100 protein-coding genes and 3 tRNA genes (1 of these 103 running past the window's edge) are annotated in these 115,343 nt (G+C 55.2%); 42 read left to right on the top strand and 61 right to left on the bottom strand.

The genetic code is table 11. From position 1 onward, the window contains the following. On the bottom strand, positions 1–217 hold the 5' portion of the coding sequence (locus tag DMG62_16780) for an acyl-CoA desaturase (GenBank protein ID PYY21809.1). It extends 707 nt beyond the left edge of the window; only the first 217 of its 924 coding nucleotides appear in the window; it begins with the start codon at positions 215–217; its stop codon lies beyond the left edge, outside the window. 159 nt (positions 218–376) lie between these two features. Between DMG62_16780 and DMG62_16775 the strand changes: the two genes are divergently transcribed. After that, complete coding sequence (locus DMG62_16775; protein PYY21808.1) at positions 377–1,030, top strand: oxidoreductase; 654 nt, start codon at positions 377–379, stop codon at positions 1,028–1,030. Between the two features lie 6 nt (positions 1,031–1,036). Here DMG62_16775 and DMG62_16770 read toward each other — a convergent pair. The 5 genes from DMG62_16770 to DMG62_16750 all read right to left on the bottom strand — a co-directional run bounded on the left by DMG62_16770 (position 1,037) and on the right by DMG62_16750 (position 4,701). Next, positions 1,037–1,113, bottom strand: a tRNA-Val gene (locus DMG62_16770). 83 nt (positions 1,114–1,196) lie between these two features. Continuing rightward, a complete protein-coding gene (gene lepB / locus DMG62_16765) occupies positions 1,197–1,757 on the bottom strand; it encodes a signal peptidase I (GenBank protein PYY21807.1) in 561 nt (186 codons plus the stop codon). A 69-nt stretch (positions 1,758–1,826) separates the two neighbouring features. Continuing rightward, positions 1,827–2,810: a D-2-hydroxyacid dehydrogenase gene (locus tag DMG62_16760; protein PYY21806.1), complete on the bottom strand. Its 984-nt coding sequence runs from the start codon at positions 2,808–2,810 to the stop codon at positions 1,827–1,829. Between the two features lie 44 nt (positions 2,811–2,854). Continuing rightward, a complete protein-coding gene (locus DMG62_16755) occupies positions 2,855–4,534 on the bottom strand; it encodes a pyridine nucleotide-disulfide oxidoreductase (GenBank protein PYY21805.1) in 1,680 nt (559 codons plus the stop codon). A 77-nt stretch (positions 4,535–4,611) separates the two neighbouring features. Next, positions 4,612–4,701 (bottom strand) — tRNA-Ser (locus DMG62_16750). 71 nt (positions 4,702–4,772) lie between these two features. On the opposite strand from DMG62_16750, the gene DMG62_16745 reads away from it, so the two are divergent. Further along, positions 4,773–6,773 (top strand): M13 family peptidase, encoded by a 2,001-nt coding sequence (locus DMG62_16745; GenBank protein ID PYY21804.1) that lies wholly within the window; start codon positions 4,773–4,775, stop codon positions 6,771–6,773. Positions 6,774–6,797: 24 nt separating this feature from the next. Here the strand turns inward: DMG62_16745 and DMG62_16740 are convergent, their stop codons facing one another. Beyond that, entirely contained in the window at positions 6,798–7,145 is a 348-nt protein-coding gene (locus DMG62_16740; GenBank protein PYY21803.1) for a cytochrome C, read from the bottom strand. A gap of 233 nt (positions 7,146–7,378) precedes the next feature. Here DMG62_16740 and DMG62_16735 point away from each other — a divergent pair, with 233 nt between their 5' ends. Then, a complete protein-coding gene (locus DMG62_16735; protein PYY21802.1) occupies positions 7,379–8,479 on the top strand; it encodes a hypothetical protein in 1,101 nt (366 codons plus the stop codon). 80 nt (positions 8,480–8,559) lie between these two features. Here DMG62_16735 and DMG62_16730 read toward each other — a convergent pair whose 3' ends face one another. The 8 genes from DMG62_16730 to gcvT form a co-directional block, all read right to left on the bottom strand. Beyond that, complete coding sequence (locus DMG62_16730; protein PYY21801.1) at positions 8,560–8,805, bottom strand: hypothetical protein; 246 nt, start codon at positions 8,803–8,805, stop codon at positions 8,560–8,562. A 66-nt stretch (positions 8,806–8,871) separates the two neighbouring features. Beyond that, positions 8,872–8,948 (bottom strand) — tRNA-Arg (locus tag DMG62_16725). Positions 8,949–9,021: 73 nt separating this feature from the next. Further along, positions 9,022–9,351, bottom strand: coding sequence for a hypothetical protein (locus DMG62_16720; GenBank protein ID PYY21800.1), 330 nt, complete (start codon positions 9,349–9,351; stop codon positions 9,022–9,024). A gap of 112 nt (positions 9,352–9,463) precedes the next feature. Then, on the bottom strand, positions 9,464–9,736 hold the full coding sequence (locus DMG62_16715) for a hypothetical protein (GenBank protein PYY21799.1): 273 nt from the start codon (positions 9,734–9,736) through the stop codon (positions 9,464–9,466). Positions 9,737–9,793: 57 nt separating this feature from the next. Then, on the bottom strand, positions 9,794–11,323 hold the full coding sequence (locus DMG62_16710) for an aminomethyl-transferring glycine dehydrogenase subunit GcvPB (GenBank protein ID PYY21798.1): 1,530 nt from the start codon (positions 11,321–11,323) through the stop codon (positions 9,794–9,796). Beyond that, complete coding sequence (locus DMG62_16705) at positions 11,320–12,648, bottom strand: aminomethyl-transferring glycine dehydrogenase subunit GcvPA (GenBank protein ID PYY21797.1); 1,329 nt, start codon at positions 12,646–12,648, stop codon at positions 11,320–11,322. The genes DMG62_16710 and DMG62_16705 overlap by 4 nt, the downstream gene beginning before the upstream one ends. Next, positions 12,649–13,038, bottom strand: coding sequence for a glycine cleavage system protein GcvH (gene gcvH / locus DMG62_16700; GenBank protein ID PYY21796.1), 390 nt, complete (start codon positions 13,036–13,038; stop codon positions 12,649–12,651). Between the two features lie 14 nt (positions 13,039–13,052). Continuing rightward, positions 13,053–14,114: a glycine cleavage system aminomethyltransferase GcvT gene (gene gcvT / locus DMG62_16695; protein PYY21795.1), complete on the bottom strand. Its 1,062-nt coding sequence runs from the start codon at positions 14,112–14,114 to the stop codon at positions 13,053–13,055. Between the two features lie 427 nt (positions 14,115–14,541). Here gcvT and DMG62_16690 point away from each other — a divergent pair, with 427 nt between their 5' ends. The 3 genes from DMG62_16690 to DMG62_16680 all read left to right on the top strand — a co-directional run bounded on the left by DMG62_16690 (position 14,542) and on the right by DMG62_16680 (position 18,857). Continuing rightward, on the top strand, positions 14,542–15,723 hold the full coding sequence (locus tag DMG62_16690) for an acyl-CoA dehydrogenase (protein PYY21794.1): 1,182 nt from the start codon (positions 14,542–14,544) through the stop codon (positions 15,721–15,723). 14 nt (positions 15,724–15,737) lie between these two features. Continuing rightward, a complete protein-coding gene (locus DMG62_16685) occupies positions 15,738–15,998 on the top strand; it encodes a hypothetical protein (protein PYY21793.1) in 261 nt (86 codons plus the stop codon). A 270-nt stretch (positions 15,999–16,268) separates the two neighbouring features. Beyond that, on the top strand, positions 16,269–18,857 hold the full coding sequence (locus DMG62_16680) for a peptidase (protein PYY21792.1): 2,589 nt from the start codon (positions 16,269–16,271) through the stop codon (positions 18,855–18,857). Positions 18,858–18,962: 105 nt separating this feature from the next. Here the strand turns inward: DMG62_16680 and DMG62_16675 are convergent, their stop codons facing one another. Together DMG62_16675 and DMG62_16670 are read right to left on the bottom strand one after the other, a co-directional pair. Continuing rightward, a complete protein-coding gene (locus DMG62_16675; GenBank protein ID PYY21791.1) occupies positions 18,963–19,577 on the bottom strand; it encodes a hypothetical protein in 615 nt (204 codons plus the stop codon). A gap of 108 nt (positions 19,578–19,685) precedes the next feature. Continuing rightward, entirely contained in the window at positions 19,686–19,979 is a 294-nt protein-coding gene (locus DMG62_16670) for a hypothetical protein (GenBank protein ID PYY21790.1), read from the bottom strand. A 268-nt stretch (positions 19,980–20,247) separates the two neighbouring features. Here DMG62_16670 and DMG62_16665 point away from each other — a divergent pair, with 268 nt between their 5' ends. From DMG62_16665 to DMG62_16650, 4 genes are read left to right on the top strand one after another with little or no spacing between them, the layout of a single operon-like run. Then, complete coding sequence (locus tag DMG62_16665) at positions 20,248–20,973, top strand: DNA-binding response regulator (protein ID PYY21879.1); 726 nt, start codon at positions 20,248–20,250, stop codon at positions 20,971–20,973. Then, positions 20,882–22,324 carry a two-component sensor histidine kinase gene (locus DMG62_16660; GenBank protein ID PYY21789.1) on the top strand — a complete coding sequence of 481 codons (1,443 nt, stop codon included), beginning with the start codon at positions 20,882–20,884 and terminating at the stop codon, positions 22,322–22,324. The genes DMG62_16665 and DMG62_16660 overlap by 92 nt, the downstream gene beginning before the upstream one ends. 29 nt (positions 22,325–22,353) lie before the next feature. Then, a complete protein-coding gene (locus DMG62_16655) occupies positions 22,354–23,133 on the top strand; it encodes a capsular biosynthesis protein (protein ID PYY21788.1) in 780 nt (259 codons plus the stop codon). Positions 23,134–23,136: 3 nt separating this feature from the next. Continuing rightward, a complete protein-coding gene (locus tag DMG62_16650; protein ID PYY21787.1) occupies positions 23,137–24,372 on the top strand; it encodes an MFS transporter in 1,236 nt (411 codons plus the stop codon). A gap of 13 nt (positions 24,373–24,385) precedes the next feature. Here DMG62_16650 and DMG62_16645 read toward each other — a convergent pair whose 3' ends face one another. The 6 genes from DMG62_16645 to DMG62_16620 all read right to left on the bottom strand — a co-directional run bounded on the left by DMG62_16645 (position 24,386) and on the right by DMG62_16620 (position 29,745). Next, complete coding sequence (locus DMG62_16645; GenBank protein PYY21786.1) at positions 24,386–24,910, bottom strand: hypothetical protein; 525 nt, start codon at positions 24,908–24,910, stop codon at positions 24,386–24,388. Next, complete coding sequence (locus DMG62_16640) at positions 24,877–25,740, bottom strand: hypothetical protein (protein ID PYY21785.1); 864 nt, start codon at positions 25,738–25,740, stop codon at positions 24,877–24,879. Before DMG62_16640 ends, DMG62_16645 begins: the two co-directional genes overlap by 34 nt. A gap of 14 nt (positions 25,741–25,754) precedes the next feature. Next, complete coding sequence (locus DMG62_16635; protein PYY21784.1) at positions 25,755–26,531, bottom strand: ABC transporter permease; 777 nt, start codon at positions 26,529–26,531, stop codon at positions 25,755–25,757. Continuing rightward, complete coding sequence (locus DMG62_16630; protein ID PYY21783.1) at positions 26,528–27,460, bottom strand: ABC transporter; 933 nt, start codon at positions 27,458–27,460, stop codon at positions 26,528–26,530. The genes DMG62_16635 and DMG62_16630 overlap by 4 nt, the downstream gene beginning before the upstream one ends. Before the next feature lie 159 nt (positions 27,461–27,619). Beyond that, positions 27,620–29,173 carry a hypothetical protein gene (locus tag DMG62_16625; protein PYY21782.1) on the bottom strand — a complete coding sequence of 518 codons (1,554 nt, stop codon included), beginning with the start codon at positions 29,171–29,173 and terminating at the stop codon, positions 27,620–27,622. Positions 29,174–29,223: 50 nt separating this feature from the next. Then, positions 29,224–29,745, bottom strand: coding sequence for a pili assembly chaperone (locus tag DMG62_16620; protein ID PYY21781.1), 522 nt, complete (start codon positions 29,743–29,745; stop codon positions 29,224–29,226). Between the two features lie 423 nt (positions 29,746–30,168). Here DMG62_16620 and DMG62_16615 point away from each other — a divergent pair, with 423 nt between their 5' ends. Continuing rightward, positions 30,169–31,929, top strand: a complete 1,761-nt coding sequence (locus DMG62_16615; protein PYY21780.1) for a hypothetical protein — start codon at positions 30,169–30,171, stop codon at positions 31,927–31,929. A 40-nt stretch (positions 31,930–31,969) separates the two neighbouring features. Here DMG62_16615 and DMG62_16610 read toward each other — a convergent pair whose 3' ends face one another. Genes DMG62_16610 through DMG62_16600 form a run of 3 tightly spaced genes read right to left on the bottom strand, consistent with a single transcriptional unit; the run spans position 31,970 to position 35,287 of the window. After that, complete coding sequence (locus tag DMG62_16610; protein PYY21779.1) at positions 31,970–33,316, bottom strand: hypothetical protein; 1,347 nt, start codon at positions 33,314–33,316, stop codon at positions 31,970–31,972. Then, positions 33,313–34,308: a hypothetical protein gene (locus DMG62_16605; GenBank protein ID PYY21778.1), complete on the bottom strand. Its 996-nt coding sequence runs from the start codon at positions 34,306–34,308 to the stop codon at positions 33,313–33,315. Before DMG62_16605 ends, DMG62_16610 begins: the two co-directional genes overlap by 4 nt. After that, the gene (locus tag DMG62_16600; GenBank protein PYY21777.1) at positions 34,301–35,287 is read right to left on the bottom strand and encodes a glycosyltransferase; all 987 of its coding nucleotides are present in this window, start codon (positions 35,285–35,287) and stop codon (positions 34,301–34,303) included. Before DMG62_16600 ends, DMG62_16605 begins: the two co-directional genes overlap by 8 nt. A 149-nt stretch (positions 35,288–35,436) precedes the next feature. On the opposite strand from DMG62_16600, the gene DMG62_16595 reads away from it, so the two are divergent. Both DMG62_16595 and DMG62_16590 read left to right on the top strand, forming a co-directional pair. After that, positions 35,437–37,128 carry a hypothetical protein gene (locus DMG62_16595; protein ID PYY21776.1) on the top strand — a complete coding sequence of 564 codons (1,692 nt, stop codon included), beginning with the start codon at positions 35,437–35,439 and terminating at the stop codon, positions 37,126–37,128. 174 nt (positions 37,129–37,302) lie between these two features. After that, complete coding sequence (locus tag DMG62_16590) at positions 37,303–38,385, top strand: hypothetical protein (GenBank protein PYY21775.1); 1,083 nt, start codon at positions 37,303–37,305, stop codon at positions 38,383–38,385. A gap of 44 nt (positions 38,386–38,429) precedes the next feature. Here DMG62_16590 and DMG62_16585 read toward each other — a convergent pair whose 3' ends face one another. From DMG62_16585 to DMG62_16565, 5 genes are all read right to left on the bottom strand, one after another. Next, positions 38,430–39,164, bottom strand: coding sequence for a short-chain dehydrogenase (locus DMG62_16585; GenBank protein PYY21774.1), 735 nt, complete (start codon positions 39,162–39,164; stop codon positions 38,430–38,432). Between the two features lie 6 nt (positions 39,165–39,170). Next, positions 39,171–40,532: an FAD-binding oxidoreductase gene (locus DMG62_16580; GenBank protein ID PYY21773.1), complete on the bottom strand. Its 1,362-nt coding sequence runs from the start codon at positions 40,530–40,532 to the stop codon at positions 39,171–39,173. After that, entirely contained in the window at positions 40,529–42,019 is a 1,491-nt protein-coding gene (locus DMG62_16575) for a UbiA family prenyltransferase (GenBank protein ID PYY21772.1), read from the bottom strand. The genes DMG62_16580 and DMG62_16575 overlap by 4 nt, the downstream gene beginning before the upstream one ends. 439 nt (positions 42,020–42,458) lie before the next feature. Beyond that, positions 42,459–42,980, bottom strand: coding sequence for a pili assembly chaperone (locus tag DMG62_16570; GenBank protein ID PYY21771.1), 522 nt, complete (start codon positions 42,978–42,980; stop codon positions 42,459–42,461). A gap of 539 nt (positions 42,981–43,519) precedes the next feature. Then, a complete protein-coding gene (locus DMG62_16565; protein PYY21770.1) occupies positions 43,520–44,797 on the bottom strand; it encodes a peptidase M16 in 1,278 nt (425 codons plus the stop codon). Between the two features lie 134 nt (positions 44,798–44,931). Here DMG62_16565 and rlmN point away from each other — a divergent pair, with 134 nt between their 5' ends. Beyond that, positions 44,932–46,131, top strand: coding sequence for a 23S rRNA (adenine(2503)-C(2))-methyltransferase RlmN (rlmN, locus tag DMG62_16560; GenBank protein ID PYY21878.1), 1,200 nt, complete (start codon positions 44,932–44,934; stop codon positions 46,129–46,131). Positions 46,132–46,161: 30 nt separating this feature from the next. Here rlmN and DMG62_16555 read toward each other — a convergent pair whose 3' ends face one another. The 4 genes from DMG62_16555 to DMG62_16540 all read right to left on the bottom strand — a co-directional run bounded on the left by DMG62_16555 (position 46,162) and on the right by DMG62_16540 (position 51,382). After that, positions 46,162–47,820, bottom strand: a complete 1,659-nt coding sequence (locus DMG62_16555) for a hypothetical protein (protein PYY21769.1) — start codon at positions 47,818–47,820, stop codon at positions 46,162–46,164. Then, complete coding sequence (locus DMG62_16550; protein PYY21768.1) at positions 47,798–48,730, bottom strand: sugar kinase; 933 nt, start codon at positions 48,728–48,730, stop codon at positions 47,798–47,800. The genes DMG62_16555 and DMG62_16550 overlap by 23 nt, the downstream gene beginning before the upstream one ends. Beyond that, positions 48,730–49,611, bottom strand: a complete 882-nt coding sequence (locus DMG62_16545; GenBank protein ID PYY21877.1) for an S-methyl-5'-thioadenosine phosphorylase — start codon at positions 49,609–49,611, stop codon at positions 48,730–48,732. The genes DMG62_16550 and DMG62_16545 overlap by 1 nt, the downstream gene beginning before the upstream one ends. Positions 49,612–49,717: 106 nt before the next feature. Beyond that, positions 49,718–51,382: a hypothetical protein gene (locus DMG62_16540; GenBank protein ID PYY21767.1), complete on the bottom strand. Its 1,665-nt coding sequence runs from the start codon at positions 51,380–51,382 to the stop codon at positions 49,718–49,720. 66 nt (positions 51,383–51,448) lie between these two features. Between DMG62_16540 and DMG62_16535 the strand changes: the two genes are divergently transcribed. Next, positions 51,449–51,937 (top strand): hypothetical protein, encoded by a 489-nt coding sequence (locus tag DMG62_16535; GenBank protein PYY21766.1) that lies wholly within the window; start codon positions 51,449–51,451, stop codon positions 51,935–51,937. On the opposite strand, the gene DMG62_16530 is transcribed toward DMG62_16535, so the two are convergent. Further along, entirely contained in the window at positions 51,934–53,001 is a 1,068-nt protein-coding gene (locus tag DMG62_16530; protein ID PYY21765.1) for a 3-isopropylmalate dehydrogenase, read from the bottom strand. The two genes, DMG62_16535 and DMG62_16530, sit on opposite strands and share 4 nt — an antisense overlap. A 29-nt stretch (positions 53,002–53,030) precedes the next feature. Between DMG62_16530 and DMG62_16525 the strand changes: the two genes are divergently transcribed. The 4 genes from DMG62_16525 to DMG62_16510 are packed head-to-tail and all read left to right on the top strand — an operon-like array spanning position 53,031 to position 56,361. Beyond that, positions 53,031–54,092 (top strand): folate-binding protein YgfZ, encoded by a 1,062-nt coding sequence (locus tag DMG62_16525; protein PYY21764.1) that lies wholly within the window; start codon positions 53,031–53,033, stop codon positions 54,090–54,092. A gap of 6 nt (positions 54,093–54,098) precedes the next feature. After that, positions 54,099–54,641, top strand: a complete 543-nt coding sequence (locus tag DMG62_16520) for a DUF1844 domain-containing protein (GenBank protein PYY21763.1) — start codon at positions 54,099–54,101, stop codon at positions 54,639–54,641. Continuing rightward, positions 54,638–55,408: an MBL fold metallo-hydrolase gene (locus tag DMG62_16515; protein PYY21762.1), complete on the top strand. Its 771-nt coding sequence runs from the start codon at positions 54,638–54,640 to the stop codon at positions 55,406–55,408. Before DMG62_16520 ends, DMG62_16515 begins: the two co-directional genes overlap by 4 nt. Next, positions 55,408–56,361, top strand: coding sequence for a bifunctional riboflavin kinase/FMN adenylyltransferase (locus DMG62_16510; GenBank protein PYY21761.1), 954 nt, complete (start codon positions 55,408–55,410; stop codon positions 56,359–56,361). Before DMG62_16515 ends, DMG62_16510 begins: the two co-directional genes overlap by 1 nt. Here DMG62_16510 and DMG62_16505 read toward each other — a convergent pair. The 3 genes from DMG62_16505 to DMG62_16495 form a co-directional block, all read right to left on the bottom strand. Next, positions 56,332–56,715, bottom strand: a complete 384-nt coding sequence (locus tag DMG62_16505; GenBank protein ID PYY21760.1) for a hypothetical protein — start codon at positions 56,713–56,715, stop codon at positions 56,332–56,334. The two genes, DMG62_16510 and DMG62_16505, sit on opposite strands and share 30 nt — an antisense overlap. Continuing rightward, positions 56,715–57,512, bottom strand: coding sequence for a hypothetical protein (locus DMG62_16500; protein ID PYY21759.1), 798 nt, complete (start codon positions 57,510–57,512; stop codon positions 56,715–56,717). Before DMG62_16500 ends, DMG62_16505 begins: the two co-directional genes overlap by 1 nt. Before the next feature lie 257 nt (positions 57,513–57,769). Further along, a complete protein-coding gene (locus DMG62_16495) occupies positions 57,770–58,357 on the bottom strand; it encodes a hypothetical protein (protein PYY21758.1) in 588 nt (195 codons plus the stop codon). A gap of 459 nt (positions 58,358–58,816) precedes the next feature. On the opposite strand from DMG62_16495, the gene DMG62_16490 reads away from it, so the two are divergent. From DMG62_16490 to DMG62_16455, 8 genes are all read left to right on the top strand, one after another. Then, positions 58,817–61,216, top strand: a complete 2,400-nt coding sequence (locus DMG62_16490; protein ID PYY21876.1) for a sodium-translocating pyrophosphatase — start codon at positions 58,817–58,819, stop codon at positions 61,214–61,216. Positions 61,217–61,328: 112 nt separating this feature from the next. Next, positions 61,329–62,978 (top strand): peptidase M28, encoded by a 1,650-nt coding sequence (locus DMG62_16485; protein ID PYY21875.1) that lies wholly within the window; start codon positions 61,329–61,331, stop codon positions 62,976–62,978. A 180-nt stretch (positions 62,979–63,158) separates the two neighbouring features. Then, a complete protein-coding gene (locus tag DMG62_16480; protein PYY21757.1) occupies positions 63,159–63,470 on the top strand; it encodes a hypothetical protein in 312 nt (103 codons plus the stop codon). Positions 63,471–63,606: 136 nt separating this feature from the next. Next, complete coding sequence (glgC, locus tag DMG62_16475; protein ID PYY21756.1) at positions 63,607–64,860, top strand: glucose-1-phosphate adenylyltransferase; 1,254 nt, start codon at positions 63,607–63,609, stop codon at positions 64,858–64,860. Between the two features lie 7 nt (positions 64,861–64,867). Next, positions 64,868–65,116 carry a hypothetical protein gene (locus DMG62_16470; protein ID PYY21755.1) on the top strand — a complete coding sequence of 83 codons (249 nt, stop codon included), beginning with the start codon at positions 64,868–64,870 and terminating at the stop codon, positions 65,114–65,116. 3 nt (positions 65,117–65,119) lie between these two features. Continuing rightward, positions 65,120–65,341 carry a hypothetical protein gene (locus DMG62_16465; protein ID PYY21754.1) on the top strand — a complete coding sequence of 74 codons (222 nt, stop codon included), beginning with the start codon at positions 65,120–65,122 and terminating at the stop codon, positions 65,339–65,341. Next, a complete protein-coding gene (locus DMG62_16460) occupies positions 65,342–65,725 on the top strand; it encodes a hypothetical protein (protein ID PYY21753.1) in 384 nt (127 codons plus the stop codon). Continuing rightward, positions 65,659–66,978, top strand: a complete 1,320-nt coding sequence (locus DMG62_16455) for an RNA polymerase subunit sigma-24 (protein ID PYY21752.1) — start codon at positions 65,659–65,661, stop codon at positions 66,976–66,978. Before DMG62_16460 ends, DMG62_16455 begins: the two co-directional genes overlap by 67 nt. A gap of 68 nt (positions 66,979–67,046) precedes the next feature. On the opposite strand, the gene DMG62_16450 is transcribed toward DMG62_16455, so the two are convergent. Both DMG62_16450 and DMG62_16445 read right to left on the bottom strand, forming a co-directional pair. Beyond that, positions 67,047–67,262 carry a hypothetical protein gene (locus DMG62_16450; GenBank protein PYY21751.1) on the bottom strand — a complete coding sequence of 72 codons (216 nt, stop codon included), beginning with the start codon at positions 67,260–67,262 and terminating at the stop codon, positions 67,047–67,049. A gap of 75 nt (positions 67,263–67,337) precedes the next feature. Continuing rightward, positions 67,338–69,023, bottom strand: coding sequence for a hypothetical protein (locus DMG62_16445; protein PYY21750.1), 1,686 nt, complete (start codon positions 69,021–69,023; stop codon positions 67,338–67,340). A 131-nt stretch (positions 69,024–69,154) separates the two neighbouring features. Between DMG62_16445 and DMG62_16440 the strand changes: the two genes are divergently transcribed. Next, positions 69,155–70,543, top strand: coding sequence for a hypothetical protein (locus tag DMG62_16440; protein ID PYY21749.1), 1,389 nt, complete (start codon positions 69,155–69,157; stop codon positions 70,541–70,543). Further along, positions 70,483–71,115 (top strand): methyltransferase, encoded by a 633-nt coding sequence (locus DMG62_16435; GenBank protein ID PYY21748.1) that lies wholly within the window; start codon positions 70,483–70,485, stop codon positions 71,113–71,115. Before DMG62_16440 ends, DMG62_16435 begins: the two co-directional genes overlap by 61 nt. 85 nt (positions 71,116–71,200) lie before the next feature. Here DMG62_16435 and DMG62_16430 read toward each other — a convergent pair whose 3' ends face one another. Both DMG62_16430 and DMG62_16425 read right to left on the bottom strand, forming a co-directional pair. Further along, a complete protein-coding gene (locus DMG62_16430; protein ID PYY21747.1) occupies positions 71,201–73,666 on the bottom strand; it encodes a hypothetical protein in 2,466 nt (821 codons plus the stop codon). A gap of 317 nt (positions 73,667–73,983) precedes the next feature. Beyond that, the gene (locus DMG62_16425) at positions 73,984–74,313 is read right to left on the bottom strand and encodes a hypothetical protein (GenBank protein ID PYY21746.1); all 330 of its coding nucleotides are present in this window, start codon (positions 74,311–74,313) and stop codon (positions 73,984–73,986) included. A 48-nt stretch (positions 74,314–74,361) separates the two neighbouring features. On the opposite strand from DMG62_16425, the gene DMG62_16420 reads away from it, so the two are divergent. From DMG62_16420 to DMG62_16400, 5 genes are read left to right on the top strand one after another with little or no spacing between them, the layout of a single operon-like run. After that, positions 74,362–75,147 (top strand): RNA polymerase subunit sigma-24, encoded by a 786-nt coding sequence (locus tag DMG62_16420; GenBank protein PYY21745.1) that lies wholly within the window; start codon positions 74,362–74,364, stop codon positions 75,145–75,147. Between the two features lies 1 nt (position 75,148). Beyond that, positions 75,149–76,021: a hypothetical protein gene (locus DMG62_16415; GenBank protein ID PYY21744.1), complete on the top strand. Its 873-nt coding sequence runs from the start codon at positions 75,149–75,151 to the stop codon at positions 76,019–76,021. Beyond that, positions 76,018–76,839 (top strand): hypothetical protein, encoded by an 822-nt coding sequence (locus DMG62_16410; protein ID PYY21743.1) that lies wholly within the window; start codon positions 76,018–76,020, stop codon positions 76,837–76,839. Before DMG62_16415 ends, DMG62_16410 begins: the two co-directional genes overlap by 4 nt. A 2-nt stretch (positions 76,840–76,841) precedes the next feature. Continuing rightward, positions 76,842–77,162 carry a hypothetical protein gene (locus tag DMG62_16405; GenBank protein PYY21742.1) on the top strand — a complete coding sequence of 107 codons (321 nt, stop codon included), beginning with the start codon at positions 76,842–76,844 and terminating at the stop codon, positions 77,160–77,162. A gap of 10 nt (positions 77,163–77,172) precedes the next feature. After that, positions 77,173–78,573: a hypothetical protein gene (locus DMG62_16400; protein PYY21741.1), complete on the top strand. Its 1,401-nt coding sequence runs from the start codon at positions 77,173–77,175 to the stop codon at positions 78,571–78,573. Positions 78,574–78,626: 53 nt separating this feature from the next. Here DMG62_16400 and cmk read toward each other — a convergent pair whose 3' ends face one another. From cmk to DMG62_16350, 10 genes are all read right to left on the bottom strand, one after another. Further along, positions 78,627–79,328, bottom strand: a complete 702-nt coding sequence (cmk, locus tag DMG62_16395) for a (d)CMP kinase (GenBank protein ID PYY21740.1) — start codon at positions 79,326–79,328, stop codon at positions 78,627–78,629. Beyond that, entirely contained in the window at positions 79,321–80,220 is a 900-nt protein-coding gene (locus DMG62_16390; protein PYY21739.1) for a hypothetical protein, read from the bottom strand. The genes cmk and DMG62_16390 overlap by 8 nt, the downstream gene beginning before the upstream one ends. A gap of 88 nt (positions 80,221–80,308) precedes the next feature. Then, entirely contained in the window at positions 80,309–82,261 is a 1,953-nt protein-coding gene (mutL, locus tag DMG62_16385; GenBank protein PYY21738.1) for a DNA mismatch repair endonuclease MutL, read from the bottom strand. Positions 82,262–82,407: 146 nt separating this feature from the next. Next, on the bottom strand, positions 82,408–84,177 hold the full coding sequence (locus DMG62_16380) for an aspartate--tRNA ligase (GenBank protein ID PYY21737.1): 1,770 nt from the start codon (positions 84,175–84,177) through the stop codon (positions 82,408–82,410). A gap of 202 nt (positions 84,178–84,379) precedes the next feature. Next, positions 84,380–85,324 (bottom strand): branched chain amino acid aminotransferase, encoded by a 945-nt coding sequence (locus tag DMG62_16375; GenBank protein PYY21736.1) that lies wholly within the window; start codon positions 85,322–85,324, stop codon positions 84,380–84,382. Between the two features lie 201 nt (positions 85,325–85,525). Next, positions 85,526–86,275 carry a uracil-DNA glycosylase gene (locus DMG62_16370; GenBank protein ID PYY21874.1) on the bottom strand — a complete coding sequence of 250 codons (750 nt, stop codon included), beginning with the start codon at positions 86,273–86,275 and terminating at the stop codon, positions 85,526–85,528. Positions 86,276–86,291: 16 nt separating this feature from the next. Beyond that, the gene (locus DMG62_16365) at positions 86,292–86,594 is read right to left on the bottom strand and encodes a hypothetical protein (GenBank protein ID PYY21735.1); all 303 of its coding nucleotides are present in this window, start codon (positions 86,592–86,594) and stop codon (positions 86,292–86,294) included. Positions 86,595–86,604: 10 nt separating this feature from the next. Beyond that, a complete protein-coding gene (locus tag DMG62_16360) occupies positions 86,605–86,811 on the bottom strand; it encodes a hypothetical protein (GenBank protein PYY21734.1) in 207 nt (68 codons plus the stop codon). Between the two features lie 102 nt (positions 86,812–86,913). Further along, positions 86,914–87,753, bottom strand: coding sequence for a hypothetical protein (locus DMG62_16355; protein PYY21733.1), 840 nt, complete (start codon positions 87,751–87,753; stop codon positions 86,914–86,916). A 108-nt stretch (positions 87,754–87,861) separates the two neighbouring features. Next, the gene (locus DMG62_16350; protein ID PYY21732.1) at positions 87,862–88,524 is read right to left on the bottom strand and encodes a hypothetical protein; all 663 of its coding nucleotides are present in this window, start codon (positions 88,522–88,524) and stop codon (positions 87,862–87,864) included. 41 nt (positions 88,525–88,565) lie between these two features. Here DMG62_16350 and tig point away from each other — a divergent pair, with 41 nt between their 5' ends. From tig to DMG62_16325, 5 genes are all read left to right on the top strand, one after another. Continuing rightward, on the top strand, positions 88,566–89,969 hold the full coding sequence (gene tig / locus DMG62_16345; GenBank protein PYY21731.1) for a trigger factor: 1,404 nt from the start codon (positions 88,566–88,568) through the stop codon (positions 89,967–89,969). Between the two features lie 102 nt (positions 89,970–90,071). After that, complete coding sequence (locus tag DMG62_16340) at positions 90,072–90,665, top strand: ATP-dependent Clp protease proteolytic subunit (GenBank protein ID PYY21873.1); 594 nt, start codon at positions 90,072–90,074, stop codon at positions 90,663–90,665. A gap of 272 nt (positions 90,666–90,937) precedes the next feature. Then, the gene (locus DMG62_16335; GenBank protein PYY21730.1) at positions 90,938–92,212 is read left to right on the top strand and encodes an ATP-dependent Clp protease ATP-binding subunit ClpX; all 1,275 of its coding nucleotides are present in this window, start codon (positions 90,938–90,940) and stop codon (positions 92,210–92,212) included. A 120-nt stretch (positions 92,213–92,332) separates the two neighbouring features. Next, complete coding sequence (locus DMG62_16330) at positions 92,333–94,747, top strand: endopeptidase La (GenBank protein PYY21729.1); 2,415 nt, start codon at positions 92,333–92,335, stop codon at positions 94,745–94,747. Positions 94,748–94,853: 106 nt separating this feature from the next. Continuing rightward, the gene (locus DMG62_16325) at positions 94,854–95,468 is read left to right on the top strand and encodes a ribosome biogenesis GTP-binding protein YsxC (GenBank protein ID PYY21728.1); all 615 of its coding nucleotides are present in this window, start codon (positions 94,854–94,856) and stop codon (positions 95,466–95,468) included. Positions 95,469–95,545: 77 nt separating this feature from the next. Here the strand turns inward: DMG62_16325 and DMG62_16320 are convergent, their stop codons facing one another. From DMG62_16320 to DMG62_16310, 3 genes are read right to left on the bottom strand one after another with little or no spacing between them, the layout of a single operon-like run. After that, positions 95,546–98,140, bottom strand: coding sequence for a peptidase (locus DMG62_16320; GenBank protein ID PYY21727.1), 2,595 nt, complete (start codon positions 98,138–98,140; stop codon positions 95,546–95,548). Positions 98,141–98,151: 11 nt separating this feature from the next. After that, a complete protein-coding gene (locus DMG62_16315) occupies positions 98,152–99,465 on the bottom strand; it encodes an imidazolonepropionase (protein PYY21726.1) in 1,314 nt (437 codons plus the stop codon). After that, positions 99,435–101,186 (bottom strand): urocanate hydratase, encoded by a 1,752-nt coding sequence (locus tag DMG62_16310; GenBank protein ID PYY21725.1) that lies wholly within the window; start codon positions 101,184–101,186, stop codon positions 99,435–99,437. The genes DMG62_16315 and DMG62_16310 overlap by 31 nt, the downstream gene beginning before the upstream one ends. Before the next feature lie 247 nt (positions 101,187–101,433). Between DMG62_16310 and DMG62_16305 the strand changes: the two genes are divergently transcribed. Together DMG62_16305 and DMG62_16300 are read left to right on the top strand one after the other, a co-directional pair. After that, positions 101,434–102,621, top strand: coding sequence for a glucose dehydrogenase (locus DMG62_16305; protein PYY21724.1), 1,188 nt, complete (start codon positions 101,434–101,436; stop codon positions 102,619–102,621). A 214-nt stretch (positions 102,622–102,835) separates the two neighbouring features. After that, positions 102,836–105,364, top strand: a complete 2,529-nt coding sequence (locus DMG62_16300; protein ID PYY21723.1) for an ABC transporter substrate-binding protein — start codon at positions 102,836–102,838, stop codon at positions 105,362–105,364. A gap of 70 nt (positions 105,365–105,434) precedes the next feature. Here the strand turns inward: DMG62_16300 and DMG62_16295 are convergent, their stop codons facing one another. Beyond that, entirely contained in the window at positions 105,435–105,941 is a 507-nt protein-coding gene (locus DMG62_16295; GenBank protein ID PYY21722.1) for a ferritin-like domain-containing protein, read from the bottom strand. A gap of 203 nt (positions 105,942–106,144) precedes the next feature. Further along, positions 106,145–108,391 carry a TIGR03118 family protein gene (locus tag DMG62_16290; protein ID PYY21721.1) on the bottom strand — a complete coding sequence of 749 codons (2,247 nt, stop codon included), beginning with the start codon at positions 108,389–108,391 and terminating at the stop codon, positions 106,145–106,147. A 305-nt stretch (positions 108,392–108,696) separates the two neighbouring features. On the opposite strand from DMG62_16290, the gene DMG62_16285 reads away from it, so the two are divergent. Beyond that, positions 108,697–110,922, top strand: a complete 2,226-nt coding sequence (locus tag DMG62_16285; GenBank protein PYY21720.1) for a hypothetical protein — start codon at positions 108,697–108,699, stop codon at positions 110,920–110,922. Here the strand turns inward: DMG62_16285 and DMG62_16280 are convergent. From DMG62_16280 to DMG62_16270, 3 genes are all read right to left on the bottom strand, one after another. Continuing rightward, a complete protein-coding gene (locus DMG62_16280; protein PYY21719.1) occupies positions 110,919–111,662 on the bottom strand; it encodes a hypothetical protein in 744 nt (247 codons plus the stop codon). The two genes, DMG62_16285 and DMG62_16280, sit on opposite strands and share 4 nt — an antisense overlap. A gap of 92 nt (positions 111,663–111,754) precedes the next feature. Beyond that, a complete protein-coding gene (locus DMG62_16275) occupies positions 111,755–112,888 on the bottom strand; it encodes a hypothetical protein (protein ID PYY21718.1) in 1,134 nt (377 codons plus the stop codon). A 35-nt stretch (positions 112,889–112,923) separates the two neighbouring features. Continuing rightward, on the bottom strand, positions 112,924–115,008 hold the full coding sequence (locus DMG62_16270) for a hypothetical protein (protein ID PYY21717.1): 2,085 nt from the start codon (positions 115,006–115,008) through the stop codon (positions 112,924–112,926). Between the last annotated feature and the right edge of the window lie 335 nt (positions 115,009–115,343).

Raw genomic sequence — 115,343 nt, 5'->3', positions numbered from 1 at the left:
GATACCCCATACCGATCCCGAAGCTCAGAGAGAAATACCAAAGAATGGCCGTAACCAGCAGCGCCTTCCAGCTGAACATGAACAGCGCTGCAACTGCACCAATATGAAAAACCGCCATCACGAAGGCGGTGTACCAGTTGATCTTGCCTCGCTTCGCGGTGTAAACCTGCGAAACGGCCGGCTGCGTAAGAGTGTCAGGTGTAATGATTGCGCTCATAGTCTCCGTTTGCCCAATGGACAGCACCTTTCAACATAACAACCGGGCGATAAGAGCTGTGTAATAGTTATGTAATACCGCTCGTCCCTAGTTACTGAGGTAACATCAAACGGCCATTGCGCGCCTCCGGTGCCTGGGAGCAGCGCAAAATACCCCAAAATGCCCAAATCTGCGCTGATCGCCGGTAGTACCGGACTAGTTGGCTCGGATTGTCTCCAGTTCCTGCTCGCCTCGCCAGAGTACGCAAGCGTCACGGCTTTGGTGCGAAAAGGCAGCGGAATTAGCCATCCGAAGCTGCTGGAACAGCTCGTGGACTTCGAAAGTCTCGGAAATTTTCCAGGTTCCGATGACGTGTTTTGCGCGCTGGGAACAACGATCAAGAAAGCCGGATCGCAACCGGCATTCCGCCGCGTCGATCTCGAGTACCCGCTTCTCCTGGCAGAGCGCAGCCTAACTGCCGGCGCAAAGCAATTCCTGCTGGTTTCGTCGGTCGGCGCGAATGCCAAATCAGGAAATTTCTATCTGCACACCAAGGGAGAGCTTGAAGACGCATTGCAAAGGTTACCGTTTGTTTCACTGCACATCTTTCGTCCTAGCTTCCTCGTTGGGGAGCGCAAAGAAAAACGTACAGGTGAGCACCTCGGCATGGTCCTGGCAGAAGCTCTGAAATTCACGATGGTTGGAGCACTACGTAAATATCGCTCGATTCGAGCCGCGACGGTGGCGCAAGCAATGGTGAAAGCCGCCGCGCTCGGAAACACCGGAGTTCACATTTACGAGCACGACGACATCCTGAGATTGGCAGAGGTATAACGGGAATGGTGGGCAGTGCAGGACTCGAACCTGCGACCTCCTGCTTGTAAGGCAGGCGCTCTAACCAGCTGAGCTAACCGCCCGTCGCGCAGCAGAATGTTGGGCTTTTCTGACGGTAGCACACCAATTCCGGAGGAGCAAACTCGCTTACGTGGGTCCTTTATCGTTAGCGAAGTAATCCCAACTTCTCCATCGGCCAGTACACAAAAACGGCTTTGCCGTAGATGTAATTCTCGGCGACTGGGCCGAAGTCTCGGCTATCGTTTGAGAGCGAACGATGATCGCCGAGGACGAAGTACGAGTTCGGAGGAACGCTCATTTCCGGCAGTGAGCGATAGTCGAAGTATTCGCCGGGCACGTACGCTTCTTTCAACGGACGGCTATTCACGTACACTTGGCCTTCCACGATTCGAACTCGGTCGCCTGAAAGGCCAATCACACGTTTGATGTAGCTCTTGGACGGATCGAAGGGATAGTGAAATACAACGATGTCGCCACGTTCGATCGGCTCGAGCTTGTACACGAACTTATTGATGAAGATCCGCTCCTGATCCTGCAGACCTGGAAGCATGCTCGTGCCCTCTACGCGGACTGGCTGGTACAGAAAAACGATGAATAGGGCGGAGAAGGCTAATGCCAGGAGCAGATCGCGGCTCCAGCTCCAGAGAACTCGCTGGCGTTTCGACGAAATGGTAGTCGGTTTCTCTGGAATCGCTTCTATCGTCATCGTTGCGGATTCTACAATCGGGCGAGTGCGCCCGGATCGGCGTTGTCTTCTCTGATTATAAGAGATGATTCAATATACTTTTTGTTTAGGTACTTCTCCCAGCAGGGGCTTACCGGTCAGGTACCGCCGGAGATTCTCGGTCACGCGGATATAATGACGATCCCAAAGCCTTTCCGTCAGGGCTGCGCTATGCGGCGTAATGAGCAGGTTCTCTAACCCCCATAAGGGCGACCCTGCCGGCAGCGGCTCGGTTTGGAAGACATCCAGAGCTGCTGCTCGTATCGTCTTTGATAGAAGAGCACGTTCCAACGCGAGTTCATCCACCAGATCGCCGCGGCTGACATTGATGAAGTATGCGTCCCTTCGCATCTTGGAAAAGGCCTCGTCATTGAACACAGCCCGGGTTCTCGAGGTGAGAGGAGCAGCAAGCAGGACATACTCGGCTTCGGCCAACAACTGCTCGAGCTGAGCTGGACCGAATACGCGCTCTGCGCCTTCACTTCCCTTGTCTGGATGCTCCCGTGAAGCTAGTACGCGCATACCCAACGCCTTTGCCAGACCAACGCATTCTCGTCCAATCGCGCCCAATCCGATCACACCCAAAGTTGCACCCTGAACTTCACGCGGACGCAAGTCGCTGCGCCACAAATCCTGTTGACCCCAATGACTCTGTGCCTGATACATGCACGCGAAGGGCAGTCCTTTGGCCAATGCGAAAACTAAGGCAATGGCATGCTCAGCTACGACTGGTCCGTGAATCGCGCTGGAGTTCGTCACTTGCACATTACTTGCAACCAATTCGGGAAACATAAGCTGATGTACAGCCGCTGTGGTCGCATGGATCCAACACAACCTACGGGCAGCCTTGAATTGCTCTGGCCGAAGCTGCCAGCCGATCAATACTTCCGCATCGACGATTTCATCAATGAGGCCGTGAAGATCTTTTAACTGAACAAACTCGTGCTCAGGAAAATCGCGCTTGAGTCTCGGTCCAAGCCAGTCAGGTGCATTCCAGAGTTCGAACCGATGATGGATAGCGAGAAGAACTTTCATGGAAAGCCACGCACGCGCAGTACAGCATCAGCGCTCTACCAGCATCACTCCGCGAGAACGCGATGCACAAGGTGAATTGAGATTGAGCCCTCGCCCACCGCTGACGCCACACGCTTAACGTTGTTCGCGCGTGCATCGCCAACCGCAAATACTCCCGGCAAACTGGTCTCAAGCAGGTAAGGAGAACGCGATAACGGCCATTCGGCGCTGCGCAGTTCTTCGGGAAGCAGCTCCGGGCCTGTCTTGATAAAGCCTTTGTCATCCAGCGCAACGCATCCGTCGAGCCATTCCGTATTGGGACTGGCTCCAGTCATCAAAAATATATGATGGATGCGATGAACCTCGCCGGCGCCGGTCTGATTATTCCTCCAGCGGACGCAATCGATCCTCCCATTGCCTTCCAGAGCATCGATCTCTGTAAATGAGTGCAATGTGATCTTAGGACTATCTTCGATCCGGCGAATGAGATAACGCGACATCGTATCGGCCAATCCGGCTGAGCGAATCAGCACGTGCACGTGTCGTGCGCTGTCGGACAGGAAGACCGCCGCCTGTCCCGCCGAATTCCCGCCGCCGACTACGATTACCTCTTCGTCTCCGCACAATTGTGCCTCGATATAAGTCGCTCCGTAGTACACGCCGATACCTTCGTAGCGGGAAAGGTTCTCGAGTGGGAGCCGGCGATATTGAGCGCCAGTAGCAATCACGATCGCGCGTGCTGGAATTTTTGTTCCACCCTCGATTTCAATTGCATACGGACGCTTAGTACAAGCCAGCTTCACGGCACTGCGCGCGATGATCATGTCAGCGCCGAACTTCTGCGCCTGGCTATAGGCTCGGCCGGCGAGTTCCTGGCCGGAGATTCCGGTCGGAAATCCCAGATAATTTTCGATTTTGGAACTTGATCCCGCTTGTCCGCCTGGGGCATTGGTTTCGAGCACGAGAACATCCAGTCCTTCCGAAGCAGCGTAGACAGCTGCAGCCAGCCCCGAGGGGCCAGCTCCGATCACGACCACATCTCGAATATGGCCCTCGTCGATCTCCGGGTTGAGTCCCAGACAATCGGCTACTTGCCGGTTGCTCGGATTCCGCAATACAAGCTTTCCCCGGCAAATCAACACCGGAACTTCGTCGATCTTGACTTGAAACTTGTCGAGCAAGTCCTGAACACCCTCGTCGCGATCGAGATCGATGTACGAATATGGATGTCCATTGCGGGAGAGAAACTCCTTGATGCGCAGCGTTCCCGGTGAGTGCGCGGAGCCAACCAGCACAGAGTCACCGATACCGTGGGCGATTAGTTCAAGACGGCGCAGAATGAATGCGCGCATAATGATCTCACTCAGCTCCACATCCGTCTGCACAAGCTGCTGGAGAGCGTGACGATTAAGTTCAATCACCTCGCCTGCTTTGCTCATCCGGCCGCAGACCAGAGCACGGCGCCCCGAGAGCATGTTCAGCTCTCCAGTGAAGCTTCCTGAAGTGTGCGTTGTGATCAGCACATCGCCCTTCGGAGTCGGCTGGACGATCTCAATCTCTCCTGAAACAACCACGAACAGGCCGGGCCCTACTTCACCCTGCTTGATCAACAACTCGCCTGTCTGCACCGGATGTGTCTTGCCCACGGCTGCGATGCGCGCAATCTGCGAAGGTGTAAGCGTCGGAAAAAGCTGTTCCCGGCGTTCAGGAGAAAGAACGGGTGGAGTATTGATTGGCGTTGCCATGGCGTCCCATTCGATGCGCCCGAGTATATCCAGGACTCAAGGGTGGCCCATGCGAAATGAGAACGGCGATAAAGATCTGGCGGAGAGAGTGGGATTCGAACCCACGATACCCGTTAAGGTATACACGCTTTCCAAGCGTGCGCCTTCAGCCACTCGGCCATCTCTCCGGGCTGCCGTTTCTATTCTACTGGATGCGCCCGTGGTAATCTCGCCTGTTTCCGAATTCTGGAGGAAGAACATGCGACATCTTGCCGGAGTGTTTGCATTGATGTTTGCCATCTCGATCGTGGCCGATGGCCAGAGTCCCGCTCCTTCGAGCAACAAGGTCGGATTCACGCCCGCGAACCTGGACCGCAGCGTCGATCCATGTCTGGATTTTTACCAGTTCGCCTGCGGCACGTGGAGGAAAAACAATCCAATTCCCTCTGACCAGCCGGCCTGGGACAGTTTCACCGAGGTCTATGTGCGCAATCAGAAAATACTGCGCGACATACTCGAAAAACAGTCGGCGGACGATCCGAAGCGCAGTGTCGTCGAGCGCGAGATTGGCGACTTGTATTACGCGTGCATGGATGAAAAGGCAATCAACAGCAAAGGAATCCAGGCGCTCAAGTCCGAGCTCGACCGCACTGCGGCGATCCAGAATCGAGATCAGATCATCGAGCGCATGGCTTACATCCAGCTGCTCACTGGTCCGAGTCCGGTATTCAACTTCAGTTCCAGCCCAGATCTGCACGATGCATCGATGGTGGTTGCTGACCTCGATCAGGGTGGAATCACGATGCCTGATCGCGATTACTACATCAAGGACGACGAGAAGACCAAAACGGTGCGTCAGACCTATCTCACCTACCTGAAGAAGTCCTTCACGCTGGCCGGACAAAATGAAGCGCAGGCGGCCCAAGCGGCTCAGACGATTCTCAACATCGAAACCGATCTGGCCAAGGCGTCGATGGATCGCACAGTACGGCGCGATCCCATGGTGCACGACCACAAAATGAGCCTCAACGAGGCGGCTGCGCTCGCTCCCAATCTGCAACTCGTAAAGTTTTTCAAGCAGGCGAACGGGATCTTTATGAAGTATCCAGTTGACGCCTGGAGAACATATTTGAATTGGCAGATGATCAACTTCGCCGCGCCTTGGTTGTCGGATCCATTCGTTCAGGCGCGCTTTGAATACCGTCAATCACTCACTGGGCAAAAGGAGTTGCAAGCGCGATGGAAGCGCTGCGTTGACCAGACCGACAATTCGTTAGGCGAAGCTCTGGGACAGTCCTATGTCGATCAGACATTTGGTGTTGAAGGCAAACAGCGCATGCTCAAGATGGTGAACGCCCTCGAGCAGTCACTCGATCGCGATATAGCCACGCTGCCATGGATGACCGATGCAACCAAGAAAGAAGCGAAGATCAAGCTGGATGCCATTCGCAACAAGATCGGCTATCCCGAAAAGTGGCGGGACTACAGCTCGATCAAAATCACCCGCGACGACTTTCTCGGCGATTACACTCGCGCCGCGCAGTTTGAGGCCCATCGCCAGGCGAACAAGATCGGCAAGCCGGTCGATAAAATCGAATGGGACATGACGCCCCCGACGGTAAACGCATATTACAGCGGCCAATTCAACGAGATCGTCTTCCCAGCCGGCATCCTCCAGCCTCCGTTTTTCACGAAGGAGCTGGATGACGCCGTGAACTTCGGCGGCATCGGCGCTGTGATTGGTCACGAGCTGACTCACGGCTTCGACGACGAGGGCCGCAAGTTCGACCCGCAAGGAAATCTGCGCGACTGGTGGACGCCCGTCGACGCGCGCGAATTCGAGAAGCGCGCCACTTGTATCTCCGACCAGTACAGCGGCTTCAATGCCGTCGACGATCTTAAGCTCAATGGAAAATTAACTCTCGGCGAAAACACAGCCGATAACGGCGGAGCTCGCATTGCGCTGGTGGCCCTACTCTCAAGCCTGCAACAACAGGCAAAGGCTTCTCCGTCCGATGATGCCCTGTCCCGCAAAATCGACGGCTTCACTCCCGAGCAGCGTTTCTTTTTGGGATTCGCGACTGTCTGGTGTGAGAACCGTAGCGATGAGTACAGCCGCTTTCTCGTTACTGTCGATCCCCATTCTCCTGGACGCTGGCGCACGAATGGTGTTCTTCAGAACATGCCAGAGTTCCAGAAAGCATTCAGCTGCAAACCTGCGCAAGCGATGGTGAGTGCGAATGCCTGTCGGGTTTGGTAATCCTCTCAGGAATGCGAATGACTACTATTTCAACTCTTTAACGTATTTTGCCAATGCATTGATTTGTCTGTCGGAGAGCTGCTTCCTGAAAGCAGGCATATTGTTCTTACCGTTCTTGATGATTTTCGCAAAATCAGAGACGGAGAGCTTTGCCATTTCAGGATCCTGAAATAATTTCGTCCCTAAGTCTCTGCCAACCCTCGCTCCTCGACCATTGTTTCCATGACACCAGACACACTTCGCATGATAGAGCTCGTCGATGGCTTTGTCGGCGGAGAAACCGGTAACTGCAGTTAAGAAAACGATCAGGCCGGTCAAGAATGGGAACGGTCGCATAAACGTTCTGCAACGCGAGGATTTTACATCGAACATGGATACATTCTTTGACGCCTGCCGATCATCAGCAGGCGCCGGTGGTGCAGAAGTGAAACTCTGCCGTCAAAAACCCCAGCTTGCAGTACAACGAATGTAAGGCGAATATTTAACTGCCGATTGCCCGCCTTTTGGGCGAATCTCCGTCTGATGTGCTCCGCGGATTAAGGTTCCGGTTACGCACGATTTCCTAATCAGCTAAGAGCCGTTGCCGATGCCAGCAGAGTAGATGGTTGTTTACGTTTGAGCCTCTTCCAGAGGATCAAATGCAAATCCAACGTTCTTTCTTCCCGAAGCTGATTAGCATTGCGGCTCTTTTTGCAGCTTTAGTGATATCCGGCTGTGGCACAGGCGGCCAGCAGTCCACTTCCAATGTGGCCAGTTCGGCGGTCACACCGGCTGCGAGCACAACACCTGCTCCGAGTGCGAATGCCAACGTGAACCCGCCTTCGCAAAACCCGGCAAGTCCGACGCCCTCTGCCCCGCCCACTCCTCCAACGCCGCAAGCGCCACCTCCAAGCGCCTCTGGAGTTCCGCATTCCTCTCACGTCTTTCTCGTGATCGAGGAAAACAAAATGTTCAGCGAGGTTTATCCAAACGGTATGCCCTGGCTGGCTGCGCAAGGAAACAAGTACGCCTACGCGACTAACTATCACGCAGATGTACCCGGCTCAACGATGGATTATCTATGGCTGTCTTCCGGCAGCGGCGAAGAGGTGTTCGGCTGCGTGGGAGATGGATGTAGCCACACCATCACATCAGACAACATATTTCGTGAGCTTGGAAAGGCTGGACTGACGTGGAAAGTCTACGCGCAATCGTTGCCCAGTCCGGGATACATGGGACCATCGACGGGAGCTTATGCAGCCCACCACAATCCGGCGAAGTGGTACTCGGACGTAATCGATAATTCGGCGCTTCAACAGAACATCGTACCTCTCACTCAGTTGACGGCAGACGTAGCGGCCAACCAGCTGCCAAATTATTCGATCATCATTCCCGACGGCAACAACGATGGATGGGACGGCTCAATGGCAAATGCTGATAGCTTTCTCGCGACGAATGTTGCTCCGCTGCTGAACAAGCCGTATTTTCAGCCAGGCGGGGATGCTCTGATGTTCATCACGTTCGATGAGTGCGATGAGGCTGTCGGTACTTGTCCGGACAACGAGCGTGTCTACACTGCGGTGATTGGTCCCAAAGTGAAACAAGGAACTGTCTCTTCTGTGCCCTACAAGCATGAAAATACGCTGCGGACGATACTCGATGCTCTGGGAGTCAATGTCTATCCCGGAGCCTCTAGCAGCGTCAGTGACATGAGGGATTTCTTCTGAGATTCGGATACGCGCTAAGACGGGGAAGTGCGCCGCGCCCTGACAGATCGTGTTAAAGCTCCGCTTTGGACGTGGGCGATTCAGCCGGCAATCAGGGGAAAAGCTACTTTCTCTTTGCTGGACGCTTCGATGGCACTCTTTTTACTGTCGCCACTCTCTACCAGCTGATGCAAGAGCTTCTGCGAACACACAAGTTCACGCAACGCCCGGCGAAATGTCTCATCCGCGAGCGCCTCACGTGCTATCTCCTCCGCCATCCGGTCGACGGCCACACTGACGGCACCCACAAGCGGTTGGCCAAGGCGTTGATCAACGATCTTCTCCAACGCACTCGCCAAGCGAGAGAGATTACCAGACGCGTATTGCCCCGGGGATAAGCGCAGAGTAAGAACTGGCGCGCCCGGAGAGATTCGAACTCCCGACCTAATGCTCCGGAGGCATTCGCTCTATCCAGCTGAGCTACGGGCGCGCTTCGCGATGGGACATCTCTAGCTTACACCAGCGAAGCTCAGGAACCTGTAGAAACGCAGCGTGCTGCGTCTCTACCAACGCTTGAAAACGAAGAAAACGGCAAACACCATGCAAACAAACCCCACAGCATAGTTCCACTTCAGTTGCTCTTTGAGGTAGAGGAGGGAGAAAACAGAAAAGACGATGAGGGTGATGACTTCCTGAATGATCTTCAGCTGAGCAGTGGTGAATTCGTACGAACCAATTCGATTCGCCGGCACTTGAAAGCAGTACTCGAAGAATGCGATGCCCCAGCTTACGAGCGTAACTTCCCATAATGGAGCCTGCCGATATTTTAGATGACCATACCAGGCAAAGGTCATGAAAATGTTCGATATGGTCAAGAGAAGAATTGTCGTCATGGAATGAGATTAGACAGAAGACGTTCTGACGAGTCGTGGCACAAACGTTTGAAGTTTGAGTTCGCTTAAGGAATCTCTCACAAGGTCGCGCAGAATAGATATTCAGGAGCCATCAGCCAGTCTTCTGGTTCTCTCGTTGCTTGCGCAGCTCCTCCATTACAGAAAAAACCAGTTCCTTGGCTCCGTTCAGCGACGAAAGTACACCTTGAAGGTCCATCGCCGGCTTACTGGGATTCCGATTGCTGGTGCAGTACACACCGTGCTGGCCAATCAGGATGAGGGCATCGGTGAGAAGGTCCATGGTCACGGCAAGGCGGCCGCGAACGGAGCCCATCATGAACTCATGCTTCTCGATTTCTTCTTTGTGATCGTCGAAGACGGACATAGATCCATTTCACCCCGAACGCGGAGAAAACCTACGCCGGGTACCTCCCGAAACAACCTATCGCGTTTCCACTAATTCCGCCTTCGGCGTCGGCGCGGCTTCCGCCTTCTGCTCTGGTTTCCAGCGCAGGATCGGTTTGCGCGCTGCTGTGGTTTCATCCATGCGCGCTACGCGGGTGTTATGTGGGGCGCTGACCACGAGTTGTGGATCGTCCTGCACTTCTTGGGCTATCGACTTCATCGCCTCAATAAACAAGTCGAGTTCTTCCTTCGACTCGCTTTCGGTTGGCTCGATCATGAGGGCGCCAGGAACAATTAGCGGAAATGAGGTTGTGTACGGGTGGAAGCCATAGTCAATGAGGCGCTTGGCGATGTCTCCAGTCCTGACGCCATTCTGTGTCTGCAGGCGATCGCTAAAGACAACCTCGTGCATGGATCCTGTCTTGTACGGCAGCTCGTAGATGCCTTCGAGCTTCTTGCGAATGTAATTGGCATTGAGCACGGCATCTTCTGTGGTTTGACGCAGACCGTCGGGACCATTCGCGAGGATGTAGGCCAGCGCGCGCACAAACATTCCGAAGTTGCCGTAAAAGGCGCGCACGCGTCCGATCGACTGCGGGCGGTTGTACTCGAAGCCGAGCTTGCCATCCGTGCGGGCGGTCAGCACGGGAGTCGGCAGGAATCGTTCGAGGATTTTCTTGCAGGCGACTGGACCGCAGCCGGGACCTCCCCCGCCATGTGGCGTCGAGAATGTCTTGTGTAGATTCAGGTGCATCACATCCACACCGAAATCACCTGGGCGTGTCTTCCCTACGAGCGCGTTCATATTGGCGCCGTCCATATAAAGAAGAGCACCCTTCTCGTGCAGGACATCGGCGATGCGGTGAATCTCCTGCTCAAAAACGCCGATCGTGCTGGGGTTCGTGAGCATCATTCCGGCGACACTGTCGTCGACGACTGATGCGAGCAGACTGGCATCGACCATGCCTTCCGAGTTCGACTTCAAGTTAATGATGTGATATCCGCAGATCGCTGCCGTGGCCGGATTCGTGCCATGTGCCGAGTCGGGAATGATGATCTTTTTGCGCGGGTTTCCTCGTGATTCGTGATAAGCGCGGATCAGGAGGATGCCGGTGAACTCACCATGCGCCCCGGCAGCAGGCTGGAGTGTGATCGAGTCCATGCCGGTGATATCGCACAGGCACTCCTGCAGCGTCTTGATGATCCGCAATGCGCCTTGCGAAATCTTCTCGGGCTGATAGGGATGTGCGTTGCCGATCCCTTCAAGTCGCGCGACGAACTCGTTCACGCGAGCGTTGTACTTCATCGTGCATGAGCCCAGCGGATACATCCCGAGATCGATGGCGTAGTTCCAGGTCGAGAGCCGGGTAAAGTGGCGGATAATCTCGATTTCGCTCACCTCGGGCATTAGCCCGACGTCTTCGCGTGCCTGTTCCCCGAGTAGCTTCTCGGCATCAACTTCCGGCACATCGAGCGGCGGCAGCTTATAGGCTTTCTTGCCCGGGGAGGACTTCTCGAAGATCAGCCCTTCGTTCTGGTTGACATGCTGTGAGACCTTTCGGATCATGCCTGCACCGCCTGGACTGCGGCATCGATCTGCTCACGTGTATTCATTTCAGTACAGCACCAGAGCGACGCATTGCCCAATTCGGGATAGAACTTCTTCAGCGACAATCCACCAACGATCTTCTTCTCCAGCAAACGGTCGTTGATCGCGTGCGGATCTTCTTTACTCTGGACCACGAATTCATTGAACCGCTTTCCGCGCGGGAACAGCACTTCGGCTTTCTTGCCGAACTCGCTGGCAGCGTAGTGCGCCTTCGCCAAGTTCTGCTTGGCGAGGTCCTTGAGGCCCTCGCGTCCATAGACATTCATGTAGATCGTGGACATCAGCGCAACCAGCGCCTGGTTCGTGCAGATGTTCGAAGTCGCCTTCTCCCGCCGAATATGCTGTTCGCGCGTGGAGAGCGTGAGCACATAGCCTCGGTTTCCATTTTTGTCTCTGGTTTCACCGACAAGACGACCAGGCATTTGACGAACGTACTTTTCCTTCGCTGCGAGCACGCCATCGTAGGGACCGCCAAATCCGAGCGGCACCCCGAAAGACTGCGCCTCCATGGAGACGATGTCCGCTTCGGCCGGAGGCTTCACGATCCCGAGTGATAGCGCTTCGGCGATCGAGACCACGAGCAGCGCGCCCTTGCGATGGGCAATCTCGGCAATCGCCGCGACATCTTCGATTGAGCCAAAGAAGTTCGGGCTCTGAATCAGGACGCATGCGCTCCGGTCGGTAACAGCCGTCTCGAGTTCATCGAACTTGAGTTCGCCGCTCTCTTCCCGATAGCCAACAAAGGTCATCGGCATATCGCGGTGGTGAAGATAGGTGTGGATCACCTCGCGATATTCCGGATGTACGGTGCGCGCGATTACCGATTCGTGGCGTCCTGTGACACGCATTGCCATCAAAATCGCCTCTGCAGCTCCGGTGCTGCCGTCGTACATCGAGGCGTTGGCGATCTCCATTCCCGTGAGCTCGCAAATCATGGTCTGGAACTCGAAGATCGCCTGCAGCGTGCCTTGGGAAATCTCCGCTTGGTAGGGCGTGTACGAAGTAAGGAATTCGCCGCGCTGGACTAAAGCATCGATGATCACCGGTCGGTAATGGTGATAAGCGCCTGCACCGAGGAAGACTGCGTAGCCGGCGGCATTCTCCTGGCTGCGCTCACGGAAGTAGTCGATGATCTCCGACTCCGCCATCTGCCGCGGAACCTTGAGATCGCGATTCAGCCGGTACTCGGCGGGGATAGCTTTGAAGAAATCGTCAACAGAATGGACGCCGATCTCGCGTAACATCACCTCGCGGTCTGCAGGAGACTTGGGAAGATAACGCAACTAGTGCCCACCCTCTTCTTTCACGTATTTGTCGTAATCGTCCGATGAAAGCAGCTTATTCACCTCGCCGGTATTGCTGAGCTGAATGCGCAGCATCCATGTGCCGTGCGCGTCGGAGTTAATCTTCTCCGGAGTCGTCGTGAGTGACTCGTTTACAGCAACAACTTTGCCCGAGGCGGGTGCATACAGGTCAGAGACTGCCTTCACCGACTCCACGCTGCCGAATGTCTTGCCGACAGTGAGTTCATCCCCTACTTTAGGTAGCTCCACAAAGACGATGTCGCCGAGAGAGTTTTGAGCATAATCGGTAATACCGATCGTGGCTTGATTGCCGTCCACCTTGATCCATTCGTGTTCGCGGGTGTAGCGGTAATCTGCGGGAAAAGCCATGCTGTCTTCCTTTGTTATTTCTCTTTCTTGGCACGTTTATAGAAGGGAGTCGGAACCACCTGTGCCTTTACTTTCTGGCTGCGGACTTCGACCAGGACTACGGTTCCAACTTGGGAATACTGCAGAGGAACGTAAGCCAGCGCGATGTTCTTCTTGAGGAACGGTGCGGGCGATCCGCTGGTGATTTCTCCGATCTGTTCGCCTGACTCGCTATAAATCTTGTAGCCGTCGCGACCGATTCCACGTTCGATCATTTCCAGGCCGGCGAGAATCCTCTTCAGCCCTTCATTCTTGGCTTTCTCCAGCGCATCGCGTCCGATGAAATTGCCTTTCTCCGTTTTGCAGTAGCGTCCCAGGTCAGCTTCCCAGACGTTAATCGTGTCGGAGATTTCGTGACCATAAAGCGCCATCTTTGCTTCGAGGCGGAGAGTGTTGCGCGCGCCAAGACCAGAGGGCAGGATTCCGAACTCTCTGCCCGCTCCCAGCACCTCGTACCAGACGCGCTCGCTCGTCGGCTCGTCGGAAGGAATGTAGATCTCGAATCCGTCTTCCCCGGTGTAGCCCGTGCGGGCAATCATCGTGTTGGGCAGTCCGCAGACCGTGCCGTAGGTGAACCAGTAATTCTTGACGGGCGTGAGGTCTACATTCGTGAGCTTACGCAGGACATCAACAGCTTTGGGACCCTGAATCGCGAGCTGCGTGTAGTAGTCGCTCAGGTTATCGGCGTGGCAGCGGAATTCGCGGACGTTCTGGCGCACCCAGTTCACGTCTTTTTCTCTCGTGCCCGCGTTGATGACCAGCAAGTAGTCGTTGTCGCCGAGTTTGTGAACGATTACATCGTCAACAAATGTTCCCTCGGGATATAGCAGCGGTCCGCGGATAAGCATGTCGCCCATATGGCTGACGTCGAAGACTCCCACTCCAGTGCGGACCGCCATGTGCTCGGCGATAAGTCCGGAGTACTCGACCGGCATGTCCCAGCCGCCAAAATCGACCATCTTGGCGCCCATCTTGCGATGGACAGCATTCAAGGCAGTCTTGCGCAGTCCGGTATTCACTTCGGCGGTAGGACTCAACGGTGTTCCTTATTTGCAGTGCGGAAGGTGACGCCCAGAACTTGCTGGGTAACCCTTGAAATTAACACGCTGATAGGGGAGGGTCAACGCGACGAGCGGCGTCGTTCTGAGTCGCGCCTATCCGCAGTCGAATCTGCTCATCCTGAGGCTTGTTAGTTAATGCTGGGGCTCGTTGGTTACGTGGTTCCGTGCCGCCCTCGGCCGGTACGCTGCTGACGCTATGCTTGCATTTTCGTGCGACCGGTAACCTCTACGCTTTTTACCGTGACGGTGTTCCTCTAACGCGCGGGTTCTTCAGCAGCATACCGGCCGAGGGCGGTCCGGAACCGCGTAACCGGCTTTAGACTCTGTTACCCTAATCTGTTTTCCCAAGACTCCGATTTGATCAGCATCACCGAGTCGACTTGCGGCGTAAAGAGAATCCTGAATGCCCCCCTTCAAGTTCAAAGGCGTTGACTTCATCGAGTTCGATTCGCTCCTTTCCGACGACGAGCGCCTGGTGCGCGATAACACGCGCAAATTCATCGAAGACAACCTGATCCCGATCATCGAGGCATGCAATCGCGAAGGACGCTTTCCGCGCGAATTAGTAAAGCCAATGGGCGAGATGGGACTCTTCGGCGCCAGCCTCAAGGGATATGGATGCGCCGGAATGTCGAACGTGGAGTACGGGCTCGTAATGCAGGAGCTGGAGTGTGGCGACAGCGGAGTGCGGTCTTTTGTGAGCGTGCAGTCTGCGCTGGTGATGTATCCCATCTATGCGTTCGGCAGCGAGGAGCAGAAGCAGCAATGGCTGCCGAAGCTCGCGACTGGAGAAAAGCTTGGCTGCTTCGGGCTTACCGAACCCGACTTCGGCTCGAACCCCGGCGGCATGCGCACGCGTGCAGTGCGCCAGGGGAATGAGTACGTTCTCAACGGCGAGAAGATGTGGATCACCTCCGGCTCGATTGCCGATGTTGCCGTCATCTGGGCGAAGAGCGAAGAGCATGGCGGCGAGGTCCGCGGATTCCTCGTCGAAACGAATCGGCCGGGCTTCTCAGCGCGGGATGTTCATGGCAAGTGGTCGCTGCGGGCATCCGTCACTTCTGGTTTGTCGCTGCAAGATGTTCGCGTCCCTACGTGCAATTTGCTGCCGCAGTCTGACGGCCTGAAGGCGCCGCTGATGTGTCTGAATCAAGCACGTTATGGGATTGCATGGGGAGCCGTGGGCGCGGCTATGTCGTGTTACGACACTGCGCTGCAATATTCACTTCTACGAAAGCAGTTCCGCGATCAGCCCATTGCCTCGCATCAGCTTGTACAGGAGAAGCTCGCGTGGATGATCTCCGAGATTACCAAGGCACAGCTTCTCGTTCTGCAAGTCGGCCGCCTGAAGGACTGTGACAAAGTTCAGCATCAGCACATCTCAATGGCCAAGCGAAACAACGTCTGGATGGCGCTCGAGAGCGCACGCATGGCCCGAGACATTCTCGGAGCGAACGGCATCGCTGACGACTATCCGATCATGCGCCATATGATGAACCTCGAATCAGTGAAGACTTACGAAGGTACTCACGACATCCACACGCTTATCATTGGAGCGAACGTTACCGGGATTGACGCGTTCTAATAGGCGGAGGACCGATGTCTGACTCATGCAAACATCTTCAAGATGCACACGATGCGAAACCGAAGTCCAAGGGCTGCGAAGAGTGTCTCAAAATGGGAGATGGATGGGTACACCTGCGGCTGTGTCTCTCGTGCGGACATGTGGGCTGCTGCGATTCATCTAAGAACAAGCATGCCACCAAGCATTATCATTCGACGAAGCATCCGGTGATTCGGTCGTTCGAGCCTGGGGAGGCGTGGCGATATTGCTATCTTGATGAGTTTTTCGTTGGGTGAGCCGCTGCGTTTAGTGAGTGGTTACAAGCATCAGGGAAGGGCATCGGCTTTAGCCGTCCCGGCAACAGAGCCGCTAAGCTATCCGGCTTTAGCCTCTGAAGGACTGCGGCGCGAGGTATATCGGCCTGCTAGACGAACCTCACCGGCTAAGCCGAAATGCTCATTGCCATTTAACGGCACGACTAAAGCCGATGCCCTTCCCTGAATCATGGCGCCAGCCCTAGTTGTTGGTTTGGAAAAATCCCTGGCTATGGAGTTCATTTCCCAAAAATGAAGCGCATCTGCTGGCTGTTCTTTTTTGTAATTACCCCCTCCTTGTTCGCTCAGCGCCTTCCTCAGACTGCTATTCCGAGTCATTACTCGCTCTTCCTTGATCCTCTCATCGCGCAAAAAACCTTCACTGGTGAAGAAACAATCGATGTGCGTGTAAGCACGGCGACGAAGGAGATCGTTCTCAACTCGCTCGATCTCGACATTACCGAGGCGGAGGTCAAGACAGACAGCTCAGCGCAGAAGGCCAAAGTGACGTACGACAAAGCGCAGGAGATCGTGCGGCTCTCGTTGCCAGCGCCGGCTCCGGTCGGACCGGCACAGATTCATCTGAACTTCTCGGGCAAGCTGACGGAAGGATTGCGCGGCTTGTATCTCAGCAAAGGTGCTCATCGACAATACGCCGTCACTCAGTTCGAAGGCACGTACGCACGAATGATGTTTCCCTGCTTCGACGAACCGTCCTTCAAGGCCGCCTTCGATCTCACCGTAATGGCCGATAAGGGCGACTCTGCCATTTCAAATGGCAGCATCGCGAAAGACGAGCCGGCAGGTGACAACCGCCACAGGATCACCTTCTCCACTTCGCCAAAAATGTCCACTTATTTAGTGGCGCTGGCGATTGGTGATTGGCAGTGCCTTTCTCGCAGGGTCGACGGTGTCTCCATTCGGGTGTGCGCTGAGCCTGACAAGACGCAATACGCAGCCTTCGGGCTCGATGTAGCCGCACATTCGATTGAGTTCTATAACCACTGGTACGGCATGAAGTACCCCTTTGGGAAACTTGATATGGTCGCCATTCCCGATTACGAGTGGGGTGGGATGGAGAATACGGCGTCGATCTTCTATCGCGATACGGCGCTCCTGTTGGGCGGGAACAACGCATCTGTATTCCGCAGGCGCGGGCAAGCGGTGACGATCGCTCACGAAATTGCTCATCAGTGGTTTGGCGATCTAGTTACGGCCGCGTGGTGGGACGACATCTGGCTCAACGAAGGCTTTGCCACGTGGATGTCGCGAAAACCGATTGAGGCTTGGCATCCAGAGTGGCATCTCGAGGACGATGCGGCGGAAGAGGCTCAGCAGATTATCGGCGTTGATTCCCTGACCACGGCCCGCGCGATTCATGGAAATCCCAGCACCTCCTCCGAGATCAAAGAGATGTTCGACGGCATCACTTATGAAAAAGGCGCCGCGGTACTGCGCATGCTCGAGTCCTATATCGGCCCTGAGACATTCCGAGAAGGGGTGAATGCGTATCTCGCGGCGCACGTTAACGGGAACGCTACTTCGGCAGATTTCTGGCAGGCTGAAGCTCAGGCTTCGGGAAAGCCGATCGACAAAATCATGGCGACGTTTGTCCTGCAACCCGGAGTTCCGTTGCTGAGTCTGTCGACTTCCTGCAACAACGGTTCCGACACACTCGAGCTGAAGCAGCAGCGATTTTTCGTTTCTCCTGAGCGACTAGAGGCGGCAAGCAACGAAACCTGGCAGATGCCGGTATGCACGAAGTCGAACAAGGACGCAGGTGGTACGTGCTCGCTGATGACTCAACCCCAACAAGCTGTTCCGTCCTCGAGCTGCGCAGATTGGGTATTCGGAAATCGCGACGCCAAGGGCTACTACCGCGTCGCGTATGCGCCCCGGGATCTGAAGAAAGTAGCTGACGCTGCCGAGCAACGACTTAATGTGCCGGAACGCATTGCGTTAGTGGAGGACACATGGGCTCTTGCTCGTGCGGGCAAGACGTCAGTCGCAGCTTTCCTGGACCTCGCAAAGCAATTGCGTAGTGATGAGAATCGGCACGTAGTCGCATCCTTGACGAGGCATCTGGAATATGTCGGCGATTCGCTTGTGCCAAGCAGTCAGGAAATTTCGTATAAAGCTGTCGTCCGCGCACAGTTTGCCCCACTAGCGAAGACGCTTGGATGGAGTGCTCGCCCGAGCGACACGGATGAACAGAAGGTGTTGCGGGCGAACTTGCTCGCTACGCTCGGTTCAGCGGCAGATCCGGATGCGGTCGCCGCCGCCCGCAAAATCGTGGACGAGTACATGCAGAACCCCGCTTCGGTGGATGGGACTATCAGTGGTAACGCCTTTGCTGTAGCAGCGGAAAATGGTGACTCAGCTTCCTATGATCAGCTATCAAGCGCGCTTGCAAAAGCGAAGACCAGCGACGAGTACAACCACTATCTCTATGCCTTGGCGGCTTTCAGAGATCCCAACCTGTCTCAGCGCACGGTTGCCCTCGTAGATCAAGGAAAAGTGCGACAACAGGAATATCCGCGCTTCTTTGGCGCTCTGCTTTCAAATCCAGCCGCTCGAGAGGCAGCATGGAAGTATCTGAAAGATCATTGGGACAGCATGGCACAGAAAGTGACCTCGTTCGGTGGAGCAGGCGCGGTTTCAGCTTTGGGAAATAGCTGCTCTGCGGAAATGAGCGAAGACGTGAAGCAATTTTTCGCGAATCATCCCGCGCCAGGCGCACAGCGGGCTGTCCAGCAAAGTGTGGAGCAAATCGACGGTTGCATTGATTTCCAGCGGCGACAGAGCGGGAACTTTCAGAATTGGCTAAGAAATAGGTCCTGACTGGCAGAGAACCAGCGCGTCTTTGCGGGAATGCAAGGGCCGACTTCGCAGGTTTAGGAACGCGCCAGCATGGTGGAGACGCAGCATGCTGCGTCTCTACCGAAGCTATCGTCCGAAGCTGTATCCGAGATTCAAGCCGTAGCGTGTAGCATGAGCGGACGTGAACTCGAGATTGTTATGCACGAAATAGAAGTGCGCTTCGGGAGCCAGATAGACGGTCTTTGTCAGGTAAAGCCGCAAGGCTGCGCCTACGTGTCCGAGAAAGTGATTGCTGCTCACGTAGTTGGTGCACTGGCCAAAGTTGTTGCAGTTCACAAAGTCACCGTAGAAGCGGATGCTTTCCGCGCCAATTCCGCCCATCGCGGCGTAGCCGATGCGACCAACCTTGCGTGCATACACAGCGTTGAAGTCATAGAAAATCGGCCGGTAGGGTGTGAGGTCCTGGTAGGTACCGCGAGTGGCCCTCCATGCAACTTCGCCATTGAATCCAAGATTGCGCCAGATAATGAAGTCGGCTGCGAAGCTCGGATACACTCCGCCGCTGAGAGATTGCGGAGAGTGGTTGAAATCATTTAAATCGAAATTGGTAGCGGATGGCGCGTTTATGCCGCTGATTCCGAATTGGGCATCCATTTGTTGTTGGGCATGAAGCGTATCTACAAGAAGAATCGACGAAATAAAGAAAAGCGCAGCAAACAGGCGTTTCACAACTCCTCCCAACCCGAAGAATAGACCCTCGATCGCTTGAATTGGCGACGGAGTTTTCCCTTAGTAACTCAGACACTCAAACTGAAGAAGATGTTGTGCTCGGCGGTTAAATAACGCCAGTTACCGAAGTCCAGCGTCCTTGTCGGATTGCCGTCGGTAAAGCTCGATCACGTTGGTGCGGGCATTGGGGAAATCAGGAGCAACTTCAAATCGATAGTTGCCGAGCGTGATTAATTTAGGCCGTTGAGCAGGGACGGCAGGATCAGAATGGGAACTCGCGATGTCTGCCTCGGCAGGAAAAATTTTTAATGCGAAGTACGCCATGAGGAGGAAGCCGGAGATGATCCAGGCCAGCTGGAACCAGAAGAGAGCGTCAACTACTTTTTCCCATACACCAGGATGCAATCGCCGCACCTCTCTTCAGATAGTAAAAAACGAGCGGAGATGATCAGGCCGTCATCTCCGCCCATGTCGCCGAGGGACGACCAGGAGAGACTTGCACGACGAAGATGTGATGTTCGTCCCTGGGCGTTATTGTCGTTCCTGCTAAATAAGACCACTTTCGGGAAGCAGTTGACCTTAAAACATGCAGTTCGGGTGTAAAGAAAGGTAAATAGCTGAGTTCCATGATATGAAACGTGCCACAATCCTAGTAGCTGGGTCATCTTAGCTCTTACACATGTTGGACAAAATCCTGATTATTGATGATGATGCGGAGCTCTGCGAAATGCTGTCGGAGTATCTGCGTAAAGAAGGGTTCGAAGTAGAAAGCGTTCAGCACGGCGCTCGCGGTTTGGAGAAAGCACGGGAAGGCAATCACCAGATGGTTGTCCTCGACGTCATGCTTCCCGGGATGAATGGCTTCGATTTACTGCGGGAGCTGCGGACAACATCCGATATTCCTGTGCTGCTTCTGACCGCGCGCGGCGATGAGCTTGATCGTATCGTCGGACTTGAAATCGGAGCTGACGACTATCTTTCGAAACCGTTCAACGCGCGCGAGTTACTGGCTCGCATTCGTGCAATCGGACGCCGAAACGCCCGAGAGCAACGCGGATCGAGCGCTACGAAGCAGCCCGTGCAAGTGGGGGACGTGGAACTCGATCCCGGATCCCGAACAATTACCCTAAACGGAAAAGTCCTGGAAACTACTACGGTAGAGTTCAATTTGCTCGAAGTTCTGCTACGATCCGCGGGCAATGTGGTAAGCCGGGATGAGATCGCTTCGGTCGTACTGGGACGGGAACTGAGTCCGTTTGATCGCAGTATCGACGTACACATCAGCAAACTGCGCAAGAAGCTCGGAAATCTCCCGAATGGTCGGGAGCGCATCAAGACCATTCGCAACACGGGCTATATGTACGTGTCGATGGTCCACTCTCCGGTACGAGAGAAACAGCTCAGATAAAATGCGCAGCCTCTTCTTCAAAATCTTTGCGTCTTTTTGGATCTGCACCGCACTTATTTTTGGAGTACTGATCGCCACGGCGGAACGGCCAACGGAAGATCAGATCCGATCTGCCGTACATCGGGGACTCACCCCTGCAATTTTGTCTAATGCGGAGATCCTCATCCATTCGTATGAGGACGGCGGCTGCAAGGCAGTGATCGAGAGTAAGAAGTCGGTCGAGCCCGGACGCATGCCGCTCGATTTGCTCGATACAGGCGGCAATTTTCTCTGCGACAACAAACATCGGAAGATCAATCTTGGAACTCTCCGGGCTCCAGGAGGAGTCGAGTTTCGTACGATCGAGAATCAGAGGTTTGGCATTACGGGCTTGCTCCCAGGACGGTCGGCGAACTATGTGGCAATTTTCGAATTAAGGCGTATCGAGCTTCCTCTAGTTCGGGGAAATCCTTTCAAACGGCTAGGACTGGCGCTAGTCATTTCAGGTTTAATTTGCGCTTTGCTCGCACGCTACTTGACTCGACCGATCACACGCCTGCGAGCAGCCGCGCAGAAAATTGCTGCCGGCGATCTGAAAGCACGAGCTGGTAAAGGCTCCGCTCAACTCGATGAAGTCGGACAATTGGTCCAGGACTTCGACCTGATGGCTGAGCGGCTGGAGGTTCTCATTGGAGCCCAGCAGCGGCTGATCAGTGATGTTTCGCATGAGCTGCGCTCTCCGCTCACGCGATTGAAGCTCGCTCTTGATCTTGCTCGCAGCGATTCGGGAATCGAGCACTCGCCACCGCTCGACCGCATTGAACGCGAGGCAGAGAGACTTAGCGGCTTGGTGGGCATGTTGCTGACACTATCGCGCCTGGAATCTGGTGACTCTGTGCCGGCGAGCACGATGGTTCACATTCCCGATCTCCTCGCCGAGATCGCTGCCGATGTTGAAATTGAAGCGCAATCTCGCAGCTGCACTGTCGCGCTAGACCGCATGCAGGAATGTTGGATCGAGGGAGATCAGGAGCTGCTGCGCAGCGCCTTTGAGAACGTGGTTCGCAACGCGATCCGCTACACCGAACCCGGAACCGCGGTTCAGATCAGCATCAAATGCGAACCCAATGACGTAAAGATCATTGTGCGAGATCACGGACCCGGTGTACCGGAATCGGAATTGGACAATGTCTTTAAACCGTTCTATCGAGTGGACACATCCCGTGAACGCCGGACGGGCGGCGTTGGACTTGGACTCGCAATCGCAGAGCGCGCCATAAAACTTCACAACGGAAAAATCGGGGCAGGTAATCTTAAAGAGGGCGGATTTCAGATCGAGATCTCGCTCCCCATGGCAGTAGTGACCGTCTAACTCGTACTGCTGGTTTATCATGCCAGCCCATGAAGATTCTCGGATGGTCGCTCCTTCTCTTCTCGCTTTCTGCCTGCATGGCGCAAGCTCCATCGCCAACTTCTCAGGCGCAACCGCAATCGCAATCTGCTGATCCGGACCTGGAAAGACTAATCCCACAACTTCAACGCGCGCATCAGGCGCTGAACGACTGGCCGAATCTTGGCCGCTACCGCGACGCGAACGCGTCAACTCCGCCGCCAGCGTCCGGGGAGAATCGAATTGTATTCATGGGAGATTCGATTACCGATGGATGGGGCAAAGGTAAGGCACAATTCTTTCCGGGAAAGCCTTACATCAATCGCGGCATCAGCGGACAGACTACGCCGCAAATGCTCGTACGCTTTCGTCCCGATGTAATCGATCTCAAGCCCAAATTGGTAGTGACGCTCGCCGGAACCAATGATATCGCTGGGAATACGGGCTCTGAGACCCTCCAGAATATTGAGGATAATCTTTCGTCGATGTCGGAGTTGGCCAGAGCGAATGGCATCCGCGTCGTCATAGCGTCTGTGATGCCGGTTTGCGATTACCTTAAGCCGCAGACTCAGCGGCGGCCTCCTCAGCAGATCGTCGCGCTCAACGAATGGATCAAGGCCTACACGGCGAAGAATGGATTTGGTTATCTCGATTACTACTCAGCGACGGTCGATAACTCCGGTATGTTCAGGAAGGAACTCACCTACGACTGTTTGCATCCGAACGACGCAGCTTATGAAGTGATGCAGCCATTGGCTGAGCAAGCAATCGCCGAGGCGCTCAAGAAATAGTCCATGCCCCTCGAATCACCCGGATTTATAACGCAGAGTGCGGCGGAGCGGGCCAACCAGCGCAATGCTCTCATGGCCGGATTTCTCGGCTGGACCCTCGATGCCTTCGACTTCTTCGTTCTCACTTATGTGTTGAATGATGTCGCCCGCGATTTCCATCGCACGCGTCCTGATATCGCATTAACGCTGACGGCTAGTCTCGCAATGAGGCCAGTGGGCGCGATCATCTTTGGATTGCTCGCGGATCGTTATGGAAGACGGCTGCCCTTGATGCTCGACATCATCTTTTATTCAGTCATCGAAGTCCTTTCCGGGTTTGCGACTAGCTACAACGTGTTTTTGTTTCTGCGATTGCTGTATGGGATCGGCATGGGAGGCGAATGGGGAGTCGGAGCGTCTCTCACCCTGGAGTCGGTTCCGGCGCGCTGGCGGGGACTCGTCTCAGGTCTTCTTCAAGAAGGATATGCGCTCGGGAACATCCTCGCAGCCGTAGCCTATTTCACGATCTACCCACGACACGGCTGGCGAGCGCTCTTCTTCGTCGGCGGCCTCCCTGCCCTGCTCTCTTTGTTTATTCGCGCCAAAGTCAAAGAGTCCGAAGCATGGCATTCGACCCGTACCGATTGGGGAACATATTGGCTCATCGTCCGGCGTAATGGCCGTCGCTTCCTCTATCTAGTCCTGCTGATGACGATGATGAATTTCATGTCGCACGGCACGCAGGATTTATATCCGACGTTTCTCAGTCATCAGCGCGGATATGGGGCACACGCAACTGCGCTCATCAGCATCATCACCATGATCGGCGCTATATGCGGAGGACTCGCATTTGGAGCCTACTCCGACTGGAAAGGCCGCAGGCGCGCCATGATCACGGCCGCGCTGCTTGGTTTAATTGCGATCCCACTTTGGATCCTTTCGCCCACGACAGCGCTGTTGGTCGCCGGCGGATTTGCCATGCAGTTCATGGTGCAAGGCGCTTGGGGTGTGATTCCGGCTCATATCAACGAACTCTCGCCGGGGGAACTCCGTGGATTCTTTCCCGGATTTGCTTATCAACTTGGAGTGCTCTGCGCGTCGAGCATCAGTTACACCGAACCCAAATTGGGTGAGCGCTTTTCCTATACAGCGTCCATGGGCATTCTTGCCGCAGCAGTGCTGAGCCTCGCCGCACTCGTGGTCTATCTGGGACCGGAGGCTAAAGGCGTGCCCTTCGGAGCCCCACAAAGAAGCGGCTAGTGTCCATGGAGCGTTACGTGCGATTGGATGCGTTCGATGCGCTGGAGTTTTGCGCGACAACCGGCTTCGCCATCAGCAATCCGTCCAATCCGCCGGGATAATACCGTCGCAAAGTTTTCAAAACGGAGTAGCCGTGCTTCTTATAGAAGGCGAGCGCAGAATGATTGTTCACTGCGACTTCGAGAAGTATTGATCTGCAGCCAAGGGCAACGAAGGCTTCTTCGAGCGCGCGCATCAATCTTGTTCCGAGACCCGCTCGTCGCGCGGATGCATCTACGTCCAGGGTGATGATGTGCCCGAACCCACGAACTTCAGGATGCCCGAGGATGAATCCTTCTAGCTGCTCGCCTTCCCAGGCAACGAGACAAATCGCTGACTTCCGGCGCAGGTGGTACTCAAGTTCTTGTCGGGAATAAGCAATGTCCCTTGGAAAACAACGCTGGTCCAAAGCCCACACTTGCTCGAAGTCTTCTTTACGGCAGACTCGCAGCTCGAGACTGTTGGCTATTCGGGCTTCCCTCTGGTTATGAAGGGTAATTTCTTCGGGTCGGCTACCACAACATGGCCGTCACTCCGAAGCACATAGGGTGCTCCGGTTGGATCGACGGGAATCGAGCGGAGCCACCCGGCTACGATGAGGTCTCTCCAGGACGACGGATTGTGTCCGGTATGCCTTGCGAATTCGGAAGCGACGGATTCCAATTTAGGAACCTCCTGATCGACAACGAGCGACGCAACATGCAGCTCGGCATTCTGCTTGAGATTCTTGTCTGTGGACTCGTTGTAGATGTTCTGCCACATGTAACGAGCGGTCTCGAAATTGCCGGCTTCGGTCAACATCTTCGCCGCCATGACCTTCATCCACGGATGCGACCCGGGAAGCTTGGATCCCTCGTCGAAGCTCTGCGCGGCCCCGAGATAATCGTGCTGCCCGAGGTATTGAATGAAAGCGAGCGTGAAATAGAGATGCCATTCGTTGGGATTGTTGCGAATACCTTTGCGAATCAGCGCCACTGCGGCTGCATCATCTCCGGCGCCGCTTGGAGGAGGTTGGTCGAGGAAGGTCGATCCCCATTCATACGCGACTACCAGATTCGGGTCTAGGGTAGTCGTAATGTCCAGTAATGGAGTCAGCGCCTTGTATTCCTTCGAGTCACGCTGGTGCTTCCTGCCAAAATATTGCACGACTCGCATCCAGTAGATGTCGGCGAGCAGTCCGGAGTAGCCAAGGCTGGCGCGCTTCACGAACTCCGGCGAGGAGATAAACAGCACGTCTTCCATCGGCGAAGACGGGTAGGCAGCCTCAATCTTACCGACAAGAGCGAAGCACGCCACCATCGAGACTACCAGCCCGCTCGCGACGATCATCGTGGAACGACGACTCACTTCAGGTCCCTGCGCCAAAAGATCAATACTGCGCCGCTCGCAGCCGCAGCAGCATACAAGAGGCTGTAAAATGTGTTATATCCCACGAGAGCAGCAGGAATGAACTGATCATGTGATACGCGTGTGATCACATTCAGCGAGGCCAAATTGGGAACGATATAGGAGGCGGCTCGAGCCAGAACTCCCTCCGGGCCGTGCGACATTGCGGCGAATGCGCGGAGGTCCCCGGCAAACGTGCCCGCTACAAACATGGACAGTGAAAACAGCGCCGAGAGCAGAGGCGATGAGAACGAGGAAAACAATAACGCGAGCGCAATGATGACAATGAATTGCAGAAATAGAAAATAAATCGCGATCAGCACGTTGGCGTCGGCACGAGTAAAAGTTCGCGTCATGATCAGAAGCGCCAGATAAAAACCGGCCGTCATCGCGATCGTGTTAAGCAGAAGAGTCCCTGCGAGTCCGCAGTACTTTCCGAAAATGAATTCCCCGCGCCCGACAGGGCGCGAAAGCACTGGATATAACGTGCGCTTTTCGATCTCTTTGGAGACCAGACTGATCCCGACGAAGATAGAGATCACGATTCCGAAAATGGAAATCGCGCTGAGACTCAAGTTGATGAGCAAAACGCGCTGAACGCCAATCGAGATCTCTCCCAGAAGAGGCGCTGCGGCAACAAGCAGCAATGCGAAAAATACGAGATTGTAGAGGACACGGTCGCGTACCGCTTCCCTGAACGTATTGAAGGCGATGACTCGGATGCGGATTGTCATTGCACGACGTTTTCCCGCTCGCCAAGCTTCTGAAGAAAATATTCCTCGAGAGATCCTCCCACCGGATTCACAGAAACCAGTTGCGCAGAGTTGCTCCTGAGCGTCTCCAGCGCGGTCTGGACTTGGCTTTCTTTCACGATCGTTCGTGCAACTTCCCCGGCGACATGGATTTCGTTGCCGAAGTTCCGCATGGCGGGTATCGCCGCCGTGCCCTGCCACACCACCTCGAACCGGCTGCGATTTTGAGCAACCAGCTCTGCAATCACGCTCACCCCGCGAAGCTCGCCTTTATTCAGAACGGCAACGCGATGGCACAGAGCCTCAGCATCGGAAAGGATATGAGTGGAGAAAAAGACGGTCTTGCCTTCGCGATTCAGAGACTGGATGAAGTCTCGAACTTGACGCCGACCAACCGGGTCCAGACCAGACATTGGCTCATCCAGAAATACAACTTCCGGTTCATGAAGTACGGCCTGCGCGATTCCCACGCGCTGCAGCATGCCCTTCGAGAATTTCCGCAATGGGGTTCGCCCTTGCGAGGCTAATCCCACTCGCTCGAGAAGCTTGGGAATCCGCAATCGGCGATCTGCGGCCGAAACACCCGAGAGTGTCCCGTAGTAGTCCAGCAATTCGATCGGGGTAAGGTGATCGTAGAAATACGGCTGCTCCGGAAGAAATCCGATGCGTGCGCGAACCGCAGGATCGCGCCACGGCTGGTTCAGAATTCGCGCCGTTCCCGCACTAGGAGAGATCAGTCCCATAAGGAGCTTCAGGGTTGTAGTTTTGCCCGCACCATTCGGCCCAAGAAACCCGAAGACCTCTCCCTTCAGTATCTCAAGATGAAGACTCTTGAGACCCACTCTTTTCGTCTTGCGCCAAAATCCGACTGTGTAGATTTTCTCTAAACCCAGGATCTCAACAGCAAACATGTGATTGTTCTGGAAAGCTGCGCGGCTTTGGCAAATCTCGACTTACCAACTTCGCCGTCGCAGCCAGAAGTCCAATCTTGCCACTGCATCGCCTATCTGACGATAACCACAAGAGTTCGCACTCCGTTCTTGAACGAAGCGTCGCCAGCAACCATCTCTTCAGCTCGGCGCTTGTACGCGCACTGCGGGAGACTCAGGCAAGCTCTGCCCCTGCTCTCTGAGCATCCGCTTCAGACGAACCAGGCTCAGTGCGAGCAAGAGTACCGGGAATGCAGCGATCAACAATTCCGTATACCAAGGCACTCCCAACTTATGCAAGAAGACGAACCAGCGATCGAATCCAAGTCCCACCGGCGCTGGTCTGCCATCGACATATTCAATCAGCCGCCTTGTCTGACTCACCAACGGGTCGTAGCTCATTCGGTATGTGAGCTTGGAATCGTAATAAGTTCCCGTGCCGATCACCTGATCTTCGAGAAAGCTCGTCGAATAAGTAATCACCTGTACTGCGAAGCCGACCACGGTCAGCACCACCAGCCACTTCCGAAGGAGTGAGCTGCCGGTCGTGAGAAGAATGCCGGCCGAAAGACAAGTAACGATCAGGAACGGAAGCAGATACCTCGGTCCAGGACAGATCCCACCTTCCCACTGCGTGTAGCGCATGTAGAACAGGAGGTATACGAATGGCAATCCCGCGCTAACGACGGCAACAGCCCGATCACGGGTCCAGAGTTGCCGCATGCCCAAAATCGCGAGCAGCAAAATTGGCATGAAAATGAAGATCGATTTGCCCGGCGAGAACAGAAATCCGGTAAGACCAACATAAAAAGGTGCGTGAAAAGAATTAAGCTGTTTCCCCAACACATCTTCCGTTTCGGGATATCCAAAATTCAGCGCTCGCCCAAAAACAATTTTGTTCGAGAGCAGATAGAACAGTGCGGAGATCGCAGGAATGGAGCAAATAACCATTGCACGTCTGAAGGCGGCTCGACCTTCACGGAGCAGAATCCCGATTGCGAAGACGCCGGTCGCAAAAACCATTGTGGGACGAATCCAAATTGCCAGGGCAAGCAGGAATCCGATAGCGACGGCGTTCTTGTCGTTCATTCGCCCTCCGTCAAGGGCAAGGAGATATACCGCTGCCATCATGACCAGAGCGCTAAAGGGTTCCGAAAAGAAATATCCCGAATATGGAAAAATCAGAGTGCCAAAGGCAACGCACAATGTGGCGATCAGCGCAGTTCGTACCGAAACACCAAGTGCAGAGAGCGTCAAGGAGAAGAATGCCATCGCCCCAGCCGCTGCAAGAGCGCTGCTGAACACCGCGCCGAATACCTGAATGTAAAAGATCACTTCCGGCGTGCGCGGAACTCCGGGCAGGTGTGCCAGCAAAAATTTCCCTGCCACCATAGGCGGTACAGAGGCGAACGCCTGACCCGCCGGATAGGGAGCTCGCGGCTGTCCGTGGCGGTCGAATGCTCCGTAGAAATCCCTGAACTGCACCGCCTGAGGAATCGCCGTCGAGCCGCGCTCGACCAGGCTTTGCGCCTGGAAAAATGGCATGTATTCATCCGGCGTTCGGATCCTGCCGGAGGAGGCAAGTGCATAGATGCAACTAAGGCAGACAAACAACCAGCCTGCCGCACGCAGCGGCAAGCCGTAGCCCTGGGTGATTTCGGTGTTGGGAGAGGATTGGCTCACGGAAATAAACAAGGGAGTCGCGTTGCCGCGACTCCCCTGAGTGTCAGGCTAAACCAAGCTTACTACTGAAGTGGGACGTCGCTGCTCGTGGCCGACTGGCTCGGGTTGAAGCGGATCACACCGCTCGCATCCGCATAGAAATAACGGTTACCAGTCTGCCCAGGCGCTGCCGGGTTGCCATTCAGTGCGAAACCAACGTTGGAACCGCCAGCGGCAGCCGCGATCGGTGCGTACGTGAAGAAGTATCCGCTCTTCGGAGTCGCTGAGGTGCCTGCACCGGACAGAACCGCGTCGACGTAACAGGTGTGCGTCGCATCTGGCGGATTGCACTGAGTTGTTGAGCCGTTCGGACCCAAGTCCGCAAGGGCGTTCGAGAAGCCAATCTGGTTACCACCGCTCAACCAACCGGCTGAGTTGTAGCTCACTTCGGCCGTCACGATGGTGCGCATGGAACCAACAGCCGAGGCCTCGTTAGCCGCGATCTTGGCGCGCAGCAGGTTTGGAATTGCGATAGCCGCGATGATCAGAATGATCGCCACGACAATCAAAAGTTCAATCAGCGAGAAACCCTTTTGCTTCTTCATTTTGCTCCTTTTAGGATGGCCAGGAACGGCCGTCTGCGTTCTTCCTAGCGGGCAAAACCCCGCTGGTTGACGACCCCTGTAATCGCAACCGGGGTACCACTTTCGTAGCAAGGACCAGAATTGGCACATTGTCTAGTAAAGTCAACGACTTACGCGAGGCTTTCAAACCAAATGGGGCTCGGGAATGAGGGGCGTTAGAGCCAATTTGACAGATTATGTCATTGGAGCCGGACGGAATTTGTCAGAAGGGAGTTAAACGTGCCGTACGCTCCGCTAACCCTGAATTTGCAAACATTAAGACGAGGAGCTCACTCCTTAAATGCTGGCCGCGCAAATCCTGCTTTAGCTCTCTACCTGTTCCTATTACCTCGGTTATCCCGCCCGGCATCTTCAGCTTGATATCGCGGCGAGAACGACTGGAGTATGAGAAAACCAGTATTTATTCTCCGACAAAGTGAGTCGACCTTGAGCGCCATAATTATCCCCACGCTCGATCGCCCCGCAACTTCTGATCGCAGCCGCCTCCAAGCCTGGTCTCAGTGGTTCATCCAGCCTGCAGTTCTAATCCGCGTCGTACTCTACGCGACGACTCTGATTTATCTACGGACGGCTCTCTTCGATTACGTTTATGACGACTCGCTCCTGATCACATTGCATCCGTGGATGGAATCCTGGAAACAGTTTCCCCAATTCCTTACCCATTCATTCTGGGGTTTCATGGAAGTCCCGCGGACGATGGATTATTACCGACCGCTCGTGTCGCTCGTCCTGGCGATGATTCGTCATCTCTTAGGGCCAGCTCCCGCATGGTTTCATCTCGCCGCCGCAGGACTCCACATTTTGGCAACATATTTGGTCTATCGACTCGCTTTCGAGACGATTGGCGACAAGAGAGTTGCTGCGATTGCGGCAGGATTTTTCGGGTTACATCCCACCAGGGTTGAGACCGCTGCCTGGATTTCCGGCATCAGCGATTCCCTTTCGGCAGTGCTTTTCCTGGCCTCCATGATTTTGTATTTCAAGGCTCGCAACGACACTACTGGGCGCAAACTTAAGTACCACGCGATTTCGACCTTATTGTTGCTGCTGGCATTATTTTCTAAAGAGGCAGCGATATTTGCTCCGATTCTGATCGCCATTTATGAATTCAGTTCCGCCAATGCCCGCTTTCGTGATCGCTGCCTGGCAAGCCTCAGGGCTGCATTGCCGTTCTTGGCTGTGACAGCGCTGGCCATTTCAGCAAGGAGCCTCCTGGTACACAACCAACTTGGCCAAGGCATGCGACAGGTCCCGCTAAAGACTACAATCTTCAGCGCTCCAACCACAATCGTTTGGTACCTTGGGAAACAGTTATGGCCGAGTGAATTGAGTGTTCAGTATCCGATCAAGCTCGTGTTCACACTTTCGCTGGTGAAGTTTGTGTTGCCGCTGATTTTGGTCCTGGTGAGTACGGTTGGAGTTGCCTGGGCGGTTAGACGAAAACCTATTGGGATCTTCTTTGCCAGCTGGTTCGTACTCATGCTCGCTCCGGTAATTCTTTACGTCGTAGTGTTGCAGGAACATGACCGGTATATCTATCTCTCTTCAGTTGCTTTGTGTATTGGTATTGCGTATTTAGTCGATCATCTTCGGATTCTAGGCGCTCACACTCAAGGTGCTGCCCTACTCTTACTCTTTGCTCTGATGGCAGGGCTTACTCTGAAGTATGAGTCATATTGGGACAACGACATGGCGCTTTCGACACGGGCTGTGCAGATTGCTCCCGCAAACCCGAAGGCGCTGGAATACCATGCGGACACATGCGTCTTCTTGGGACAATACGCAAAGGCGGAAGCATTTGCTCGCAGCGTGATCGGTCCAAATCAGGATCCGGAAGGCTGGTATATCCTCGGGAATGTGCTTAGCTCCGAGCAAAAGTACACAGAAGCTCGTGAAGCATATCAAACGGCTTCGAAGCTATGGGGTGGGCATAATCTCATGGCGACCCTCGGGCTGGCAGGTGTTGATTTGAACGTGGGAAAAGGCGATGAGGCCGTAGAGATCTACCGCGAGCAACTCAGACGAACTCCGAACCGGGCATTTCTTCACGGAAGATTGGCGTCAGCGCTCAAAGCCGTGGGCAAGAGTGAAGAAGCCGAAAAAGAACTCGCGATTCAGAAGAGCCTGCAGAAAACACCTTCCTAATTCGAGCCGAGAGCCTGACGTCCAGGGACTCGCGATGTGGCTAGACTGGCTGTGCTATCTCGGGTTCGCTAGAAGCTTGTTCTTGCAGACTAAGCTCCATCTCCCCTGCAGCTTCATTCCCACTTCGAACCGCGTAGTTGGTACCGCGATCCTCGGGATAAACTTGTGCCATCGTCGCGAGGAACAGATTAGCAACTTCAGTCTTCATTTTTGGCACAAGTCTGCTGTAGTGACGCTGAACGATCGGCTGCGAGAAATCGGCCCGCCACACATTCGATCTAATTACCCAGCTGGCGTCGAAATCCGGAAACATACGCCGCAGAGCGGAGATGGCAAAAGCCGCTGCTTCCTCGTCTTGCATTTGATAAAGAGCGTCTTGAGACGGAAGATACTTCGAAAGGTAAACAATGTGTCTTCCACCGTACGTGGAAGTCGGCTCGAAGTTAGTGTGCTCGATGACAGCGACAAATGGGAACGAAGGGTCATTGACATTAAGCCAATACGTGGACGACAAGGCTTTCTTGAGTTCCAGCACAATACATATGTTCGACAGATAACGAATCTGCTCGAGACTCTGAATATAAGAGCGGCGGCAGATAGGTGAAAGCAGCTCGGCAGCAACCGGCAATGGTGTTGTCAGCAGCACTGATTTTGCTTCGATAGTCCCACTCGATGTTCTTACGCCCGTCACCCTTCCGCGGCTTGCGGTGATTCCCGCAACGGAAGTATTGAGCCTTACTTGGCCTCCTTGCCTGCGGATCTCGGCGACGATGTCGTCTGCCAGCGCTGCAAATCCGCCCTTGTAATACGCAAGAACCTCTTCTCCACCCTGGCCTCGACTGCCGCCTCGCAGCTTCAATTTGTTCCAGAACCATACGGCGGAAACTTCGTCGGCATAGACTCCGAACTTGCCAATCAACAGTGGTTCCCAAACGACTCTAAAAACCTGCTCTCCGCAGTGTTTCAGCAGCCACTCTTTTGCCGTGTACTGCTCCAGAGACTTCCAGTCTTTGACCCGGCGCGCGGCCAGCGCTACATACCCAAGCCGCAGTCGATTGATGAATGAAAGCGGCGTGAAAGTGAGAACGTCCCTTGGACTGCTCAGCCGGTAAAACTGGTGCGCATAGTACATGCCGGTCCGCGTGGGACGCCTGAGAATCCGGTCTTCGCGTCCCAGGCTGGCGATCAGATCCATGATGTGGACGTCGCTTGTGAACCAGTGGTGATAGAACTTCTCCAGGCGTTCGTTGCCGACCCAGAATGAACCCGCCAGCCCACCCGGTTCTTTATCCTGCTCCAGCACGCATATTCTGTACCCTTTGCGCGCGAGTTGCAGTGCAGCGCTTAGTCCGGTAAATCCGGCACCTACAATTGCGGCGTCGATCAAACGACTTCTCCTGTGGAATCGGGCAAAGTTTGAACAGCCTTAATGCGAAGAGAGAAATAAGCTATAGCGCCGGCCAATGTCACCGTGCACCAGAGCACGCCATGAATCGCGACGGCGTACGCGGCTGCCAGGTTCCGCTCCACGCCGGCAAACAAAAGTATGGCCAGCACGGAAGCATGGAAAGTCCCGACGTAGCCCGGAGAACTCGGAAAGATCGCGGCAAAATTTCCTGCTACTAAAGCCATGCAAGCCCATGCAAAGGAGACCTGCAGATGGAGAGCCCTCGCCGCGCATATGTAAAGAAGGGCTTCCAGGAACCAAGCCGCAAGCGAGAGAGCCGTGAGATGAAGCGCTTCGATTGGTCTTAACGACTCGAAGAGGCTCGTGATGTTCGTGATCGCAAGCTCCAGCTTAGAGCCTCGTTCCGCTTTCGGGAAGCAAGTGTTCAGCAGCCAAAGCAAGCACCGCCTGATTTGCGCGCCGAAAGCGAGAGCAACGATGATGGCGGCCAGACAGGCCAAAGTAAGCACCTGTACGAGTCGGACGACATTGTGGGGCAGACTTGTAAGTCCACCGACCTTCATGAAGCAGAGCGCCAGGAGTAACAGCGAGAAAAGATCGAGAAGCCGTTCGAGCACGAGTGTGGCGACCGCAAAGCTGGACGAAATGCCGAGAGTCGCGCGAAATCCAAAAGCCCGGAGGGCGTCGCCGGCCCGCAGCGGAAGCACATTATTCGCCGCAAATCCGGCCATTAGCACGCGCGCAGTTGAATTCAGCGAGATCGAACCGTTCCCAAGGCGCAACATCCGCCACCAGCGAAAGGAGCGAATGGCATAACCTAGGGCAAGCGCAACAACACCGATGACAATGAAGCTCGGTTTCGCCCCTGCGGTCGCGTGAGCCACTTCAGAGATACTGACGTTGCGAATGATTGCGTAAACCGCGGCAGCGCTGATTAGAGCGCCGAAAAGTGGGCGCGCGTACTTACGCATGGATGGGCATGCCTGCTGTGGCAGGCCTTATAAGATCTCGGCGAATACTGTGGCTTAATACCTCACGCACTAAATACAACGGACGCTGCTTAACTTCCGTGTAAATGCGGCCAATGTACTCTCCCGCAACCCCGATGGCGAGCATCTGCATTCCGCCTAGAAACATCATTCCGATAAACAGCAGGGTCCATCCGGGAACCCACACTCGAGTAAACAATCGCAGAAATAAAGCGTAGAAAATCCCAACTGAAGAAATAATCGCAGTGGCTACTCCCATGAAGCTCACTATTCGCAGGGGGACAACCGAGAACGAAAGCGTGCCGTCCAGGGCTAACTTCAACATCTTTCGGAAGGGATACTTTGTCTCACCTGCAAAACGCGGTGCGCGATCATACTGCAACGCATATTGCCGAAATCCAATCCAACTCCACATTCCTCGCAGCAACCGATGTTGTTCACGCATTCGCAACAATGCATCGACAGCACGCCGATCGAGGAGCCGGAAGTCGCCGCAGTCGAGTGGAATCTCAGTGTCGGAGAGGCGGTTCAGAATTCGGTAAAACCATTTTGCTGTAAGAAGTTTGAAGCGGCTCTCACCCTTCCGCACACGGCGCACACCATAAACGACGTCGTATCCCGAATCGCGAATTTCCAGCATTTGCAGGATCAGTTCGGGTGGATCCTGCAAATCCGCATCGATGATCGCCACCGCTTCTCCATCCGCATAGGCTAGACCGGCTGATACTGCGATCTGATGCCCAAAGTTGCGCGACAAATCTACGACTTTGACACGGCGGTCGACGGCATGCAAGCCGCGCAAAATCTCGAGAGTGGCATCTTTGGAACCGTCGTTGACGAAGATTAATTCGAAACTCTGTGTCTTCTCGGAGAGAGCGTGGACAAGGGCTTCATAGCACGCAAGTATCACTTCCTGTTCGTTGTAGCAGGGCACAACGACCGATAATTGGGGAGAAGACATCGGAGAGCTCCGGCGTCATTAGATTCTAGGGAGTGAAATCAGCAGCGAATAGGACAAATTCAGCTGTATCTGTTACTAAAGTAAACTCCACTGCGTTGTGGCGGTTGCGACTTGCCGCATAATGCGCTCTGTTCAATCCATCCATTCCAATGACACCACGCCAGAGCGTAGCGGTCGCGCCTGCCCCAAGCCTCGATACAAATCGAGCGGCAACAGCCGAGATTCTTCACGAGCTCTCATTACCATTACACCCGTTAGCGCTTGAGCAGCGATCAACTCGGGCCGTCATTAAGGATATCGCAATTGCACTTGCCGTCGCATTGGTGCTGCGCCTACCTTATTTTCGCGGACGTCTCTTTCCCTTGAATGATGGAGGGATGTTTGCGCAGATCATCGATAATATTCGCGCTGCACATTTCGTCTTTCCCACTCATACTACTTACAATTTTCTCGATATTCCGCTTTCCTATCCTCCCCTTGGGTTTTACCTTGGCGCTCTCTGTACAGTAGTGACCGGACAGAGTGCAGTTTCGGTACTAACCTGGCTGCCCCTCGCTCTAAATCTGCTGGCCGTAGTTGTCATCTACTTCATCGCGAAAGAAGTATATCCGGCTGGTTTTTATGCCTGCTTAGCCGCATGTTGCTACGCATCAATTGGCCGCAGCGCAGAATGGCTCATCATGGGAGGTGGCTTAACCCGTGGCCTAGGCATGTTATTCGCCTCAGTCGCGATTCTCCTGTTCGTTCGCTCGCATAAATGCGATTCCATGATGCTGGCCGCGTGGAGCGGAGTCTGTGTGGGACTTGCCGTCCTTTCTCATCTCGAGGGTGGCATCTTTGCGGCACTCTCCGTGATTGTACTGAGCGTTCTATTACCGAAACGGTTCCAGAACCTGCAGTTCTCCCTTTTGGCGGGAATTGTGTCGATTGCAGTCGTCCTGCCTTGGGTCATTTGGTTATATCGCCATCTTGGCTTTGGACCACTTATGAACGCGGCAATAACTGGGGGCGCGTATTACGCTCCCTTGCGTTGGATTCCCTTGTCATTTCTGGCTGCTTCAATCATTTTTGCGGTCATCGCAAGATTCCCCTACGTCTGCTGGCTAACAGTCATACCGTGGTTTTTACGTCGCAGCGGAGCGACATACAGCGCGGCCGTTGCTGGGCTATGTATGGTTTGGTTCGTCAATGCCATTATGGTTCTTCTCGTGCGACGCGCGGCTTTCTTTCGTCGCTGGAGAGATGCTCTGCTTGTAGCTCTCGCGCTCACTTTTTCTCTGCAATTTAGTGGACTGCCTCAGGTCCGATCGGATCGCCTGGCGGATCTTCGCCTCAATACTCGCGCCCAGGTGTCCCCTGCCGAACTGCAAGGTATGCAGGCAGCCGTCCAGCTCGCTCCAGCCAACACTAAATTCTTTGTGTTCGACCAGAGAACCAGTGAATGGTACGAAGACATGATTGCAGAATGGTTCCCATACTTTACCCAGCGACAATGCGTCAATACAGCGCAGGGACGCGAGTGGTTGCCGAATCACGCGTTTTTTACTGCTGTCGATCTATCGGCGGCATTAGAATTCTCGCTATCGTCAGGTGTAGTCAAAATTCTTGACAAGCTGCAGCCTGACTTCATCTTCGTTGCTGGACCATTCGACGAAGATCATGAAACTATCGCGAATACCCTTCGCGCTTATGCCAAAACTGCGCCAATCTACAAGAATTCCGAAGTCCTGATCTACAAGGTTGAACGCCAGACCTTGGCAACTAGCGGAGCGGAAGGTGTAAGCACACAAGCGACGGCGATTCGCGCCACTAAGCCTGGAGCCTCATCTGCCCATCCCTGAGCATGGCTTCACGTGCGTTGTAAGTACAACGTTTTCAATCGTGGATAGACGCTCAAGGCCCAGCAACCAACGTCACTTGCTGCAGAAGATTCGCTATAGTCCCATCTACTCGTGGCCCCGATAGAAGATAGACGGATTCCACAGTTAGATGGCTTGCGCGGATTAGCCATCGCGATGGTGATCGTCTGGCATTATTTCGTGCTTCCTCTGCGGGAGCATGCAAATCAAAGCGTACATTCCGTGATTGCCGCAGGCCGACTTACGTGGAGTGGAGTCGATCTGTTTTTTGTTCTTTCTGGATTTCTCATAGGCGGAATTCTGCTGGACCAATCCGAATCGCCCAATCGTTTTCGTACTTTTTATCTCAGGCGCGCGTATCGAATCCTTCCAATTTACCTGCTGGTCTGCATTGCGGTTGAATCCTGCTTTGCGGCGGCGCACTTCCATGAGAGAAGCATGCCCTGGTATTCATACTTCACGTTCACCCAGAACCTCTGGATCGCACGGCACAATACCTTTGACCCGCTGCTTTCGTACACGTGGTCATTGGCGGTGGAAGAGCAGTTCTATCTCACGCTACCGTGGATGATCTTTTACCTCTCGCGGAGGGTGCTTACCAACACTCTACTGTTTGTCACGCTGAGCGCCCCACTGTTGCGGTACGCGTTGGTCATTTTCGGATTTCAGCAAGTGGCTGTTCATGTATTAAGTCCCGCTCGCGCAGACACACTGGCTCTAGGTGTATTGGCGGCTATGGCGGTACGCAGTGAATTTGCTATAAATCTGCTGGCGAGAGAGAAAAACAAATTGAGGATGGCATTTCTTCTGCCACTGGTTGTGATGACGATAGCCACGATAAAGGATTGGCGAATGGGGAGCCTGCGGATGGCGCAGTATGGCTATTCGGCACTGGCTCTGTGCTACTTCCTTCTGTTGCTCGAACTGATCGCCTTTCCAGATTCCAGATTGGCCTTGTGGTTTCGAAATGGAACGTTGCGCTGGCTGGGAAGCATCTCGTATGGCGCATATCTGCTACATCAGGTCGTGAACATGGTGTGCGATCGCTTGATCGTATCCAGCCATGCGGGACTGAGCTGGAGACTCACCTCCGCGTTCATTGCAATCGGAGCCACCTTAGGATTGGCGCATCTCTCATGGAAGCTCTTCGAATCGAAGCTGGTAAATTATGCCCGACGCTTTACGTATGATGAGCAATCCCTGCCGCCGTTCTCCATCGCTATTCCCAGCCCCTCTTAGACTGTTGTCCTCAACCCCGGTCGATAGTTTGGAGAAGAGGTAGATTAGATTTGAATCCTCTTGAAAACCGATTCTGGAATTGCTCGAACCGCAGACATGATCCATTTCCAGTATGAAGGCGTATAGCTGATCTGTGTACGCGAGTGTCTGAGAGCGCGATAGATGTCGACCGCAACTAATTCCGGGCTTGCTAACAATCTGAGTCCCGGCAAATTTTCAGTCATGCGCGTGGCCACTGGGCCGGGCTTGATAGTTAACACTCTGACTCCGTACTGGTGCATACGGCTCCGCAAGCCTTGAAGAAAGATACTCAGCCCGCCCTTTGCCGCCCCATACACGTAATTAGAACGCCGTCCACGGTCTCCGGCGACCGACGTGATCACGGCTATGGTCCCTGACCGACGGGATTCGAAGTGCTTCCCAAATATGGTTAACAGCGCTATGGAGCTTACGAAATTTGTGCGAACCTGCCCGAGAGCGTATTCCGCGTCGGTCTGGCAGCGATCTTGGTCCAGCATCGTTCCGTATGAGAGCAGCAGCGTGTCGAAGTCGCGAAAGCACTGTTCGGCGAACGAATAAACAATATCTGGGGACGAAGTGAGGTCGGTTTCGAACGTGAGCACGTTCGCTGCGCCGCGGGCCAGGAGGTCACTCCGGACCGAGTCGAGCCGCTCCTGCGATCTAGCCACCAGCAACAGCTCCATGCCATCATTTGCCATCCTCCGCAGCAGCGGCTGGATCATTGTGGACGTGGCGCCGAGTATGACTATCTTCTTCATTGAGTGCTACTCGCTCCTCACCCGTCGCCAGCACGAGGATGAAATCTTGGGATCGATATAAGGCACCAGCCGGGTCCAATTTGGGAAGCCGGCAGTGAACATTGCGGAGGACATACGTGCATCCTTGGCGGGGTACAGTCGCCCGCCGTTTGCGAGTACCAGTTCATCGAGTGAGGCTAGTAACGCAAGCGTGCGATTGCCGCGCATCGGCAGATCCGCGGTGAGAGTTAGGCCGGGACGAGGAAAGGAGAGGAGTCCCGGAGACTGGATTTCCCCAAGTGCTTTCAACACCGCCAGGAAGCATGCTTCTCCGGATTTGGATACGGCGGCAATGATCTTCTTCACAGCTGAGATATCTCCAGGCGGTAACACGCATTGGTATTGAACAAATCCTCGCCTTCCGTAGAGAAGATTCCAGTTCTGGACGGAATCAAGCGGATAGAAAAACGGATCGTAGTGGACGATTGCGAAGCCAGGGTTGCGGGCTTTGAGCGTAAAGTATGCCCGATTAAAAAGCTCGAGGGCTGGGCGACTCAATACGAATTCCGGAAAAGGAAATGGAATTTTAGTCTTGATCGACCGATAGGAAACATTCTTTTCTGCGTGGTTGCCGCGGAAGAATATTCCGCGCGTCTCAGTGCCAGACAAGCAGTCGACCCAGGCAACCGTGTACTCGTGATTCTGGTCGCTGGCAGCCGAGAGTTCGACAAAGTGATCCAAATTGCGGAAGGCAAGAGTTTCCACATCGATGGCATTGCCGCCAATGCGCTTGAGTTGGATCTCAGCGGAACCGATGACCCCCGTTAACCCCAAGCCTGCGATGGTGGCTTGAAAGAGATCGGAATTTACGGCGGGGGAGCAGACGACCGGATCGTTATCTGATCGGTAAAGCGTGATCTGCTTAACATGGCAACCAAACGTGCCGGCGCGATGATGATTTTTTCCGTGAACATCGTTCGCGATGGCTCCGCCTACGGTCACGAATTTTGTCCCGGGAGTCACTGGCAGAAACCAGCCTCGGGGGACAATCACTTTTAGCAGATCGCCGAGTGTAATGCCGCCTTCAACGCAGATTCGCCCAGTCTCCCAGTCATAATCAAGAATGCGGTTGAGAGCAGTGCAGTCCAGCAGGTCGCGACCGCTATTAAGGCAGCAATCGCCGTAGCTGCGCCCCATGCCGTACGGTAAGAGAGATGCTGGTTCTGCACGGCGCAGGGCGTCGACCAATTCGTCGCGCCAGTAAATTTTCGTTACGCTTCTGTGCGCCGCTTTTGGATACCTGCCCCATGATTGATATCGTTCCGTTCGCGCATTGCCGCGCCCCGCTACGGCGACTTCCCTCTCCGGAACTGTAGCTAGGGTCGTCATCGCGTGTGGAATCCACCAATCATCAGGATAGTGATCGCAAGCACGGCCAGTACCCAGCTGGTACGATCGCGAACTGCAAACAAGACAGGATCATCATCGAGCTCGCCACGGCCCGCGAGCAGCCACACGCGGGTAAGCCAATAGAGCACCAACGGACAGAGCCAAAGCAGCTCCGCCGAACTTCCATAAAGCGAATTCACGACGGGGCTGCGGGCATAAAGGCAAAGGATCACGACTGCGGCAAAGCTGCTGGCAATTCCAAACATCGCCAGCAGCTCCCGATCTTTCAGCACGTAGCCGCGACCTGAGTCCCCTTCTTCCACCAGCCTACTCGCTCGCTGCAGCTCGGAGTGGCGCTTGGCCATGGCCAGACTCAGGAAGAAGAATAGCGAGAATGCCATCAGCCAGTCCGAGACGGGAATGCCGGAGATCAGACCCCCAGCCCAAATGCGAATCGTGTAGAAGGTTGAGAGAACAAAGACGTCCAGCAGCGGCGCTCGTTTCAACTTCCAGGAGTACGCCACCGTAAGCACGGCGTACCCAAGCAGGGCAGCAGCAAAAGGAAAATCCAGAAAAGCCGAAATGATGAGCGAACAACCTACCAGCAGCGTTGACTCGAAGACTCCCACCCACAATGGGAATTCTCCGGCAGCAAACGGACGTTTGCTCTTGGCTGGGTGTTGTCGATCGGAATGCAGGTCAAGAAGATCATTGAGAATGTAAAGCCCAGAGGCGCAACAGCCGAACAAGGCAAAACCCAGCAGGCTGTCGCGCCATGCCAGCCAGGTGAAGTTATGCGCCAGCAAGACTGGCAATAGAACCAATAAATTTTTAGTCCAATGCAGCAGTCGTATAGAGCGCAACCAGGCAGTGAATGAAGGCTGAGAGACCTCGAACAATCGTGCGAGAGACGCTCTGCGCGCGACTTTTTTCGCCAGACGCCGACTGCCGACTACGTATGCCTGCCTTGCGACGCTCCAAACCGGCAGGTCGGCATAGGAATCCCCGATGTAATCGAAGTTGCCTTTTCCGAGCATGCCGGCCAAGAATCCGGCCTTAGCGCTGCCTTTCAAATTCACTACACCATCGCTTCCGTAAACTCCATCGAAGTGCCCCACGTGAGCCGCAATTGCCTCAGCAAGGCTTTGATGGGCAGCCGTAACCAGCAGTGTTTGCCGTCCGGATTCGTGCTCACCACGAATAAAGTCCAGGATCTCTTGCCGAAACGGAAGCTTTTCAATTGCCAGCGAAGCCGCGGAGGCCAGACGAAGCTTCAGGTACGACCGTCCGCGAAGGCTCCAGAATAGGACAAAAAACAGAGCCCAAGGCCTCTGTTTCAGGAACAAGAGAAGGGACTCTAGAAGCACATCGCTTTTTATAAGAGTTCCGTCCAGATCGACGCAAAGGACCGGATTGGCCGTGTTCGAACGCGAATCCTGATGAAATTGGTGTTGGATGAGCTCAGGGGAGCCTTGTAGGGTGCTCATGTGAACGTCCCGAAATAGCTAAGGAGCTTTCTTGGATTCCGCCAATATTCAAGTTCAGTCTAAGCGGCGCATGAAAGCAAGATAGCTTGTGGTCAGTGGCCTTGGAGGCAACGGTTCCAGATCAAAGGAGACAGCTTCCGCAGCCGCGGAAATCCCCGAGTCCCGTCTTGTTATTTTGCGAATCGTCAGGACAAAATTGGCTCAATCGTTCTGTCCTCTACTGCCTACAACCAAGACATTCTATCGCTTGTTTATTCCCTGCCTGTGGAGCGGATTTTGCAAATTCTGGACAGAAATTGATGTTTTTCAGAACCGAATTCGCATCTTCCCTATTGTCTTCCTTGATGCCACATAAATCCCCGACAAATGGAAAAGAGACCGGGCGTAAACCCGGTCTCTTTCTGGCTGGTACCCTCCCCCAGGTACTTCGCCAAACTGACTATTGAAGCGGAACGTCAGCGCTGGTAGCCGACTGACTCGGATTGAAGCGGATCACACCGCTCGCATCCGCAAAGAAATAACGGTTACCAGTCTGCCCAGGCGCCGCCGGATTTCCGTTCAGATTGAAACCAACGTTGGAACCGCCAGCGGCAGCCGCGATCGGTGCGTACGTGAAGAAGTATCCGCTCTTCGGAGTCGCTGAGGTGCCTGCACCGGACAGAACCGCGTCGACGTAACAGGTGTGCGTCGCATCTGGCGGATTGCACTGAGTTGTTGAGCCGTTCGGACCTAAGTCCGCAAGGGCGTTTGAGAAGCCTATCTGCTTACCACCGACGATCCAGCCGGCTGAGTTGTAGCTCACTTCGGCGGTCACGATCGTGCGCATGGAACCCACAGCTGAGGCCTCGTTGGCCGCGATCTTGGCGCGCAGCAGGTTTGGAATTGCGATAGCCGCGATGATCAGAATGATCGCCACGACGATCAGAAGTTCAATCAGCGAGAAACCCTTTTGCTTTTTCATGGTGCTCCTTACTGGGCTGCCTGTTGCCTTTTCTAAGGCTCACGATCAGCCTGACGCCTTCTACAATCTGCAGCTTTCCATCCAAGGAGTGCTCAGGCATCCACAGCCTGATTTTAAGTTGTGGAAAACGCTGTAAACCTCTGTAAAATTAGCACTTATTGTGCGCAATCTTTAGGGCACTATTGCGTGTATCGAAGGGATAGAAGTAACAGCGGGCGATGACCAAAGTGCCACAAAATGGCAATTTCGCCCCTTTCGATATGCCACTTTATGTCGCGAATGAAGGTTGGCTGTCCCATATGAACGGATGTTCACGTTAAGAAATTATCTCCGACAGTGGTTCCGGACCTGGCGCAGAACTGACCCTCCAAGATCGGATATGATTGTCCTCCTGGGGTGCTGTGGGTCTCGCGGAGGAAACTACCCTGGAGATCAGATTACCGGTCAACGGTTGAATGCACTGCTGCGAAGTAAGTCCGACCGGAGAGGACGGAGTAGGGGTAGAAGATACCGTGAGCAGCTTTGGAAAACCTAGACGTCTAGCAAGCCAGCTGCTCAGCTCCGATCTTTAAGCCATCCAGATTTCCAAGTACAGTTACAGCGATCTTATCCTGATGAAAGAGCCCTTCGGCCATCACTTTGAGTTGATCGGCCGTGACGCTCTCGATTCGCTCAATGATCTCGTCAAGTGAGAAGAAGCGATCGAAGTACATCTCCTGACGCGCAAGATTCGACATACGCGCCGTGGAAGACTCCAAGCTCAGCATCAGACTTCCCTTCAGCTGCGCTTTGGCTCTGCTGAGTTCCTCTTCCGGAACCGATTCCGCCTTCAAATTACGGAACTCCCCAACCACTGACTCCACAACTTTGGGAGCCCATTCCTGTGAGGTTCCTGCGAACACTGAAAGACAGCCCGTATCACGATACGAGTTTAGATCGCTATAAATTGCGTAGCACAAGCCCTGGTTCTCGCGAATATTCTGGAACAGCCGCGAGCTCATTCCTCCACCAAGGAGTGTATTCAGCACATAGGCAACGTAGCGCCTGTCGTCCGCGATCTGCAGCGCCGGCACTCCCATGCAGATTTGCACTTGTTCGAGCGACTTCTTGTTGCGCGCAATAATCTTCGAGAAGGTTTGGGGCGCAGCTTGCTTAAAACCATTCTGCTTGGCTTTCAGATGAGAGAACTTCTGCCTCACGAGATCAGCGAAACGCTGATGATTCAGGCTGCCTGCTGCCGCTACGAGAATGTTCCCGGGATAGAAGAATCCGCCATAGTAGTCGAACAGCATTGCCTGCTCGAACCTGCGGACCGTCTCCTTTGTGCCCAGAATCGGCTTCCCCAGCGGGTGATCCTTCCAGAAGTTCTGAGTAAATATCTCGTGAACAAGGTAGTCGGGACTGTCCTCGTCCATCTTGATCTCTTCGAGAATCACTCCGCGCTCACGGACAATGTCCTTAGCTGCGAAGACAGGATTGAGCACCAGGTCGCTTAGAATCTCCATCGCAATTGGGAGGTGTTCGTCGAGGATCTTGATGTTGAAACAGATGCACTCCTTGGCGGTGAACGCATCCATATTCCCGCCGATGGAGTCAACTTGGCGGGCAATATCCTGGGCAGAGCGGCTGGTCGTGCCCTTGAAAAGCATGTGTTCGACAAAATGAGAGATGCCGTTGCGCTCGAATTCTTCATGACGCGACCCGGTCTTGATCCATATGCCAATGGACGTCGATCGAATCTGTTGCATCTCTTCCGTCAGGATGGTGAGGCCATTCGGCAGCACTTCCCGACGCACGTTTCTGAGCTCTTGAACCATTAAGTTGTAAGGACCTTCTAAGCGCTGAAAAAGGTATTCTAAATGCGCGGAGTGGCGATTAGCAGTGCATCGGTAACCAGGCGCTCTCGATCATGTGTGCTAATTACCTCAGTTACTCTCATTAGATGCCCAACATGCCTGTATCGAATGAACTATTAAGCCTCTCGAATCAAGAGCTTACGGAGCTTGTAAAACGCCTGGGGCATCCTGGCTTTCGCGGGCGGCAGGTGGCAGATGCCATCTTCAGGCAACGTCGGGAGTCGCTTGTTGGCGTATCCAATCTGCCCTCTACGCTCAAGTCTCAGATCGCTGAAGAAGGGCTCTCAGTCGGATTTCCCCGAATCGACCAGAAATTCACTTCTCTGGACGGCACCGTCCGATACCTCATGGGTTTAGCCGATGGTGAGTCTGTCGAAACCGTCTGGATGCCTGAAGGCGACTTCGGCGAGGCCGGTGATGGAACGGAAGCTGGCCGGGAGGAACTTGCTCAACTGGAATCCGAGTATGCGGGCGACAAGGCCCCTCTCCGCATTCCGCATTTGAGGGGGAAGACTCACCAGAGCAAGGCGTCACAGGAGCCCACAGGCCGCAAGCCGAGATCAAGAGCAACGATTTGCGTTTCTTCCCAAGTAGGGTGCGCGGTGAATTGCCAATTTTGCCTTACGGCGTTGCTGGGAGTGAAGCGAAATCTCACCCCTGGTGAGATCGTCGGACAGGTGCTGACTTTGCTGCGCGACCACGATGTCAATGTGGAGAAGGAGCGGATGAACATAGTCTTCATGGGCATGGGCGAACCGTTCCTGAACTATGAAAACTTCATGAAGGCGGTTCGTCTGCTGGTTGAGGAGGTCGAATTCCCGGAGTCTCGGATGACGGTATCTACCTCCGGCATTGTGCCTCGGATCATCGACTTCGGCAAGGAACCGATTCGTCCGAAGCTTGCCATCTCGCTCAACGCACCTAATGACACGGTTCGCGAACGTATCATGCCCATTACGCGAAAATGGAATGTGCAGATGCTGCTCGATGCAGCTCGACAGTTCCCACTGCGTCCGCGAGAACTTCTAACGTTCGAGTATGTGCTGCTGGAGGGAGTAAATGACGCAGCCGAGCACGCGCGTGAAGTTGCAGGTCGCCTCGCAGGCATTCGCTGCAAGATAAATCTTATTGCCTTTAATCCCGGACCAGGAGTGAGCTACACCATGCCGGCTCATGATCGCGTTCTTGACTTTCAGAGCATCCTGGTCGGGGCTGGTCTGCCTGCGTTTATTCGACGTCCTCGGGGGCGCGATATCTATGCCGCTTGCGGACAGCTAAAGCGCACCATTTCCTGAGACAGGATTGTCCCGAGATCTCTCACGCATTCAATGTGAGTGTGAGGTCTCATAAACCGTCACCTCACTTTGTCCGGCGAGGTGAACAGATGCGATTTTGGTGAGACCGGCAGGATGATTCCTTAGTGACGAGCCTACAGGATCGTCCTCGGCTGCAATGACGAAATCAACGTCCATCGCTGGGTGTGCCAGCGAGGCATCCCAAATGTAGAGATTTCCCTCATTGATGGTCCTGCGCAGGGGAAAGCCAGCAAATTGAAACGCGCCACCATGCGCTCCTGTGTACGCGAGGACGGTGGAACCCTGCGGCAACGAGCTCAAAATTTTCGCAAGCCGATGATCGAGCTCCATGCGCCCACTCCCATTCGCATGCACTTCGCGCAGGCAGACTGGAGTTGCTTTCCATGATTGGGAATACGTAAATACGCCAATCAACAAAATCACTAGTGTGGAAAGACGTGGTACCAATTCTCTCTCCCAACTCTCCCTGATTACAGCAATCGCAAGCCCAACTCCAGCCGCAATCGCCGGAAGCAACTCCAGTCCGTACCGCACGTTGTAGTAGGAAAAAGGCCACCACACCGGCACAAAAATGGGAACTGATCCGTATGCGATTGAGAGCGAGTAAAAAACAAGGGGCGACCACAGCAGCGCGATCGGCAACCAGTCTCGGCGTAACGCGAACGCCGCACTGCCAAGAGCCGCGATAAACAGCAGGATCCTACCTGTTTCATGTTCTCCAACACTGAACTGGGCTGCCTTCACGAAGTAAACAGCAGCGGTAAAGAGATGATCCTGCCCGGGGTACGAAGGCGATCCTTGCTGCGTCGTCCGCCCTGCAATCGCCTTCGCTGAGTACGGACCATTGGCGAAATCCAATGGATTCATATACACGCCAAGGTTGTAGGCCATCCAGAGAGTTGGACCTAGTGCCGTGAGCAGCAAGGGCTTGAATACGGTTCTACGTAATTCAATCAGCGTTCGCGGGCTTACTCGCAATTCTGCTAGGAACTTAATCAGGAATGCGACCCAACAGACGCAGGCGAGAAACCAGCCGTCATATCGTGTAAAGTTTGCCGCCGTCAGCGCCATAGCGCCTTTTTCCAAGAAGCGTCCGGTGATTCGCTCGTTTCCTCTGAGACTCTGGGAAGCCTCTACGAAAAAGACAACAGCCCAGATGAAACATGCCAGATAGAGTGGCTCGTTCAGAGCTGTGCTCTGTACATAAAGAACGTTAGGATTCGCGGCAAACAAGGCAGTCGCAATCCAAGCAGCAACCCGCGAGCGACGGTAGAGCAGCCGGAAAAGTCCGATTCCGGCAAAAACGTATGACAATACTGAAACGATGGAACCACCAATTCCCGACTGCCACATCGATTTGCTCAGAATGAAGGGAATCGTCAAAAGGTGCGGAAGTGGGAGCCACACGGAGCCCAGCTGCAGCGGCCCGGGAGTTCGCGAATCGAAAACGCGGCGCGCTATGCTGATGTGTGCAACAGCGTCTCCGGAAAGAAGAATCTCATTTCGGGAATAGAAGAAAAAAAGGGCTACCGTCCCAAGCAGACTGAGCAAAATCGTAACGGCCCAATATTCCCTTGCCTCAGCACGCAAATGCGAGTTCAGTTGGACGTCTGGCGCTGCCGTCGCTGTCGCGAAACCGGCGGACTTACCCGATATGCGTGAGTTCACGGAAGACCTGGTAGCGGGCATCGATCTCCTCGCGTGTGAGTGACTGCAGACGCTCCGTGCCGAAACGTTCGACAGCAAAAGAGCCCATTACGCCACCGTAAAACATTGCACGCTTGAAGGTTTCCCGATCCAGCTTCTTCTGCGAGGCGACATATCCCATGAACCCCCCGGCGAAGGAGTCGCCTGCACCAGTAGGATCGCGAACCTCCTCCATTGGCAGCGCGGGAGCGCGAAAGGGATGCCGTCCACCGCCGAATTCACCTTCTTTGAAAAACACCGTGGCGCCATATTCTCCATGCTTGATGACCAGGGCGCGCGGCCCCATTCGCAGTACTTTCTGGACTGCTCGAGGAACGCTCGTTTCCTGTGCAAGGAGTTTGGCCTCCATATCGTTGATCAGCAGAACGTCCACGCGTTTCAAGGTCTCGAGCAGGTTCTTGCGATGGTTGGGATCGGTGATCCAATAATTCATCGTATCGCCGCCGACGAGCTTCACACGCCCATCCATCTGGCGACGGACATTGCCTTGCAGGACGGGATCAATGTTGGCGAGAAACAGGTACTGGGAGTCCAAATATTCAGCGGGAACTTGCGGGTCGAAGCTCTGAAAGACGTTTAGCTGAGTCTCGAGCGTTTTCGCCTCGTTGAGGTTCTCTCCATACTCGCCGCGCCAGAAGAAGCTTTTCCCTTTGGTGTGCTCAATTCCACGAGTATCGACTTTGCGTGCGCGCAACACGTCTTCATCTTGCTTGCTGAAGTCTTGGCCGACGACGGCCACGACGCGCACTTGTGTGAAGTAGCTTGCCGCGAGAGAGAAGTATGTAGCCGCGCCTCCGAGACAACGATCTACGGAGCCGGAAGGACTTTTGATGCCGTCATATGCTACCGAGCCTACGACTACGATCGACATCAGGCCCTCGCCTCCTGCGTCCTTAGATACCTGTCCAGCAGCAGGCTCAGCTTACGCCGGGTTTCGGGAGGAATCTTCGATCGGTCCGTGAGAATCGCATATTCAAGGGCCAACCCGCATTTGCACTTACGTGTTTTTGGCATGTCGGCGACCGTGTGCCTTACCACCTTGCAAGCGTTCTCGGCGTTTTTGTTCAGATAGGAGATTACGGTCTCGACTGTGACAGCGTCGTGATCAGGATGCCAGCAGTCATAGTCAGTGACCATTGCGAGGGTGGCATAACAAATCTCCGCTTCGCGCGCGAGCTTGGCTTCCTGGAGGTTGGTCATGCCGATTACATCCATTCCCCAACTGCGATAGACATTGGATTCGGCACGGGTCGAGAACTGCGGACCCTCAATGCAGATATACGTTCCGCCAGTCTTGCCGGTTACTCCGGCTTTTTTGCATGCATTCGCAGCGCTCTTCGCAACTTCTGCGCAGACTGGATCGGCAAGCGCAACATGCGCAACTAAGCCTTCGCCGAAGAATGTCGATACCCGCTGGCGTGTGCGGTCCACAAACTGATCTGGAATCAGGAAATCCATTGGCTTGTGTTCTTCTTTCAGTGAACCGACGGCCGAGACGGAGATAATGCGCTCCACTCCCAGTTGCTTCATGCCATAAATGTTTGCTCGAAAATTTAATTCGGTCGGCAGGAGGCGATGGCCTCGTCCATGACGGGCTAAAAAGGCTACCTTTCGGCCCTCGAGAGCGCCGAGTACATAAGCATCTGACGGTGATCCAAAAGGGGTTTCCAGCTTCTCTTCATGAACATCGGAGAGACCAGGCATCGCATACAGTCCACTCCCTCCGATGATTCCTATTTCAGCTTCTTGCAATTGCACGACTCCGGTGAGGATGGGTGAAGTAAGAAAAATTATACAGAAGCAGAGGGAGCGGCTGTTTCCCACTCCGAGCACCGAGGCGAGCGCCGTCTGTGCCTGCCTATTTCATGCTTCGCGGTGAGTCTTGAAGTGCTTCGCTGACTGTCTCAGTGAGCCATCGTCCCACTGCTTCCTGAATGGCCGCCGATGTGCGCAAAGGAGACATCAAGGAATGCATTTGCACCTGGACAACTCTCGCGGGATTTGCAGACAAAATCTGGGCGCGTAGCTTCGACGCGGTCGTAACGTCAAATCCTTCGCTGATCAAGACACCAGCGCCTTCGACTTGTTGAATCCAAACCTCGCCTTCGTCCGTGGTAAAGGCCCGGACGCTCTTAGCATCGCAACTCTCTGGTGGGCCACACTTAACGTCTTTCACAGCGATCGGGGTTGCCTTCGCATAACGCTTCGGCACATAGTCCGCGTAGATCTTCGCGAACTGATCGGCAGCATCCTCTGTATCCCAGCGCGACAAGTAGATCAATCCTATGCGAGTAGTTCCCTTGGCCTTCGAGTCTTTGTTCCCGGCGGCGTAATAAGCGCCGCCCCTCCACGCCTCAGCCATCTTGGCGGCGATTTCTTTGTCGGCATATTGCTGAACGAGGATGCGGGTGTCGAGTTGACCGATCGATCCTTCGTCATACTTCTCATACGCGGAGCCAAGTTCATTGCGGAGATCAGGTAAGACCAGCCATTTCGCAGGCGTAGCTCTTAGGTACGAGCCGACGTTGAGTATCTCGTGAGTATTCTGCGGCGGACGACGGAAGGCCCCAGAGAACGCCGTATCCTTTCCTTTTTCCAGCAGCGCTGCTTCGAAAGCGAGACCATCGCCATAAGGAAACACAAGTGATTCGCGAATCATGAGCGGGGCTTTTTCAAGCAATGGGAATCCACTGTTCCCGGTCATCGATGAGCGCATCATGCCGGCGACTTGGGGAGCATCGGCCAAGGTGTGTCCGGTGCCTCGCAGCATGAAATCGACGAGCGTCACCATTCCCTGACCTTCCGCAACGGCGCTCCGGGCAGTTGCCGCTTCGTCTTCATCGAAGGTGAATTCGTCCTTGTCGCTGCGCTTAGCGGCTTTCGGGGTCTCCCATGTTTTTAAGTCGAAGTTCTGATCCTGGAGTGCGTGCGTGAGTTCATGAGCTAAGACGGGCTTCTGCGAATCGGCCGAGAGCCAATCGAGCAAATACATGTTCTTCGTCTTCACGTCGTAGTAGCCGGCGACCTGCTCCTGCAGGAGTTGAATGAGAAATGCATGCAGATCGAAATCCCGAGGCAACAGTCCGAACTTCTTGAGCACAATCTCCGAACGCTCGAGGCGTTTGGCATCCTCATCATCATTCAGCCGATCATCAACGTACTTCGCCACCTGCTCTCGACTCGCAAGCTCACCTTTGACTTTTTGCTTGATGGCGTAACCGGTGTCTTTGCTCAGCCAGCTAAGCGTTTCATCGATAGAGGAGAAGAGCTCCCGGGCTTCCTCTGGAGTGATCTTGCGCTCTGCGGGCGGAGAGGCTGGCTGTACCTGGATTCCAATATCTCCTTTTCCGTGCTGGGATGGAGATGCTGTGCCGGGTCTCTCGGCGGGCACCCGCTGTCCCGCAGCCTCATTAACAGCAGCAAAAATCGAGCAGCAGAGCAGCAAAAGCAGTGCACAGCGCGCAGAACGGGATTGCATTCGCTTGGTCTGTTCAGGTCGATCAACTCCGGATACGGCAAACATGAGATTAGTTGGATAATAATGGCAAGCAGCACCGCGTCGCTAGTAATGCGATCCGATCTGTAACCTATGGCAGAGAGCAGCGAACTTCGGCAAAGGGCTGTTGAGTACCTCCGGCGCGCTTACGAGCACCAGCAAAAGGGAGAGTACGAGGAGGCCATCGAGCTTTACTCGCACTCTATTGATGCCTTCCCTACCGCCGAGGCATATACGTTTCGCGGATGGGCACACTCGTTCCAGTCGAATTATCTGCAGGCGATTGCGGATTGCAGGCAAGCGATCAAAATCGATCCGGATTTCGGGAACCCCTATAACGACATCGGAGCTTACTTGATCGAACAAGGTCAGTGGGATGCAGCCATTCCCTGGTTCAAAAAGGCTCTGGCTGCGGCACGCTATGAATCCTATTGCTTCCCACATTTCAATCTCGGCCGCGTGTACGAGCAGAAGCGTGAGTGGGGAAAGGCTCGTGAACACTATCTGCGCGCGCTGCAGCTGAACGGTCAATATGTCTTAGCTTACCGGGCTTTGAGAAGACTTCAGGCGATGTGGAATTAGCTCACCACTTTTGCTGCGATCCAATCTCCGCACTCGCAAGTTCCCAGCGTTCCGCCAATATCTTGCGTAGTTTTCTTCTGGCGCACAGCCGCCAGCACAGCTTGATTGATCTTGCTGGATTCGGCCGCAAATCCCAAATGATCGAGCATCATCGCTGCAGTTAAGATCGCCCCCATTGGATTCGCGATATTCTTCCCAGCAAAAGGCGGTGCCGATCCATGCACTGGCTCGAACATCGATGTCTTACCGGGATGTATGTTCCCGCTCGCCGCCATGCCAAGTCCTCCCTGAAGAGCTGCGGCCAGATCCGTAATGATGTCGCCAAACATGTTGTTCGTGACGATCACATCAAACTGGCTCGGATCACGAACCATGTGCATGCAGAGCGCATCCACGTACATGTGGGACGGCTGTAGATCGGTATATTCTTCTGAGAGTTCCTTGAAGACTCGCTGCCAAAGACCGTGCGCATAGGTCATCACGTTTGACTTGTCCGTCATCAGGACTTTCTTGCGGCCGCTTCTGCGCGCGTGCTCGAAGGCATAACGGATCACACGTTCCACACCCTTGCGACTATTAACGTCTTCTTGAACCGCGATCTCGTCGGGAGTTCCCTGCTTAAAGATTCCTCCAACATCTACGTAAGGACCCTCCGTATTCTCACGTACGACCACGAAATCGATCTTGGCTGCGGTTGCATTCTTCAGCGGGCAGAGGGAGTCATCCAGGCACTTGACCGGACGGACGTTCGCGTAGAGGTCCATTTTGAATCGCATGCCAAGGAGAATGTCTCTAGCATGAATGTTGGAAGGTACTCGCGGATCGCCGAATGCGCCGACCAGAATGGCATCGAAATCGCGAGCCAGCATCGCGAAGCCGTCCGCCGGAATAGTGGTTCCATCTTTCAAATAGCGATCGGCAGACCAGTCGAACTCGACAAATTCAACTTTAGCCATGCTGGCCTTCACTACGTTCACAGCCTGTGCAATTACTTCCTTCCCGATGCCGTCACCGGGAACGACGGCGATGCGCCTGGTCGGTGTTTGGTTCACGATAGAAAACATAGCAGACCGCTATAATCAAAGGTTCGGCTATGTACAAAACTGCTCTCTATGACGCACTCGTCGCCTCCGGCGCGCGTATGAGCGAATACAGCGGCGTAGAAACTGCATCAGCTTTCAATGATGTTGCGAGCGAATTTCGTGAGCTTAGCTCCGGGTGCGCGCTCTACGATTTAGGCTGGCGCGCGAAGGTCGCAATCTCCGGTGAAGATCGTGTGCGCTGGTTGAATGGGATAGTCACGAACAACGTGAAAGACCTTCCACTTAACCGAGGGAACTACAGTTTTGTTCTGAATCCTCAGGGACGAATCCTTGGGGACCTATATGCGTATAACCGTGGCCGCTATTTCCTGATCGACACTGAACGCTTTCAACTTGAGAGCCTGCTGAAACTATTCGAGCACTACATCATCATGGACGATGTTGAAGTAACAGATAAGAGCGACTCTCTGACTGCTGTTGGTATCCAGGGGTCTCAGGCAGGCGAAATCTTAAAACGAGCCGGGATCGATGACCCAGGGCTCGAGCCAATGCAGGTAGCCGACCTTACATTGGGCGGCATTGAGCTGTCGCTTACGCGCATGGCGACTCCGGAATTTCGTACCTACGAAATCTGGGTTTCACAGTCCGCGATAACGCAGCTCTGGAAGTCTCTTATCCAAGCTGGCGCCATACTAGTCGGTACTGACGCTTTAGAGAAATTCCGCGTGATGATCGGCTTTCCCAAGTATGGAACTGATATACGGGATCGCGACTTGCCGCAGGAAACTGATCAGACACACGCGCTTAACTTCAGCAAAGGTTGCTACATCGGACAGGAGATCGTCGAGCGCATCCGTTCGCGCGGGAATGTGCATCGCAAATTTCAGGGATTCGTGCTCGAAGGTGAATTGCCCGGACGAGGCACCAAACTCGAGGCTGATGGAAAAGAAGTAGGCGAGCTTACGAGCATCAGTCGCATCCCAACGAACAACGGTGACCGCTCGATAGCTCTCGGCTATATCAGGCGCGAAGCGCTCGAACGCGGAGCAAAGATTACTTATGCGGGAGGAGAAGCGAGACCTTCCGAAATTCCATTTTCGGTAGCTTCTTAGAACCCTATGGCTGAAAAGAAACCGGATTTTGTAGTTAGCGATCGTCGCAAATTCACGGATGAAGGCGAGCTTCGCACTGATCTGCGCGAGGAAGGCTCGTCTTCATCATCATCAGCTGTGCAGACAGGAACGATGGAGAACGATCATCCGCCGGATCCACCCTCACACGCGGAACAGGAAGCGCAGCATAAAGAGTATAGGGCTTCGGGCAAGAAGCTCGACAACATGCTCGCGGCTGGCGGTCACGGCAAAGCCGAAGACTTTGAGATGACTTTCGACCGTCTCGTGCAGTCGCTGTACATAAGTGCGCTCTTCCAAATAGGCGTCATGCATCCCGAAGGCGAGACGCCGCGGCCAGATATCATTGCCGCGCGTCAAACGATTGATACTCTTGGGGTATTGAAGGACAAAACAAAGGGTAACCTGACTCCCGCAGAAGAAAATATCCTGCAGAACGTCCTTTTCGAGCTGCGCATGGCATTCCTCGAGATCACAAATGCAATAACGCGCGCACCCGCTCCCGGAAGCAACAAGCCCGCCGCGAAATGAAGGCAACGATTACCGTTTTGGGCAGCGGTACTTCGATGGGCGTACCGACCATCGGTTGTGACTGCCAGGTTTGCACTTCAAGTGACGCGCACGATCGCCGCACACGGCCGTCTATCCTGATCGGATATAACCAGCGCTTCGTTCTCATCGATTCAACGCCAGATTTTCGCCAGCAGGCTCTCCGAGAAAATATCCGGCGCATCGACGCCGTTCTTTACACCCACGGTCATGCCGATCATATCCTCGGACTCGATGACCTTCGTCCTCTTACGTTCAAGCGCGAGCAGAAGCTCCCCCTCTACGCGGACGAGCCAACCGCCAACATCATCGAACGGATGTTTGCGTATGCATTCGATCCTGAATCGACTTATTCCACGCGTCCGCAAGTAGCTCTGCAGCGGCTGAATGGGACGTTGGAACTCTTTGGCGCGAAGTTTCAGCCGCTAAGAGTCCTGCACGGCGATAGTGAAATTACGGCATTCCGTTTTGGAACAGCAGCTTATCTCACAGACTTCAGTTCTATTCCGGAGCCAACCATGCAGGTGCTCCAGAATTTGGATGTCCTGTTTCTCGACGCGTTGCGACGGCGGCCACATCCAACGCACTCTTCACTCGATGAATCCGTCAAGATTGTGGAACGACTGAAGCCACGTCGAGCCTTCTTTGTGCATATGTCCCATGATCTTGCGCATGAGGAGACGAATCGCCATCTGCCGTCAAACGTCCGCCTCGCGTACGACGGCATGAAGCTGGAGTTCGAGATCTGATGCGCGTCTTCCGCAGTCTCGATGAAATCCCTTCCGACTGGCAGGCGACCGTCATCAGCATAGGCAATTTCGACGGTTTGCACCGCGCGCATCGGCATGTAATATCCACAGTCGCTGAACGAGCTCGACAGCTCGGGGCTCATTCACTTGCAGTCACATTCGATCCTCATCCCCTGCGCGTGCTTCGGCCACAGAGCGCTCCCGCGCTGATATCGCCGTTGCCGCAGAAAGTCGCGAGACTCGGGGAAACCCCGATTGACGCCACGCTTGTTCTGAACTTCACTCAAGAGCTTTCTGTAATGTCCCCATGGGAGTTCGCGCAACAGATCATTGTTGAGCATCTTCACGCAAAAGAGGTGCATGAAGGTACGAGTTTCCATTTTGGGCATCGCGCGGAGGGCGACTGCGCGAAGCTAAGAGAGCTGGGGAAAGAACTTGGGTTCGATGTGACCGTTTATCCCGAGATGCGCTGGCGAAACGAAACCGTCTCGAGCAGCCGCATACGTCAACTGCTCGTGGAGGGCAACGTCACGCGAGCGCGACACTTGCTCGACCGCCCGTTCTCCATCGTCGGCACCCCCGCAAAAGGACGGGGTTACGGCACGCGTTATACGGTGCCGACCATCAACTTGGGTCCTTACGACGAATTGGTCCCAAAGAACGGGGTGTACGTCACGTGTACACGAGTTGCGGACGAGCGCTTCGAATCGGTGACAAATGTTGGAAATCGCCCGACCTTCGATGGCCAATCGTTCGCAATCGAAACGCACCTTCTGAACTTTCATCCCATCTCCCTCAACGAGCAAACTGAAGTTGAGGTCACTTTCCTGAAATGGCTTCGACCCGAAATCAAGTGGACAAACGCGGACGCTTTAAAAAAGCAAATAGGCAGGGACGTTGCTCGCACAGATCGGTATTTCAAGCTAGTCCAGGGACTTGAGAAAGCTCACTAACTGCCAGCGCTGCGGCTCGGGCAATCGGCTCCACGAAGGCATTCCGTTCTTCAGGCTTCCATTCTTTAACAACCATTCCAACTCGCCCGGCGTTGCGTTGCGAATGCGATCGGAATGCAGATCGGGGTGCTTCGCATTTCCCTCAGCCTGCTTTCCATGACAACTCGCGCAGTTTTGCTGGAAGAGTTTGGCTCCTACAGCAACCGCGCTGGAATCCTTCGCCATAGGATTGGGGCGCACGCGCGCAGCTTCTGGCACCTTCAGCAGCCAGCGACCGTGCCCAGTTTCGATCGAGATCGCGATTGCAGGCATGGCGATGCAGAGGCTGAGTAAGGTATGTCGCCATCCATGCATTAGTTGCCTCGCAATCTCGAAGCGATCTGATCGATCTCATACGCAACGCCAAAGCGAAAGAGAAATCGCTGGCTATTGTCGTTCAGACCGAAGCCGGGCGAGAACTTAAAGGTTGTGCCTCCGGGAATGCGCCACTGCACAACTGGGGCCAGGTAATGCGAGGTATCGCGAAGCCCAAAGCTGTAGCGCTCGCCTAGTCCGCCATACATCTCTGCTCCGGCAGATAGGTTCTCTCGGCAGAGGACACACGGCTTAGCTCCGGCAACCAGCGCAAGCGGACGACTCACGCCCAGGGCATAACCGAACTCCCACGGTTCGCCCACGAGGTTCTTCTCCGCGATCACGTTCTCGGAAAGGTTCCATCCTTTGAAGTTGCTCGACAAGATCAGCTTGAGTTCCGCTTCCCTTTTCTTTTCGTGGCGATCATGTCGTTCGAGGAATTCTTCGCGCGTATCGTGACCGACCACATCAAGCAGTGATTTGTCAGCAGAGTTGATGTGCTCGAATTCAAAGTAGAGAACTGGATTGATCCAATGCTCGCGCAGCAAGGGCCGAAAGCGGTTTTCCCAACGGAATCCAGTGAATACCGAACTCTCTCCTGAAGTGGATTGCGAATCGAGGTAAAGCTCCGAGGTCCACCATGCCTTTACCCCATATTCGAACTCCAAGGCATTCGCGAGAAAAGCGTTCCCGCCTTTAGGCGAGGCGGTCACTGACTTCAATCCCATTTCCAGATTTCCGGGCTCTTCCATCTGGTGGGAATAGGTGACGAAATATCCGTCCTGCGCGAACGCCATGCAGGAGATAAATAGGAGGCTCAATAACAGAACTGCGCGAAAAAACCTTTTGCGAGATTCACTCACGATCAGAGCTCCCTAATTGAAAATGAAATTGAAATTCATTTTCAATATCATGACTGTAAATTGCAGATGAAATTCCGTCAAACGTGAGTTGCCGAATGGCGTTCAGGAGAGTCCCAACGGACCTTTGTCAGTACTGAGCGGATGGATTTCCTGACTTATCAAGTTCGCGAACAAGCCGCCCGTCACGGCACTCAATGTGGCGAGGCCCCATAAATCGCAGGATTCAGCTCAGGGTCGTTGTACATCTTGAGCTGCCGATAGAGCTTGAAGTGACGTCGTCCGCGTTGAACATCGCGCCACAAGGCCGCCAGACATTCGGCGAGGTCCTGCCTCTGCCGAAGAAGTACTTCAAGCCGTTCACGGTTGCGCTCAACGTGCGCCCGCTCAACATCAGTGCGTTGCATTTGCTCGCGCGTGTGAAAGATCTTCAGTGACAGAATCGATAGACGGTCGACGATCATGCCCGGCGTCTCAGAATGAAGTTCACCCGCAAGCTTCACGCGTGCTGTCTCCAGCTGTTGCAGCAGTTCCCTATCGATAGCTTCAACCAAATCATTGCGCACCTGGTTCAGCCCATCGATCGCGCGTTTGGTCTGCGCGATTTCGTCGGACGAGGCCCGCGGCGCGCGAGCGTGGTCTTCCTGGTGCCACAAGGCGAAATTCTGACGGTGTTGCTCGATCACCAGAGCCTCGAGCCCGCTTCCTGCTCCGACATTCGGATCCGAATGCCAACGTGTGGTGAAGTCATCCTGAAGTTTCGCGATTTCGGGCAGCTGCATGGGGAATGATCTCGCGATTCTAGCGCGTTCCTCGTTTGACCCTAATTTTTGCAGCATGTTATAAACAAGAGTTTGCCTCGCCCGGGTAAAAGTATCTGTGCTTCCGGGAAGAGTGCAAAAAGTAGTCCCACCCTGGGTACGGGGTACCCAGCAGGCGCCGCTGTTGCGGCTGCTGGGGTGCAATGTTCTATCCGGTTGGCGGATGGAACGGGAGACGCGGCCAAGCTTCAGAACATCATTCGAGTGGAAGCGCGGGTTCCGGGACTGCGACGTCGTCCATGTTCGGGCGATGAGAGTGAATTGATCCCTTCAACTCGAAAACTGAACTCTAAAGTTTGTTCTGGAGGAATTTTTATGCTGACCTCGCAAGCCGTGGCTTGTGCGATGGCCCCGTTGCGTCGACTCACCCAGATTGCCAAGCTCCTGCGTCGTGGGCTTGGAACCGCGTCTGCTCTGCTGATGTTGCTTCTGCTGCAAGGACCAAAGGCCTTGGCTCAACCCGCTGCTGAGACTGGAGGCGAGGCGAATCTTAAGCTTCCCGATCTTTCCAGCGTCGACTTCTTGGGCATGAACGGCCACGCCCTACTGCTGGTTGGACTCATCTTCTGTGTCTTCGGCCTGCTGTTCGGACTCGCGATCTACCTTCAGCTCAAGAACCTTCCGGTGCACAGCTCGATGCGCGAAATCTCCGAACTGATTTATGAGACCTGCAAGACGTATCTGGTCACACAAGGCAAGTTTCTCGCCGTGCTCTGGATCTTTATTGCCGTCATCATGGCGCTCTACTTTGGCGTCCTGGCGCCGATTCCGGGACATCCAGTTGCCTTCACCTTGGCGATGATCCTTGCTTTCAGCATTGTCGGCATTCTCGGCAGCTATGGCGTGGCCTGGTTCGGTATCCGCGTAAATACTTTCGCCAACTCCCGCACTGCCTTCGCCGGACTCGGCGGCAAGCCCTTCCCGCTGTATGCGATTCCGCTCAAAGCCGGCATGAGCATCGGCATGCTCCTGGTGAGCGTTGAGCTGCTCATCATGCTCTTCATTCTGCTCTTTGTGCCTGGCGACTACGCGGGCCCATGCTTTATCGGATTCGCCATCGGTGAATCGCTCGGAGCGGCAGCGCTGCGAATTGCGGGCGGCATCTTCACCAAGATCGCGGACATTGGTTCCGACCTGATGAAGATCGTCTTCAAGATCAAGGAAGACGATGCGCGTAACCCCGGTGTAATTGCCGACTGCACTGGCGACAATGCCGGCGACTCCGTCGGACCGAGCGCCGACGGTTTTGAAACTTATGGCGTAACCGGTGTAGCGCTCATCACGTTCATCCTGCTCGGCGTGCCGAGTCCCACGGTGCAGGTACAACTGCTGGTGTGGATCTTCGTTATGCGCATCATGATGTTGGTGACCAGCGCCGTCTCCTATTTCGTTAATGACGGTATCGCCAAGGCACGTTTCGCCAACCGCGATCACATGAATTTCGAGACGCCCCTTACATGGCTGGTTTGGATCACTTCGATTTTCTCGATCGTTGCTACGTTCATCATCTCCAAGCTCATGATCCCCGTGGTGCAGGGCAACAATACACTGTGGTGGAGGCTGTCACTCATCATCTCCTGCGGAACTCTCGCCGGCGCAGTAATTCCCGAATTGGTCAAAGTGTTCACCTCGACCGAATCGCGCCACACCAAGGAAATCGTGACCTCGTCGCGCGAGGGTGGAGCTTCTCTGAACATCCTCTCCGGATTAGTTGCCGGCAATTTCTCGGCGTACTGGTTGGGACTCACGATGGTCTCTTTGATGGGGCTGGGCTACTACTTCACCCAGGGACTGAGCTCCGACCTCATGCTGGCGCCTGCGGTTTTCGCATTTGGTCTGGTTGCATTCGGTTTCCTCGGCATGGGCCCTGTGACCATCGCGGTCGACTCGTATGGACCGGTCACGGATAACGCCCAGTCCGTCTATGAACTCTCGCTGATCGAGCATGTTCCGGTAGCGGAGATCCAGCGTGAGTACAAAGGCACGGTCAACTTCCAGCGGGCGAAGGATCTTCTGGAAGAAAACGATGGAGCCGGGAATACGTTCAAAGCGACCGCGAAGCCTGTGCTGATCGGAACCGCGGTAGTCGGAGCCACAACGATGATCTTCTCGATCATTATGGCGTTGACCAATGGCCTGCGCGTGAATCTCGCCAATCTCTCCCTTCTACATGCTCCATTTGTGTTGGGACTGATCTCCGGCGGCGCCATTATTTACTGGTTTACCGGCGCTTCCACTCAGGCCGTAACCACCGGAGCCTATCGGGCCGTGGAGTTCATCAAGGCAAATATTCGTCTTGAGGGCGTTGAAAAGGCTTCTGTTTCCGATAGCAAAAAAGTAGTCCAGATCTGCACGCAGTACGCGCAGAAAGGTATGTTCAACATATTCCTCGCGGTTTTCTTTGTTACGCTGGCCTTCGCATTCGTCGAGCCCTTCTTCTTTATCGGCTACCTCATCTCGATTGCTGTGTTCGGTCTTTACCAGGCAATCTTCATGGCCAACGCGGGCGGAGCGTGGGACAACGCGAAGAAGATCGTTGAAACCGAGCTGAAGCAAAAAGGTACTGCGTTGCACGATGCCACGGTCGTGGGCGACACGGTAGGAGATCCGTTCAAGGACACTTCCTCTGTGGCCATGAACCCAATCATCAAGTTCACCACGCTCTTCGGATTGCTGGCAGTTGAGTTGGCCGTCCATCTCACAACTGAGCGCGGGGCGCGCCTCACCAACGAGTTGGCAGTTCTGTTCTTCGCGATTTCGATGTACTTTGTCTGGCGCTCGTTCTACGGCATGCGGATTACGAGCCAGAAGGCTGCATAAGCAGGCACTTTCAATGACCGGAACTCCGTCCCAAAGCGGGATGGAGCTCCGGTTTGCTGATCTCACAACCTTCTGCCAGGCGGCATGCAATTTTCGAAGAGGATCACTTTCAATGCAGTCCGTCCGTCTTGCGTGTGCTTTGTTGCTCTGTTTCCCCGTCTCTCTCTTTCCTGCCGACAAAAAGGCAACTTCAGCGCCAAATGCGGCGTCGCCGGCGATCGTTCAAGCCCAGCGCGAGAATCTCGATTACAGCATGTATCAGCGCATCCGCGATGAGGCCATCGGCCATTCTCACATCATGGAATACGCTTCGGGATTGATGGATGGAATCGGCCCGCGCCTCACCGGCTCTCCCAACGCGAAGCGCGCCAATGAATGGACTCGCGATCAACTCACCGCGATGGGCTGCAGCAACGCGCACCTGGAAGACTGGGGCGAATTCGGCATGGGATGGCAGCAGTTGAACACCTGGGTCCGTATGTCTTCGCCTGACACCGCGGTATTCATCGCACAAGCGTCGCCCTGGTCGCCTTCCACGAATGGCCCAGTTACTGCGCCTGCAATCTGGATAGACCTCAAAGACGAGAAGGACTTCGACAAGTACAAGGGCAAGCTCGCGGGCAAGATCGTTCTCTATGGCGAGATGCGCGAGGTAAAGCCCGTTGACAAGGCTTTATTCAGTCATCTTGAGGACGACGATCTCAGGAAGCTCGCTGAATACCCATTAGCAAAACGTGAAGGCGATTCCTTTCAGCAGTTCCTCAAGCGTCTCGAGTTTCGCGAAAAGGTGGGAAAGTTCTTCGCCGACGAAAAAGCGGTGGCGGTACTCGTACCCAGCCGCGACGGAAGAAATAACGGCGGCTCCGGCGGAACGATCTTCGACGACACTGGCTCGACTTTCGGATGGTTTGTCTACCGGCGCGACCACGCAAGTCTAATCCCGAGCGCAGTAATCGCAATTGAGAACTTCGGACGCGTCTACCGACTGCTGAAAGCACACGTGCCCGTGAACATAGAAATGAACATTGACACTAAATTCACCGGGGACCACGAACATGGCTTCGACACCATTGCCGAGATTCCCGGAACAGATCCGCACTTGAAGGATCAAGTGGTAATGGTCGGCGGACATCTCGACTCCTGGGCTTCAGCCACCGGCGCCACCGACAACGGCGCCGGCGCGGTAGTCGCCATGGAGGTGATACGCATCTTGAACGCATTGCAAGTGAAGCCAAAACGCACCATCCGCATCGGCCTTTGGACGGGGGAAGAACAAGGCGAATTCGGCTCCTACAACTATGTAAAGAACCACTTTGGATTTATTCCGCGATCGAATCAACCAGATCAGCTTAAGCTCACCGAGTTCGACCGCAAGCCGGCCGGACCGGTGGAGACCAAGCCCGATTATCAGAAGCTCTCTGCATACTTCAATCTCGATAACGGGAGTGGACGCATTCGCGGTATTTATCTGCAGGAGAACGCCGCGGTCGCTCCGATCTTCGCCCAATGGATGGAGCCGCTCAGGGATCTTGGCGTGACCACCATCACCATGCGCAACACCGGCGGCACAGACCACGAGGCGTTCGACGCGATCGGCATTCCCGGCTTTCAGTTCATTCAGGATCGTCTCGATTACGGATCGCGCACCCACCACTCCAATATGGATACCTATGAGCGCCTTCAGGAAGAGGACCTGGCGCAGGCTGCCGCCGTCGAAGCTATTTTTGTCTATAACGCTGCCACGCGCGAGCAGATCGTCTGAGCAGGCCAGACCGTCACAGTAACATCAGAATTCACATAGGTTTTTGGCTGGTTTTGGAGTAAATTGGCGAAACATCCCCACAGCCCCCGGCATCCAAGAACAGAGCGTATTGAAGCTGATCTGCCCTTTTTTGCGGTAGCTCTGTCGACTACTCTTCAAGGAAGGTAAGGGAGCAAAGTCGTGAACCAGCGGCTGAAACAACTCATGAAGGAACTCGGAGAGGCGATCAACGAATCTCTTTCCGAAGCGGAACCGATCGCACAAGTCATTAGCCGGATCAAGGGCGAGGGCTACGACGTGTTCCTGGTGCTCGAAGCCACCGTGGGATTTAATCGGCGCGAAGAGGAAGAGTCGGCGTCAGAACCCGTGCGTGCGACGAAGTCTTCAACGGCAACTCCAGATCTGCAGATCAACGCGCAGGATCTCCGCTTCCTGAAGTCCTTGCGCATCAGCCTCTCGGAATCACGAGACATAAAAGATTCTGCGGCATGAGTTCCTTTTAGGTCCTTACGTCAATTCAGCAACCCGGAGCAGAAGCTCCGGGTTTTGCTTTTACCTGTTATCATCGTTTGTTTTCGGGTCGTCATCGGACCCATCTGTAAGTCGCACTCAGAAATTCGCAGCACACATGAAGGACACACTCGGAGTCTTACTGGCCGGAGGCGCGGGGGAACGTCTTTTCCCGCTTACCCGCGATCGCGCTAAGCCGGCGGTGACCTTCGGCGGTAACTACCGCATCATCGACATCACGCTTTCCAACTGCATCAACTCCGACCTGCGCAAGGTTTACATCCTCACGCAATACAAAGCATTGTCGCTCAACCGCCATATCCGCGAAGGCTGGGGCACGATCGTCGCCAGCGAACTCGGCGAGTTCATCGAGATCCTGCCGCCCATGAAACGGGTGAGTGAGAACTGGTATATGGGGACGGCTGATGCCGTGTATCAGAATATTTACTCGATCGGAAGCGAGCAGCCCAAGTACGTGCTGGTCCTCTCAGGTGATCACATCTACAAGATGAACTATGACCTGATGATGCGTCAGCATGTTGATGCAGGAGCGGACGTTACGCTGGCGACAATCCTCATCGACCCGAGCGAATCCTCACGCTTCGGAGTGGTAGAGATTGACCGCGAGTCGCGTGTCGTAGGCTTCGAAGAGAAACCCAAGTCTACACAACTCCGCTCACCCTTCAATCCGAACATGTGCTCCGGGTCGATGGGCGTATATCTGTTCAACACCGACGTCCTTTTGCCGGCACTGCTCAAAGATGCAGAGGATCCCGAGTCTTCCCACGACTTTGGTCACGACATCCTCCCAAAACTGCTCGACGAATACCGTGTCTATGCCTTCAACTTCATCGATGAAAACAAAAAAGAAGCACTCTACTGGCGCGACGTAGGCACGCTCGACGCATACTTTGAAGCCAACATGGACGTTGTCGCCGTGTCACCTGTCTTCAATCTGTACGACAAGGCCTGGCCGATCCGAACCCATCAGCGTCAATATCCACCGGCGAAGTTTGTCTTCAGCGAGCCCGGACGTACAGGAATGGCCGTCGACTCGGTAGTTTCTTCCGGATGCATCGTCTCCGGCGCTTCCGTGCGCAAGTGCGTTATGTCGCCAGACGTGCGCGTGAACTCCTATGCGGAAGTCGAATCCTGCATCATCTTTTCCCACGTAAACATCGGACGCCACTGCCGCATCCGCCGTGCCATCGTCGATCGCGACGTCCACATTCCCGAGGGCAGCGTGATCGGGTACGACCTCGAAGAGGACCGGCGCAATTTCTTCGTGACCGACAGCGGCATCACCGTTGTCACGCGCGACTATTCCCTATTTGAGTCCCCGGTTGCGGTGGATTACTTCACGTCAGAATAGCGAGTAGATGCTCAATCGCTTTCTGAACACTCGAGTACCTTCGATCCTCTCGGCGCTTGCATTCGTGGTGTTCTCGCTGCTGTTTGTGCACGCTGTGGTTGGTGCACGCGAGCCAGCGACAGCTACCCCAGAGGTAATCCATGGACTCCTCCTTTGGGGCACGCTCGCCCTGGTAGCCATGCTGGCATTCTGCCTGTGCCTGATGAGAGTGACCCGTCACCGTCGAAACCTGCCAGAGCGGAACCACCTGCAGTAGCGGGTGGTGCCTTCGGCCTTGGTGTTGGGGTTTGGGTTGGGGTTGATCTTGGTGTTGCTTTTGCCGTTGCGGTTGCTTTGCATGCGGCTCGTGACTGCTGCAAAATGCAAGAGCAACACCAAACACAACCCAAAAATTCACCACCCGCTACCGCAGCTGATACTGTCGATATTGTGCGTCTCGAACGTCGCCTTTAGTGAGGGTATAAGCAGGGAGGGGTTTTGAATGCGCTACATGTTGCTCGTTTATTCCAGGGAGCAGGCTCCGGCCTATCCGGAATCCATGCAGCAGATCGCGGAGGGCCACCGCCGGGTAATGGCGGAGGCTACGGCAAAGGGCATCCTTGAAGGAGCCGAGCCACTCCGGCCAGCAACTACTGCCACGACGATCCGGCCGCAAAACGGCAAATCGATCGTTCTAGATGGCCCATTCGCGGAAACCAAAGAGCAGCTCGCCGGCTACTACATCCTCAACTGCAAGGACCTGGACGAAGCTATCGAATGGGCCAAGAAGATCCCGACTGGATGCGGAGGAGCCGAAGGATGCATCGAGATTCGTCCGCTGCTGGAGCAGCCTGCGCACCTGATGGTGCAGGCTGCGCACCATTGACAAGGAATTCCCAGGCGGCTGCCGAGTCCGTCTTCCGCGAGGAGTCGGGCCGAATTATCGCCACATTGATCCGCCTCGCCGGATCGTTCGACCGCGCCGAAGACGCACTGCAGGAAGCCTTCACCTCCGCACTGGCGACGTGGCCGAAAACCGGAATTCCCACGAATCCAGCCGCCTGGCTCATGACCACTGCCCAGCGCAAGCTGATCGACCAGGGACGGCGGGAACGAACTCAGCGGGAAAAGGAGGATTCTGTCCGCTATGAAATTGAAGCATTCCGCCCTGCCACCGAACCAGAACTCGAGACCGCCATGCATTTACCCGACGACCGGCTGCGCCTGATCTTTACCTGCTGCCACCCTGCGCTTAATCAGGAAGGACAGGTTGCCCTCACGCTCAGAACGCTCGGCGGCCTCAGCACTCCTGAAATCGCCAAAGCCTTTCTCCTTCCCGAACCGACACTCGCGCAGCGCCTCGTGCGCGCCAAACGCAAGATCCAGGAAGCCCACATTCCCTACGAAGTTCCGCCTCCGGAGCGCCTGCCTGAACGCCTCGCGTCAGTACAAACCGTTGTCTACTTAATCTTCAACGAAGGCTACGTCGCCACCGCCGGCGATCAACTCGTACGCACCGATCTCTGCGCCGAGGCCATCCGTTTAGGCCGCGTACTGCGCGACTTGATGCCCCATGAATCAGAAAACGTAGCCCTGCTAGCCCTCATGCTGCTGCACGATTCACGCCGCGCCGCCCGCATTCATAACGGCGAGTTGATAACGCTCGAGGAACAAGATCGCACGCTCTGGGACCAGACCAAGATTTCCGAAGGACTCGCGCTTATTGAACAAGCAGTGAGACGAGGACCGCCTGGTCCGTATCAGATCCAGGCCGCAATCGCAGCCCTGCACGGCGAAGCCAAAACCGCATCCGAGACCGACTGGCAGCAGATCGCCGCTCTCTACGAAAAATTGCTGGAGCTCAACGCCTCACCCGTAATCGCGCTCAATCACGCAGTAGCAATCGCCATGAGCTCCGGCCTGGCAGAGGGTCTGAAGCACATCGAGCAGATCGGGGCTTCCGGCCAGCTAGACCGCTATTACCTCTACCACGCCGCCCGAGCCGACATCCTGCGCAGAATAGGACGCAAGAAAGAGTCTGCCTCCGCCTACAGCAAGTCCCTGGAATTAGCAACGAACAAGGTGGAACAACAATATCTTCGCCGCCGTCTGGCCGAAGTACAGAACCGCCCGCAGTAGCGGGCGGGTGCAGTTGCTGAATCGATGACGTAGCTATTGCGAATCCAGAGCGATACTCAGTGCCGAATTTACCTTGCCATCTTCGCCGGAGACAATGATCCGACGTCCTGGGTGAGGTCCAATTTGCGAAGACTCACCAGGTTGTCACACATGATCCACCTCGGATGCTTAAGCCCCTCATCCGATCCTACTTCCACCTGCGTAGCCAGAGCTTCGCCGCTGCTGAACACCGGGACACGAATTACTGTCGAGAATTTCGAGGAGATTAGCGCTTGCCGGCTTATAGCGACGAGACCACGAAACTGCTTGGCATCTCAGCCAGGCTTGGCCGTCATCCAGCAGCAAACACCTTCTTATGGTTACATCAGTTCGTCAAATCTGGCATTCGAGCGCAGAAAATCGAAGACCGGGTCCATCTTCAGGTAGTGCAGCCATGCAAAGCGTTCAACTTTGGCCCGATCCAGATAGTCCAGGGCAGCGACGGAATTTTCGACCCCAGCGTGAGCGAACGCCAGGAAATATGGTGGCACGCGAATCTTGCGCGCTAACGCCTGTAACCGGTCAATAGCTTTCAATGCCGCGGCGCGCTTTCCTCCTTTTCCATAGGCGTAAGCCAAGCCGCTCACCAGGATCGGATGTTCGTAAAACTCGGTCACGAGTCCCTCAAATTGATTGATTGCATCTCCGCCGTTCCCCTTCTGAACCATCGCAATCGCCTGAAAGTAGCGGCCAGGAACGTAGCTGCGATCAAGTTCAACGGCGCGTTCAACTTCTTTCAGAGAGCGCTCGAAGTCGCGGCAGAAGTAGGCAAGCCGACCGATATGGGCCTGAATGGCCGGGTTGAATGGGTCTAACTCCTTCGCACGAATCAGTGATCGCAGCGCATCGGAAAATCGGCCCGTTTCGGTCAAGGTCAGGCCGTACCAGTGGTGGGCGGGAGCGCAGTTCGAATTCAGCTGTATGGCCTGGAGGTGTTCGTGTTGCGCGGCGTTCCAATCCCAGTCGAACTGCAGGAGACAGAAAGCCAGACAGCTGTGAGCCTCGGCCAGGCAGTCGTCCAGAGCCAGAGCCCTCGACGCATGTTGCTTCGCTCTGCCAAAAGCATCTGCGGGCGCAAGCTCACCGTAAAAGCCAAGCACGCCAAAGCAGTCCGCGAGCCCCACATGTGCTAGCGCGTACTCAGGATCGGCGGCTATCGCTCTTTGAAAATACTCAATCGCAGTGAAGGTGGATTTGGGCACGCGCTTGTTCCAGTGATACCGGCCTTGGAGATATAACTCATAGGCAACCAGACTTTCGGTCCACTGAATCCGGCCATGCTCCTTCTTTACTGGCAACAGCTCTACCATGAGCGACTTGGCGATTTGTTCTGCCAGCTCTATCTGCACGGCAATCACATCGGTTGTCGGACGATCGTAGCTGCCGGCCCAGATCTGACGTTGATCTGCTGCTTCGAGCAGATGTGCCGTCACACGCAGCCGGGTGCCATCACGGCGCGCAGCTCCGGTTACAACATAATATTGGGCTGCGAGCTCACCAGGGATCTCCTCCAGCGACTTATTACGCAATGCCACCACCGCAAGGCGCTTCGGATTCAGCCGTCCCAGTTGTGTAATTAACTCTTCAGTAAGCCCCGCGACAAAATAATCATCCGACTGTCTGTTATCCAAATCTTCAAACGGGCGAATCGCAATCACCTTTCTTGAGTTCGGATTTGGAATTACCGGGTGTACGTCTGCGATGAAGCGATAGCCCTTCCCCGGTATGCTCTCTATAAAAAGCGGATTGTCTGCTTTGTCGCCGAGGTGTTGGCGCAGCTTCCAGATGGCATTGCCGAGTCCATTTTCGAAATCGACGAAGGTTTCGAGTCCCCACACTTCTATTCTCAGGTGCTCGCGCGTAACTAGTTCGTGGGGATGGCGCACCAGCACAGACAGAACCGCAGCGGACTTCGGCTGAAGCCCTAGCTTGATCCCTCGCTTGCGCAGTTCACCCGTGCGCGGATCAAATTCGAATGTCCCGAAAGCGACTGCGGTACAAACCACGCGATATCTCCCTGGCGGCGGAGTCTAGCACGAGCGCCATGAATGGGGTCCAGCACAAGTCCGGAGATAACTAAAGCCAACTGCTTTTTATACAGGGCGTTAGCTGGAGAAATGAATTTAGTTTTCGGTGGATGGCGCGTGCATGGCTTTCATCAGTACGAGCCGCTAATTTAAGTGCCATAGAAACTGTAATGGCGCTCTCGAAGACATTTCGGTTTGGCATCGTTACTGCGATCCTGCTCGCTTCAGTTGCCGTGTCACGAGCGCAGGATCCCTGCGAAAGCCTCGATCGACGGGCGCTAGTCTTCTCCGGTGGAGGGATCAAGGGAGCCTTCGAAGCGGGCGCCGCCTATCACCTGATCGTGCACCGCGGATGTGACTTCCACGATTTTTCAGGTATTTCTGTTGGAGCGATCAATGCAGCAATTCTTGCCCAGGCGCTTTCCTCTAACCATCGGGAAACATCCCACGCCGCGCTGGTTGTGCAGGCTGAATCTCTGGTGAATATCTGGGCATCGCTCAAAAGTTCCCGCGACATCGTTAAGCCCCGCAAGCTGGCAGGCCTGCGCTTCGCGATGTTTGGGACCGAGAACTTCAATGACTTTTCTCCTCTGCGTCGCCTCCTGGCAGCAAACATATCGATCAACAAACTAGCTGCCGGCCGTCCTCTTCGCATCGGTTTGACCTGCTTCTGGGATGGGACGTATCAGGAAGTCGCTGCGGCGCGTGGAGATTTCAGCGTTCCGAAATCGCGCTTTCTCGATTATCTGTATGCGAGCTCCGTGCTTCCGGTAATGGGTCGCATGCCCCGGTTTGCCTCCCGCGATCAGAAGCCTGATACCCACAGAGTAGCGCAGTTCGGAGATGCCAGCCTACGCCACGTCATTCCGGTCGCCAGCTATTTTGTCGTGTGCTCTGGTTCCGAATGCTCTCGCGCGAAGCCAGCACACGAACCTCTGCAGCAGCTCTTCGTGATTGCGACAAGTCCTTACGTGCGTGGATCGGACCTGCTGCCGGTTCCGCACTCAAATTATGGACGCGCTGACACCGAGCTCATCACTGACGGGCGCAAGATCATGCGTCGTGCCATTGCCCTGATGGCAGATACGCCCTTTCGAACGGACCTCGATTCCATGCTCCTCGCGAATCAATGGCTTGCGTGGCGCGAGCACAGCGATTCCGAATCGGCACTCCGGGCAAGAACAGAGTCGTCGTCGAGCGCGACCTTTGCGATAGCTACAGCGTTTCCACTCGAATCCTACAACCGCGAGGGGCTGGACAGCTACGCACATTCTCGCCCGTATCGAATCGGCATAGTCAAACCCAAAGAGGAAACTGCGGACCTCGCCGATCTGCTCTCTTTTTCACCGCAGATGATCCACGCACAGTTACTTGCCGGGTGTCTCGCCGCAAATGAGACCATGCAATCGGAGTTCGGCTTGGCTTCGCTCAGCACCGCATGCGCAGACCGTTTCGGGAACAGCCGTATTCAGATAGCCGCAATCGTGAGGCCAAGATGAGACGCCCCGCACTTCGCTCCAGGTTTCTGTTTACGCGTAATTTCCTGCGGCATCCGTTACGGACAGGGTCGCTAGTTCCGAGCTCCCGTTTTCTGGTGAAACGGATGCTCGCGCGAGTAGATTGGCAACAGGCACGGATCGTCCTGGAGCTCGGGCCCGGCCTGGGCTGCTTTAGCAGGGAAATCCTTCGGCGAATGCGTCCCGATGCCGTTTTGATCGCGATCGAGATGAATCGCACGTTCGCGCGAGCACTACGCAACAGCATCAAGGATCGCCGCCTATTCGTCGTGGAAGGCAGCGCTCTTCATCTGGACACGATTCTTGCTCGGTTTGAGCTCGGCCTTTCGGACTGCATCATCTCAGGCTTGCCCTTTGCAAACATGGACCATACAACCAGAGAGTCGATCCTGCGCAAATGCCACCAGGTCCTCTCCTGGCGCGGACAGCTTGTGTTATTTCAATATCGATCGCTGCTGGCTCCGGCGCTCGCCGGCATCTTCCGCTCGGTTGAACGCAGCTACGAGCCGCTCAACATACCTCCAGCTCACGTCTTTTGTTGCACTCGGGAGTGAGCAATCGTTTGCCGGGCATTCAAAAACAATAGGAATAAACGCAGCATGGCTATCTCTCTACCTCGCGCTCGGCATGCTTTGTGAATTACTCGTACCTGAGTGCGATCATTGGATCCACCCGACTGGCGCGGCGCGCCGGTAGATAGCTTGCAATGAGCGCTACTGCCGCCAGCACTGCCGATACTACGAGGAACGTGGTCACATCTGTGGGCCGCACTCCGTAGAGGATGCTGCGGATCAGGCGGGCACCAATAACGGCGCCCCCCAGGCCACTTGCTACGCCAATGCCTGTTAGTAGCGCTCCATGTCCTAGCACATCGCGAGTGATATTGGATCGGCTCGCGCCTAACGCCATGCGTACGCCAATGTCTTTCGTGCGCTGCACTACGGTGTAGGAGAGCACGCCATAAATTCCTACTGCGGCCAGCACCAGAGCGGTGGCGGCAAAGATGCTCAAGAGGAAGGTATCAAAATGGGACTGCTCCAGCTGGCTGGAAACCTTCTGCTGCATGGTGGAAACGCCGTAGATGGGGACGCCGGGCGCGACTTGTGAGACCACTGAACGCAACTCGCTTACCGCGATCACCGAACCCTTGGTGCGCACCACGATGTCCATGGTTCTTCCGATCCAATCCCATGCGTCGGAAGGCATTTGTGCGATCGGCATATAGAATTCGGGACGAATCTGACGATCCAATCCCCAGGCCCGCACATCACCGACGATACCGACGACTTCATGCCACACGGGATCGAGACGTCCTTTGGGACCGCTCTCGCAGCAGGCGAAGCGCTTGCCGATGGGATTCTGGTTGGGCCACATGGTTCGCGCGAGCGTCTCGTTCACAACCACAACCAGCGGACGCTCGCGAGTATCTTCCGGGATGAATCCGCGGCCCATTTTGAGCGGAACTCGGGCGGTCTTCAGATAATCAGGCGAGACGACGCGCAGCGCTGCATCGACCACATTCGAGGGATCGAAAGGTCTGCCTTCTACGAGCAGCCCATTACTGTTTCCACCACCGGCCAGCGGCGCGCGCGAGACTACCGCAGCCGAGCTCACACCGGGCAGGTCCTGCGCTTTGGTGACAATGCTCTCAAACGTCTGTCGCGCAATTAACGGACTGCTGTAGCCGCGCTCCGGCAGCCCCACGCGTCCGACAATCAAATTCGCGGTATCGAAGCCGGGTTCAACTTTTGCCAGCAAGAGCGCGCTGCGAACCAGCAGGCCCGCGCCCGCCAGCAACATGAGTGCGAGCGCAACTTCGCCTGCTACCAGTGCACTGCGGACGCGGTCACGGCTGGAAGTTGAGAGGGAGAAGCTCTGGTGGAAGGTCTCGGTCAATCGCACGGCCGTGGAGCGCAAGGCGGGAGCCATGCCAAAGGCGACGCTCGACAGCACCGCGATGCCGCAGGCAAAGAGCAGCGCCGTAAAATCCACGCGCGCCTCTTCAATCCGTGGAACCCCGCCGGGAGCGTGTGCAATGAGCCAGCGAACGCCGCCGTTCGCAAGCATGATTCCCAATATGGCACTGACTCCGGCGAGCACGAAGTTTTCTGCCAGAAGTTGCAGGACGATCCGCAGCGGAGTCGCGCCCAAAGCGACTCGAACTGCCACTTCCTTTTGCCGGGCGCGTGCTCGCGCCAATTGCAAATTGGCGATGTTGGCGCAAGCGATCAGGAGGACAAAGGCTACAGCTCCCAAAACTGTAAACAGCGTTACGCGCTGGTCTCCCAAAAGAACGTCGGTCAAAGGCATGAGGCTGAAGCCGCGATCTTTGTTGTCAATCGGGTGATCCTGCGCTTCTCGCGCCGCCAGAATGGCCAACTCCGCCTGAGCGCGTTGCCGCGATACACCTTCCTTCAATCGAGCAAAGACATTGAGAAAGTGATTGTCATAATCGGAACGCTGCTGCGCAGTGAAAGCGAATGGCAACCAGATATCCGATTTACTCAGCAGCGGGTCGAAGCTCGCCGGCATGACCCCGAGCACCACGAGCAAAAGGCCGTTTACGCGAATTGGCTTCCCGATCAGCGATAGATCTTGATGGAAGCGAGCGCGCCAAAGTCTCTCGCTGATTACCGCGACCTTCTCATGGCCTGGACTATCTTCGGCTTCGGAGAACACGCGGCCATGCAGAGGAGCGATTCCAAAGGTGCTGAAGTACTCGGCGGAAACGTTTTCGCCGTTGATCCGCTCCGGAGCATCTTCCGTAGCCAAGTTATATGCGCCGCTGGCCGAGGCTGAGACGCTGGAGAATGTCGTGTTCTGGTCATGAATGTCGAGAAAGTTGCCGCGGGAAACTCCGCCTCCCTCTCTTCCCTGCCAAGCTTCCTGAAGCAGCATCACCCTCTGGGGCTGCCGTATCGCCAGAGGCTGCAAGAGGACCGCATCCACAATGCTGAATATCGCCGTGTTCGCCCCTATCCCAACGGAAAGCGTGACCACCGCCACAATGGTGAACGCCGGCGTCTTGCGCAGGAGGCGGGCGCCGTAGCGGAGGTCTTGGATCCAAGTGTTCATGATTCGCCCTTTGAGAATCCATGGGTGCATTAGTGCGGCCGTTTTGCGCGCCGGTGACGTGCTTCGGGCTCAGAGACTTGGCGGGAAGTGACGGGCCAGAGGGGCAGCTTCGGCTCCAAAGGCGGAACGCGCTGTTCGCATTCGGACAGTCAGCAAGGAATAAATATTCGAGGAGGATTCAGTCGCGCTCAAGTGGGCTTCCCACTCCAATTTCCACTTTACTTTTGCTTTTTATTCGTCTAGCTTGGCGGAAGAGGCTGAGGTCGGCCAGTCTATGTGTTGTGAACGATCTGCCGCAATGATTGCAACCAAACTACGGAGAGGCCGTTGGACTGCGGACCGACAATTCACTGTTGTTTCACTGTTAATTCACTGCCCTGTTGCGAAAAGCCAGTGTTTACGCGGTTTCCGTGTCGGGAAAAAAAATTCACTGTTTTTTTCGCTGTTATTTTCGCTGTTATGGTCACGATCAGTGAAAAAACAGTGAATGTGGAATTTAATTCCTGATCGCGCGGTTGAGCAGGCCCGCTGAACGGCTCAGATTCGCCGTGCTGTACGCTGAACGGTGCAAACCTGTCGGCGATTCTGTCCCAACGATTGTTAGAATCCGAAAACTCCCATAATTTTGTTGAACTTTCGCCGGCCAGGCTGCGTATCTCGTTGGCAAGTTGAGACATTCAGCCCAGATCGCCAAGCGTCCGCTGCCGGGACGGATACCTGCGTGCATGGTACGGTCCGGTTACCGGACAAAATCAGAAGCGGCCCACAAGCTGATTCGTCATCCGTCGTCAAGGAATTTCGCCGCATCGGCCCCCGCTAAGATTGCTGCCGGTCCCAAGTCTGGGATAGTTGTGGCAGTTGCTGTGCCGCAGTCGAAACAGGCTGTTCTAAACGAAAGAAACCTTAGCCGGTTGGAAGAAAACGCCCTCACCAATGCCTTAGTCCGACGCTGCATCGCTGGCGATGCGAGCGCGTGGGAGGAGCTCGTCAAGCAGCAGAACCGGCGGATTTACAATATTTGCTATCGCTTTACCGGCTCGGCCAGCGATGCAGAAGACCTTACGCAAGAGGTGTTTATCCGGCTATACCGGACGATGAGCAGCTTCGAGCCGGATAAAGGCTCGTTCACTACCTGGCTTACGACCCTCACCCGCAACATGCTAGTCGACCACTTCCGCCGTACCCGGCAGGAACGCATGACGGACTCGATCGACGCAGCTCCGGCAGCCGATGAGGAGGCTCCAACTCTCGCTGAGCGGGTCGAAGACCACGGTCCATCCCCTCAGGCTCGACTGGCCAGCAAAGAGACCCAGAAGATGGTGCATCAGGCCCTGCAAAAGGTCTCCCCAGACCTGCGCGAGGCGGTGATTCTGCGCGACTTGCAAGACATGGACTATAAGGAAATTGCCGCCGCTCTGAAGGTGCCGGAAGGGACCGTAAAGTCCCGAATCAACCGCGGGAGAGCGGAACTGGCGAGACTCTTATCGCGTATTAACAGACAGGCAGTTTGACGTGGAAAACCAGAACCAATTCGAGAGAAAGCAAAGCCCATCGGGGCTCAGCTGTGCCGAGTTTGACTCGATGCTGACCGACGCGTTGGACGGACTCATCACTCCGGCCGCGCAGCGGCGCTTTGACGCTCATCGCCAGCAGTGTCCCACCTGCGGTCCTCTCTTCCGCGAGGCCGAAGCGGGAATGGCCTGGCTGCATACCCTCGAAGAAGTAGAGCCGCCCGCGAATCTGGTGCATAACATTCTTGCCGCCACAACGGTTCAGACCAGCGCCGCTGTTGCGGCCGCTCCCAAATTGGGATGGAAGCAGCGGCTCTCAATCGTGTGGGCTGATGTTCTCGCGCCATTCAAAGCTCTGGTGGCTCAGCCGCGCATGGCCATGACCGGCGCAATGGCTCTCTTCTCAGTTTCGCTTTCGCTGAATCTGGCGGGAGTAAAGCTCGGGGATCTGCGGCACATGGACCTGCGGCCGAGCGCTCTTCGCGAGCAGGCCACGATGAAGTATTACGAGGCGACAGCCCGGATGGTGAAGTACTACGAGAATATTCGGCTGGTGTACGAGGTCGAATCGCGGCTGCAGGAGCTAAAGCGCGCTACTAGTGCCGAGCAGGAGCCGGAGCGGCGTCCAGCTGCGCCTGACCGCAACAAGACGGAAAACAAACAAGACAAGGAACGCAAGCAGAATTACTACAGTATGGACCGACAAAAAATTCAGCTTGCGAAATGGAGTACAAACGAATTGAATTTGTGCAGTAATTCTGAACCAGGCTTCGACGCGTGCGGCGAAGCCAGAAACAGCAGCGCGCATTTCGCGGTATCCGTACTCTCCCAGGATTTCGAGCAAGGCTACGAATCGAGGAGCTTACAGGCATGACTTGCGCTGTCCACACCGATCAACCGGCAACGTCTTACTGCCGCACCTGCGGAAAAGCGCTTTGCCAGAATTGCCAGCGCGATGTGCGCGGCGTGATTTATTGCCAGGATTGTCTTGCCGCTCGTCTTGAAGGCACGGTTCCTCCCGCGGCAGCGAATGCTCCGACAGCCGTCTACGTAGCGCCTACAAGCTCTGCCAGTCCCGGACTCGCTGCCGTACTCGGTTTCATTCCCGGCGTCGGCGCTTTCTACAACGGTCAGTTTGCTAAAGGATTCGTACACGTTTTTATCTTCGCCGTGCTGTGCCATCTCGCAGACAAGGCAGACTTCCTCGGGTTGTTGGTAATGGCGTGGCTCTTCTACATGGTCTTCGACGCTTACACTACGGCCAAGGCTCGCCAGCTCGGTCAACCGTTGCCCGATCATCTTGGACTTAATGCGTTGCTGGCCAGTTTTGGATTGGGAACAGCCGCCATTCACGCTCAGCCGATTCACGCCGGCGCTCCGATTGCACCTGCTGGAAATCCAACAGATATTCCTCCGCCTCCGGTGGCAAGCGCTTCGGCCTTGGATCAGACAGGATCATCCGGATCGAGTCAAGCATACGTTGCTGATGCGATAGAACCAGCACGTCTTAGTGGTCCTGGGGCTGTGCCTCTCGGAGCTATCATTCTCATAGCGCTGGGTGTGCTGCTGCTGCTCGACAATCTCGGTGTGCTGTCGTTCCGCTGGACTGCGCAGTTCTGGCCAATTGTCTTGATCGCAGTGGGACTCTGGCTCGCGGTTCGTCGCATGGGCGTGGCGCAGGGAAGGAATTAATCGTGGCAACCTACGATTACGACGATTACATTCCCAACCGCACGTGCCGTTGTCTGCGCTGCTCTTCGCGATGGCTCATGGGACCAGCCGTGTTGATCACTGTAGGCGTTCTCTTCTTGCTTCAGCAACTGCATGTGTTTTACTTTCGGCAGACTTTCCCCGTGCTACTGATCGTGATTGGCTTAGTAAAGATCGCACAGCGCTCAGCGCCTGATACTGGACACATTCAACCATCTCCGTATTACCCGCCGGGTATGCAGGTTCCACCAGTGCCACCCACAATTCCCGGCAATCGCTCTAATTCGGAGGTGAACCGTGGCTAGTCCCCCGCAGATGCCCTTCGATCCGCGCTATTACCGCTATCGTCGTCCTCGCTCGATGGCTGGGCCTATTATCCTCGTTGCGGTCGGCGTCATGCTGCTGTTGATGAATATGCATGTCGTGAGCTGGCCCAGAATGGGATGGTTCTTCGCCACCTGGTGGCCGGTGCTGCTCATTCTGTTCGGAGTCATCCGAATTGCTGAATATGCGATTGCGCGCAGTCAGGGCGGGCCTGCTCCCCGCCTCGGTGGCGGAGCGATGTTTCTCCTGATCCTGTTCATCGTGATTGGGCTCTCTGCCTCCTCTGCCAAGCACCTCCCCTGGCAGCAGTTTGGCGACAACATTGATGTAAATCCGGGATGGGACGGCGTGTTCGGGGAGAAGTACGACTTTACTCAGGAACTCTCGCAACCGCTGCCGCCGGATGGAAAAGTCCAGATTGACGCCGATCGGGGTTCAATAATGGTTCATGTGGCTGAGAACGGCGATGCGCCGGTGAAGATGATCGTCCGCCGCCACATCGCGGCCGATTCCCATGAATCGGCCAACAAATTTAACGATCAGCAGAAGCCCACAATGAGCGTGGATGGAAATATTCTTCGCATCAATTCCGGCGAACATGTGGCCCACACGCAGGTTGGATTCGTGATGGGACCGCGAATCGTCACTGACGTCGAAATCTGGGCGCCGCGTAAGGCTCCGGTACAGGTCAACGCCGGGCGCGGCGACATAAATGTTTCACAGCGCGATGCCGACGTAAAAATCAGCACCACGCACGGTGATATTCAAGCCGAACAAATTAAGGGAAATGTGGAGATCACCTGTCAACGAGGCAACGTCCACGTCGGCCAAGTGACGGGCGATGTGCATATCGAAGGCCGAGCCGACGACGTTACGCTCAGCGATATCTCAGGAGTAGCCTTGCTCGAAGGCGAGTTCTTCGGCGATACCAAGCTCTCGCACGTAGGAAAATCAGTCAAATTCCACAGCACGCGTACCGATATGGAACTCGGGAGACTCGATGGCGACCTGAGCATGGATTCGGGCGATCTTCGTGTAAGTTCAGTGAGTGGTCCCTTCGAAGTCCGCACCAAGGCCAAAGATATCCGCCTCGAGGAGATTTCAGGGCCAGTAACGGTGGAGAACAGCCACGGCGAGATTGACGTTCGCCCCAAAGCTCCGTTCGGCGATGTCACCCTGAACAATCACCAAGGCGCGATCCACATCGTGCTGCCCGAAAGCGCCGGGTTCACGGTAGAAGCGCGCAGCAGCCGTGGAGAACTTGAGAGTGACTTTCCGCTCAATGTCACCAAAAATGGTGATGACCACGTAGCAGAAGGGACTGTGGGCAAGGGCGGGAAGAGAGTGCAACTGACGACCGATCACGGCACGATTGAGATTCGGAAAGGATGAACGAATCGGGTGATCGGGTCACCGGTTGAGGTAACTCCAGAAGGAGTCCCACGCTAGGCTCTCATACTAGCCGAAGACTGAAGCGCCTTTCTCACTATCTGCTCTGCGCGTTCAATTACCTCATCCAGCACCATATTGGTCGAATCGATCACGACAGCGTCGCTGGCAGCTACGAGAGGGGACACCGATCGCGTTCGGTCGCGCTCATCGCGTGCGCGCATTTCAGCGAGCAGTGCTGCTGACGGCTCAGCCGCAGCATTCTGGTGAAAGCGACGATTGCCGCGCACTTCGGGTGCGGCATCGAGGAATATTTTTACCTCAGCATTAGGGAACACGGCGGTACCGATATCACGTCCTTCCATCACGACTCCGCCCTTTGCACCGAGTTCGCGTTGTTTATTGACCATCCATTCGCGAACTCGCGGATGCACGGAGACACGCGAGGCCCCCTCGGTGACGTCTTTTTCGCGAATGCGCGTAGAGATATCGGTGTTGTCGAGCTTTACTCTGTTGCCATCAACTTGCGGCTCGAGGGTGATCTTGGATCCTAAGGCAAGGTCGACGAGCGCGTTTTCGTCATCGACGTCAATATCGTTTTCGATTGCTTTCAAAGCCAGAGCGCGATACATGGCACCGGTTTCAATATTGAGATAACCGAGCTTGCGCGCAAGGCGCGATGCCAGGGTGCTCTTCCCTGCTCCGGCAGGTCCATCGATGGCGATCACCACTCCACGCCTTTCCGGCGGGTCAACCATTGCGTCTCCTAGACTGGAGGGTTGTGCTCTGCTCGCGATGCGGTCGCGGCATTTCCGAGCGGCTGTGAGCTACGGTGATCAAGGTTCGAGACTCACTGGGAGTGTACGAGAATTCGCGCGCCGCCAGAAGAGCTTTTACGATTTCGGCGACTCGCGCTCGCGATGTAAATGCGGAAAAGAAGCTCTCGATCTCCTCCTGTGTGGCTGCAACAGTGCAATCGAGATACTTGGAAATTAGGGCCGAGAGTGCTTCTGCGTCCGAGATCCGAACTCCTTCATTCACAGCGTCAGCAGCCCAGCGATAATACACATCCCATCTATCTCCAGCGGCTGGATCGTGATCGACGCGTGTGATCTTCAAAGCCGCAGCCAGCTCCTGCAGCGCGCGATCAAGAGCCGCTTCCGAGAGCGCTCCTCCGAGTTGCTCCTGAAGTTGCGCTCGCGAGAGCGGACCGTTGGCGTCGAGTTTGGAGAAGACATGCTCCGTCAGTGGCGACGCCTGACCTCGTATCCTGCTCCGTATCGGCTGCTTCGGTTTTCGGTCGCTGGCAAGAGCGTAGTAGTAGGGAAACGCAGCTGACGATAGCAAAAGGGTCTCACCGTGAATTCGCGCCTCGAAGGCGCACTTGTTCCTCAGAAGCTGCCGGAGGAACTCTTCAGCTCTACCTGCTTGCGGATCGTTGAACGCGACTTGCCGCCCCGTTGGGAGCTTCTGATCATTTCCAAAAGTCGCGCCCATCAATGTCGGCAAAAGCATTGACTGACGCACAGGATAAATAAGACACATTCCAACTGAGTGGACGAAGTCGCGAGCCTCTTCGAGCGTGCGGATGGGCTCTCCATCCAACCGCCACTTCTCACGCCGAAGATGTTGAAGTTCGAGCTCCGTCATAGAAAATCACTTCACCACAGAGAGACGCAGGTCACGAAGTAAGGCACTCAGACTGGTTACGCTGTGCCTCCGTGGTTAAAAGGGTTTATTAGATTCTTTTGAACGCTCTCTGTATGTCCTTCACAGAATACCGCAGGACGACGGGACGCCCATGCGGACAGGACATTGGACATTCGGTGTGTGCGAGCTCCCGAAGCAGCCATTCCATCTTATTTTGCTCCAGAGGCATGTTGACTTTGATAGCCGCATGACACGCAATCGATGCCGCGATGCGGTGACGGATGGCGTCGAGGTTCAACGTCTGCTGCTCGCGCTCAAAATCTGCGAGAAGCTCGCCCAGCATCTGCTCCATATCGCAGCTCTCGACACCCGCTGGAACAGCTTTCACCACAACCGTGCGCGAGCCAAATAACTCCACTTCAAAACCATTGCGTCCAAGTTCATCAGAAATTTCTGCAAAGACGGCCTGCTGACCTGGAGTGAGCTGTACCACAATGGGCATCAGCATCTTCTGCACAGGAATGGATTCCGTCTGCCGTTGTCTAAGAACTCGCTCGAAGAGCACACGCTCATGCGCCACATGCTGATCGATGATCCAGAGTCCCTCCTGATTGACTGCCAGAATGAACGACTGGCGTATCTGACCAAGCGGTCGCAACGATGCCAGTTGTGGAGCGATGCCTTCTTCTGGTCCGGCCAAGTCATCAACCATCGCGCTGCAAGCAGTGGCACCGGAAACTTGTTCCCAGGTTGGAACTGTGGCTGCGACCGCGGCGATGTCAACATTCGATGGCGCCGAAGCACCGACGAGGAAAGCATCTTCAAATGCCAGCGGCGTGGTTTGCGGCAGAGGCGCAGTTGCGGTGAGCACGAACCCAGCAGCATCGTTCTCTGCGTCCTCAGGCAGCGACGCACCAGGAGAGAGCGCAACCGAAGCGGTAGGCTGAGCAGAAATCTCCCGCGTGAACTGCGGCACAGGACGCGCCTTTATAAGCGCGGCACGCACTGAATCGCGTACGAAATCATGTATCAAACTCTGCTGGCGGAAGCGCACCTCGGTCTTGGCCGGATGAACATTGGCGTCAACTTCAGTCGCTGGCATCTCCAGAAACAGCAGCACCACCGGAAAAACTGCTGGTGGAATGATGTTGCGGTACGCCTCGGTCAGCGCATGCTGCACCAGGCGATCCCGCACCAGCCGCTGGTTCACGAACACGAAGATGGAGTTGCGATTTAGCTTTTGCAGCTCAGGTTTCGATACGAAGCCGTGCATCCGTACCTTGCCCGGAGTTGGCGGTTCGTAGTCCTCCCTGCGACGCCAGGGAGGAGGCTCGGGAATTCCTGCGCGCTCAAGGTCTGTCTCCGCCGCCACGGGAATGAGCTGATCGAGAGTGTCGCGGCCGAAGATCTGGTACAACCGCTCGGCATGCGTGGTAACTGGCGACGCCGTAAGCATGTTGTGCGTAGCCGAGTGCAACTCGAAGTGTTTATCAGGATGAGCCAACGCGTAATGCATAACTAACGAAGCGATGTGAGAGAGCTCAGTAGATTCCGCTTTCAGGAATTTCTTGCGCGCCGGGGTGTTGAAGAAAATATCGCGAACATTGATCGCCGTACCCGTCGGCCCTCCAGTTTCGTCTACCTTCAACAACTTACCGCCAGCAATCTCGATACGCGTACCGGAAACGTCGCCAGGTTGTCGAGTCTCAAGGACGAGCCTCGAGACGGATGCAATCGATGGCAAAGCCTCGCCACGAAATCCAAGCGTATCGATATTCAGCAGATCGTCTGCATTGTGGATCTTCGAGGTTGCGTGCCGCTCGAAGGCGAGCATGGCATCGTCCTGTCCCATGCCGCACCCATTATCGGTGATCGCGATCAGTTTCCGGCCGCCGGCCTCAACTTCGATACGAATGCGGGTTGCACCTGCATCCAAAGAGTTCTCGAGAAGCTCTTTGACTATCGATGAGGGCCGCTCGACAACTTCGCCGGCAGCGATCTTGTTCGCGACATTATCGGAGAGTACGCGAATGCGGCCCATCGGGCGATTTAATCACAGAACCGGGGGTTAACACGAAGGTCATAAAGGAAAAAGAGAAGGTCACGGAGAAACGCTGTGACCTGCTCTTGGCTTTCGTGTCCGGAGTCTGCCCTCAGCGCACTCGTAGGTGTTCGCTGGTCGGGTTTTCATCCCTTTATTGCAATCCCTAACTCCTTCAGCTGTTGCGGGCTGACCGGAGTTGGAGCATTCACCATCAGATCGACCGCCTTTGCAGTCTTCGGGAACGGGATAACCTCACGCAGGCTGTCGGCACCCGCGAGAATCATCACGATGCGATCCAGCCCTAAGGCGATACCTCCATGTGGAGGAGTCCCGTATTCGAGCGCGTCGAGAAAAAATCCAAAGCGTGAGCGCGCGTCTTCGTCCGCCATGCCCAGCGAATTGAAGATCTGCTTCTGGATATCCTGGCGATGAATACGAATTGAGCCCGAACCTAACTCGGTTCCGTTCAGCACAATGTCATATGCCAAAGCGCGCACAGCTCCGGGATCTGAGAGCAGCTTGCCGAAGTCCTCTTCATGTGGTGACGTGAACGGATGGTGCGCGGCATTCCATCGCCCATCCTTCTCGTCATACTCGAACATCGGAAAGTCAGTGACCCAGAGAACGCGGTAGTCATTTGCCGTTCCGGTTTTGTTGAAGGCAACATGCTTCTCTCTGTACTTCTGGGCGAGCGCCAGACGCAGTGCACCCGCCGACGTATATACCGCCTCTGCCGCTTTGCGCTGAGCGATCGGTGACCGGTCCGCAGAGGGCGCTGCGGCGACGATGACGAGCAGATCTTCAAGCTCGGCTTCTGCTGTCGCGCGCAGCTTCGTGATTGCGTCAGGAAAACTCTTCTCCAGGCGCTTCAAGTCGTCGATGACTTTGACTCCGGGCTTCGGCGCAGCGAGTTGTTTGTTGTCATCGCGCTCCTTGCGCGAGAGTTCGCCAATCTTCGGAATGCGGACTGCAACCACCGGCAGCAGCGGATCAAGATTCAAAGCATTCAAGTTCTCCTCGGTAAACGCCTCGCGGACGTCCGTCATCTCGGGCAGGCGCATGTCAGGCTTGTCTATGCCGTACCTGCGGATGGCGTCGTCGTACTTCATTCGCGGAAACGGCGGTTTTAACTCAATGCCACCCTCGCGAAATGCCGCGACTAAAAATGCCTCGACCACTTCAAAGACCCGGTCTTGAGTTGGGAAGGACATTTCCAGATCAATCTGCGTGAACTCCGGCTGACGATCAGCGCGCAGGTCTTCGTCGCGGAAGCAACGCACGATTTGGAAGTATTTGTCGAAGCCCGAGATCATCAAGATCTGCTTGAACAATTGTGGCGACTGCGGCAGCGCGTAAAAGGACCCCGGATACACACGGCTTGGTACCAAATAGTCGCGCGCGCCTTCCGGTGTGCTGCGCGTCATGAACGGAGTCTCAATCTCGAGAAATCCGCGGTTCGAGAGTTCCTTCCGGATAGCCAACGATACTTTCGAGCGCAGCTCGATATTCGACTGCATCTCCGGACGGCGCATGTCGATGTAGCGATACTTCAGCCGTAGCTCTTCGTTTCCGATGGCCTGCTCAGCAGGCGAAAAGGGCGGAGTCTTTGAGTCATTGAGAACGCGAAGCTCCTGCGCGATGATTTCAATCTCGCCGGTCGCAAGGTTTTTGTTGATGGTTGACGCGTCTCGCTTTTTTACATTGCCGACAACAGCCAGAACATACTCTGACCTTATTCGGCTGGCCTTTTCGTGCAACGCCGGATTGCTCTCTTTGTCGACAACAATCTGAACCAGACCCGTGCGATCCCGTAGATCAACGAAGATCAGGTTGCCAAGATCGCGGCGGCGGTTTACCCATCCCATCAGAGTGCCAGTGCTACCGGCATCGCTGGCGCGCAGCGTGCCGCACATGTGGCTGCGTTGCAAACTGCCTAGCAGGTCGAGCTGAGTGTCAGGCAATGTGGCGTCCTTCAAGTTGAGAGTAATCCTTGATGATAAATGCGAGTGGGATTCGCGCGAAGAAGGCCGATACCAACACGGCAAAAACACGAATCGGGTGATTCGGGGCTAGACCTTTCGCCCGATCACCCGATCGAGAACTTAGCTGAGTGTTTTAGACCGTCACCGCTTGCTTCACCGGTACTTGCGTGAACCAGCCATGTCGGTCTGGTACTCGCCCTTCAACGATGCTGAAGAATTCCTTGTGCAGGGCGCGGGTAATTGGACCTGTCTTGCCCTCGCCCACTGCTATCTTGTCTACGGTGCGGATCGGCGTGATCTCAGCGGCGGTACCGGTAAAGAAGGCTTCATCTGCGATGTACAGCATCTCGCGTGGAATCATCTGCTCCACTACGGGAACGCCCAGTTCGCGAAGCAGCTCGATCGCAGTGGCGCGGGTAATACCGGGAAGCACTGAGTTCCCAAGTGGAGCGGTGAAGACGGTGCCTTTGCGAACCACAAACAGATTCTCTCCCGAACCTTCGCTCACGTAGCCGTTCACGTCGAGGGCAATACCTTCAACATATCCATTAATCATGGCTTCCATCTTGATGAGTTGCGAGTTCATATAGTTCGCGCCGGACTTCGCCATCGCAGGCAGGGTGTTCGGGGCAATGCGTGTCCAGGACGAGACGCAGACATCGCAGCCTTCTTCGGGCGAGTCATGCCCGAGGTACTTTCCCCAGGCGTAATTGCAGATGTAAACCTCGATGGGCGAGTTAAACGGATTTACTCCAGCTTCCCCATATCCACGCAGGATGATTGGCCGGATGTAGCACGGATAAACGCCGTTGTGCGCGACTACATCGACCATTGCCTGGACAATCTCATCCTCGGTAAAAGGCACTTCCATGCGATAGACCTTGGCGGAGTGAAGAAGGCGTTCAGCGTGCTCTTGTGCTCGGAAAATACCTGCGCTCTGAGGATGCTTATAACAACGGACGCCCTCAAACACTGATGAGCCGTAATTCACCACATGCGACATCACGTGCAGCTTGGCATCGTCCCAATTGATGAGCTTGCCGTTATGCCAGATTTTTTCCGTCTTGGGTATCGCCATGAATGCTCCTTACCGAGATTGGGGCCGCAGAAACATCACATTATATTCAGATGCTTTGGATGAACCCAACAATTCGTTTATTGCCGGGATTGAAAACGAAGGACACGGAGGGCGACTAAGGAAAAAATCAAACGGCAGAGCTCGCACAGATTGGAGGAGTCCACTCTGCTCCATCTTCTGAATCATCACGCCTCGAATCTGTCATTCAATCCCGCCTAGCCTCCGAATCTGTTTTTCCTCATTGCCCCCGTGTCCTCCGTGTTCAATTTTCTTCGCAAGAAGTCGAGCCCGTTCGAAGATTCGCCGGAACATCTCCGCCGTAAGCTTGCCCGTATTGGTATTTTGCAGGGAGGGATGATACGTCCCCAGCAGCACAATGCCGTCCGGCATGCGGTACTCGGCGCCATGCCGAAACTGGTATGGCGCTCGTGAGGTGATGATTCCGGTCCGACGGAGGTAATTGAGGTAGGCGTCGAAACCGATCTTGCCTAGAGCAATCACTATTTTGACGTTTGGAAGCAGGGCGATCTCTGCATCCAGAAAATGGGCACAATTGGCAATCTCTTCTGGGGTGGGCTTGTTCGCAGGGGGTGCGCAGCGCACGGCGGCTGTGATATAGGCACCGGTCAAGCTCATACCATCATCGCGGCTGATTGCAATCGGCTGCGAGGCGAATCCGGTTTCATGGAGCACCGGGTACATGAAATCCCCCGAGCCATCGCCCGTAAATGGACGCCCCGTCCGATTCGAGCCATGCGCTCCAGGTGCGAGTCCAAGAATGAGCACGCGTGCCTCTCGATCACCAAATCCGGGCACCGGCTTAGCCCAGTACTCCCAGTCCATGTAGGCGCGCCGTTTGACGCGTCCAATTTCTTCACGGTATGCAACCAGCCGCGGACAAAGCGTGCAGTTGACGACCGCTCGATTCAATTCAGCGATGGACGAGTTGATGACTGTGAGTGAAGGTTCATGGGAGCCGTTCAAAGGTGCCGATTTGACGCTCTGCGCTCGTGAGCCTCTCGCATTCTTTATCGATTTTCTCGTAATCGTTAGCAAATCGATCCTTGAAGCCCAGATAGGAATCCTTATCTTCCCACACGTCGATGGTCAGATAGCGTCCGGATTGTGCGCTGTCTTTGACGAGGATTGTTTCGCGATAGGCAGGATCGCGGCGGAAGAGGCCAACCCAGAGACCCTCGCCGCCGTAAGCGCGCTCAAAAGCCGCGAGATGATCGCGGGGAACGGTGAATTCCCAAACGATGTAGATCACAGGGCCGGAGCTACCGCTTTATCGCCACCTGAACACCATTCGATTCGTAGCCGTCATCAACAAGCGTCTTCTGGGCGGCTGCACGGATCCTTTGTTCGTCGGCATCTTTCGGCGCGTCGCAATAACGACGAATGACTTCTTCACCAGCCTGAATTCGCACCAGCCATTTTTTCTTCTCGCTATCCCAGGAGGCTTCTACACGGTCGGCTCGCATCATCTGCACCTCGGCACGGCAATATACACCGCGTCGTTACGAGTGAGCTAGCTGCGAGCGATTTTTGTGAAGAACGGTTGGGTTGGGACTCGAGGACTCGAAAATTTACTCTCGATCTGGACCGACATTCAGGAGATTGCCTTTGGTGCGAACTTGAATATCAAAGAAGTCGTCCCACGACATTGTCAGATTCCGGTCGAACCAGGCACGAACGAGATCAAGGATGTGTTCGTTCATGCTGCGCTCAGGAGCAGCATTCCAGCCGCAATCCGCCGGTTGGCTACTCTGCTTCAGACGTTGAACAGCTTTCTTCAACCGAATTTCGCTGTCACGTTCTAGAGAGGTGAACATGATTCCCATGCCTTCCCCATTCCCTGCTACCCGAACCTCTCCTTTGGCGGCGATCTTCATCCCGTAAAGAGAAAGCGTCATGTGCAGTCGCGTGCGACGAGGTAGTGGAAATTGCGTGTTCACAAAGCAGCCTGTGAGGCTGATGTTGTCCAGTCGGGCCGTAACGGGATTGCTGCCATCGGTCCAGTACTCGACGCTGCGATCGCAATCGAATCGCTGAACCTGACGTCGATCGGCTGTAATTTCGGCGGGTGTCAACGCCGCAGGGGACCAATTATCTACGTAGTCGTCGGCGATGAACTCATCGATGTCGGCCAGCTTCTTGTCTGGGTCGAGCGAATGCAGGCCTACCTGTCCTTGGCGCGCCGTTCCCGGTTCACCTACCCACACCGCCTGAAACCGGACGCGGTTCCTCTTATGTTCGAGAATGATCTCCTGGCCTACCTGGACTTCCGGGAGTCCGATCACACGGGCGCCCTTGGCGCTAAGATCAAGCGTACAAACCACGTAGCGCCGGTCGTTCCCGCTGGCATCTATGCCCAGAGCGCGCACTGGCAGGGCAAGAGAATTTCGCTTTTCTCGGCGTCTGGACATCGTCCGCGCAGTATGGCCCTGCTACCATAGTGGAGTAAAGCTTACCTAAGTAATCGAAGTAACTAGTTAGCCGTAATGCCAACACCGGGATCGATCAACTCGCCGTTATCAGGGCCTCTCGATCAGCTGATTGAGATAGCGTTCAACTTCAACAATCGACCTTTCCAGATCGTGGTCTGAGCTGACTGTCAGCCTTGGAGCACGAACCGGTTCACGCTCGAAATCGCGCCTTTTATCGTGATAAAGCTCTGGCGTTCGGTTGGCAGCGAGATGGCTTCCTGATTCCAGGTCGCGCCGGATTCGAGCCAGAGCAGTTTCCGTACTGGCGACACACTCGACCACGGCCAAAGGCGTGCCGATCTTCTTAGCCGCTTGATGCACACTCTCGCGTTGATACGCCCGCGAGAACGGCCGGCCGTCTAGGAACACTCGAAGTTTCGGCTTCCGCTTGAGCAGATACTCGGCCGTCTCGAGCATCACCTGCTGGCAGAAATCGTCCTGCTCAACGGTATATTCAATTTGGGACGGACCGAAAAGAGCTGGCCGGATCACGTCCTTATCGAGGACGAATCCACCGAAGCGCTCGACTAAGGCGTGGGACAGCGTGCTTTTGCCTGTTCCAGGCAGGCCAACCATGAGGATCAGCATGCTCCAAGATAGCTCCTGTTTCTCAAGCTCCGCAGCTTCGTAGCTGCGCAACTTCGAAGCTAGTTTGACCGCATTGTTCGCGGGTCTTACACTTGGAGTTCGGCCGTGGTTGCTGGGCTTCATATGCTGCTGCGGCCACCTGAAAGCGCCAGGAACACGCAAAATTGACAGAAACAGAGACCACGACGACGGAACAACGCACAGGCGAAACTCACGACCACCAGAACACGCATGAACCGCGTCCCTTAGGCGAGTGCGAGCGCGAGCTCGCGGTTGAAATTCCTGCCGAGACTGTCTCTCGCGAACTCGAGACGTTTGTTGCCCGCTACCAAAAGATGGCTCGCGTACCGGGCTTTCGGCGCGGCAAGACTCCGGCAAGTCTGGTTCGCCGCCGCTTTGCCGACGAGCTGAAGCAGGAAGTCGTCGAGTCGCTGGTCCCCAAGTACTTTCGTGAAGAGGTTCAAAAACGGGGCTTCGCGCCGATATCTCAGCCGAGAATCACAGATTTTCATTTTGAAGATGGCGAGCCCCTGCGCTTCAAAGCAGTCTTCGAGATCATGCCGGAGATCGACGTCGCTCCCTATTCAGACTTGCGCTCGGAAAAAGGCGACGTTTCAGTGAGTGAGGATGAAGTCGAGCGGGAATTACAGTCTCTTCGCGAGAACCAGGCTACGTACAACTCGGTAGAAGAAGATCGCGGTCTTCAAGATGGCGATTTCGCCCAAGCCAGTTTCACGGGTACGCCGATCGAAAAACAGGAGTACGGTTTAGTAGATCCGTCGGGGAATCCAGTCAGCTCTGGAAACCAAGAGCCAAAACCCACTGGCTCACAGCCAGTCCACATGGACGATGTGCTCATCGACATCGGGGGCGCCAACACGATGCGCGAATTTAGCGAGAACCTTCGTGCTGCGAAGGCGGGACAAGAACGCATATTCATCATCACCTATCCCGAAGACGCGCAAGACAAGCGTCTAGCAGGCAAGACTCTGGAATACAAAGTCCAGATCAAGGGAATTAAGAAGAAGCAAATTCCCGAATTGAACGATGACTTTGCCAAGGAGCTTGGGGATTTCAAAAGCCTCGAGGATCTACGTACAAAGATTCGAGAGCAGCTTGAAGCACAGAAGCGGCACGAAATCGAGCACACAGCCAAAGACAAGCTGGTGCAAGAGCTGGTAACCCGCAATAATTTTCCGGTTCCCGAATCACTGATCGATCAACAAGTGACTGCGCGTCTGGAGCGCGGCTTCCGCGCCTTGGCTGCCCAGGGAATGCGCCCCGAGGACATGCGGAAGATGGATTTCGGCCGCTTGCGTCAGGCACAGCGCGAAGCAGCTCTGCGCGAGGTGAAGGCTTCTTTGATCCTTGAGAAGATCGCAGCCAAGGAGAATATTCAGGCCAGCGACGCCGATCTCGATCTCGAAGTAGAACGCTTCGCTCAGCAGTCGCGCCAGCCGCTGGAAGCAGTGCGCAAGAAGCTGGCTGACGACGGCGCGCTTGAACGCATGCGCGAGCGCATCCGCAACGAAAAAACTCTCGACTTTCTGTATCAACGCTCTGCCTGACGCTTCAAGTTTGAAGTTAAAGATGAAGCAGACAGACAGAAAACCCCGCCCGGACACCAGTTCCGGGCGCAGATGTATGGACTGAAGAAAGGATTACCTGCAATGGCCCTGGTTCCAATGGTAGTAGAGCAAACCAGCCGCGGAGAGCGCGCCTATGACATCTTCTCGCGCCTGCTCCGGGACAACATCGTGTTCATTGGTACGCCCATCGACGACACAATCGCTAACCTCGTCATCGCACAAATGCTATTTCTCGCCGCAGAGGATCCAGAGAAGGACATTCAGCTTTACATCAACTCGCCCGGAGGTTCGATCACATCAGGGATGGCGATCTATGACACCATGCAATTCGTCAAAAACGACATCATGACCATCTGTATCGGACAAGCCGCCAGCATGGCTGCCGTGCTGCTCGCGGCCGGCACCGGGAAGAAGCGCTTCGCGCTGCCGAACTCTCGCATCCTGATCCATCAGCCTCACATCATGGGCGGCGGCATCTCTGGTCAGGCGACAGACATCGACATTCACGCGCGCGAGATTCTGCGCATGCGCGAGATCATGAACAACATCATGGCGAAGCACACGGGCCAGAAGCTGGACAGAGTTGAAAAAGACGTAGAGCGCGACTTCATCATGAACGCGCAGCAGAGCAAGGATTACGGAATCGTCGACGACATCATCTACAAGCACAAGTAGTGCTGCAGGTGTTGCGGGGGTTTTGGGTTTCTTACGTGTATTGCACAAAAGTCACAGGCATTCGTTACTAAGGAACCGCTGTGGTGAACCCTTTTGCACTTGAATAACGTTAGAATGTGGGCAGCGCGATAAGAACTCCACGTCCCCCAGCTTAGTTTGCTCGTGGAAGAGCGTGCTTCGAACGCTCTAGTCCGAAGGTAATCGGTGCTTCGCAGTATTGATCGGTCGCAGTTGTTAGGGTAGACATTGGTTAGGGTAGACAGGAGTACATCGTGAAAACGCGTTCCGGATCTGAAGATAGCCTACGTTGTTCGTTCTGCCACAAGTCTCAGGACGCAGTCGCCAAGCTGATCTCCTCACCAAGTGATTATCCGCGTGCTTACATCTGCGACGAATGCGTTGCGGTCTGCAATTCAATTCTTGAGGACGACCGCACCGAGACGCATTCCGCTGCTGCTCCCAATCATCTGCCCAAGCCTGCCGAGGTGAAGACCTTCCTCGACGAATACGTAATCGGCCAGGACCAGACCAAGAAAAAGCTCGCCGTAGCGGTTTACAACCACTACAAGCGAATCCACATGAACCGCAATCGTAATGGTGAAGTGGAGCTCACGAAGTCGAACATCATGCTGATCGGCCCCACCGGCAGCGGCAAGACTCTGCTGGCGCAGACTCTGGCCAAGATGCTCGATGTGCCGTTCGCGATCGTTGACGCGACGACGCTCACTGAAGCCGGCTACGTGGGTGAGGACGTCGAGAACATCATCCTCAAGCTGCTCCAGGCTGCAGACGGTGATGTAGGACGCGCACAGACCGGAATCATCTACATCGACGAAATCGACAAGATCGGTCGTAAGGACGAGAACCCATCCATCACTCGTGATGTGTCCGGCGAGGGCGTGCAGCAGGCTCTTCTGAAGATTCTCGAAGGGACGGTCGCGAATGTTCCGCCGCAAGGTGGACGCAAGCATCCGCATCAGGAATTCACGCCCGTTGATACCACCAATATCCTGTTTATTTGCGGCGGCGCTTTCGTCGGCTTGGAAAAGGTAATCGGACGACGAATCGGGAAGAAGGCGCTCGGCTTCAAGGCTGAGCCGAAGGAGGGCGAAGCGCCGGTTCCAGCCATTCCCAAACGGGACACCGAGATGCTTGGCAAGGTTGAACCCACGGACCTGATTAAGTTTGGGTTGATCCCTGAATTTGTCGGCAGACTGCCAGTCGTAGGAGTACTCGACGAGTTGGACGAGAATGCGCTGGTCGAGATCCTCACCAAGCCGCGCAACGCCATCATCAAGCAATACCAACGGCTGTTTGAGTTCGAGAATGTTCGGCTCAAGTTCAGCGACGATGCGACCCGCGCCGTGGCCCGCGAAGCGCTGCAGAGAAAGGTAGGCGCCCGCGGATTGCGCATGATTCTCGAGGATCTGATGTTGGACCTGATGTACCACCTCCCCAGCCAGAAGCGGCTTAAGGAATTCGAGGTAAGCCGCGAAATGGTGGAAAAACGTGATGTATCCATCCCAATGATGGAAAAAGCTGGGTAAGGAGCGTCTCAGAGCTTGATTTGGCAGGGTGAGTTGAAGAAAATTGGCGATTCCAGCATCAGTTGTATAAGCTAGGTTCTAGGCTTACACGCCAAGTTTTTAGGAGTACGAGGGGACCGAGTGACCCAAGCCAGGGAAAAGTTCGAAACCCGCAAGCTACCCATGATGCCTATCCGGGACGTCGTCATCTTCCCGCATATGATGACGCCGTTCGTTGTCGGACGCGAATCGAGTGTCCGCGCTCTGGAAGAGGCGCTTGCCGGCGATCGAAAAATCTTTCTCGCTACGCAGCACGACGCCAGCGTAGATGAGCCCAAGCCGAATGAGATCTATCAGGTCGGCACCATCGTCAACATAGTCCAGAGTCTTAAGCTTCCCGACGGGAATATCAAGGTCCTCGTCGAGGGTGTGGAACGCGGCAAGATTCTTCAGGTTGTCGACACGGACGGCTTCTTCCATGCAAGTGTTCGCGTAGCCAAGTACACAGTAGAAGCCACGCCTGTTATCGAGCAGGCGATGCAGCGTGTCACCTCATTATTCGAGCAATACGTAAAGCTCTGCCAGTCACTGAACTACGAGACCATGATCGCTGCCGTCCGCATGGAGGATCCCTCCAAGCTGACCGACGTCATCGCTGCCAATATGCAGCTGTCGATAGAAGAAAAGCAGGAGCTGCTTGAAATCTTCGATCCCGCGGAAAGACTGAACCGCGTCGCCGACGTTCTGGAAATCGAAATCGAAAAGCTGAACATGGACCGCACCATCCAGACTCGCGTAAAGCGGCAGATGGAACGCGCTCAGAAAGAGTACTACCTCAACGAGAAGATTAAGGCCATCCAGAAAGAACTAGGCCGCGGTGAGAAGAGCGAGTGGGACGAGCTTAAGAAGAAGGTCGACAGCGCCGGCATGCCTAAGGAAGTCCATGAAAAGGCGCTTCAGGAGCTGAAGAAGCTCGAGGCCATGCCTCCGATGTCGGCTGAATCGACTGTCTCGCGCAACTATCTCGACTGGCTGCTGGCAGTACCGTGGCGCAAGAAATCGAAAGAGATTCGCAACATCGAGTCGGCGGAGAAGATCCTCAACGAAGACCACTATGGGCTGGAAAAAATCAAGGATCGCATCCTCGAATTTCTCGCAGTGCGCCAATTGGTAAAGAATCCCAAAGGCTCGATACTTTGCTTCGTCGGACCTCCTGGTGTTGGCAAGACATCGCTGGGCATGTCGATCGCGAAGGCCACTGGACGCAAATTCGTTCGCCTCTCACTCGGTGGCGTACGCGACGAAGCCGAGATTCGTGGACATCGCCGCACCTACATCGGCGCTCTACCCGGACAGATCATCCAGTCGATGAAGAAGGCCGGCACCAAGAACCCGGTCATCATGCTCGACGAAATCGACAAGATGGCTGCTGACTTCCGCGGCGACCCGTCAGCAGCGCTCCTCGAAGTTCTCGATCCGGAACAGAACTTCATGTTCCAGGACCACTATCTCGACGTCGAATACGACCTGTCGCAGGTTTTCTTCGTGGCCACTGCCAACGTTCTGCACACAATTCCGGCTCCGCTTCAGGACCGCATGGAAGTGTTGCGGCTTCATGGTTACACCGAACTTGAAAAGCTCGAAATCGCCAAGCAGTACCTGGTCCGCAAACAGCGAACCGCTACCGGTTTGACGGAATCGAACCTGGTCTTCACCGACGATGCGATCACCGAAATCATTCGCTCCTATACGCGCGAAGCGGGCGTTCGCAATCTGGAGCGCGAAATCGGCAATATCTGCCGCAAGGTAGCGCGGAAGGTGGTGAAGGAAGGTCTGGAATACGCGGTAAGTGTCAACGCGGAGACTGTTTCCGAGTTCTTGGGCGTGGCGAAATTCCGCGACATGCTCGCGCACGAAAAAAGCGAAGTCGGCCTGGTAACCGGTCTTGCCTGGACAGAAGTCGGCGGATCGATCCTCTCGACCGAGGTCACGATCGTCGATGGCAAGGGTAAGACAACTTTGACCGGCAAGCTCGGTGACGTGATGCAAGAGTCAGCCCAGGCGGCAATCACGTACATTCGCTCGCGCGCACACAGGCTCGGCGTGCCACGCGACTTCTATCGGAACATCGACATTCACATCCACGTGCCTGAAGGCGCCATTCCCAAAGATGGCCCCTCGGCAGGCATCACGATGGCAACGGCAATTGCGAGCGCATTGAGCAAGATTCCCGTGCGACGTGATATCGCGATGACTGGCGAGATCACTCTACGAGGCAAAGTTCTGCCGATCGGTGGGCTCAAGGAGAAACTGCTCGCAGCGCACCGCGCCGGGATCTTCGAAGCGATTCTTCCGAAGGACAATGAAAAGGATCTCTCGGAAGTTCCCGAGAACCTTCGCAACGCTATGAAGCTCCACTTCGTGGACAACATGGACGGAGTCCTGGCGATCGCACTCGAAGGTCCGCTGCCGCAGTACAGCGAAGAAGGTGAAGCGCAGGGCTTACCCACTGTCACACCCACTCCGGCCTCGCAGCTTCCTGTACAGCATCAGTGAGCCGTTAACGGTAATCGGTTGTCTGTGACGAGAAAGGCCCGCCGCGGCGGGCCTTTTAGCTTCTCCTTTTGGTCCTGTGCCACAGCGGTCTTAGCTGCGATTCGCGATGAAAGTTCACACGCGCTTTCTAAAATCCGCCGCAGCTCCTGAGCACTTCCCTCCTCCAGGTGCTCCCGAGGTCGCGTTTCTCGGGCGATCAAACGTAGGTAAATCCAGCCTCATTAATGCTCTTCTCGGCCAGAGGATCGCACACGTCAGTTCCACTCCGGGAAGAACGCGAACCATCAACTTTATCGAACTGCGGCAAAAGCCCGAGTCACTGGAACCGGATTTAATACTCGCCGATCTGCCGGGGTATGGCTACGCGAAGATCTCGAAGCAGATTAGCGCCGAATGGCCGAAATTTATCGAGCCATACTTGTCCGAGCGCGAGTCTCTGCGCTTGTGCGTTTGCTTAGTCGACGCGAATGTGCCTCCGCAAGAGAGTGACCGCCAACTGATTGATTGGCTGCAACACCATAATCGGGAGTTACTCGTAGCAGCAACGAAAGCGGATCGACTGTCGTCGAATCAACTCAACAAGTCTCTCGCGCAACTCAGACGTGAGCACGAGGTGGAACAGATTCTGCCGGTATCCGCGAAGACTGCCTCGGGTCTTGGAGAGCTTTGGCGCAGCATGCTTACGGCGGAGGGCACTACCGGCGGCCGAGCCGTTGAGTGAATTGTTAGAGAGTAGTCTTGCAGTCCGCGCATACGACTCACGTAGCCAGCGGCTGCCCCCGTACTGCTATGCAGCGCCTAGTTCCCCGCTCCCGTTCCGACGCTGTGCGTCGAGAGCCATCCTTGCAGGTTCGATCCCTGAATCTTTTTCAGATCCGCACACGCCTTGATGCGTTCCACTGCCTGGCGCAGAGTGCGCTCGCTTGAGGGCACAGTGTGAACCTTGAAAAAGGCGCTCACATTGGATGCTGCCTCCGCATCGCAAAAGGTTCCAGCACTGTAAACCAGCTCCGATCCACTGGACGGAGTGAACGTTTTTTCCACTTCATTCCAGTGATTCTGGACAAACTTCCAGGCTTCGTCTCGGGTATACGGATTTCGCACAAAGCCACTGATGTACGCAGTCGAGTCCTGATTGCGAATCGCTGCAGAAACACCCAGCGCCAGCGCCTGACGAGTAAGCTCCGGATTCTCGAAGTGCATTAGAGCATCCATGTACCGGCCTCGCATGACCTGATCGGTAGTTCCCTTCAGGTTCTGCATGATCTGCTGGTAAAGAGCCTCGTCCCCTTGCGCCGCAGCGATCTCCAGTGCAGGGCCAATCAGCAGCGGGTCTACCGAAGCGGGATCCTGCAAACTGTTTTTTGCAAGCTGACGAGCCTGCGCGATCACCATCGGATCGCGCCCTACAATTCCGAGGACGTCAAACAAATCGGCATGCAATGCTTTTTCTTCCGGGTCTTTCGCCTCAGCGAGCGCCTCGTACGGCGGACTGAGCAGGTTGCGGACAAATGGCTGAAAGATCGCACGTTCACTCGCGCCGAGGAGCCTATCGTTGATGTATTCGATATTTTTTAAGACGCCGGCCCAGACCTGTCGCAGGCGCTCACCCTTTAGTTGCGAAATGAGGTCCAGATAATTGCTGATCGAGATTCGTCCAACGCGCACAAGTGCCCACTCATCGTTCAGCATGGAGATGCGATCTGCTGGAGTGAGTCTCGTCTCCAGGTCCTTACTCAACTGATCGCGAAGCTTCTGATCATATTCGCTGCGGTAATAACCTGTACCGTCTGCATTCGCGAATATAGGTTCATTGGCGGAGCCTCTGATTTGCTGCCCTCGTTCCTGCAGGACAAAGCATTGTGTCACGCTGTCGGGTGAGAGGTCTTTACGACAGACGGGCACAGTCCATGCCTGCTGGCCAGTTCCCAGCAGCTGACGATCGTTAAAAAAGCGCTCTTGCGATATCGAGATCTGACCATCTGCCTCTTGCGAAACATTCAACAGCGGTGCGCCTGGTTGGATGACAAAGCTCGACATGATCTTGTCGACCGGTTTTCCCGAAGCTTGCGCAATCGCACTCCAGAAATCTTCAGCTGTTGCGTTTCCATAAGAATGAGCGAGCAGATACTTGTGCACGCCCATGCGGAACACCTCGGGATCAACGTAATGTTCCACCATGCGCAGCACAGCGGCGGCCTTCCCGTACGCAATTCCGTCGAAGAGTTCGTTGATCTCGGCGGGGGTTTCGGCCTTTTGCCTGATCGGCCGCGTGTTCTTCAATCCGTCTAGATCAAGTGAGCGGCCTGTACTCGCCACGTCGCTCAGCGGCTCGTGCCACTCCGGCTTCCATTTGGCCACGGGTTTGGATTCCATCCACGTGGCGAATCCTTCATTGAGCCAGATGTTATCCCACCATTTCATCGTCACCAGATCGCCAAACCATTGGTGAGCCATTTCATGCGCTACAACTGACGCGACCAGGTCATAATTGTCGACATTCGCGACCTTAGGATCTAGCAGGATGAAACTTTCGCGATAAGTAATCGCTCCGGCATTCTCCATAGCTCCGGCTTCAAAATCGGGAATTGCGATGAGATCCAATTTCCCGAATGGATACCTAATGCCGAAATAATCGTCGTAGTAGTGCATGATGTACTCGGCGGCTTCGAGCGCGAACTTTCCCTGACCTGTCTTGTCGGGCGTAGCGCAGACCCGAATAGGAATTGCGTGGGAGGATCCGCTGATGCATTGGAAGTCGCCTACCAGCAGCGCCACAAGATAAGTAGAGAGCTTCTTTGTCGTTGCGAATTTCAGCGTGTGCTTGTCGTCGACTGGACCGGGGCTATCTGAAGTCATTTTTTCGTTGGAGATAGCCGTGTCACCTTTGTCCACAACGAGGGTGATGTCAAAGGTCGCTTTTTTATCGGGCTCATCGAAGCAAGGAAAGGCGCGACGAGCGTCCGTGGACTCGAACTGCGTCACCGCGTAACGCCGTTTCGGCGTCTCACTCAAGTAGAAACCGCGCAGCTTATGATTAAGGATTCCCGTAAACACGATGTGCAGGCGCGCAGCACCTGCAGCAATCGGGTGCGGAGCGATGATATTGGCCTGTTCCCGATCGTCGTCAGTCGTGACTTTGGCATCCAGAGTTGCGCCGTGACTCTCGACGGTCGCTGAAGTGAATTTGATTTCGGCTGCATTGAGAGTGATGATGGCCGTCGGCTTCAGCACGCGCACATCGATCGTCTCTTCACCGGAAAAGGTGGCATCCTTCAGGTTGGGCGTAAAGGTCAGCGCATAATGTTCGGGCACAACACCTGCAGGAAGCCGCTGCCCTTGCAGGCTTAGCGACGCAGCCAAAGCTACAAACATAATCAGCCACTTTTTCATAAGATTATTCCTCAATGAATCGCGAGATGGCCGTTCATTACAGTTGCACGGCACGTTTCTCGTCCAAACCAATAGCAGATCTCCCGATAGTCTCTTATGTCGAAGACAGCGAGATCGGCCTCTTTTCCCATTTCGATACTGCCTTTTCGCTTCGCCAGGCGCAAAGCGTGGGCTCCATTGATTGTGGCTGCGGAAATGGCTTCAGCAGGAGTCATGCGCATTTGTGTGCATGCCATTGAGAGCACGATCGGCATGCTGGTTGTAGGCGATGTTCCCGGGTTGAAATCTGTCGCTAAAGCGACCGCCGCGCCTGCGTCGATCAGTCTGCGCGCGATCGCATATGAATGAGCAAGAAAGTATGAGGCCCCGGGCAACAGTGTGGCGATCGTCCTCTGCTGCGCGAGGGATTGTAAGTCTTTATCCGTCAAACAGTCGAGATGATCGTAAGATGCCGGTTCGAACCGGGCCAGCCTCGAGAGATCCTGCGGGGTGAATTGACAAACATGTGCCCGTGTTCCCATGCGGGCTTTCTGAGCGGCAGCGAAGATTCGCTCTGTTTGCGCGATCGAAAACGCTCCACGTTCACAAAAGACGTCGACAAAATCGGCGAGCTTCTCCTTTGCCACCTTGGGAATCATCTCCTCGCACACGAGATCCACGTATTCGTCCGCCCGCTGCTGGAACTCCGGCGGTATAACGTGCGCTCCCAGGAAGGTGGAAATCACCGTTCCGGGCCATTGCTGCGCCGCCTCGCGAATGCAGCGCAAGGACTTCAGCTCCGAATCCAAAGAAAGCCCATAACCGGATTTCGCTTCGATGGTGGTCGTTCCAGAGCGCTCCATATCTTCGAACGCCCGCAGAACGGCGCTCACCAAGTCATCTTCGCTCGCCTTACGCACGCGTTCGATACTGGAACGAATGCCGCCTCCGGCATTAGCGATCTGTTCGTAGGTGCTGCCTTGAATGCGCTGCTCAAAATCAACAAGACGAGGTGAGACAAATACTGGATGGGTGTGGGAATCCACGAACCCTGGCAGCACAGTGCCGCCCCGGCAATCGAAGACTCGGAGATCGGATCCTATCTCCTGCGTAGCTCGTGCTCCGATTTCAACCTCGGAGCCAACAGCGGCGATCTTCCCCTCACGACAGAAAATGGCGGCGTTCTCAATGATTCCCAACTCCAGTAGCTCTCGCCCGCGACGCGGTTCGTTGCGACCAGTGATGTCCTTAAGTGTGAGCAACTGGCCGATGTTGGTTAGAAGCAGCGGTTTGGCTACGCTCTTCGCGGTGGCGCTCACTCTTGAGCGCCGCCTCTGACCGAAGATTTCGGACTTGAAGAATTCAAGCTCTTAGCGCCGGACGCAGAGCTCTCCTGCATCGGTATGCGAATACCGGCGCGATCGGCGAAGGACTGCGCCTCTTGATAGCCAGCATCGGCGTGCCTGGCAACTCCGATGCCTGGATCGTTCGTGAGAACACGTTCAATGCGCTTCGCCATCAGCTCAGTGCCGTCGGCGACAGTCACTTGTCCGGCGTGCTGCGAGTATCCGATGCCCACCCCGCCGCCATTGTGAATGGAGACCCAGCTTGCGCCACTGGTAGTGTTCAGCAAGGCGTTAAGGAAAGCCCAGTCTGCAATGGCATCACTGCCATCCCTCATGGCTTCGGTTTCCCGAAATGGGGATGCAACCGAACCACAGTCAAGGTGATCGCGGCCAATGACGATCGGAGCTTTGATTGTGCCGCGCTTCACCAGATCGTTCATCGCCAGCCCGAATTGAGCGCGCTCTCCATGTCCCAGCCAGCAGATACGCGCAGGCAGGCCCTGGAAGCGGATCCGTTTACGCGCCAAGTTGATCCAGCGGCTGAGGATTCGATTTTTGGGAAACATCTTTAGGATCAGGTCGTCCGTTACCGCGATGTCTGAAGGTTCTCCCGAGAGCGCAACCCAGCGAAATGGGCCACGCCCTTCACAGAAGAGCGGACGAATATACGCAGGAACAAATCCGGGAAAATCGTAGGCATTCTTTACGCCGCGCTCGAATGCGAACGTACGAATGTTGTTTCCGTAGTCGAAAGTCACCGATCCGGATTTCTGTAACTCCAGCATGCCTTCAACATGGCGCGCGATGGAGTCCAGTGAGCGCTGAAGATAACCTTTCGGGTCTTTGCGGCGCAGCTCATCGGCCGCATCGACCGTCAAACCCAATGGAATGTAGCCATTCAATGGATCGTGCGCAGAAGTTTGATCCGTGAGCAGATCCGGCTTAACGCCCCGGGCTGCCAGCTCTGGAATCACGTCAGCACAATTTCCGGCGAGACCGACGGAAACAGCTTCCTTTTTGCGAATGGAATTCTTCAGGATGCGCAGCGCCTCGTCGAGGCTGTTCACCATAAAGTCGCAATAGCCGGTCTTCAGGCGCTTCTTAATGCGCTCGGGATTTACGTCGATTCCGAGGAAGCAGGCACCTGTCATCGTAGCCGCCAGCGGCTGAGCCCCACCCATACCGCCCATCCCGCCACTGACGATCAGCTTGCCCGCGAGATCACCATCGAAATGCTTCTCGCCGGCGGCTGCGAAGGTCTCAAATGTGCCTTGAACGATGCCTTGCGAGCCGATGTAAATCCAGGAACCCGCAGTCATCTGGCCATACATTGTCAGGCCAGCTCGTTCGAGTTCGTTGAACTTTTCCCAATTTGACCAATGGCCGACGAGATTTGAATTGGCGATGAGCACGCGTGGGGCATAATCATGAGTCTTGAAAATGCCTACGGGTTTGCCTGATTGCACCAGCAGCGTCTCGTCACTCTCAAGCTCCCGAAGAGACGCCACGATCGCGCGATAACAATCCCAATTACGTGCGGCCTTTCCCGTGCCGCCATAAACTATCAGATCCTGCGGACGCTCGCCCACCTCCGAATCGAGGTTGTTCATGAGCATCCGCATAGCCGCTTCCTGCTGCCAGCCTTTGCAGGAAATCTGTGTGCCCCGCGGAGCTTTGATCGCAGTTCCTGCAGTCGGCGGCGCCTCAGTCTCAACCGGCATAAGAGGTTTCCTTGCCTCAACAAACTGTTTAGCGTACGGCTTCAGACTGGCCGAAGCAAGTACATGGCGGAGCATCGTTGTTGATGCGCAGCATGCTGCGTGTCTGACTGCACGAGGAGACCACATCGTCCCACATTCACGAAGGTACTCCGACCATCGGGTGCCGATTAACGTGCAAGTCCTTTACATCGGCTGAACGGTTAGCGTATGCATTAATTAAGCAAAGCGCGCTCACTCATCGGAAGCAATGATTCAACCAACTTCTCAGGCAACGCGCATTGCGGCAGTTGCTCTTGCCGCTCTCTTCCTCGCAAGCTGTGGAGGCGGAGGTTCATCACCTTCCCCCTCGTCCTCCGGTCCTCCGCCAATGCTTGCGCTCGATCTCATAGCTGCTGGATTTAGCTCGCCACTCGATCTCGAACAGCCCGATGACGGCAGCGGGAGACTCTTTGTCGTTGAGCAGGGAGGTAAGATCAGGATTCTTCAGAATGGCACAATCGCATCCCAGCCGTTCCTTGATATCGGCTCGAAGATCACGACGGGCGGCGAGATGGGATTGCTCGGAGTTACCTTTCATCCCAATTTTGCATCGAGTCGCAAGTTCTACGTGAATTACGTCCGAAACCCCAGCGGCCAGATTCAATCTGTAATCGCCGAATACACGGTTCCGGCTGCCACTCCGAATCAGACTGACGTGACTAGCGAACGAATCCTGCTCACTGTGGACCAAATCGGGAATTTCAGCAATCACAAAGCCGGCCAGCTGGCATTTGGCGCCGACGGATTTCTGTACTTCGGGCTCGGTGACGGCGGCAGTGGTGGCGATCCATTTGGTCATGGACAGAGCAAGCAAACGCTGCTGGGAAAGTTGTTGCGCATCGATGTCGATCATCCCAGTGGTGGTCTACCCTATGGAATTCCAACCGACAATCCGTTCGCTACTAGCGGCGGCCTGCCGGAGATATACGCATATGGGTTTCGGAATCCATGGCGGTTTTCTTTCGATCGCCCCACCGAACGACTGTTTCTCGCAGACGTTGGACAAGATGCTTTCGAGGAAGTCGACATCGTGGAGAAGGGCGGAAACTACGGGTGGAACATCATGGAGGCCGGCCACTGCTATAGCCCCGTCACCGGCTGCAACATGACTGGACTTACTTTGCCGATCACCGAATATAGCCACTCCGAGGGGAACGCAGTGATCGGCGGCTACGTCTATCACGGAACCTCGATCACGAACCTGCAGAACACGTACATCTTTGGCGATCTGGGAACCGGAAAAGTGTGGGGTTTGCAGGAGACCAGCCCCGGCAATTGGACGCGAATGTTACTCGCGACGACAGGCAAAACCATCAGCTCGTTCGGGCAGGATCAATCCGGTGAACTGTATCTGGTCGACTATTCAGGAGGCCTCTTCAAGATTCGTGCCCAGTAGCGCGAGAGCGTCGTCCTGCTCGTTCCTTTGTTTTGAGTCTCCGCAGGTCTCCATCCTGATTCGCTCACAGCCCTGTGTTCGTGCCCGTACGCGGCGTTCAGAATCGAACAGTTGGCCTTTATAGTCTTCCGCTAAACGCCTCACAATAAGGGTCTTATGCAAGTCTCTCTTGGCAGCGCAATTGCCCCACGAGTCGTGAGAGTTAGGAGGAACGATGCAGACTCTTGTTCAGGATATTCGGTACGCGATGCGGCAGTTGCGCAAATCGCCGGGATTCACAATCACGGCGTTGCTGACGCTGGCGATTGGTATTGGCGCGAACACCGCGATCTTCACCCTCGTCCATGGAGTCTTGCTCAAGTCTCTGCCTGTAAGTAATCCATCCCAGCTCTACAAGCTGGGCGACGAATATAACTGCTGCGTAGAGGGCGATCTGCAAGACAACTGGTCGATGTTCGCCTATGACTTCTACGAATATGCGCGAGACCACACGCCGGCCTTCGAACAGCTCGCTGCGGCACAAACCAATCGTCCCGATTTGACCGTGCGGCGCGCAGGCTCGAACGCCCCGGCAGATTCACTTGAAGGCGAGTTCGTGTCTGGAAACTACTTTGCCACTCTTGGAGTACCCGCTTATGCCGGCCGGACTATCGCTCTGAATGACGACAAGATTGGCGCTCCGGCAGTGGCAGTAATCAGTTATCGCGCCTGGCAGCAGAAGTACGGTGGTGATCCATCGCTCGTGGGCGCAAACGTAATGTTCGATGGCATTCCGGCAAATATCATCGGGGTAGCTCCGCCGGCATTCTTTGGTGATCGTCTGGAGAGCGATCCTCCCGATTTCTGGCTGCCTATCTCTCAGGAACCCGTGTTTCGCCGCGAAAATTCGCTATTGCGGTTGCCCGCGACAGCATGGCTGTACATGATTGGACGTCTTCGTCCCGACGCCAATCCCTCGCAAGTATCGGCGCAGCTTACAACTGAACTACGGCAATACCTGCTTACCCCCGGCAATTCCAACCAGCACATGGATCTTAAGAAGATCGATAAGCAGGTGATCCATCTTGCTCCGGGCGGAGGCGGAATCAATTCAATGAAAGACGACTACGAGCAGGGGCTGCTGTTGTTAATGGCTGCGTCCGGCGCGGTCCTGATCATTGCGTGCGCGAATCTCGCAAACCTGCTCCTCGCGCGCGGAGCCGCGACCCGCCTGCGCACTTCCCTGCAGCTGGCAATTGGAGCCACACGAGGCCGCATCATCCGCTCACAGATAACGGAAAGCCTAGTACTCTCCCTCGCCGGAGGAGCTCTCGGACTGCTCCTTGCCATGTACGCGAGCAAAGCGATGCTGCTGATCGCGTTTCGCGGATCGACGTTTGTTCCCATATCGAGCACACCCTCCTGGCCGGTGCTTGGATTTACTACTCTCGTCGCCGTGCTTACAGGGATCGTCTTCGGCGTCGGTCCGGCATGGATGGCCTCTCACATTGATCCGGCCGAGGCTCTCCGGGGAGCAAGTCGCGTAACCCGCGAGGCGGCGGCGTTACCGCAGCGCTCGCTAATCGTTCTTCAGGCAGCGGTATCGCTTGTGCTTCTCAGCGTCGCTGCGTTACTGACGCAGACTCTGCGCAACCTCGACAATCAGGAGTACGGAATCCAGCGGCAAGGCAGGCTACTGGTGCAAATCAATCCTCAGAGCGCGGGTTACACGCAGGAGCGGCTGATGGCGTTGTACCAGCAGACTGAGGACAAATTTTCCCATTTGCCCGGCGTAATCAGCGAAAGCTTGTCGCTCTACACAGCGCAGCAAGGAAATAACTGGGGCGAGAGCGTTCACTTTTCCGATAAGACGGGAGAATTCGGCTCGTCTTGGGATCGCGTAACTGCGCGCTATTTCGAGACAATTGGCACGCCTATCGTTCGCGGCCGAGGTTTTAGTGACCAGGACACCGCGACCTCACAGAAAGTCGCGGTGGTGAATGAGGCCTTCGTGCGCAAGTATTTTCCGAAGGAGGACCCCATCGGAAAGCATTTTGGCAAGGATGAACAGAGCCACGCCGGCGATTACGAGATCGTGGGTGTAGCGAAGGACGCGAAATATCAGGATGCTTCCCGCCCGGCACGTCAGATGTTCTTTGTGCCGCTTCCGCAGAAGATCAAGTACGACACTCCGGTTGATAACATGGTTGAGGACTCCTCCATGTACATGGGCACAATCGAACTCCATGTGCAGGGCGACCCCGACAGCTTTGCTACTTACGTTCGGCGTGCGCTCGGAGAAATTGATCCGAACCTTACTCCCACCAGTATGCGCAGCTTCGACGAGCAAGTGAAAATCCTGGCCAGCGCTCACACCCTGATCGGCCGCCTGAGCAGCGCCTTCGGCTTCATCGCTCTCCTGCTCGCCTCAATCGGACTTTACGGCGTTACGGCTTATCGAGTAGCGCGCCGCACCAGCGAAGTTGGTCTGCGAATGGCTCTCGGTGCAAACCGAACAGACATCGTCTCCCTGATCCTGCGCGGAGCTTCTACTCAAGTCGGAATCGGGCTGCTGATCGGGATTCCGTTCTGCTTTCTCGCCAAGCACTGGCTCCAGCATCAACTGTTCGGCATCGGGAAATTCGATCCGACTAGTCTCATCATCGCAATTGCGGTGCTTGGGATTTGTGCCCTAATCGCTAGCCTGCTACCCGCAGCACGGGCTGCAGCTATTGAGCCGATGCGGGCGCTGAGAACAGAGTAGCTTCTCGCAGGCTGTGCAGACACGAAGAAGCCCCACGTACTCTGTGGGGCTCATTGGAAGAGGATCGATTTTACGCAGCGCGCGCCTGAATGTTGATCGTCTTAGCAATCTCGGTAAGCGTCTTGTCAGCTTCTTTCTCCTCATCCAGAGTCTGTTGCAGCAGACTGGCGAATTCTTTTTCGCCGAGTAGATCGGCATACGTTCGAACCGTTCCGTATCCTGCCATCTCGTAGTGCTCCACACGCTGTGCGGCGCTGATAATCGCGGCGTCGATGACGCTAGGTTCGCCATCGCGTGTCGCCATATCGTCGCCTTCTTTGATCAACCCCTTCATGCCCTTGCAGCTTTCGCCACTTGGTTTCTCGCCGAGACGATGGAAAATGGTGTCGAGTCGCCGCATCTGTCCGCGAGTCACCTCAAGGTGCTCCTGAAGAGCGCTCTTGAGTTGGGCATAATGCGCTTTCTCGATCAACTTGGGCAACGCCTCGGTGATCTGGTTTTCTGCGTCATACAAATCCCGCAGCTCGCCGATGAACAAATCTTTCAAACTGTCCAGGTCCATGGAAAACAAAGCCATAGAACGAACCTCCGTGCAGTAAGAAGATGTGGCTAAGGAGCGCGGGGTGGCCCCTACGCAGAGCTGCGCGCTGTTTTTGATTCTATCCGACAGTCATAGGCCGGCTGCGGTGCCGAACGCAGTGTTTCGGACTCCCGCCCGCCGATATCTCGAGCAGCTGACCCGAAGCACACGCCGCCTCCTGGTTTCGAATCACTGCACAGTTAATGCCAACAGATTGTCTTCAGCTTCCATCGGCGGCGAGCTTCCACGAGCACCGTGCCAAAAGGAAGTCCCAACACACCAAAAGACATTGCCAGGATTGCAGGCGCGGACGTGTTGCGAGTCAGTGCTTGAGCACTGAATACCAGCGTTACTGCGCTCGAGCCTTTTGGTGTGGTGGTGGAAGTCTGGATGGTGACGGAATTGCTCGCCGAGTCAAATGAGCAGCTTACGCCTGCCGGGGCATTGAGACACATCAGCGTAACCGTTCCCGAAAAGCCGCTCGGATGCGCACGCACTGTGACACTCTGGCCTGCCACGACGTTGAGCGTCACACTGTCGAGTATCACCGAGGTTGCGGTTACAGTATCGATGGCGAACAACGCGTTTCCCGAATTGCCACCGCCTGGGGCAGGATTGGATACGGCTATGGTGGCTGTTCCTGAAACCGCGAGATCGGAGGCGGTAATTGACGCTCTTACTTGAGTATCGCTCACGAACGTAGTGGGCCTGGGAGAGCCGTTGAATGTCACAACTGCTCCGTTCACAAATCCAAAGCCGTGCACCGTCAGAATGAATGCTCCGGAGTTCTGCGCTTCGGAAAATGGCGCAAGGGAGCTGATTCCTGGAACGGGATTTCCTATGGTTATGGTTGCCGGGGCAGACTGGCCGCCCTGAAAGAACCGGTCTCCCGAAAATGTTGCGACTATGTTGTGCGCACCTGGAGCCAGGGAATTAACGGTTAACTGCGCAGCGCCATCAAGCAGCGGAACGCTTCCCAAAATGACATTCCCGTCTAAAAAAGCAAGTTGTCCTGTGAGAACGCTCGGCTGCACCGGCGGAATGGAACTGACATTCGTGTTCAGGATCACCGGCGTTCCTAGCGTGGCGCTCGGAGGTGCTGTTAAGGTCGTTCGAGTCTCAAAGACGACTCCCAGGAGTGAAGACCTTGTGCTGGGCACAAAGCTCGCGTCGCCTGAATACCTTGCAGTGATCTGGTGATCCCCGGCCTGGAATGTAGTAACAATGGAGGCCATTCCGTTGACAATGCTCGCGCTTCCCAATGTGGTCTGAGTGAGAGGGGGAGTGAGAGTACAGCATGTGTCGACAAAAACAACAGTACCGGTCGGCGTGCCTGACTGCGCGAGCAGGCCTGCCGTTATGGTCACCGGATCGCCGGGAAAGACAGTTGCCTGCGTTACATTGTCAGACAACCTCAGACCCAGGAATGCGGCGTTTCCGACTGTGATTGCCCCGAAACTGCCGGCTGGGTTCCCCTGGGCAGTTCCGCCAAGTTCATAAAGAGCATTTGGGTCGCCCACACCGTCGGCTCGAAATGCGAGACCGCGCAGCCCAACAAAAAACAGCTGATTCCCAGTTCCGTCATTAAGCTGATCGAGCAAATTGCCGTTACTGGCATCGAATGCGTTGATCCGGCCACCCGCGGCATCGCCGATCAGAATTGCATTACTGAATGCACCAAAGTTAGCGCTCGCCTGCGTAACTCCCCAAGGCGCCGAGACAGCACCACGCTCGGAAATAAACCGTTTTACGAAGTTTCCCGTCTCGTCAAAGATATTGACGACTCCCGACCCGTCAGCTCCAATCGGATTACCAGCGCCATCTCTAAGAGCATAGGTAACGAAAATCTCATTTTTGATCTTCTGGATATTGAATGGAGCGTAGCCCGCAGGAAGGTTGGGATCGACAAAGGGATTCGCCATCAGTGGGCTGAGAGAGAGCGGATCTCCAAGACGCGTAAATGTGTCCACGGTTCCTTCACCGAAATTTGCCACAGCGACGAAGGCGCCGCAACAATCAGGACGCAGAACGGCGATTCCCGTATAGCGTGCTGCAGTGGACGAATTGTCCACGAACCTAGTCGCAACCTGTGGCACCGCGTTCGTCGTTGTGAATCCCCAAATCGTGCCGTTGTCGGCAGCAACAAGGAACTGGAAGCCGCTGCTCCCCAGTGAAGCCAGAAAATCTGCCTCAGGAATAGCCACAATGCCGGTTGGCGGCGAAAATGCAGCGGTACTTCCCGGCGGAGCTGGAATTATCACTCCAGCCACTGGATTGCCGTCTGCGTCGTAAGAATCCACGCGGCCAGCGGCATTCTCTGCGATAAAGAAATTTCCTCCCGGCACAAATGCGATGCCCCACGGCTTCAGCAGCGTGGCCGACTGGTGATTTGCGCCCGACCGATCCGATGTGAGGCCTGTTACACGGAAGGCGGTAGTTTGTCCCATACTGGGACGAGTTGCCAAAGCCAGCAGTAAGGCAAGACAACAGGAAGACACACGCACAGCAAAGTTACCTTTCAAGCTTGTTCAATCTCCTGGTGGATTCGGGCCGCAATACAGATGTGCCTGCACGTCGCCGGGAGTCAGCGACTGGCTGTGATGGGCCGATTTAGATGGGACATGCGGGTGGTTACAGCCTCATTGCCCATTTTTATTTGCCGATACGTGGATGCTGTCTCTGAGTTTCTGGCCTATTATGTTCGGGATTCGAACTAATTTCTCTTCGCGTTTTTCCCAATGGAGAGCTCTTTATGCGCCAGCGCTCACTCCTGTTCACGCGCCACCTGCTTGCCGTTCCCATAATGCTGTGTTGGTTGGCCGCCGCTGCTTTCGGACAGTCACAGGCTCCTCCTGGACGCCAGCAGAAGCAAAGCGAGCGTGGCGAACGCTTAGTTCTCAGTTCGAGCCTCACGATTCTTGAGAACGCGGATGCTCCTATTCCAATTCAGCATTCCGCCGAAGACCTGGCGACAGATTTCGGCAAGGTGTTTGGAATGAAACCGCGAATAGTTCACCGTCAGGAAGATGCCGCACCGCTGACAATCCTCATCGACGAGCAGTCCAAGCTTCCCGAGAGCGTTCGGCCAATCGGATCGGCTGATCCAGAATCGTTCTCCATCTCAGTTGCAAAAGCGGATTGGAATAAGGCGCATGCAACCGACGTAATCGTGCTCTCCGGTGCTGATATGCGCGGAACGATTTTTGCCATTTATGAATTCTCGCAGCAGTATCTAGGCGTCGATCCCCTGTATTACTGGACAGACCACGAACCTCTTCGCCGCGCGTCGGTAACTATTCCTGCAGCAATCAATGAGAAGTTCCCTGCTCCAGTCTTCAAGTACCGTGGCTTTTTCATCAACGATGAAGACCTGCTCACCGGATGGGCGCCCGGAGAAAAGAATGACAAAACGGGAATCTCGCTCGAAATCTGGGATCACATCTTCGAAACCATTCTTCGGCTCAAAGGAAACATGGTCGCGCCGGGAACCTGGATCTTTCCTGACGAACCTCAGGTGAAAGACGCGGCGCAACGTGGGCTCATCGTCACGCAGCATCACGCAATCCCTCTCGGACTGAATGTCGCCCGGTGGCCCAAGGATGTCGCGTACAACTACACCAGCAGTCCTGAATTTCTCGAGCAAGCCTGGAAGAACGCGGTGAACTCCTATTTGCCCGATCAGGAGGTTCTCTGGTCGGTCGGTCTCCGAGGTCTGTCCGACGTCACTTACGCATCCATGGATCCCACTGTCAGAAATAACAACAGAGCTCTCGGACAATTGATCAGCAAAGCCATCGCTGCTCAGATGCGCATCGTGCGTTCCGTGCGCCCGCAAGCGCAGTTTGTGACAAACCTGTGGCAGGAAGGCGCCCGCTTGGTTCAGCAAGGCGACTTGAAGATCCCGCCTGAAGTCGCAACCGTGTGGGCGGACGATGGCTACGGTTATCTGCAGGACAACGGACAAGTCACCGCTGGACAGGGTATCTACGACCACGTCGCGATGATGAATGGCCGCGCGAATCAGCTCTCGGAGATGGTGCCGATCGAGCGCAGCTTCTCCGAGATCGGCCGTTATATCAAGGCGGGCGCGACACACTACTATCTGGTGAATACCAGCGATATTCGTCCCGTCACGATGTCGATTCGCGCCGTGATGGATGCAGTCTGGAAGGGTCTTCCTTCCGATACCAGCAAAGCCAGCTCGGAATTTTATCAGCACTGGTCTGCTGACGAGTTCGGCGACCAAGCCGCAGCGCAGCTCGCCGAGCTATATAAGGAATATTTCAACGCCCCTGCGCACTTTGGCGAACCCACACATGAGTATGGCGATCAGCTCTATCACACCGAAGCGCGCCGCATGCTGCTGACCTATATGATCGACGCGCCGCTCTACTCGGTGCCGAGTCAGGCTCCGAAATGGGAATCGCCCCGAGTCCTCCTCCCCGGAGCGGAGCCGAACCCGAATCGTGCAGTGGGAAAGGAATGGCTGGCGCAGACCGTCACCCGCGAGATCCAACAATGCAGCGAAGCCCAGCCACGCTGGGACGCAGTCTGGAAGAAGGCCCTCGAAATCGAATCGCTCGTAGCTCCGTCCCGCAAAGCGTTTTACCAGGCTGCAGTGCTGGCCATGATCGCCATAAACCGCGAGAGCAATCGCATGCTCCTGCAGGTCGCAAAAGCCATACAAGATGCCCAAACTGCAAAAATGGCTGAAGCTCGACAGGAAGCGCAGCAGGCTCTATCGAGTTTCGATGAGATTCAGCGAGCCGAATCTGCCGCCGAGTACGGCAAATGGAAAAATTGGTATCGCGGCGATTGGCTTACGAACGTTTACCGCACACGCGACATCGTGCAGACTTTCGCAAAGTTCCTGAGCGATCCTGAGACTCGCCTCTCCCCGCCTCTCATATGGGATGGATGGGAAGCGTATTACCACATCATGCATTATGAAGGAGACCGTTCGGCCGACGTGAATTAGACATTCGCCTTCGAAACGTGGTTCCGGCCGCCCTCGGCCGGTTCATCGCTTGAGTGATCGGAACCGTTTGTGACAACTTCGCACCCAGCAGCGACAACATTGCGACGTAGTGGAACATTTACAAGACTTCGAGCTGCTCGATAGATCAGAAGGAGAGCAATCCCTTCCAGCAGGTGATAGAACGCGTTGTAATTAAGATATCGCGGATGAAGTGAAATCCGAGCCTGTTGCACAGCAGAAGCGCCTATAGTCAGCAAGAGCCCCGCCACTCCCGCCAAGGCACCCCGATTTTTATTTCGCACGTACACGCAAACAAACGCGACTAAAAGAACGGCCAATCCGGAAAGGTAATTAAGCACCGCAATCCTGAACTCCGCATTCCGCACGACAATTCCGACGTAGACGACAAATATCAGTGCCGCTCCAAAGATCACGACATTTCCCAGCCGTCGAGTAAGCAACAGGCGAGCAGCAATTCCATATTCGGAAAACGCGGTGACACCCAGAAGAAGCATCGTCCCGAGCCAGCACAACCTGTTGGCCGCAGACTGCGGATCGGTGAGGAATCCGTGGACCGTTCCACCTACGAGAGCAGCAGCTCCAATCGAGCCGAACAAAAGCCCAAACCAGAATCTGAGCACATTGGAGTTGCGACTGCGATAAATCCAGAATGCAAACAGCAAGCACTCGACAACCAGTGCATAGTCAGTAAGAACGACGTCAGGCTCGCGGTTCAGCATCGGCTTAAGCGCACAAGATAAGCAGGATCTGGTCAACTCCTGAACTCTCTGTCATAGGATGCGCGCGCTGCAAGCTGCGCAGCGCATTCCTTTTACATAGTCATGCCGCCGCCCATGCGATCCCAGACCTGCCAGAATTCGGCCATTTCGCCAGATTTCCCCAGCGACACTCGAACGTGCGTACTCATGGCTGGGAACTTTCGTCCGACGAGGATGTTGTTCTTGCGGAAATGTTCAATCACATCTTCCGCTGGACGATGGGCATTCATCATCACAAAGTTCGCCTGAGAGTCGATAGGCTTGAGCATTCGCGCCATTGCCTGGTTGAAGAATTCCTGACGATCGTCCGCATTGCGCTTTGCGGCCGCAGCGAGGCCATCGGTGTCACGCAGGCCAGCCATGGCTGCCGCAGATACCAGAGCGTTGATATTGATAACCGTGGCGTAGCGCCGCAAACTTTCTGCCATAGCTGGTGACGCGACGGCATAGCCTAACCGAAGTCCCGCCAGTCCGTAGATCTTCGAGAATGTACGAGAGACGATGACGCGCTCATTGTCTACCGGGTAATCGATAAACGATCTGTATTGCTGCGACGAAGCTGCGAAGTGGTGATATGCCTCGTCAATAAGCACGTGAGCGGAATTTGGCAATCGCGAGATGAAGTCTTCCAGGTACTTTCGAGGTGTAAGCGACGCCGTGGGATTATTCGGATTACAGATGTAAACCAGCGATTCCGTCTTCTTTATCGCCGCCAGCATCGCTCCAAGATCGTGGGCGTACTCGTGCGTCAGCGGCAGACTCACCACCGCTGCTCCGGCTACGCGGGCGTAGTGGTCCATGGCTTCGTACGTCGGGCTGGCCTGCACGAGTTGTTTGCCGTTGCCGAGCAGAGCCATCGCCGTCATCCTTAGGATCTCGCTCGAGCCGCATCCCAGCACAATCTGGTTTGGCTTCACGTGGTGCAGAGCAGAGATCTCCTCCGCCAACTCCCCAAAAAACGCAAAGGGATACCGATTTGCCTGACCCAGCGAATCCTGCAGAGCGGTTACCGACTTGGGAAGAGGACCATACGCGTTTTCATTGCTGTTCAGCAAGATCGGCCCTTGTGCAGTTTCAGTGCGAGCAGGTTCGAAGATGGCAGCCGCCGCCAGAGACTTTATTGGCGTAAGACCGACAGCAGCGCTAAGGCCAAGACTGCGCAGAAAAAACCTACGTGATGCGTGCATACTTGCCCCTCTTCTCCGCGCAGCCTTGACCACCCTTACTGAATGACCAGCGTCAAGTTCACCGAGTGGGTCAGATTGCCACTCGTTCCGGTAACCGCCAACGGATAAGTGCCAGGCTGCGCCGGCTTGTTTACGCTGATCGTTAATGTCGAGTTGCCGGAGCCCGTGATTGTAGGCGGAGTAAACGAGGAATTTGTCCGTGACGGCACTCCGCTTACGCTCAGCGTAACTGTTCCCGAGAAACCATTCACCGGCGCCACCGAAACCGTATACGAACCCTGAGACTTGCGCGCAACTGTGATGCTTGTTGGAGTTGCAGACAAGCTGAAATCAGTGGCCGCGCTCACCACCAAGGTAACGGACGTAGTATGCACCAAACTGCCGCTCGTCGCGCTGATCGTCAAAGGATAACTTCCCAATGGCGTTGATGACGTGGTGCTCACAGTTAGCGTTGAGGATCCCGATCCGGTCACTGAAGTTGGATTAAATGTCGCGCTTGCCCCGGTAGGCAGCCCGCTCACGCTGAAGCTCACGGCGCTGTTGAAGCCACTACTGGCAGAGACGTTCACTGTATAGTTCGCGCTCGATCCTGGTGTAATGCCGTTTGAAGCCGGAGTGGCCGACACGCTGAAGTCCGGTACTGCCGAGACCTGCACGAAATTCGCAATTGAGGGAACGCCTGCGGAGTTCAGGAGAAATAGCAGATAGTAACCAGGAGGCGCGATGTTTCCATTGGGAGGGCCGGTCACGTTGAGGTGAGAGGCGTCGGATACGGAAAATGACAAGCCGACGAGACGCTGATCCATGTCGAAGGCGTGCGTGTCTGCACCTGCACGAGCCAGCACGACCGAAGAAATATTGGCCGCATCAGGCGTGCCCACCGTGAAGCCGCCGCTATAGTTAATGTTCGCCGGTGATCCTGCAATTGTCGGCCTTGTAGCCGGTATCACATTCCCTGACGCATCCGTCGTGAACAGGTACGCAGGGCTGTAGATTTCCATACGCTGCTCATACGTGCCGCGCTGTGGATTCCCGCCCGCGATCCACACCGTGGCATCCGGCATGAGCAGCGCGACCGAGTGATACAAACGCGCGTATGCGTTCGCCCCGGCAGAAGAAAAAGTATTCGACGCAGGATCATACAGATCTGCATTCAGGCTGGCCGTTGCCGTGTCTTCGTCGTTGTACGAACCTCCCAAGGCCAGAACTTTTCCGTTGGGCAATATCGCCGCGGTCATCTCAATGCGCGGCTGCGACATCGCAGGTCCGAATACCCAGGACGGACTCGATGCGGAAAGGTCAATGAGCTCGGTTGTGTTGGTCGACGGATTGCCGCCTCCCATGATCATCACGCGGGGCGTGTAGTTCCCCGGAGTCAGCGGCAGAAGCACCGAAGTGCCATAGGTACGAGTGCCGCTGTATCGAGTCGTAGCGACGTTGGTCCAAGCGTGCGTGCTGGGATCGAAGAGTCGCGATTGGGTTGTCGAGCCCGAATAAAAGACTTTGCCGCTGGGCAGCAGATGCATGCGCGGATAAAGAGGAGGCGTCCATCCCGCAGCAAAAGCCGAGCTCCACCCGGAACCAGGAGTGTAGAACTCCACGGTCGTGTTGGTATTGCCGTTTTCATCCAGGCCGGAGAACGTTAGCACCCGTCCATCTCCCAGAACGGTAGTTGTGGGATACCAGCGGCCATGGGCCATCTTTTGTACGTCAGTGAAAGTGTTGGTCGCAGGATCGTAGACCGAGTTGTTCAGCGCGCCGTGGAATGGATCGTACTGCAGTGTGCCGCCGTTGATCAGAGGACGTCCGTCGGGCAGGATGGACATGCCATTGCAGAACATGTCCCACGCAACCGGTTGCGTCGTGATGGTTCCAGCCTGCGGATCCCAGAGCCCAGCCTGATAATTCGTGTTTCCCGCCACATTGCCAGAACCGGAAACCACCAGCACTTTGCCATTGTGCAAAAGCGCCACATGAACCGGATTGATGGGCATGGTGTACGGCAGCGTAGACCAACTGCCATACACGTTGGCTTGTGCCCAGGCGGATGAAAAGGAGAATGTCAACGCAATCACAGCAAGAAGTGAGCAGACCGGTGCGGTACGAACAAAGCGGCGCATAGCTATCCCTCCATATGCAAATCAGGGGCCGTTTGGGGGACTTCAAAACGCCAGGACTAAATCGGGAACTCAAGAGGTCGAAGTGGCGGCTAGGACCTTTGAGAGATCGGTCGACGAACGTGCGTTATCCTCCGCCAGGCTGGCAGCAATGTCAATGTGCAAACCTTTTCATATCCCCACAGCCCGCTCGTGCGCGGCCGCCTTAAGGCGGTGCCGGTTGCGACCGATATGTTCAGCGAGCAGAAGCGGTGGTTACGATTCAGTACCAACGCTGCACGAGAGCAACGGATGCAGCCTGAACCTGGCTAAATTCACTGGTGTCCGCGGAACAGCGA

The organism is Acidobacteriota bacterium (genome assembly GCA_003225175.1).
Lineage (GTDB): Bacteria > Acidobacteriota > Terriglobia > Terriglobales > Acidobacteriaceae > Gp1-AA112.
This window is presented reverse-complemented; position numbering and strand designations above follow the sequence as displayed.

Bases quoted from the DNA above. Each gene is read 5' to 3' on its own strand.
- DMG62_16775 (PYY21808.1), top strand. From the start codon at position 377: ATGCCCAAATCTGCGCTGATCGCCGGTAGTACCGGACTAGTTGGCTCG.
- lepB (PYY21807.1), bottom strand. From the start codon at position 1,757: ATGACGATAGAAGCGATTCCAGAGAAACCGACTACCATTTCGTCGAAA.
- DMG62_16760 (PYY21806.1), bottom strand. From the start codon at position 2,810: ATGAAAGTTCTTCTCGCTATCCATCATCGGTTCGAACTCTGGAATGCA.
- DMG62_16755 (PYY21805.1), bottom strand. From the start codon at position 4,534: ATGGCAACGCCAATCAATACTCCACCCGTTCTTTCTCCTGAACGCCGG.
- DMG62_16745 (PYY21804.1), top strand. From the start codon at position 4,773: ATGCGACATCTTGCCGGAGTGTTTGCATTGATGTTTGCCATCTCGATC.
- DMG62_16740 (PYY21803.1), bottom strand. From the start codon at position 7,145: ATGTTCGATGTAAAATCCTCGCGTTGCAGAACGTTTATGCGACCGTTC.
- DMG62_16720 (PYY21800.1), bottom strand. From the start codon at position 9,351: ATGACGACAATTCTTCTCTTGACCATATCGAACATTTTCATGACCTTT.
- DMG62_16715 (PYY21799.1), bottom strand. From the start codon at position 9,736: ATGTCCGTCTTCGACGATCACAAAGAAGAAATCGAGAAGCATGAGTTC.
- DMG62_16710 (PYY21798.1), bottom strand. From the start codon at position 11,323: ATGATCCGAAAGGTCTCACAGCATGTCAACCAGAACGAAGGGCTGATC.
- gcvH (PYY21796.1), bottom strand. From the start codon at position 13,038: ATGGCTTTTCCCGCAGATTACCGCTACACCCGCGAACACGAATGGATC.
- DMG62_16690 (PYY21794.1), top strand. From the start codon at position 14,542: ATGCCCCCCTTCAAGTTCAAAGGCGTTGACTTCATCGAGTTCGATTCG.
- DMG62_16685 (PYY21793.1), top strand. From the start codon at position 15,738: ATGTCTGACTCATGCAAACATCTTCAAGATGCACACGATGCGAAACCG.
- DMG62_16680 (PYY21792.1), top strand. From the start codon at position 16,269: ATGAAGCGCATCTGCTGGCTGTTCTTTTTTGTAATTACCCCCTCCTTG.
- DMG62_16660 (PYY21789.1), top strand. From the start codon at position 20,882: ATGGTCGGGAGCGCATCAAGACCATTCGCAACACGGGCTATATGTACG.
- DMG62_16655 (PYY21788.1), top strand. From the start codon at position 22,354: ATGAAGATTCTCGGATGGTCGCTCCTTCTCTTCTCGCTTTCTGCCTGC.
- DMG62_16650 (PYY21787.1), top strand. From the start codon at position 23,137: ATGCCCCTCGAATCACCCGGATTTATAACGCAGAGTGCGGCGGAGCGG.
- DMG62_16640 (PYY21785.1), bottom strand. From the start codon at position 25,740: ATGATCGTCGCGAGCGGGCTGGTAGTCTCGATGGTGGCGTGCTTCGCT.
- DMG62_16635 (PYY21784.1), bottom strand. From the start codon at position 26,531: ATGACAATCCGCATCCGAGTCATCGCCTTCAATACGTTCAGGGAAGCG.
- DMG62_16630 (PYY21783.1), bottom strand. From the start codon at position 27,460: ATGTTTGCTGTTGAGATCCTGGGTTTAGAGAAAATCTACACAGTCGGA.
- DMG62_16620 (PYY21781.1), bottom strand. From the start codon at position 29,745: ATGAAGAAGCAAAAGGGTTTCTCGCTGATTGAACTTTTGATTGTCGTG.
- DMG62_16615 (PYY21780.1), top strand. From the start codon at position 30,169: ATGAGAAAACCAGTATTTATTCTCCGACAAAGTGAGTCGACCTTGAGC.
- DMG62_16605 (PYY21778.1), bottom strand. From the start codon at position 34,308: ATGCGTAAGTACGCGCGCCCACTTTTCGGCGCTCTAATCAGCGCTGCC.
- DMG62_16600 (PYY21777.1), bottom strand. From the start codon at position 35,287: ATGTCTTCTCCCCAATTATCGGTCGTTGTGCCCTGCTACAACGAACAG.
- DMG62_16595 (PYY21776.1), top strand. From the start codon at position 35,437: ATGACACCACGCCAGAGCGTAGCGGTCGCGCCTGCCCCAAGCCTCGAT.
- DMG62_16590 (PYY21775.1), top strand. From the start codon at position 37,303: ATGGTGATCGTCTGGCATTATTTCGTGCTTCCTCTGCGGGAGCATGCA.
- DMG62_16585 (PYY21774.1), bottom strand. From the start codon at position 39,164: ATGAAGAAGATAGTCATACTCGGCGCCACGTCCACAATGATCCAGCCG.
- DMG62_16580 (PYY21773.1), bottom strand. From the start codon at position 40,532: ATGACGACCCTAGCTACAGTTCCGGAGAGGGAAGTCGCCGTAGCGGGG.
- DMG62_16575 (PYY21772.1), bottom strand. From the start codon at position 42,019: ATGAGCACCCTACAAGGCTCCCCTGAGCTCATCCAACACCAATTTCAT.
- DMG62_16570 (PYY21771.1), bottom strand. From the start codon at position 42,980: ATGAAAAAGCAAAAGGGTTTCTCGCTGATTGAACTTCTGATCGTCGTG.
- DMG62_16565 (PYY21770.1), bottom strand. From the start codon at position 44,797: ATGGTTCAAGAGCTCAGAAACGTGCGTCGGGAAGTGCTGCCGAATGGC.
- rlmN (PYY21878.1), top strand. From the start codon at position 44,932: ATGCCTGTATCGAATGAACTATTAAGCCTCTCGAATCAAGAGCTTACG.
- DMG62_16550 (PYY21768.1), bottom strand. From the start codon at position 48,730: ATGTCGATCGTAGTCGTAGGCTCGGTAGCATATGACGGCATCAAAAGT.
- DMG62_16540 (PYY21767.1), bottom strand. From the start codon at position 51,382: ATGTTTGCCGTATCCGGAGTTGATCGACCTGAACAGACCAAGCGAATG.
- DMG62_16535 (PYY21766.1), top strand. From the start codon at position 51,449: ATGGCAGAGAGCAGCGAACTTCGGCAAAGGGCTGTTGAGTACCTCCGG.
- DMG62_16530 (PYY21765.1), bottom strand. From the start codon at position 53,001: ATGTTTTCTATCGTGAACCAAACACCGACCAGGCGCATCGCCGTCGTT.
- DMG62_16525 (PYY21764.1), top strand. From the start codon at position 53,031: ATGTACAAAACTGCTCTCTATGACGCACTCGTCGCCTCCGGCGCGCGT.
- DMG62_16520 (PYY21763.1), top strand. From the start codon at position 54,099: ATGGCTGAAAAGAAACCGGATTTTGTAGTTAGCGATCGTCGCAAATTC.
- DMG62_16515 (PYY21762.1), top strand. From the start codon at position 54,638: ATGAAGGCAACGATTACCGTTTTGGGCAGCGGTACTTCGATGGGCGTA.
- DMG62_16510 (PYY21761.1), top strand. From the start codon at position 55,408: ATGCGCGTCTTCCGCAGTCTCGATGAAATCCCTTCCGACTGGCAGGCG.
- DMG62_16505 (PYY21760.1), bottom strand. From the start codon at position 56,715: ATGCATGGATGGCGACATACCTTACTCAGCCTCTGCATCGCCATGCCT.
- DMG62_16500 (PYY21759.1), bottom strand. From the start codon at position 57,512: ATGGCGTTCGCGCAGGACGGATATTTCGTCACCTATTCCCACCAGATG.
- DMG62_16495 (PYY21758.1), bottom strand. From the start codon at position 58,357: ATGCAGCTGCCCGAAATCGCGAAACTTCAGGATGACTTCACCACACGT.
- DMG62_16490 (PYY21876.1), top strand. From the start codon at position 58,817: ATGTTGCTTCTGCTGCAAGGACCAAAGGCCTTGGCTCAACCCGCTGCT.
- DMG62_16485 (PYY21875.1), top strand. From the start codon at position 61,329: ATGCAGTCCGTCCGTCTTGCGTGTGCTTTGTTGCTCTGTTTCCCCGTC.
- glgC (PYY21756.1), top strand. From the start codon at position 63,607: ATGAAGGACACACTCGGAGTCTTACTGGCCGGAGGCGCGGGGGAACGT.
- DMG62_16470 (PYY21755.1), top strand. From the start codon at position 64,868: ATGCTCAATCGCTTTCTGAACACTCGAGTACCTTCGATCCTCTCGGCG.
- DMG62_16460 (PYY21753.1), top strand. From the start codon at position 65,342: ATGCGCTACATGTTGCTCGTTTATTCCAGGGAGCAGGCTCCGGCCTAT.
- DMG62_16455 (PYY21752.1), top strand. From the start codon at position 65,659: ATGCATCGAGATTCGTCCGCTGCTGGAGCAGCCTGCGCACCTGATGGT.
- DMG62_16440 (PYY21749.1), top strand. From the start codon at position 69,155: ATGGCGCGTGCATGGCTTTCATCAGTACGAGCCGCTAATTTAAGTGCC.
- DMG62_16435 (PYY21748.1), top strand. From the start codon at position 70,483: ATGCGCAGACCGTTTCGGGAACAGCCGTATTCAGATAGCCGCAATCGT.
- DMG62_16430 (PYY21747.1), bottom strand. From the start codon at position 73,666: ATGCACCCATGGATTCTCAAAGGGCGAATCATGAACACTTGGATCCAA.
- DMG62_16425 (PYY21746.1), bottom strand. From the start codon at position 74,313: ATGTCTCAACTTGCCAACGAGATACGCAGCCTGGCCGGCGAAAGTTCA.
- DMG62_16420 (PYY21745.1), top strand. From the start codon at position 74,362: ATGGTACGGTCCGGTTACCGGACAAAATCAGAAGCGGCCCACAAGCTG.
- DMG62_16410 (PYY21743.1), top strand. From the start codon at position 76,018: ATGACTTGCGCTGTCCACACCGATCAACCGGCAACGTCTTACTGCCGC.
- DMG62_16400 (PYY21741.1), top strand. From the start codon at position 77,173: ATGCCCTTCGATCCGCGCTATTACCGCTATCGTCGTCCTCGCTCGATG.
- cmk (PYY21740.1), bottom strand. From the start codon at position 79,328: ATGGTTGACCCGCCGGAAAGGCGTGGAGTGGTGATCGCCATCGATGGA.
- DMG62_16390 (PYY21739.1), bottom strand. From the start codon at position 80,220: ATGACGGAGCTCGAACTTCAACATCTTCGGCGTGAGAAGTGGCGGTTG.
- mutL (PYY21738.1), bottom strand. From the start codon at position 82,261: ATGGGCCGCATTCGCGTACTCTCCGATAATGTCGCGAACAAGATCGCT.
- DMG62_16380 (PYY21737.1), bottom strand. From the start codon at position 84,177: ATGTGCGGCACGCTGCGCGCCAGCGATGCCGGTAGCACTGGCACTCTG.
- DMG62_16375 (PYY21736.1), bottom strand. From the start codon at position 85,324: ATGGCGATACCCAAGACGGAAAAAATCTGGCATAACGGCAAGCTCATC.
- DMG62_16360 (PYY21734.1), bottom strand. From the start codon at position 86,811: ATGATGCGAGCCGACCGTGTAGAAGCCTCCTGGGATAGCGAGAAGAAA.
- DMG62_16355 (PYY21733.1), bottom strand. From the start codon at position 87,753: ATGTCCAGACGCCGAGAAAAGCGAAATTCTCTTGCCCTGCCAGTGCGC.
- DMG62_16350 (PYY21732.1), bottom strand. From the start codon at position 88,524: ATGAAGCCCAGCAACCACGGCCGAACTCCAAGTGTAAGACCCGCGAAC.
- DMG62_16340 (PYY21873.1), top strand. From the start codon at position 90,072: ATGGCCCTGGTTCCAATGGTAGTAGAGCAAACCAGCCGCGGAGAGCGC.
- DMG62_16325 (PYY21728.1), top strand. From the start codon at position 94,854: ATGAAAGTTCACACGCGCTTTCTAAAATCCGCCGCAGCTCCTGAGCAC.
- DMG62_16320 (PYY21727.1), bottom strand. From the start codon at position 98,140: ATGAAAAAGTGGCTGATTATGTTTGTAGCTTTGGCTGCGTCGCTAAGC.
- DMG62_16310 (PYY21725.1), bottom strand. From the start codon at position 101,186: ATGCCGGTTGAGACTGAGGCGCCGCCGACTGCAGGAACTGCGATCAAA.
- DMG62_16305 (PYY21724.1), top strand. From the start codon at position 101,434: ATGATTCAACCAACTTCTCAGGCAACGCGCATTGCGGCAGTTGCTCTT.
- DMG62_16300 (PYY21723.1), top strand. From the start codon at position 102,836: ATGCAGACTCTTGTTCAGGATATTCGGTACGCGATGCGGCAGTTGCGC.
- DMG62_16295 (PYY21722.1), bottom strand. From the start codon at position 105,941: ATGGCTTTGTTTTCCATGGACCTGGACAGTTTGAAAGATTTGTTCATC.
- DMG62_16290 (PYY21721.1), bottom strand. From the start codon at position 108,391: ATGGGACAAACTACCGCCTTCCGTGTAACAGGCCTCACATCGGATCGG.
- DMG62_16285 (PYY21720.1), top strand. From the start codon at position 108,697: ATGCGCCAGCGCTCACTCCTGTTCACGCGCCACCTGCTTGCCGTTCCC.
- DMG62_16280 (PYY21719.1), bottom strand. From the start codon at position 111,662: ATGCTGAACCGCGAGCCTGACGTCGTTCTTACTGACTATGCACTGGTT.
- DMG62_16275 (PYY21718.1), bottom strand. From the start codon at position 112,888: ATGCACGCATCACGTAGGTTTTTTCTGCGCAGTCTTGGCCTTAGCGCT.
- DMG62_16270 (PYY21717.1), bottom strand. From the start codon at position 115,008: ATGCGCCGCTTTGTTCGTACCGCACCGGTCTGCTCACTTCTTGCTGTG.